The following is a 115,343-nucleotide window of genomic DNA, read 5'->3' as shown; positions in this document are numbered from 1 at the left end:
CTGAAACGGCCGCCAGCGCGGCCGTCATCAGGTTCGTCTCGTGGATTTGTTGGTGTGGGTAATGCTTTTCTGAGTCGAAATGTAGGTGAAGAGAACTATGCGTCCAATCGCATGTGTGGCATGCCGGACATGTCGCGCGACTTATAACTTTTGCGCGACGGTCGCTCGCGCCAGCACTGCGCGCGTTTACACCTAGGGCATTCGAGCGGCCGCGAAACGCGCCGAACCCACTTCGGCGATCGCGTTGCAGGCACGCGGCGTGCAGCGCAATATCGCCGGAGCATCGGCGAAACGCCTGCAAGCCAGTCCGTGAAAGCCTGCCCGCGCGGCAGCGCAGGTTAAACTCTGGGCCGTACCCCATTCCAACCGCGGCGGCTCATCGCGCCCGTCCGCACCTGCCCGTGGAGTTTTTCCTGATGACTGGCGGTTTTCCGCGCCCCGCCGGGCGCCTGCCGATTGTCCCGTTTGGACCGCTTGGATCGCTTCGCCCGCTCGATTCGCCTGATTCGCTGGAGATGCTTCGACTGTTTCGCTGGCTATGCACCGTGGCCGCGCTGTTCGCGCTCGCCGCGCTGTCCGGTTGCAGCAGCCTGCTGTGGGGTACGCAGCAGGCGCCGATCGTCGACGCGCGGGTGATGCCGGTCGAGCCGGCGAGCCCGCCGGTCGCCGCGTCCGCGCCCGAGCCGGTCGAGACCGAGGCGAACGAGGGGCCCGAGGAGCCGAAGAAGCCGAAGAAGCCGGTCGTCAAGCCGCACAAGGTCGAACCGCCGCCGCCCGTCGTCGTGCCGGCTCCGCCGCCGCCGCCCCCGCCACCGCCACCGCTGATCGTGCTGCGCACGATCGAGCGCAGCGACGCGCGCGCGCTGCTCGACAGCCCGGTGCAGAAGCCCGACGGCAAGGTGGTCGGCCGCGCGATCGACATGACCACCGACGCGGCCGGCAAGCCGCGCGAGATGGTCGTCAATCTGCAGGGCTTCCTCGGCGTCGGAGATCGCAAGGTGAACTTTCCGTGGGGCACGTTCCACTTCACCCCGACCGCGAAGGGCGCGCCGATCACACTCACCGCGACAGCAGCGCCGGCCGCCGCGAACAAGACGAACGCGCTGGAGCTGGCGCTGCTCGATGCGACCGTCGAGCGCGCGAACGGCGCCAAGGTGGGCCGCGTGGTCGACGTGCTGATCGACGGCTACGCGCAGCCGCAGGCGGTCGTGCTCGACGTCGGCGGCATCGTCAGCACCGACCGGCGCACGATCGCCGCGAACTGGTCGGCGCTGCGCTTCGTCACGCGCGACAAGGAGCTGCATCCGCAGCTCGAGCTGAGCGATGCGCAGATCAACGCGACGCCGCCCTATGTGGCCGACAAGCCGATCCGCGCGGTGTCGCCCGCGCCGCCACCCGCCCCGCCTGCGCAGCCTGCCGCGAGCGCCGCGCCGGCGGCCTCGGCGCCGCCGGCCGCGTCGGCCGTCGCGGTTTCCAACGCACGGGCGGTCCGATGACGGTCCGCACTCAGGTCACGGCGCGAAGTCTGCGCGCGCTCGATTGGCTCAACTTCTTCGTCGCCAACGTGCAGACGGGCTTCGGGCCGTTCATCGCGTCTTATCTCGCGTCGCACAAGTGGACCCAGGGCGAGATCGGCATGGTGCTGTCGGTCGGCACGATCAGCGCGATGGTCAGCCAGGTGCCCGGCGGTGCCGCGGTCGACGCGCTGCGCAACAAGAAAGCGGCGGCCGCATGGGCGATCACCGCGATCATCCTGAGCGCGATGCTGCTCGCGATGAGCCCGACCCTGCTGCCGGTGATCGCCGCCGAGGTGTTCCACGGCTTCGCGAGCTGCATGCTGACGCCGGCGCTCGCGGCGATCTCGTTCGCGCTGGTGGGTCGCGCGAATCTCGGCGACCGGCTCGGCCGCAACGCGCGCTGGGCGTCGATCGGCAGCGCGGTCGCGGCGGGCCTGATGGGTCTGTTCGGCGAGTACTACTCGCCGCGCGCGGTGTTCTTTCTGACCGCCGGTCTCGCCGTTCCCGCGCTGATCGCGCTCTCTATGATCCAGCGCACCGACACCATCGAGCTGCCGCAAGCGCTGCCCACCCCTGAGCAGCTCGAGCGCCGCGAAAGCCTGCGCGAGCTGCTGCGCGACCGGCGCATGCTGCTGTTCGCCGCGTGCATCGTGCTGTTCCATCTGTCGAACGCGGCGATGCTGAACCTCGCAGCCGGCGAAGTGACGGCCGGCATGGGCGACAACGTGCAGCTCGTGATCGCGGCGTGCATCATCGTGCCGCAGGCGATCGTCGCGATTTTGTCGCCGTGGGTCGGACGCTCGGCCGAACGCTGGGGCCGCCGCCCGATCCTGCTGCTCGGCTTCTCCGCACTGCCGATCCGCGCGCTGCTGTTCGCGGGCATCAGCAGCCCTTATCTGCTGGTACCGGTGCAAATGCTCGACGGCTTGAGCGCCGCGGTATTCGGCGTGATGCTGCCGCTGATCGCCGCCGACGTCGCCGGCGACAAGGGCCGCTACAACCTGTGTATCGGCCTGTTCGGACTCGCGGCCGGCATCGGCGCGACGCTGAGCACGACGGCGGCGGGCTTCGTCGCCGATCGTTTCGGCAACATGGTGAGCTTCTTCTGCCTCGCGGCGGCCGGTGCCCTCGCGGTGCTGCTGGTGTGGGCGGCAATGCCCGAGACGCGCGTGGCGGCGGCTAGCAACGGCGATGGCAATGGCGCGGCGGTGCCCGGGCGTGGGAAGTCGGCGGCGCGGTGAGGCGCGTCAGGTGTATCAGTCGGGGCGTGAGCTGACCTGGGCGGCAAGGTTCATGGCTGTCCGGAACGTGACGAAACAAGGCTGCGGCTCCCCTTCTTGCAAACCTCACGGTTCCCCTCTGAAGGCTTCACTGCAAGGGGTACCGATGGCCTCTTCTCGACTGCTTCTCAGGGAAAGATCGGGGTCGTCGGCTCCGCACCTTCGAGATCGGCCTTCGGAAAATGATGCGCGACCATCTGCTCGATCTCCTGTTCGCGCGATCCAGGCACGTCGGCCATGATCAGGATCTGGCCGTCACGTATGGCGCCGCGAAAGCGCTCGAGTCGTGCGTTCGGTTCGTCGACGCCGATCATCGTGGCCGTCCAGGCCCCGAAGCCGGCACCTGTCAACGTCAATGCGACGACGGCTCCGCCCGCAATCGTGAGCCCCGCGGGAGGAAACACCAGTGCCACGAGGCCGAGCAGCGCGCCGGTCGCACCGCCGAGCGCCACGCCGCGTTCGAGCGAGTGCACGACGTCGCTGCTTTGCAGTAAGGATGCCTCGGGTAACTGTTCGAGTGCGACACTGTGATTCGCGAGGACATGGATATGTCGCCATGTGATCCGCGCCCGCAGCAAGTCGTCTACGATCGCCTTCGCCGTCGTCGTGTCAGGTACGAGGAAATAAAGACGTCTCATGTCGGCTCTCCATCAATCAAGGAGTCCCCCAACGGGTCGATGCTGATTATCGTACCCCTGCCGCGTGCCATCAGGAGGCGTAGGTGGCCTGGGAAATCGATGCAGGAGGCGGCCGTTTTGCATTGCATCGCAGCAAGCGACTCCTCCATTCATCCGCCCTATACATGGGGCGCACTTCCCCCTTGCGCAGCCTTGCACGATGCAAAGGAGAGGACTACCTTTCGTCTAAAGACGTGCCGGCGCGGACAGTACCGAAGTACGGCAAGGCGGCGCCGACGCCTGGAGCCTTTTGTTAGCGGCTGCCAGCGAGTGACGCGCAGCGAGGTGACCTATGTCGCTTGCGATTGCCCTGTTCCTGATCATCGTATTGGCGGTGGGGTTTCACTTTGCCAGCCCGTGGTGGACCACGCCGATCGCCTCAAACTGGGTGCGCATGGACGACATGCTGACGATCACGCTCGTCATTACCGGCGTGTTCTTCATCGCGATCAACCTGTTCATCGTGATCGCATTGCTGCGCTACCGCCACCGCAGGGGTCATCGCGCTGTTTACGAGCCGCATAACAGGCGCCTGGAATGGTGGCTGATCGGCCTGACCTCGGTAGGCGTGGCAGCGTTGCTGGCACCGGGACTCTTCGTCTACGCGGACTACATACGGCCGCCGCGCAACGTGCTGCAGATGGAAGTGTTCGCCCAGCAATGGCAATGGCGCTTCCGCTTTGCCGGCCCCGGTGGCAAGCTGGGCACGACGGACGTTCGCTACATCAGCAACGACAACCCCTTCGGCATGAACCCCGGCGACCCCAACGGCCGTGACAACTACCTGATCGAGACACCCGAGGTGCACCTGCCGTTGAACCGGCCCATTCAGGTCCTGACACGGTCGCGCGACGTGCTGCATGACTTCTACGTACCGCCGTTCCGCGCGCGCATGAACATAGTGCCCGGCATGGTGACCACCTTCTGGTTCACGCCGACCAAGGCCGGGCGTTACGACATCCTGTGCGCACAGCTTTGCGGTCTCGGGCACGCCAACATGCGCGGCGTGGTGGTAGTGGAAGACGAAGCATCGTTCGCGCGCTGGCTGACGCAGCAAAGCACGTTCGCGCAGCAGCAGGCCAGGGTGCAGGCCGCAGCCGCCGCTGCAGGCGGCGGCGCCCAGGCGCTCGCTAACCAGGGCAAGACGCTCGCAGAGGCCAAGGGCTGCTTCGCCTGCCATACCGTGGACGGCAGTCCGCGCGTGGGCCCCACGTGGAAGGGCCTGTACGGCAAGACCGAAACGATGGCCGACGGCAGCACCGCGAAGGTGGACGAAGCCTATCTGCGCGCCTTCATCCGCAACCCGACGGCCCGCGTCGTGAAGGGCTTCGCACCCATCATGCCGAAGTTCGACCTGAGCGAGCAGGAGCTGACCACGCTGGTGACCTACATCCAATCGCTAGGCGGCCCGGCCGCCACCAGCGCAGCCCAACCCTAGCGGAGCAGACGCAATGACCTACGCGCACCCCGAACACGGCCCGCAAAGCTTCTGGACCCGGTATGTCTGGAGCCAGGACCACAAGGTCATCGCCGTGCAGTACTCGCTGACGGCCATCGCCATCGGCCTCGTCGGCCTTGTCCTGTCGAACCTGATGCGCTTGCAGCTCGGCTTTCCGGGCAAGTTCAGCTTCATCGACGCCAACCACTACTACCAGTTCGTCACGATGCACGGGATGATCATGGTGATCTACCTGCTGACGGCGCTGTTTCTGGGCGGCTTCGGCAACTACCTGATCCCGCTGATGCTGGGCGCGCGCGACATGGTGTTCCCGTTTCTCAACATGCTGAGCTACTGGGTCTACCTGCTGGCCGTGCTGGTGCTGGTGTCGAGCTTCTTCGTGCCAGGCGGGCCGACCGGCGCGGGCTGGACGCTGTATCCACCCCAGGCGATCCTGCCGGGCACGCCGGGCGTGGAATGGGGCATCGTGTTGATGCTGGTGTCGCTGGCGATCTTCATCGTCGCGGCAACGATGGGCGGCTTGAATTACGTCACCACCACGCTGCAGGCGCGCACGCGCGGCATGACGCTCATGCGCATGCCGCTCACGGTGTGGGGCATCTTCGCGGCGACCATTCTGGCGCTGCTGGCGTTTCCGGCGCTGTTCGTGTCGGCGGTGATGATGCTGCTCGACAGGACACTCGGCACCAGCTTCTTCGTGCCGGCCGTGGTGTCGATGGGGCAGACGCTCAAGCATGCCGGCGGCAGCCCGCTGCTGTTCCAGCACCTGTTCTGGTTCTTCGGGCATCCGGAGGTCTACATCGTCGCGCTGCCGGCCTTTGGAATCGTGTCCGACCTCATCAGCACCCACGCGCGCAAGAACATCTTCGGCTACAGGATGATGGTGTGGGCCATCATCATCATCGGTGCGCTGAGCTTCGTGGTCTGGGCGCACCACATGTTCATCGCCGGCATGAATCCGTACTTCGGCTTCTTCTTTGCCACCACCACGCTCATCATCGCCGTGCCGACCGCCCTCAAGGTCTACAACTGGGTGCTGACGCTGTGGCGCGGCGATATCCACCTGACCGTGCCGATGCTGTTTGCCATCGGCTTCATCAGCACCTTCGTGCTGGGCGGGCTGACCGGGCTCTACCTCGGCAACGTGAGCGTGGACATTCCTCTGTCGAACACGTACTTCGTGGTCGCGCACTTCCATATGGTGATGGGCGTGTCGCCGATCCTGGTGGTGTTTGGCGGCATCTACCACTGGTATCCGAAGGTGACGGGCCGCATGCTCAACGACACGCTCGGGCGCGTGCACTTCTGGGTCACCTTCGTCGGCACCTATGCGATCTACTTCCCGATGCACTATCTCGGCATCCTGGGCATGCCGCGGCGTTATTACCAGTATGAGGGCTACAGCTTCATTCCGCATTCGGCGCAGACGCTCAACACGTTCATCACCATCGTTGCGCTGATCGTTGCGGCGGCGCAGTTGCTGTTCCTGTACAACCTGGTGTGGAGCCTCGTACGCGGCAAACGTGCCGACGGCAACCCGTGGCGAGCCACCACGCTGGAATGGCAGACGCCGCAAACACCGCCCGTGCACGGCAACTGGGGCGCCGTGCAGCCCGTCGTCTACCGCTGGGCGTACGAATACAGCCCGCCGGGGCGCGCGGAAGACTTCGTCCCGCAAAACCAGCCGCCCGAGACGGCGCCCGAACCGGCACCGGCCCACCCGACGCTGCAACCCGGCGAGGCAAGCGAATGACTACACTGCGCCGCTCCTTCGTTCCTGACGCGCCACCTGTCTTGCCGAATGCGAGCCGCATCGGCCTGATCATCTTCATGGCGGTGGCAACGACATTGTTTTCACTGCTGCTGCTCGCCTATGCGATGCGCATGCGCGAGCCCGACTGGCAGCCGATCCCGCATCCGGCTCTGCTGTGGTGGAACACCGGCGCGCTGGTGCTGGCAAGCATCGCCATGCAGCGCGCCCGGCGGATTACCATGCACCGCGCGGCGTGGCTGCTGTTCGGCGGTGTGCTCGCGGCCGTGTTCGTGATCGGACAACTGAGCGCGTGGCGCATGCTGTCGGCGGCGGGGCAGACTGTCACCGTCAATCCTTCCAATAGCTTCCTCTACCTGCTCACCGGCCTGCACGGGTTGCATGTGCTGGGCGGGCTGGTGGCCTGGGCCGTGACGATCGCGCGTCTCCAGCGTGGGAACCCGTTCCGGACCCAGCGTGCCATCGCGCTGTGCGCCATCTACTGGCATTTCCTGCTGGCTGTCTGGCTCGTGCTGCTGGCGGCGATGTGGTGGATCACCCCTGGGTTCGTCGCCGCCATCTGCGGGCCGCTGAATGGAGCTGCGCCATGACCACGCCCACGCTCCCGACCGAATCCGCTGTCACCCCGCCCCCCGACGCCGGGCCTGACGGCTGGCGCGGCATCGTCACCGACTGGTCGGCCGACCGCCAGGCCTTCAAGGTGCCGTGGGGCAAGGCGATGATGTGGATCTTCCTGCTGTCGGACACCTTCATCTTCAGCAGTTTCCTGATCGGCTACATGACGGTGCGCATGTCGACCACCGTGCCGTGGCCCGACCCTTCCAAGGTGTTCGGGCTCACTATCTTCGGCGTGGATGTGCCCTTGCTGCTGATCGCCATCATGACGTTCGTCCTGATCAGCAGCAGCGGCACCATGGCGATGGCTGTCAACTTTGGCTACCGGCGCAACGCCAGGCGAGCCGCCCAACTGTTGCTGGCGACCGCGCTGCTGGGCGCGACCTTCGTGTCGATGCAGGCCTTCGAATGGACCAAGCTGATCGTCCATGAAGGTATCCGCCCCTGGGGTAACCCGCTGGGCGCGGCGCAGTTTGGCGCGTGCTTTTTCATGATCACCGGGTTCCACGGCTTTCACGTGAGTTGCGGCGTGATCTACCTGCTGCTGATAAGACGCAAGATCCTGCAGCCGGGGTTCACCGAGCACGGCAACTTCCAGATCGTGGAGATTGCCGGCTTGTACTGGCACTTCGTCGACCTGGTGTGGGTGTTCATCTTTGCGCTGTTCTATTTGTGGTGAGGCAGACCATGGACCACACCGATCTCGCCCATCGACCCGACGCCGCGCACGGCCAGCAGCATCCGATCGGCATTTACCTGAAGATCTGGGGCCTGCTGTTCGTACTGAGCACGTTGTCGTACATGGTGGATTACTTCCACGTGCAGGGCCTGCTGCGCTGGACGCTGATCATCGTGCTGATGATTGCCAAGGCTGGGCTGATCGTGTCGATTTTCATGCACATGATGTGGGAGCGGCTGGCGCTGGTGTACGCGATCCTGATACCGCCTCTGTGCCTACTGGTGCTGCTGGTGCTGATGGCTGCCGAAGCGCATCACACCTTCGGCATGCGCGAACTCTTCTTCCATTGATCTCTGCTGAGTCAGTCCGACATTAGATGTTTCGATCAAGTCGTTCAGCACGGAAACAATGTTCGAAACCATTCAATACTTCCATCGGTTTCGTCAAGCATGGAATCCGCCGCCGGATACTTGCACGCATCAGCGGGGTTCATTCAGCACGGGGGGTGCCTGGAACGCACCGCTCCAAATACAAAACGGCCCGACAAATGCCGGGCCGTTCATGTTTCCTCGCTCGCTGAAAACTTCGGCGAAAAACACCTTCGAATCAGGCGTGCTTCTCACTGAATTCGCTGAGCGGCACAGGCTGCTTGAGCGGATCGAAGTCGGCCCACCGCCCTTGTTGCCAGTTGCCGGTCGCGCGTTCGATCGCCGCGCCTCCCGCATCCCGCAGCACCCGTGCGGCGTCCAACTGGTTGTCCGGCGACACGTGTACGGCCACCAGCACGCCGGAACCACGGATTTCTTCGTCGCTGGCTTCCTGCGTGCGCATCATCGCGCCGACCAATGCACCGACATACGCACTCACCCCGGCTGCGATCAGCGACACGATGAGCGGTGCCGAAAACACCGCGAAGATCCCGACGCCGAGCACGGCGCCAACCGCTGCGCCAATCGTGACGCCTATCTCGGCACCCTTCGGCGCCTCTCTCGCGTTTGCGTCGGTGCTGGTACCACCGCCGGGCTGAAAACGTGCGTGCTGGCCGGGCGGATTGACGAAAAACAGGGTGACGTCCTCCTCGACGAAACCGGCATTGAAGAGCCGTTGCACCGCGTCTTCAGCGGCGGGGAATGTCGTAAAGCGTGCTGCGACGATGAGTGACATGTGGCCTCCTTCCATCATTGACTAGCGGTAGCAGACTATGCCGCCCCACCTCACCCGTGCCGAGGCAAAGGTGCACGCGGTGGCACGCACCGGGACTACGCCATGGTGCCGCGATCGGGTTCCATTCCGTCCACTCTGAACAGTCCGCTATGTAACATTACGCCTTTGCCGCCGTTCTGGTTGATCACTTTCGCGCACACCGAACGGATACGCTTGCGGCCGTTGCCGAAAGCAGACATCAAGGCATTTGATCCTCCACTGCGAGTTAAAAGATTAATTATCGATCCGCTGAAACGACTGCACGCGACATGGTCGCCAGAACGAAGATCATTCCTCGGACTGACGATAGTCACGCGGCGCTATCAATCTTGCGACACAGAGAACTAGAATGAATTATCCGAATCAATCGGGAGAAAAATCGTGCAACTTCACATGGGTTCCCATCAATTCACACACGGCCAGCCCGACTGGCGGGCAGCCGTGCTGGCAGGCGTCATCGCGGGGGCTGTGTTCCTGGCGTTAGGAGTTGTCCTGATGGCAGTGATGACGGGCGGAAGTCTGCTGGAGCCCCCACGCATGGTCGCCGCGATCATGCTGGGACGAGGTGCATTGCAATCGCCGCAATCATTCTCAATTGGCATCGTGCTCGCGGCCTTTGTGGTGCATTTTGGCCTTGCCATCGTATTGGCGCTAATCCTCGGTCTGATCATGACGTCATTCAAGCTTGACTCGAGCATGGGAATGGCTTCACTGGCGGGTGGCGCTTTCGCTGTAGTCGTTTACCTGATCAATTTCTACGGCATGACACAGTTTTTTCCGTGGTTTGCAGAAGCGCGCAACGGCGCGAGCCTCTTCGTTCACATCGTCTTCGGTATCTGCGTCGCGAACCTGTACATGAGACTGGAGCGCAACAGGGTCAGGGCGGACGCGGGCGGCCCGTCGTAGTACGGTCGTAATTCGTATTGACACCGCGGTGCAAATGACAAAAGAGGCGCGATCGAAATAATCACGCCTCTTTTTTACAGCCGACCGCAGTCCCCGTCACGTCAATCGATCGCCCTGCCCGCGGTCTCGCGCATGAACGGCAGCGGCAGCAACGACACGACGCCGCAGCCGATCAGGTACCACGCCGGCGCGAGATTGCTGCCCGAAATCTGGATCAGCCAAGTCGCGAAGAACTGCGCGAAGCCGCCGAAAATCGACACGCCGAGGCAGTACACGATCGACATGCCGGTCGCGCGAATTGCGCGCGGAAACAGCTCGGGCAGCATCACGATGTTCGGCACCGCGGTGAACGTGACGAGCAGCGCAAGGCCCGCGACCACCGCGAGCAGTACCGGCACCGTCGGCGAAGCATTGATCGTCATGAACGCCGGATAGACGGCGAAAATCAGCAACACGCGCGATACCCACAGCACGCGCTTGCGGCCGACCCGATCGGACAGCGCGCCCGCGAACGGTGAGCAGATCACCGTGACCACCGCGCCGGTCCACGTGGCCCACAGCGCGGTCGCCATCGGCAGATGCAGGATGCGGATCGCGTAGGTCGACAGATAGAACAGCACGATGTAGTTCGCCGCGGTGCCGCCGATCGTCGTCAGCACGCCGGTCGTGATCGAGCGTGCGTGGTCGCGGAACAGGTCGCGGACCGGCAGCGACGGAGTTTGCGCCACGGGCTGCGCACCCATTTCACCAGCCGCTGCCGCGCCATCTTCGATACCCGGCAGCGTCTCGTCGAGATGCCGCCGGATGTAGATGCCGATCGGCCCCATCGCCATGCCGATCACGAACGGCACGCGCCAGCCCCAGCTTTCGAGCGCGGCCGGCGACAGCGTCGCGGCCAGCGCGACGCCGAGCAGCGACCCCACCACCGTGTTCATCCCCTGGCTCACGAACTGCCAGCTGCCGTAAAAACCGCGCGTGCGATCGCTGCCGTATTCGAGCAGCAGCGCCGTCGATGCGCCCACCTCGCCGCCCAGCGCAAAGCCCTGGATCAGCCGCGCGAGAATCACGAGCAGCGGCGCCGCGACGCCGATCGCCGCATAGGTCGGCGCGAACGCGATGATCGCCGAACCGAGCGTCATCAGCCACAGCGTCAGGCTCATTGCGGCCTTGCGTCCGGCGCAGTCCGCGTAGCCGCCCAGCACGATGCCGCCCACCGGCCGCATGATGAAGCCGACGCCGAACGTGCCGACCGCGAGCATCAGTTGCGCGAGTTGTCCCTCGACCGGGAAATACAGCTTGCCGATGATCGTCGCGAAGAAGCTGTAGATCGTGAAATCGAAAAACTCGAGGCCGTTGCCGAGCGTGATCGCGGCGATCGCCTTTGCGTGGCCGACGCGCTTTTGAGGTTCATCGGCGAGGCGCGACGCATCGAGCGCATTGAGTCCGTTGGCGCTCGCGGGCCGCGGTGTGGCGGAATAGTCCATTTGTGTCTCCATCGTTATCCTTGTGCTGCCAGGGCAACGCGCTCGCGCGCCGCCGCGTCAAACGAGGAACGTCTGCGCGAGCTTGACCCAGTAGGCCGCGCCGGTCGCGAGGCATGCGTCGTTGAAGTCGTAGCCGGGGTTGTGGACCATGCAGCCGCCCTCGCCGTCACCGTTGCCGATGATCAGATAGCTGCCCGCGCAGCGTTCGAGCAGGAACGCGAAGTCCTCGCTGCCGGTCAGCGGCTGCATGTCGCGAATCAGCCCGTCTTCGCCGAGCCAATCGAGCGCAACCTGGCGCGCGAGCGCGGTCATGACCGCATCGTTGACGAGCACCGGGTAGCGGCGCTGATAGTCGACCTCGGCGCGCGCGCCGAATACGGCCGCCTGGCCGGTCGCGACCTCGGTGATGCGCTGTTGCAGATGGTCGCGGACCTCGGGCCGCAGCGCGCGCACCGACAGGCGCATCTCGGAGGTTTCGGGAATCACGTTCGGCGCTTCGCCGGCGTGAATCGCGCCGACCGTGATGATCGACATATCGAGCGGCGCGATGTTGCGCGACACGATGGACTGCAGCGCAAGCACGATCTGCGCGCACACGACGACCGGATCGACCGCCTTGTGCGGCACCGCGCCATGACCGCCGCGGCCGATCACCTTGATGATCACCGTATCCGACGACGCCATGAACGATCCCGGCATGAAGCCCAGCTTGCCAGTGGGAAAGCCCGGCATGTTGTGCATCGCGAACACGGCGTCGCAGGGAAACCGCTCGAACAGGCCGTCGTCGAGCATTTTCTTCGCGCCGGCGAGCCCTTCCTCGGCCGGCTGGAAGATCAGATTCAGCGTGCCGTCGAAACTCTTTTCATGCGCCAGATACCTGGCGGCGGCGAGCAGCATCGCCGTGTGGCCGTCGTGACCGCATGCGTGCATTTTGCCGGGCCGCTTGCTCGCGTATGGCAGGCCGGTGGTTTCGTGGATTGGCAGCGCGTCCATGTCGGCGCGCAGGCCGAGCCGGCGCGTGCCGTTGCCGAGCTTCAGTTGACCGACCACGCCCGTTTGCCCCAAGCCGCGATGCACGGTATAGCCCCACTCCCGCAGGCGTTCGGCGACCAGATCACCGGTCGCGAACTCCTCGTAGGCGAGCTCCGGATGCGCGTGGATGCTGTGTCGCAGCGCGACCATTTCCTGTTCGATTTCGGCGATGCCCGCCGGAATGACCATCGTGTTCATGCCGTCTGTCTCCATGTCAGCGTGAACCGAGCATAGCCGCGCCGAATTTCGGGAGGCAGGCGTAGAATCGTTGCGGGTGCCAACCACTGGTTGCCCCCTTTCATACTCCCGATTCGCATGAAACTGCATCAGCTCAATACCTTGGCCGCGATCGCGGATACCGGAAGTATCCGGGCTGCCGCCCGCTCGCTGGGGCTGTCGCCGGCCGCCGTGACCAAGGCGATGCGCGAACTCGAAGCCGACCTGCACGCGCCGCTGATCGTGCGCAGCGCGAGCGGCGTCGCGTTCACCGAGTTCGGCCGCGCGCTCGTCGTGCATGCGCGGCTCGTGCTCGGCCAGTTGCAGCGCGCGCAAGCCGAGATCGAGGCATTGCGCGGAGCCGCGGCCGGCAAGCTGTCGATCGGCGTCACGCCGTGGGTCGCGCTGACCTTTCTGCCGCCCGCCGTGCGGCGTTTTCGCGAACGGATGCCGGACGTGCAGCTGGAATTTTTCGAAGGCCTGCTCGCGGTCGTGCAGCCGCGTCTGCGCGACGGCAGCCTGGATTTTTCGATCGGTCGGCCGCCGCCCGCGTCGCCGCAGTCGGAGTTTCAGAACGCGCCGCTCTTTTCGACGCACGCGGCGGTGGTCGCGCGGCGCGACCATCCGAAGGCCGGATGCCGCACGCTGCTCGACCTTCAAAACGAGGAATGGATCCTCAACTGGGACCCGGCGAGCCGCGAGTCGATGTCGAACAATCTGTTCGTCAAGCGCGGCATGCGGGTGCCGCACACGATCGTGCTCGCGCATTCGCTCGCGATCGTGCTAGGCCTGCTCGCGCACACGGACATGGTCAGCATCTTTCCGTGGCCGCTCGTCGAGGCGATACGCGCGAAGGAAAACCTGTGGGCGCTGCCGCTGCGCGAAACGCTCGACGAAACCATCATCAGCATCACGTCGCGGCGCGGTGCGCCGACGAGCCCGGCGGCCGCCTGCTTTCTCGACTGCCTGCGCGAGACGATCGACGAAGGCGCGCGCTCGCAGAACCCCGAACAGCGCAGGCTGTTTCATTCCATCGAACTGATGCTGTAGCGCTCGGAGCGTTCCTGCATGAGTCTTCGCTGGGTCGTCAATCGAGAAACTCGCCGGCCCGCTTCCTGAGCATCGCGCTGAAATCGTCGAGCCAGCCGATCGACAGCCGCCAGCTCTGCCAGTACAGATCGACGTCGATATGCTTGCCCGGCGCGACCTCGACCAGTTCGCCGCGCTGCAGATGCCCGGCGACCATCCGCTCCGGGCACATGCCCCAGCCGAGGCTCATCACGCACGCGCGCATAAAGCCGGCGACGTGCGGAATCCAGTGCAGCGGCGGATCGATCTCCGCGCGTGTGATGCGCCGCATGAAGCGCTTTTGCAGCTGATCCTTGGGGTTGAAGTCGACGCACGGTGTGCGCCGCAGGCTGTCGCGCGTGACGCCGTCGGCGAAATAACGCGCAAAAAACGCCGGTGAGCACACCGCGAGGTATCGCATGCGGCCGAGGCGCGTCGAGCGGCAGCCCTGCACCGGTTCGGCCTGCGTCGTGATCGCGCCCTGCACGCTGCCGTCGCGGATGCGCTGCGCGGTGTAGTCCTGGTCGTCGATCACGAGGTCGAGCAGCATCTCGCGTTCGACGCAGAACGGCGCGACCGCGTCGATGAACCAGGTGCCGACGCTGTCGTCATTGACGGCGACGCGCAGCGCCGGCCACTGCTCGACGAGCGCGCCGGGCAGTGTCGGCAGGCGGCCGTTCAGCTCCGCTTCGAGCAATTGCACGCGCTCGGTGTGGCGGCACAGCAGCGCGCCCGAGGTCGTCGCGACGCACGGCTGACCGCGCTTCACCAGCACGCTGCCGACGCGCTCCTCGAGCAGCTTGACCCGCTGCGACACCGCGGACGCAGTGATATTCAGCTCGCTTGCAGCACGGTCGAACGAGCCGTGGCGGACCACGGCGGCCAGCGCATCGAGCAAGGCGTAGTCGAGCATTAGCGTTCCTTAATCGGCATTAAGTAAATTAGGTTCTCTTATGTGACGCAATCACGCAGACTAGCGCGGCTGGAATATCCCGTCTATCCCTACTGCTTCCATTTTTCGGACCGTTTATGAACTGGCTGTCTTTCTCCCACGGCGCGGCGCTGTGCGCATCACTGATCGTGACGATCGGCGCGCAGAATGCGTTCGTCCTGCGGCAGGGCATCATGCGCTCGCACGTCGGCAAGATCGTGCTGTTGTGCACGTTATCGGATTTCATTCTGATCGGCGCAGGCGTCGGCGGCGCCGCGGTGCTGATGGAGCGCTACCCGCGCTTCGTGCACGCGATGCTCTACGTCGGGCTCGCGTATCTGGCCTGGTTCGGCATCAGCGCGCTGCGCCGCGCGGTACGGCCGGGACACGCGGTGCTCGACGGTTCGAGCGGCGCATCCGCCGATCAAGCCCCGCCCACGCAACGCGCGCTGCCGATCATCCTGATGACGCTCGCGTTCACGTGGCTCAATCCGCACGTCTATCTGGACACGTTTCTGTTGATCGGCACGGCCGGCGCGCGTGAGCCGCAAGGCGCGCGGGTCGCCTTCGCGCTCGGCGCGATGACGGTCAGCGCGGTGTGGTTCGTCGCGCTCGGCTATGGCGCGCGCATGCTGGCGCCGCTGTTTCGCCGCGCGACTGCGTGGCGTGTGCTGGATGGCGCGATCGGCAGCATGGTGTTGCTGCTGGCGGTTACGCAGTTGCGTTGAGCGTTCGACGCGGGCCTTATTCCACGCCCGATTCTTGCCGCGCATCTTGCGTGGCCCGCGCTTCGGCTTCGTCGCGCGGCACGAGGTTCATCAGCCGCGCGAGCACCGGCCACTTCAGCAGCGACTGCTCGTAAGCTTCCTTCGCCTGAGCATCGAAATAGCGGCCCACCTCGACCTCCGGCAGACGCAGCGCGAGGCCGCTGATATCGTCGACGGGCCAGCCGCCGCGCGCGGCGTTTTTCGACGTATTGCGCGCGTTCGTCATTTGCCGTCCACCCACACGCCGTCCGGCGTCTTCACCACATAGCCGGACGCGGCCTTCATCGTCACCGTCCCCTCGTTTTCGCCGACCATCTGCGTTTGCGGCAGATTCGTCGCGTACTGCGACAGACTCACACCCGGCTTGAACGGGCTGTTCGACACCAGATTCGAGAGCAGCTGCGCGAGCGCGAGGAAGCTCGACGGATCGTCGATCACCGTGGTCGGCCCATGATTGCCCTGGAAGCCGACCACGCGCACGCCGACCGGCCCGTGCACGATGCGCGGCGTCGGAATCTCGCGCAGGCCCGCGACCTGGTTGGTGTCGCCGCGCAGCGCCGCGCCGTGCTCGGGCACGAACACGATCACCGCGCGCCGCCCCGACGATGCGATCAGATCGGCGAAGCGATCGAAGTCGCTCATCAGCTTGTTCACGCGCAGCGGATACGAATCGATACTCGTCAGGCTGCTATTCGGCAGCCGGTTGCCGTCGTGCAGGCTGATCGTGTTGTAGTACAGCGCGACCGGCCCCGCGATGCTCGCGCGCTGCGCGTACCACGCGGCGAGCGTCTCGTAGTCGTCGCGAATCGGCGAGCCGTCGAACGCATGCATCGCGACCGGCACGCTCGTGTTCGGAATCAGCGGCACGTTCGGCACGCCGGCGTTGTCGTGGACCAGTTCCAGGAAATTGTCGAAGTGGCCGTCGTGGTTCAGCATCGTCTGCGGCGTGTAGCCGGCCTGCGCGAGATCGGCGAGCAGATAGCACTGCTGCGGCGCGTTCTTGTACAGGTCCGCGTGCGCCTGCTGGCCGCAGCTCGCGCGCAGCACGCGAATCGCGGCCGGCCCGCTATAGCTCGCCGCGGTGCTGAAGTTCGTGAACAGATAGTCGAAGCGGGACAGCAGCGGATGATTGCGCGCCTTCGCGACATCGAGGTCGTCCCACGACAGCGAGCAGATGTGCAGCACGATCACGTCGAACTGCGCGTTCGGATCGGCGGCCAGATGGCCGAAGCTGACCTGCCGTTGCGACTCCTGCGTGCGGAACGCGGCGAGCGCAGCGTTATGGTCGAGCGGCTGCGCGGCGAGCGGGTTGTTCGCTCCATTCGGGCCGGCATTCGCGGCTGCGTTCGCCGACGCGCCACGCAGTTGCGCGAGCACCACGCCGCCCTCATGCCACAGCGGAATCGCGACCAGCGCGATCAGCACGAAGGTCGCGACGCGCACCCAGCGATTCACGATCAGATAGCCGACGAGCGCGCCGAGCGCGGCGAGCAGCAGCATCGGCGGCAGGAAGCGCTGCGCCAGTTCGAGCCAGTAGCCGTAGCTGAACGTGGTCAGATTGCCGAACTCCTCGGTCAGACGAGAGAACGGCGGCACGTTCGCCTCGTGGTACATCAGCGGCACGCCGAGCGCGAGACCGACCAGGTTGCGCACGATGCGCAGCGCGCGCCGGCGCAGCGTCGAAGTCACGACGAGCGCGAGCGCGAAGCCGAGATTCGCGAGCCACAGCGGCTGCAGATGGCCGCCCGCGAACAGGTACAGCTTGAGGATGAAGTACAGGTTCCACAAAGTCATCGACAGGTTCTCTCTTTGGCCTGCGCGCGCCACGATGCGCGCAGGCTGTATCAATAGCGGGTGCGGTCGAGCGCGAGCAGTGTCTCGCAGGCACGCGCGAGCCCGCCCCACAGTCGCGAATAGCCTTCGACGCCCATCGCGAGCACTTCCTTCAAACCAAGCAGCGGCGCGTCCTCGCTCGTTTGCTCATGCCAGTCGAGCCACGCGTCGGCGCGGCCGAACGTGCATTGCACGAGCTGCCGTTGCTGTTCGAGCGTGAGACCGTCGAAGCGCACGCCGAGGTGCCGGCCGACGCAGCGGCTCACGTGCACCGGAAAATGGAACTGGCGATCGCCGCGGCTCAGGCACACCCCGAGGCTGTCGCCCGGCGCGAGGTTCAAACCCGGCTCGACATCGAGACCGAGGCCGCCGGTCGAATAGTCGCTGGTCGTGCAGGCGAGCGTCGAGCCGTCCGCGAGCAGCAGAGTCGCCGCCGCGCGCATCGCGATGCGATGCGTGACGCGCACCTGCTTCGCCTCGCGCGCAACGCTCGAGGCCGCGCCGAGCATCACGAGGTTGTAGAGGGTCCAGAACACGTTCATCAAAATCGTCGCCGTTTCGCCGCTCTGCCCGAACATCAGCCGGTACACGCCGGCCGCGAGCGCGCCGCTGTTCAGTGCGAGCAGCACCAGATACGGCTTCGACGTCGACCAGTCGAAGTAGCCCTCGCTGATGCGCCCGCCCTTGTCGGTCACGTTGAACTTGCCGTGCTTCGGGCTGAAGAACGCGATGGTGGTCGGCAGCACGATGTACCACGCGAGCACCGACTCGTAGACTTCGGCCCAGAACGAGTGACGGTACTTGCCCTGCATGCGCGAGTTCGCGAGGTTCGCGAGCACGATGTACGGCAGCACGAATCCGGCGATCGTCGTCGCCGATGCGTTGATGAAGTACATCTGGAAGAACAGGTACGCCATCGGCATCGTCAGGAACACGAGCCGCGGCACGCCGTAGAAGAAATGCAGCATCGCGTTGCCGTAGCAGAGCCGCTGGAAAAAGCCCAGCCCGCGGCCGATGAACGGATTGTCGATGCGAAAGATCTGCGCCATGCCGCGCGCCCAGCGGGTGCGCTGCTGGATATGGCTCGCGAGGCTCTCGGTCGCGAGACCGGCGGCCTGCACGGTCGGCAGATAGGCAGTCGTGTAGCCGCGCCGGTGCAGCTTGAGCGCGGTGTGCGCGTCTTCGGTGACGGTCTCCACCGCGATGCCGCCCACTTCTTCGAGCGCATCGCGTTTGAGGATCGCGCACGAGCCGCAAAAAAACGACGCGTTCCACAGATCGTTGCCCGACTGCACGAGCCCGTAGAACAGATTGCCCTCGTTCGGCACGCGGCGGAACGTGCCGAGGTTGCGCTCGAACGGGTCCGGCGAAAAGAAGTGATGCGGCGTCTGCACCATCGCGCAGCGTGCGTCGCGCAGGAACGTGCCCATCGTCGTTTGCAGGAACGAGCGCGTCGGCACGTGATCGCAATCGAAGATCGCGACGTACTCGCCCTGCGTGCGGGCGAGCGCGCTATTGATGTTACCGGCTTTCGCGTGACGGTTGTCGTCGCGGGTCAGATAGCCGATGCCGCAGGCCTGCGCGAAGGCTCTGAATTCCTCGCGGCGGCCATCGTCGAGCAGATAGACGCGCAGCTTGTCGGCGGGCCAGTCGATGCCTTGCGCGGCGAACACGGTGGGCCGCACGACGGCCAGGGGCTCGTTATAAGTCGGGATGTAGATATCGACGCTCGGCCAGCTCGAGGTGTCGGTGGGCAGCGCCGCGACCGCGCGCTTCAGCGGCCACGCGGTCTGCACGAAACCGAGCAGCAGAATCACCCATGTATACGCTTCCGCGCCGAACAGCAGATAACCGAGAATCGCCTCCCCCGGCGTCTGGAACGACAGCGTCTGGGTGACGCGCCACCACACGTAGCGCACCATCGCGAGCATCGCGAGCGTCGTCAGGATCAGCACCGGCATGCGGCCCGGAAAGCGTCGCACGATCAGCGCGATGAATACGAGCACGGCGAAGAACTCGAACTGACCGTCGGACTGCAGCGGCGACGTGCCGATCACCGCCCACAAACCGATACCCGCGACAACCATCAACGGCAGCAGCCAGCGAACATGGCCGACGCGCTGCGTCGCGTCTTCGAGCCGCGTGCCCCAGCGCTGCCACGGCAAGCTCGCCAGCAGCGCGTCGACGCGCTCGCGCCCGCGCCGCCCGAGCAGCCAGAGCGGCACGAGCCAACGGTCGATCCAAGCGGCCAGCGCCCGCACTGTCGCCGCCGCACTTCGTGACGACGAACGCGGCGCGCGCACGAACGCGCGCCACAGCCATGCGCGCAGTCGATGCGGTTCGAGCACGCCCCATTGCAGCGCGAAATGCAGCACGGCCGCGCGCATCCAGCGGCGCGCGTAATCGGATTTGCCCGGCGCGGGCGGCTGGAAGAACAGCCGCACGAACCAGTCGAGCGGCGTGCGAGTCGCGGGCACGCCAAGGCCGCGCGCGACCCAGTCGAGCGCTCGCGTACGCAACGAACGCGTTTCCCGTTCGCTCATGACCCGCCGTCCCGCCGATCGAGCGGCGCCGCGGCCTCGGTGAGCCACGCATCGAGCCAATTCGCGAGCCCCTGCAGATCGTGCGACGCCTGCGAATGCGGGGCGTCGTCGAACAGCCACGTGCCGCGCGCGAACGACTCGGGCAACGCGACATCGAGATGCACGCGCTGCGCGAGCGGCAGCTTGTCGCCGAGCGCCGCGCCGAGCATCGCCAGCACGTCGCGCTGCATGTCGCGCGCGGGGTTCAGCCGGTTCACGATGATGCGCAACTGCGCGCATGTATCGCGCAGCGCCGCGAGCCGCGCGACCAGCGTCGCGCAGGCGGCCGGTTCGGGCGGGGTCACGCACAGCGCGAGGTCCGCGCAACGCAGCGCGTGCTCGGCCTGCTGCGACGGATAGCGCGCGGTGTCGATCAGCACGACGCCATCGCGCGGCAGATCGAGCTGGGCGAGCGCGTCGGCGAGCCAGCGCGGCTCGGCGGCGAGGCGTGCGTCGCACTGCGTGCTTTGCGCGGTGGACACCGCGCCGTACGGCACGAACAGCACGCCGTCCGCGTTGCGCCACGTGTGGGCATGCCATGCGGTGTCCGCATCGAGCAGCGCCTGCGACAGACCGGTCGCCGCGAGACCATCGATGCCGAGCTGCGCGCCGAGCATGTTCTGCGGATCGAAGTCGAGCGCGACGACCTGGCGGCCACGGCGCGCGAGCAATACCGCGAGTACGGCGGTCAAGGTGGTGCGGCCGGTGCCGCCCGCGGTCGAGACGACGGCGATCGTTTTCATCGCGCCACCTCGTCCTGGGTCGTATCGAGCGCGGGCAGCAGACGCGCGCGCAGCGCGACCGGCTCGATCTCGCACGGCACCGCGTCGCGCGGATCGAAGCCGCGCATGGCCGCAAGAGCGCGCCGCGCGCCAACGCGCTGCCAGACGATCCACACCGGCAGCGCGACGACCATGCCGGCCACGAAACACATCAGAACCAGTTCGATCATTCGATGCTCCTCGCGCGCACCGGCATCGCGCTGGGTTCGGCGCGACGACGCGGTGGCATGGGGTGGGGTCGGCGGCGCTCAGTCGCGAGCGGCTTCGCTTCGGCTGATCCGGCAGGCCGGGTTGGCGCAGACGTTGGCGCGGCATCGACTTCGAGCTCGGCACGCGCATGAACCAACGCCACTTCCACTTGCGCGAGTTGCACGGCGGCCACGTGCGCCGCTTCGCCCGCGGCTTCGTGCGACGCTGCGGCGAGCGGTGAGCTCAAAGGCGCGCCATCACGCATCGACGCCGCGAACATATCGCTGTAATCGGCGATCCGGTTGCGCCGGTTGGCCGCGTCCAGCGCGTCGAGTTCGGCGCCGATGCTCTGCTCCGCCAGGTGCACGAGCGAATCGGCGAGCTGTTCGACCGGCACATCGATGATCCGCGCCAGCGCGGCGTCCGCATCGGCGAGCCGGCAGGCGAACAGGAACACGTACAGATGCGACGCGTCGACGGTCAGCACGTCGCCCGCGCGGCGCGGCACACAGTGCTTCAGCGCATCGACGTGCGCGCATTGCGGCAGCAGCGTCAGCTTCACGAGCACATGCGGCAGTTGCAGCACGCCGCTGCGTGCGAGCACGAGGCGCACGCGCTCGCAGAACGCGCCGGCCGGCAGATAGCCGCGCACGTCGTCGCTCAACGCGGCGCTCAATGCGCTGCGGTAGTCGGCGGCGACCGGCCGCGTATGGAGTTGCCCCTGCAGCGACTGCAGCAGCGACTGCATGCGCGAGAACGGCAGGTCGCGGCCGAGCACGAGGTTCGCGCCGAGCGTCAGCACGAGCAGCTCGTATTGATGGCGCAGCACTTCGCCCCGCTCGACGACGACGATCTTCAGCGCGCGCCCGGCCTGGCGGCGCAGCGCATGAACCGTCGCGCACAACGCATCGAGCTGCGCGCCGCCCGCGTAATCGAGCACCACGGTCGCGGCCTGCGCATGGGCGCACGCGCTCAGCACCGCGGCCTGATCGGCGCACACTTCCCAATGCGGCGGCAGCCACGCCTCGTGACCTCGCACCACCGCGCGGCTCACGACGACCCGCTGCTCGTCGCGCGCGAGCAGGCGTTCGCCGCGCACGACGCTGCTGGCCAGCGCATCGGGCGCGACGCTGAGGTGGCCGCTGTCGGTAAAGCGCAGCGAGCGGACTTCGCCCGTCACCAGCGTGCGATCCGCGCGCCAGAAGTCGGCATGCCACAGCAGCTCGCCGTGCGTGCGCTCCATCCGTGCGACGCCCGCGCATGCCGCATGGAACGCGTTGCGGCGTGATGCATCGATGACGCCATCCGGCGCGCCGCGTGTATCGAGTGAATCGTCTTCGCCATTTCCATCGACGCCGAGCAGCAGCACCAGCGTGATACGCCGTGCCGCGCACCAGTTCGCGAGCATGCGGCCTTCGTGCGCGAGCGCGGCGGCGTCGTGCCAGTTGAACCAGCGTTCGGCGCCTTCGATGAAATACAGTGAGCCTGCACGAAAACCGAAGCGCTTCAGCGCGCGCAGACCGCCGAACAGTTTGCCGTGCGTCGCGGCGCTGTCGGCTTGCTGCTCCGACTCTTGCGCATCATCGACGGCCGGCATCGCCAGCACGTTCAGATTGCGCGGCCAGCCCGCGGCCGGCGCGTTGGCGCTAAAGCCCAGCTCGCGCAAACGCTGGGCAACGGCCGCGCGTTCACGCGCGAGCACGACCGTCACGTCGCGGGTGAGCGCGGTGCGCGCGCTTTCCCAAATCAGCGTGTCGCCCCCCGGCGTGCGCGGCGCCGCGTAGATCGCATACAGCTTGCCCGCTTCGAGCGCGGCCCATTCGCCCGGCAAGGCCTCGATCGCGAGACGGCCGACCTGCCGTGCGCGACGCTGCGCACCGGTGCCGCCGAACATGCGCAGCCAGCGTCGCATGAAAGTGCGCCCAGGAGTTTGGGTTGGATTCGAAACGGTGTTCACGTCTGCTGTCCCAGGTCTCGTTGCATCGCCGTTCAATAGCTCGAATAAAGCCGTACCGGCTGCGGCGACAGACGGTTGTCCTGCGTGCGCGCATCGAACGTGTAGCGCAGATAGACGAGCGCGGCGCTCGGTGCGTAGTCGTGCGAGCGATCGATGCTCAACTGCGCGCCCAACACCAGATGCGGATCGGCGCGATACTCGACGACGCCCGCGAGCCCATACGAAAACGCGACGCCCCGTGTCGAGCTGCCCGCATTGACGAGACTGTCGAGCCCCGGCGCCGCGCCGAGACCGGCGGGCAGACCGTTCGGGTAGTACGGCGAATCCCGCTCGTACGAATTCGACACGCCGACGGTCGCGCTCAGATCCCACTTCAGCGCGCCATGCCGCCCCAGCCATTCGAGCGGCACGCCGAGCGACAGATAGCGCTGCGGACTGTAGTAGCCGCCCTGCCCGAACGAATAGAAGCGCAGGTTGTTCGTGTAGTGCCATGCGTTGCCGACGAGGCCGGTGCTCACCAGTGAATTCGCGCGCCGGTAGACCGGCATCGTGAAGCCGGTGCGCAGCGTGAATTCCTGATTGCTCGCGACGTTGCGCCCGGTCAGCTCACCCGCGCCGAGATCGGCGAACAGGCTCGTCGCGCCGATATCGATCGACGAATGCAGGTCGATGCCATCGCGGCGCACGCCGCCCCACACGGTGCCGGTCACCGGATCGTGCATGCCGGCATACGACAGCTGGCTTCCGGTTTCCGGACGGCGCGAGCCGCTGACCGAAAAGCTCGCCGGTCCCGCGTCGAAGCGGTAGCGCACACCGCCGACGAGGTAAGACACGGGGAATCCGAGCGGCGTCGTGCCGAAGTCGAAGCGCCATGCGTCGGACGTGTAGCCCGCGCCGAGCGCGACCCCGGTGGCCGACTGATGCAGATACGGCAAGCCCGCGGCCAGCGTGGCGAGTTGCTGCGGCGACAGGCCGAGCGACGTGCCGAGCTTGTCGGCCGCGCCGAAGCTGCCGAAGGTATCGCGCGTGAACGCGTTGGCGTCGCTGACATCCAGCGTGCCCGCGTCGAGATGCACGGTATCGATGTGCGCGAAGAAATGGCCGTCATAGCGATACGGGATCTGCACGTACACCGGCACCTGCCACGCGCGCACCTGCGAGATGCCCGCGTCGCCGGACTTATATGCGGGCAGCCAGCCGGTCTCGATCGACGGATTGCGGCGCTGTTCGAGATCGTCGAGCGCGGCTTGCGCGGGCGTGCCATCGGGTCCCGCGCGCACGCCCGCCGAGCGCTCCTGCGCGAGCGACAAACGGTACAGCGAAGCGGCATCCTCGTACTGTCCGAGGTCTTCGGCGATGCGGCCGCTTTGCACCGTCACGTCCGGCCGCGTCGGATACGCGGCGCGCAGTGCCGTCGTGATCTGCTGAGCGTCGCGCGCTTGGTTCAACGCGGCGAGCCGGCGCGCGGCCGAGAGCCGGGTGTCGACGTCGTCGGGCGCGGCGCCGTCGAGCACCTCGTGCACGACGCGCAGCGCGGCGCCGCGCTGGCCGCTCTGCTCCAGCACGCGGGCCAGCGCGAGCTGCGCTTCCGCATCGTTGGGCTGTGCGGCGAGCAGTGGCGCCAAGGTCGCCCGCGCGGCCGCGTAGTGGCCCTGCACGCGCTGCAGATCGGCGAGTTCGAGCATGTAGCGTTTGTCGCGCCGACCGGCGGCGCTCACCGCCGCGAGTCGCTGCCCGGCCGCTTCGTAATCCCCATGATCGATCGCTTCGTCGGTTTGCCGTAAGGCCGCCCGCAGCGCCTGATCCTCGAGGCGCGCGTGTTGCGCAGCGTCCAGCTTCAGCCGCGGATCGTCACGCAACTGCTGAAGCCATGCGGACAGCTCCGCGTCGCGTCGCGCGCCGCCGAGCAGATCGCCGTAACGCAGCCGCACGTCCGCGTCGGCCTCGCCCGGATGCGCGTCGATCCAGTCGCGCAGCAACGCGAGGCCGCGTGCGGCGTCGCCCGCGTCGATCCACTGCGCGCCGACCGACGCGAGCAGATTCGGATCGTCGCCGGCCAAAGCGCGTGCGTCGTCGAGCAGGCGGAGCGCGCTCGCGCGATCGTCGCGGGCGAATGCGGCGCGCGCGTCGGCAAGCTTTCGTTGCGTTTGCAGATTGCGATCGAGCGCCCGCATACCCTCGGTGCGCTCCTGCTCCGGGATCAGCGCGAGCGCCGCTTGCGCGCCGCTCAGGTCATCGAGCGAATTGCGGTAAAGCGCGCTCGCATAGCGCATCTCGGCCGATGGCGCGAGCGCGAGCGCCTCGTCCATCACGTTGCGGCCGAGTTGCGGCAGGCCGAGATCGCGGTACAGACGCGCGAGCGCGAAACGCGTCCACGCTGCGTCGGGCTCGCTGCGCAAGGCGGCTTCATAGCGTTGCGCGGCGGGACCGCGCTCGCCGTCGGCGAGCAACTGGTCCGCCTGTTTGGCAAGCAGATCGGCACGCAGACGAGCGAGGCTCTGACGATCGTCGGCGGCGGTGAAGCGGCTTTGCAACGCGTCGATCAACGGCTCGACCTGCGCCGCGCGGCCGGTGTTTTCGAACAGCGTCTGGGTGCTGCGCAGCGCTGCCACGCTCGGCGCATGCCCGCTCAGCATGTCGCGCAAGAGCGGCTCGGCCGCGCTCCAGTCGTGCTGCGCGAGCAGCGCGTCGGCGAGCATCAGCTTCGCGTCCGCGTTGTCCGGCTCCATCGCGAGCGCCGCGCGTGCCGCCCGCTCCGCCTCCTGCGCGTGGCCCGCCGCGGCAGCCGCGCGGCCTTGCGCGAGCGTGCCCCAGAATTGCGCGGTGCGCGCGAGGCTTTGCCATTTCGAGCGATTGTCGGGCGCGAGCGCGGCCGCCCGCAGAAACAGCGTGCGCGCTTCGTCGTGCCGCCCGGCGCGCATGCGCGCGATGCCGAGACCGCCGACTGCGTCGGCATCGTCGGGACGCGCGCTCGCGGCGCGCGCGAGCAGCGGCTCGGCGGCCGCGACATCGTTGCGCTCGAGCGCCCGCAGACCGCGCTGCTGGGCGATGTAGTCAGGGTTGTGTTCGAGTTGCCGTTGCGCGTCGAGGCGCGCTTCGAGCGTCGCGACACGCTCGCGGAATTCGGTGTCGTCCGGCACGAGTTGCAGGTACGCGCGCAACGCCGGCAGATACGCGAGGTCCACGCCTGCCGATTGGAGCACGTGACGCCACGTGTCGAGCGAGGCCGTGCGATCGGAGTCGGGCCGCGTCGCCAGATTCCACGCGATGCGGTTGGCTTCCGCGCGCGTATCGCCGCGCGCGTTCAGCAGATTCGCGAGCACCAGCGCGGCATCGACGTCGGACGGATCGGCGGCGATCCGCCGATGCAGTGCGACCAGCGCCTGCTCGCGGCCCTCGGGCGTACCCGCGAGAATCTGGTAGTACTCGGCGCCGAGCGAGCCCGACGGCGCGCCGTGCGGAAACAGCAGTTGCAAGCGACGCGCCGCTTCGGCGGACTGGCCGCTACGCGCGAGCAGACGCACGGTCGCGAATTCCTCGCGGCTGTTGGTGGCGGCGCGGAATTCGTCGTCGAGCTGTTGGATCGGCGCGCTGTCTGGCGCTTTGGCGCGCAAGCGTGCGAGCGTCGCCTGCGCGGCTTGCGCTTTCCCGAGACGCAATTCGATGCGCACCTGCTCGGCAAGCAACACCGGATCGCCCGGCGCGGCTAGCAGCGCCTTGTCGATCGCCTGCAACGCAAGGTCGTCGCGATGTTTGGTCGACCACATGCGCGCGGTCGCGAGCAGGCGTTGCGCGGCGGGATTTTGCGGCGGCGCTATGGTCGGCTGAGCAGCGGGTGCCGCCAGCGTACCGATGGCAGCCGTGCGCGCGGCAGTCGTGCGCATCGCTTCGGCTTGCCCGGTGTTGCCGTACGCGTGACCCGTGATCGCCGCGGCGCATGCGCACGCGAACCCGCCGAAGCGCGCCACGCGCGTCACTGCGGCGCGGCGCGGCACGACGTGCTCCAGTGCGGATCGAGGGTGCCGTCGGCGGCGAAACGATAGCGGCCTTCGCGCCAGCCGAGCGCGAACAGGCTCAGCACGCTCGTGTAGTAACCGGCGGCCGTCTCGCTATCGAGCGCGGCGACGCGTGCGATCTGCGCATCGGCGAGCGCGCGCTGGCCGCGCGCATCGAGAAACGGCACGGCCGCCGCCGAAAAACCGGCGTTGCCCATGTTGATGCCGGCACGGCCATCGCTCGCGTCGACTTTCTCGGGCGGCGCGCCGTGCGCGGCGATGAAGTTCGCGAACGGCGCGAAGCGCGCGAGCAGCGTCGGCGCGAGCGGATCGCGCCGGTCGAGCATGCCGGTCCACAGGTACACGCGAATCGCGTTATAGGCGCTCTCGGCGTGGGTCTCGGCGTCGGGTGCGAAGCCGCGGTTCGCGCGGTACAAAGCCCAATCCGGCGAGAAGCCATGCGGCGCGGTATCGACCAGGATGCGGCTCGTGCTCGCGAGCAAACGCGGCCAGCGCGGATCGTCGGGCAGCCGCGTGGCGAGGCCGCGCAGCAGCTGCGGCGGCATGTAGCTCGGATTGACGCGCCACACGTCCGGGTCCGGATGAAAGCCGACCGGGCCCGGCAGCAAGGTCAAGCCGAGCCCCGGCGCGTTGGCCGTTTCCTCGTCGAGCACACGGCGGGCGAGCACCGCGCCGCGCGCCGTGTAGCTGCGCTCGCGCCAAGCGTCGCCCGCTTCGAGCAGCGCATAGGCGATCCACAGGTCCGCATCCGACGATGCATTCGCGTCGAGCACGGCCCAGTTGCCGTCGGACGAGCGGCCCCACAGCCATGCTGGCAGACGCGCGGTCAGATCGCCTTGCGCGAGATGCTGCTCGGTCCAGCGCAGGATCGTGTCGAAGGCCGCGCGGTCGTTCGCGACCAGCGCAAAAAACAGTGCGTACGATTGGCCCTCCGACACCGTGCGCTCGTCGGACGAACCGACGTCGATCACGCGGCCATCGGCGGAAAGGAAGTCGCGCTTGAATTGCTGCCAGCGCGGCCAGGGCGCTGCGGTGCATGCGCTGATGTCGGCGTGGCTCGGCAGCGGCGCTTGCGTGGCGAACGCGTTGTGGCTGCTCGCGAGCGTCAGCATCGTGGTCAGCACCGTTGCTGAAACGCTCGCCGTTGTTCGCACGAGCCTGCTCGCGAACCTCGCGTGCAGGTCTGCGCCACTTTCAACGCCCACCCCGTCGCGCACTGCCCGCCACAGCGCCCCGCCCTTCGACTGACTCATCGATCACACTCCCCGGCGCCGCGCGGCCAGTTCCTGCAACGCGGTGAACGCGCCGATCGCGAGCAGCAAGCCGGCGAGCGCGCCGAGCACGCCGAGCAGCACCGGATGCTGGATCGCTTTGCTCCACAGCCGCGCATACCAGGGCACATAGCCGACCAGATAGGTGTCGCCGACGCGCATGCTGTCCACCTTGCCATCGCGCAGCAAAGCGACGTCGCCCTGCAATTGCGCGACGCGGTCCGGCTTTTCGAGCATGTCGAGCAGTTGCGACAACTGCTGCTGATCGGTGGCGCTCAGCGCGACGACGCTGCGTCCGTGGCTGTCCGGCAATTCGAAGCCCATCAGCGCGGCCAGCGGTCCGTCGCGTTCGATCCGCGCGCCGCCGTCCGGCCGACGCGCGTCGCTGTGCGGGGCGCCGTCGCGCCGGGCGGCGCTGTGCCACTGCTCGTCGACCGCGAACGAGGCGCGCGCGAGCGGGCTCGACGCAGCGGCGCCCGACGCGGCGGCGTCGCCCGCCTGGGCGCCGATCGTCAGCGGCAACGCATGCGGCCAGCGCGCGAGCCACGGCGCAGAGCCGTTGCCGCCGATCACGAGCAGATCCTTGCCGCTCTGCTGCGCGAGCTCGCGCGGCCGCGCGACCTGCACGCGCAGCGCCGGATAGCCGGTCCATTGCCCCATGTGGCCGAGCATCGTCAGCAGGCTTTCGAGCTCCTGCGGCGCGGGATGCTCGGGAATCACGACGGCCGTTTGCGACAGGTCCGCGTAGCGCGTGAACGGAAAGCCGCTGTTCGCGAAGAACGCGAGGTTCGGCATCCGTGCGTAGTGAACGAAATCCGAGAAGTCGATCGTCGAGTCGGGATCGACCGCGGCCTGCACCGGGTTCGTCGCGACGCCCTGACAGAGCCCGGTCTTCTGCGAATCGAGATTGAAGCGCAGCTGCAACTGGTTCGAGCTGCCGACCCGGAATGCCGGAATATCGAGCGCGCTCGTCGCACGATTGGCGTTGTTCGACAGCACCGGCAATTGCAGGCGGCCTTGCGCGTCGTCGGCGCTCGCGAGCGCGAGCCGGTACGACTTGACCAGCTGATCGTTGATCTGCACCGCGAGCGCCGAGTTGTTCTGCACGGTCGGCGCCGTGTAGCGGTACTTCAGATTCAGCGGCACGCCCGCGCCGTTCCACGAGTACAAATCGGCGGGCACGCGCAGGTTCAGACGGATCGCGTCGGGCGTGCTGCCGCGCACCTGCAGTTGCGACGGATCGTCGATCAGTTCCTTGAACGAGACCGGCCGGTCGACCGGCAGCCAGCGCGGCGCGTCGTAGGGCTTCCTCGGCGCGCCGGCGGCGAGCTGCGTGATGCGCACCGCGGGACCCGCGAGCGCGGTCGTGCCGAGCACTAGCGCGGTGCTCGCTTCATCGACTTCGGCGGCGCTGCGGCCGGTGACGATCAGCAGCTTGCGGTTGGGCGCGACGGGATTGTCGGCGACGATCAGCATCGGACCGTTGATCGGCGGCAGCGTGAGGCCGGCGGGCAACTGCTCGCTGCGCGCGACGACGACCGCGTGGGAGTCGGTAGGCAACGTCGACAGCGCCGGAAAGCGCGCCTGCCGATAATCGGCCTGCGCACCGAACCACGAAGCGAGTACGCCCGCGCTGTGCAGCGTCGCGTTGTCGGCGGCGGCCGGCAGCACGAACGGCAGACGCAGCCGGTTCGCGTCGCGGTGATCGAAGAACGGCGCGGGCAGCAGCGCGAGATCGTCGGGCAAACGGATCGGCGCAGTATCGACGATGAACTCGCTCGACGGACTCACGTCGGCCCACAGCGCCGAGTTCTCGGGGTCTTCGCAATGCTCAAGCGTGTAATGCGCGATCAGGCGCAGACCGATCTGGTTGTAGTCGGTCAGAAAACGCGGATCGAGCGGGATGTCCTGGGTGACGAGCTTGCCGGCGTGCTCGCGATCGAACGGCACGGTCGCGATCACTTCGTTGTTGACCGACACCTTCAGATGCGACATCGCGAACACCAGCGATGGCGAATACGTGTAGCGCAAGCGCAGTCGCGCGGCCGTGACCACGCGATCGAGCCGCACGCCGAGATTGACGGTGCGCGCGTCTTCGACGCCGCGCAGCGTCAGCGGCTGATACGCGCCCAGCGTCGCGAATGAAACGCGCGATGTGCTGGAGCCGGATGCGGGCGTCGGGACGCTCGCATCGTTGTCGAGGTAGTTGGCGCTGGGATTGGTCTTGGCGGCACTCGCGCTCGCGACAGTGGAGGCGGCCGGCGCAATCGCCGAGGCGGCGACGACAGGCACCGATGGCGCGGCGCCCGACCCGACGGCATACAACGCGCCGACAACGGCGCTCAGCGAAACGCACAACGACACAACTGGTTTCATGAACAGCTCAGCTTGTTGGACCTGGACCGTGCGCGCGCGAGTGCGCCACTTACGGTGCGAATCCGGTCTGCCGCGCGAACGCGCGAAGTGGGAAAACGGACTGCCGGCACGCACAGGAGAAACACGCGGCGCACCATTCCTCGTATACGGAAAATCCAGCGAAACCTTGAGCGGAACGAGCAACGGGGATGACCAACATCTGAGATTTGAACGCAATCGGCAGCAGGCCTAACCGGTTATGCGTTCCTTTCATTTTTCCGAAGCCGGTCGGTCAGGCGAGAAGGTGCCACGTGCCTGCCGCTGTTGGGCGGCGCAAAGATATCACAATTTGCAACCTCATTGATATCTTGTAACATCGACGGTCATTTGTTGCACATCAAACGTCATCCCGAAACATGCCTGATCCGGCCGACTCCTCCGCTCACTCGACCATAGCGCCGCCCGCGAAGCGCAGCGGTCCGCTGCGCGGGTTGTTCGCGTTGCGGCATTCGTACGCCGGCATCGTCGCGACATTGCGCGCGGAAAGCGCGTTCCGTCAGGAAGCCGCGCTCGCGGCGATCCTGGTGCCAGCCGCGCTCCTGATGCCAGTCGACGCCATCGCGCGCGTGCTGCTGATCGGATCGGTGCTGCTCGTGCTGCTGGTGGAGTTATTGAATTCGGCGATCGAGGCCGCCATCGACCGGATTTCGTTCGAGCGGCATGAACTTTCGAAGCGCGCGAAGGACTGCGGCAGCGCGGCCGTGACCATCGCGCTGCTGATGTGTGTGCTGACGTGGAGCGTGTTGTGCGGGCCGCTGGCGTATCACTGGCTGCGTGGATGACGCGTGACGGGTTCTACGTAGTCCGCAGCATGGTTGGCACGTTGCGCGCCTGGCGAGAGGGAATGCAAACGTTAGCGTCGGCTCGACGGCAATTTCGCGTGCCGCGAAATATTCGTCACGCAAACGTTGGCGTCAATGAAACGATGGCACATGTATTGCTGAATTCCGCTCGCCGGCATCTCACCCGTGAAGCCGCGTGACGCACGCAACGGGGCGCCGTTCAAACGTCATTTCAACAATCCACCGGTGGAGGCACCATGCTTCGATACGCTGTGATTTTCTTCATCATCGCCATCATCGCCGCAGTGTTCGGCTTTGGAGGCATTGCCGCGGGCGCAACCGAAATCGCCAAGGTATTGTTCTTCATCTTCCTGGTGATCTTCCTCGTCACCCTGCTGATGGGCGTGATCCGACGCTGACGGCTGCACACAGCGTTCGGTGAATTCACCCCTCGCCCGATGCGAACCGGCGACGCTGCGTTCGTGCCGCGTTCAGGATTGCACCGCTGCGGTCGCCGTTGCCGCCGTTGCCGCCGTTGCCGCCGTTGTCGCCGTTGTCGCCGTTGCAATACTTGCCGCAGCATATTGCAATAGTTGCCGAAGCATCGGGCGCTTCAACTCCGCTTTTCTTCCGCTTCTCTTGCGCTGCTGTTCCACTGCTTTTCTCCGCATGCCTGGGACGTATGCGGCATTGCTTCAGGCCGCATGCGCGATCTGCGGCGTCGCATGCAGACGCCGCGACCAGTTCGCGAGCGTGCGCATCGCTACCGGCGGCTTGCTCAGAATCGCGCTGTCGTAGCACCTGTGCGCGAAGCGCATGAAGTCGACGATGCGAAACCCCTGCCCGCGATAGAACGCGATCTGCTGCGTGGCCGGTTGCTGGGTATCGAGTGCGAGTGGCGCATAGCCGCGTGTTGCGGCCCAGTGTTCGGCGAACGCGATCAGCAACGTGCCGATGCCTCGCCCCTGCCACGCGGGATCGACTGCGAACTGGCGCAAGCTCGCAACATCGTCGTGCCTGTATAGCTCGCATGATGCTTCGCCATCCGAAGCATAAAGCGTCATCGTGCCGACGATCTGTCCGTCGCACACCGCGACATGGCAATCGCCGCGCAGCACGCGCTCGCGAGTCGCTTCGATAGTCTGATCCACGCACGTGCAATTGAGCCCCTGCGCGCCGAGCGGCGCGAACGCGCGATGCAGCAGCGCCGTCAACGCAACGAACGAATCGCGCGACGCGTCGAAGCGCCTGAGTTCGACGTGGCCGGCACGACATGCATAGTGGACCGGAACGGATTGCGGACGGCTTGCGCGACGCTTCACGTTGAGCACCTCGTACTGACTGGATGCCCGAAGTGTAGGGTCGGCCGGTGAGCGTCTCAAGAAAAAATGTCGTAAAAGCTCTGGCCGATCACCTGTCGTTCACGACATGTTTTCGGCTTCGTACAGACGACGACCCGCCGCATCCTTGCTGCCGAGAATGGGTTGAAAGTCGATCGGCCACTCGATGCCGATGTCGGGATCGGACCACAGCAGGCAGCGTTCGAGTTCGGGAAACCAGTACTCGGTGGTCTTCCATACGCACTCGGCAACATCGGACAGCACGACGAAGCCGTGCGCGAAACCGGGCGGCACCCACATTTGCCGCTGGTTCCCTTCGCTCAGATACTCGCCGCTCCATTTGCCGAAGTTCGGTGAGTTCAGGCGTACGTCGACCGCAACGTCGAAGATTTCGCCGCGCACGACGCGCAGCAGCCGTCCCTGCGGACGCTGCACCTGGTAGTGCAAGCCGCGCAGCACGCCATGCACGGCGCGCAGATGGCGGTCCTGCACGAAGTTGAAACCTTGCGCGACGTCGTCCGAAAACTCGTCCGCGCTGAAACTCTCGAAGCAAAAGCCGAATTCGTCGATGAACACTTCCGGCTCGATGAGTTTCACCTCCGGCAATGCCGTCGCCATGACCCTGTTGCCCATCGCCACTGTGCTCGTAAAAAGGCTGGCCAGCGAACCTACGGCCGCTCTCGCGACCGCGTCCAACAGACGAGGCGCGCCCGCGGCGCGGGCGCGCTATCGCATGCTATTGCTACATGCTACGCCTCAGTGGCCGCCCGGCTTCGGGCGCGATACTCGGTTGGCGACAAAGCCATGCGCTTGCGGAAGATTTTCGCGAGACGGTCCCCGTTGCCGGTGCCGCTGCGACGCGCGATCTTGTCGACCGGCAATTCAGTCTCGGTCAGGAAGTTGCACGCGATGCGCAGCCGCACCTGCAGCAGGTAGTCCGACGGCGTGACCTGCATCTCGTGCTTGAAACGGCGCAGGAAATTGCGCTCGCTCATTGCGGCGACCTGCGCGGCATCGGCGACCGAGACCGGACGGTCGCAGTTCGCCTCCATCCAGCGCGCGGCCGCGCGAATCTTTTCGGCGACGCTCAGCGTGCCGCCCTCGGCCGGCAGCGGCACCCACGTGGAGGCCATGCCGGGCATCACGCGATCGGCGACGCTGCGTGCGAGCTCCGCGCCCAGGTCGCGCTTGATGAACATCAGCGCGCTGCGCGCGCAGTCGTGACGGTCGTTGGCCGCGCTGAACGCGCCTTCGCTCGCGCTCGCGCCCGGATAGCGGCTCATCAGGCCATCATGCTCGGTCGGGCCGGCCGCTTCGAGCACGAGGCGTCCCTCGCCGATCGTTTCGATCGCGCGGGTGCGCGATTGCACGGCGCGCAGCCAGTTCAGCAGGCGTTCGTCGCGTGCGGCCACGTGGGCGCCGTAGCCACCCGCGATGAACAGCACGTCGAAACCGCCGCCAAAGCGCGTGTCGATGCGATCAGTCCAGATGCGCGCCGACGACGAGCTGGCAACATTGCCGCCTTCCATCGACAGGAACTGCACTTCGTAGGGCGGATCTTCGCCCGCGCGCGTGCCCGCGAACTCATTGGCGGTCTGGAACATTTCGACGACGGTACCGGGGCCGAGCAGCCAGAAGCCGTCGAACAGCAGAATGCCGATTCGCCGCGCTGCAGTACGGACGTTCAATGCAGGCGTGTGAAGCCACGTAATTCTCGTTGTATCAAGGTGCATGTGCGGCATGATCTTCCCCAAACGGGCATACGTTGTGGACCCCGATTTGCCCCGTCAGCAGACGGAACGAGAGAATGCGTTATTACGGCGGGAAAACGGACTAACGCCGCATAAAGGATTAAGCGTGATGTTAGCGGAATGGATCGCTATAGTAAATTTGAAAAGAATATTTCATCACGACTATCCATGTCTGAGGAAAAGTGGTTATTGAGCGATTGATATGAGCGCCCGGCAGGGCCGGCAACTATGCAAGGTTCGGCGCAGAGGTTGAGGATATCTTACCGCAAAGCCTTGGTGGACGGCACTCTCGCCCGTTCGGGCAAAGTTGCCGATAATGCGAAGCGTAGTGGGCCCTCCTTACCGAGTACGTTTCTTGCCCGATCAAAAATGTTTCAATTGTGAACCGCTTATCGTCCCGATTATGTCCGCGCAATTCGGTAGTTTATTCGCAAATCGTAAAGTTATTCCCGCGCCATTAGGCATATCGGCGGCATTCGTCCTGGGACGAAAATTAATATCCAAATGCTGATTTATCGGGGGCTCTAAAAACGTTTCTATTTTGAAACATCGTCGGTCGCTTTCGTATGAATTAATCACGCGGATGCATCGCGTCTGGCGAATCTCTGATGATTGGATGCAGCGCAGCAATCAGGTGTGGCGCAGACGCGACGAAGCGCCGGCCGTTGCACCTTGCGAAGTTGCAACGGGCACATCTGACAAGCGCGTGGAATGCGAGCAAACAGTGGGTTGGGGACCGCAAATCGCGGCCCGCAACGGCCGCGCCGCTGCTCGTCAGGTTGCCTCAGCCATTCGTCCCTTCGCCGGCCAGCGCCGCCGTAGCGGCCGTGCGCGCGAGCACCGGCCGCAAAGCCGCGCCGGTGTGACTCGCGGCCACACGCGACAGGCTTTCCGGATCGGTTGCCGCGACGATCGTACCGCCGCCCACGCCGCCCTCCGGACCGAGGTCGATGATCCAGTCCGCCTCGGCGATCACGTCGAGATCGTGCTCGATGACGACGACGCTATGCCCGCCATCCACGAGCCGATGCAGCACGCGAATCAGCTTCGCGACGTCCGCCATATGCAGGCCGACCGTCGGCTCGTCGAGCACGTATAGCGTGTGCGGCGGCTTCTGGCCGCGCCGGGTGAGGTCGTCGCGCACCTTGCTCAGCTCGGTGACGAGCTTGATGCGCTGCGCCTCGCCGCCCGACAACGTAGGCGATGGCTGGCCGAGCGTCAGATAGCCGAGCCCGACGTCCTTCATCAGTTGCAGCGGATGCCCGATGTTCGTGATCGACGCGAAGAACTCGACCGCTTCGTCGATTTCCATCGTCAACACGTCGCCAATGTTCTTGCCGCGCCACGTGACCGCGAGCGTCTCCGGATTGAAGCGCTGACCGTGACAGACATCGCACGGCACTTTCACGTCGGGCAGGAAGCTCATGCCGATCGTGCGCACGCCTTGGCCCTCGCACGCGGGGCAGCGGCCCTCACCGGTATTGAACGAGAAACGCGACGCGGTATAGCCGCGCGCGCGCGCCTCCAGCGTGCCAGCGAACAGCTTGCGAATCGCATCCCACACGCCGATGTAGGTGGCGGGACACGAACGCGGGGTCTTGCCGATCGGCGTCTGATCGACTTCGAGCACGCGGTCGATGCTCTCCCAGCCGGTGACCGAATCGCAGCCCTGCCACGTGTGCGTGACGTTCAGCGGCGCGCGCGGCGCCGAGCGCGCGAGCACGCTCGAACGCCGGTTCGCGGCCGGTTTCTGCTCGGCCGCCGCACGCGCGCGGCGGGTGGCCGGCGACGACAGCACCGAGCGCCCGACCGCATCGAGCAGATTGGTCATCAGCACGTCGCGCGCGAGCGTCGATTTGCCCGAGCCGCTGACGCCCGTCACCGCGACGAGCCGCGCGAGCGGAATGCCGACCGTCACGTCACGCAGGTTGTGCAACTTGCCGCCATGCACGTTCAGCCAGTTCTCCGGCACCGCGGCCGCGCGCTTGCCCGGCGCGACGACCTCGCGACGCGGCTGCAGCGGATGCACGATTGGCTGCGCGAGAAAGCGGCCGGTCAGCGAATCGGCCTGCGCGGACAGGTCCGCGACGCTGCCCTGCGCGATCAGCGTGCCGCCGCGTTTGCCCGCGCCCGGCCCGATATCGATGATGTGATCGGCGCGCCGGATCGTGTCCTCATCATGCTCGACGACGACGAGCGTATTGCCCTTGTCACCGAGCTTGCGCAGCGCGTTCAGCAGGATCTGGTTGTCGCGCGGATGCAAGCCGATGGTCGGCTCGTCGAGCACGTAGCACACGCCTTGCAGGTTGCTGCCGAGCTGCGCGGCGAGCCGGATGCGCTGCGCTTCGCCGCCCGACAAACTCGGCGCCGCGCGATCGAGGCTCAGATAGCCGAGCCCGACCTCTTCGAGGAACTGCAACCGGCTGCCGATTTCGCTGACCACGTCGCGCGCGATTTCGGCATCGCGGCCCGTCATCTGCAGCGTATCGATCCACGCGCGCGTGTCGGACACGGTCCATTGCGCGACATCGACGATCGCCTGCGAGTCGAACGTGACCGCGCGCGCGACCGGATTCAGCCGGGTGCCCGCGCAATCCGGACAAGGCTCGTCGACGAGCCCTTCCGGTTCCTGCTCCTCCGACGGCAAGCTCTGTTCACGACCGCGATTGTCGTCGACGACGATCGTGTCGTCATACGCGGCGCGCTGCTCGCGCGTGAGCGACAGCCCCGTGCCGACGCAGCTCGTACACCAGCCATGCTTGCTGTTGTACGAGAACATGCGCGGGTCGAGCTCGGGATAGCTCGTGCCGCACACCGGACACGCGCGCTTCGTCGATAACACCTTCACGTCGCCGAGCTTCGCGGTGGACTCGCCGCCGTTGATCGCGTCGTGCAGGCCGTCGAGCGGCGCGAGCAGATGCATGATGCCCTTGCCGATCTCGAGCGTCTGATCGAGCGCTTCGCGCAGCTCGGCTTCATGATCGGCCGAGATGACGAGATCAGCGACCGGCAGCTCGATCGTGTGCTCACGGAACCGGTCGAGCTTCGGCCACGGATCGACCGGCACGAACTCGCCGTCCACCCGCAGATGCGTATTGCCGCGCGCTTTCGCCCATTTCGCGAGGTCGGTATAGACGCCCTTGCGGTTCACGACGAGCGGCGCGAGGAAGCCGACATGCTGGCCCTTGTGATCGCGCAGCAACTGCGCGGCAATCGATTCGGCGCTTTGCGACGTGACCGGCGTGCCGTCGTGAATGCAGTGCTGCAAGCCGAGCTTCACGTACAACAGACGCAGGAAGTGCCACACCTCCGAGGTGGTCGCGACGGTACTCTTGCGGCCGCCGCGCGACAGCCGCTGCTCGATCGCGACGGTCGGCGGAATGCCGTACACCGCGTCGACTTCGGGGCGCCCGGCCGGCTGCACGATCGAGCGCGCGTACGCATTCAGCGATTCGAGGTAGCGCCGCTGACCTTCGTGGAACAGGATGTCGAACGCGAGCGTCGATTTGCCCGAGCCCGACACGCCGGTAATCACATTGAACTTGCCGTGCGGAATATCGACGTCGAGCGCCTTCAGGTTGTGCTCGCGCGCGTTGACGATGCGCACCACGTCCTCGCCTTCGATCGCGCGACGCGCACGGGCCGCGCTCAGTGCCTTCTGCAGCGGGATGCCTTGCGGCTGCGCTTCGGCTGCGACGCCCATCGCGCGGTCGTATTGCAGCAACGCCTCGCCGGTATGCGACTCGGCACACGCTTTCACTTCGTCCGGCGTGCCCGCGCACAACACGCGGCCGCCGCCGTCGCCGCCTTCGGGACCGAGGTCGATGATCCAGTCGGCCGCGCGGATCACGTCGAGGTTATGCTCGATCACGATCAGCGAATGACCGCTCGCGAGCAGCTTGCCGAACGCCTGCATCAGCTTCGCGATGTCGTCGAAATGCAGGCCCGTGGTCGGCTCGTCGAACATGAACAGACGCTTCGCGACCGCCTGCTTCGCGCCACGCGTGCTGCGCGCCTGCGCCGATTCCGCGAGAAAGCCCGCGAGCTTGAGCCGCTGCGCCTCGCCGCCAGACAGCGTCGGCACCGGCTGGCCGAGCTTCACGTATTCGAGCCCGACGTCGACGATCGGCTGCAGCACGCGCAATACTTCGGCATCCTTTGCGAAGTACGCGGCAGCTTCGCTGACGGTCAGCTCGAGCACGTCCGCAATACTCATCGAGCGCGCGGGCTCGCCTCGCTCGATCTTCACCTCGAGGATTTCCGCGCGATAACGACGCCCGTCGCAATCGGGGCAGCGCAGGTACACGTCGGACAGGAACTGCATTTCGATGTGCTCGAAGCCCGAGCCGCCGCAGGTCGGACAGCGGCCGTCGCCCGAGTTGAAGCTGAACATGCCGGGGCCGTAGCCGCGCTGCTGCGCGAGCGGCGCCTTCGCGAACAGCTTGCGGATTTCGTCGAACGCGCCGACGTAGCTGGCCGGATTCGAGCGCGCGGTCTTGCCGATCGGCGACTGATCGACGAACACGACGTCGGTGACCTGGTCGGCGCCCTCAAGCGACTTGAACGCGCCCGGCGCTTCGGTGGCAAGGCCGAAGTGGCGCGCCATCGCCGGATACAGCACGTCCTGCAGCAGCGTCGATTTGCCGGAACCGGACACGCCGGTCACGCAGACGAGCCGCTGCAATGGAATTTCGACCGTGACGTCACGCAGATTGTGCTCGCTCGCACCTTCGAGCACGATGCGCGGCGTGCTTGAATCGACCCTGCGACGCGACCAGTGCGCGGCATCCGCGACATGGCGCCGGCCGCCGAGGTATTCACCGGTCAGCGTGCCGGTCGAGCGGATCGCGTCGGGCGCGCCGTCGAAAATGATCGAACCGCCGCGCTCGCCAGGCCCCGGACCCATGTCGATGAGCCGGTCCGCCGCGAGCATCACCGACGGATCGTGCTCGACCACGACCAGCGTATTGCCCGCGTCGCGCAGCCGGTGCATTGCCTCGACGATGCGGTTCAGGTCGCGCGGATGCAGGCCGATGCTCGGTTCGTCGAGCACGAACAGCGTCTTGGTCAGCGACGTGCCGAGCGCGGTGGTCAGGTTGATACGCTGCACCTCGCCGCCCGACAGCGTGCGGCTTTGCCGATCGAGCGTCAGATAGCCGAGGCCGACGTCGCAGAGATACTTGAGGCGCGTGCGCACTTCGGCGAGCAGCAGCTTCAGCGCGTCGTCGAGCAATGCGCTCGGCAGCGTGATGTCGTCGAAGAAGCGGCGGATGCGCTCGATCGGCATCAGCATCAGATCGTGCACGGTCAAACCCGGCAACGCTTCGAGCTGTGCGCGCGACCACTGCACGCCGCGCGGCATGAAGCGGTGCTCGGGCGCGAGCACGTCGTTCGCGTTCGCTTTGCTGCCGAGGCGCCACAGCAGCGATTCGGTTTTCAGACGCGCGCCGCCGCAGGTTTCGCATGGCGTATAGCTGCGGTACTTCGACAGCAGCACGCGGATATGCATCTTGTACGCCTTCGATTCCAGATAATCGAAGAAGCGTTTGACGCCGTACCAATGCGTCTGCCACTTGCCGTTCCAGTCCGGCGAGCCGTTGATGACCCAGTTGCGCTCGCGCTCGCTGAGCTCGCCCCACGGCGTGTCGCGGCGGATGTCGGCTTTCGCCGCGTAGCGCATCAGATCGTCCTGGCACTCCTTCCACGCGGGCGTCTGCATCGGCTTGACCGCGCCTTCGCGCAGCGTCTTGCGCGCGTCTGGAATCACCAGACCAAGGTCGACGCCGATCACGCGGCCGAAGCCGCGGCAGGCATCGCACGCGCCATAGGCCGAGTTGAACGAGAACAGCGCGGGCTGCGGGTCGGCATAGCGCAGATCGCTTTCGGGACTGTGCAGGCCGGTGGAGAAACGCCAGATGCGCGGCTCGGCGGCTTCGGCATGCGGTTCGTCCGAGGTGGCCGGCAGCACGTAGATATTGACGCGCCCGCCGCCGCGCTTCAGCGATGCCTCGATCGCCTCGATCGCACGCGCTTTGTCGACCGAGCGCAGCCGGAAGCGGTCGGCGACGACGTCGAGCAGCTTGCGCTTGCCGGTCGGTGAATCGACTTCGCGCTGCGCCTGCACGCGCGTATAGCCGCTCGCCGACAGCCACTGCTCGACCTCCTGCGCGGACGCCGACTCCGGCAGCTCGACCGGGAACGTGACGACGAGCCGCGGCTCCTCCTGCGCGGTGCGCTCGAGCAGTTCCGCGTAGATCGTCTCCGGCGTGTCGTGCCGCACCGGGTGCGCAGTCTGGCGGTCGAACAGCTCGGCCGCGCGCGCGTACAGCAGCTTCAGATGGTCGTTGAGCTCGGTCATCGTGCCGACCGTGGAGCGCGAGCTGCGCACCGGATTGGTCTGGTCGATCGCGATGGCGGGCGGTACGCCGTCGACGCGGTCGACCTGCGGCCGATCCATCCGGTCGAGGAACTGGCGCGCGTACGCACTGAAGGTCTCGACGTAGCGGCGCTGGCCTTCCGCATACAGCGTGTCGAACACGAGGCTCGACTTGCCTGAGCCCGACGGCCCCGTGACGACCGTCATTTCTCCGGTGCGCACGTCGAGGTCGACGTTTTTCAGGTTGTGCTGGCGGGCGCCGCGAATGCGGATCGTGCCCTGGGTCTTGTTGCTGCTCGGCTTGCCGGCTTGGGGAGTATCGGCGAGGGTGTCAGGGGTTGCGTCGTTGGAGGACAATTTTTCCGACCGTCTGAAGGAGTGGTTCACCTCTCACGGCCGGCTCTCGCGACCGCGCAAGTTCGGTGCAGCCGGGACGGCGCGACGAGCGCCCGGACGCCTGGCTGTAGGGGGATACTATACTGTATGTTTATACAGTTTTCCATGACAGGTGAAGGTGCGCTTCGCGCGTGGTGCCTGGGGACGGAATTCGTGGGACGCGAGCGGATTTTTGAGGCTGGACGAACCGCATTAGGGAGACTGCCGGGATTGGCGTCCCGGCGGATCTGCGGCGGGGGGCAAGTATCTCGTCAAGGCACACTGGGAAGATGCTGGTCCGCGACAGCCAACCCGGTGAGGCGTTGGCCGAACGCACGGCTCGGATGCGGGATCGACGCAAACCGACCCTGGGCGGTCGACCCGACGCTGTTCCAAAGGCAGGTATCAGATCGGAGGGGGCATTCCGTACGTCACTCAAGGCCCCCGGTGCTTGCAAACTTTTCGAAATGCAGCTGAAAATCTTGAAGGCCTGAAGTCGCCAACCACTTCCTGATCGCTTCAACCATCGGGGGCGGACCGCATACGTACATGTCGAAAGGTCGCGCGGCTAGTGCCTTCACGTCGAAATGATCCGGAATGTATCCCGTCTTCCCGCTCCAATCGGGCGAGGAATTCACGACCACGGGCACGTACGAGAATCCCTCGATACGATCAACATACCCTTTCAACCGTTCATACTCGCACAGATCGCCGACGTCGTTCACCCCGTAATACAGCGTGACGGGTTGACCGCAACCGCCACGCGAAGCCATCTCATCCAGCATGCCGAGAAACGCCGAGAGGCCCGTTCCGCCCGCGACCATCACAAGCGGTCGCTCGACGTGTCGCAGGTAGAAAGTCCCAAATGGCGCTTCGAAGTCGATTGACTGACCGGGCGTACAGCGTTCGCGCAGGTAATTGCTCATGATGCCGTCAGGCAGCAGTCGGATCAGAAACTGCAACTGATTGTCATAACTTGGCTGATTCGCGAACGAATAGGAACGCCATGCGTCCGTCTCCGGAACGAGGAGGCGAGCATACTGACCGGGCAGAAAGTCCAGACGTCTGCGCACGCCACTCGCGTCGAGATGCAGAATTGCCGTAGAGCCGGATACTTTCTCCATACGGGTGACGGTCGCCGTCATGCGACCTGTATCCTCGCTACGGCATAACGTCGAGTCAAAGTCAAAGAAGAACGACGCATCCGATCTGACTCTGGTCTGGCACGACAGCATTTTGCGTTGCGCAAGATCCTCGGCAGAGAGCGCTTCATCGTCCACGTAGTCCTGCTCATATTCGCCCGATTCACAGCGCCCCTTGCAAGTGCTACAGACGCCTTCGCGGCAGTCGAATGGAATCTTCACGCCATTGCGCAATGCCGCGTCCAGCAAGATCTCGTTTGCGCCGGCATCGAAGAACAATGTCTTACCATCGGCAAAACTGAAGGCCACCTTGTGATTCATCTCAATGCCCTCGATTAAAGATGGTAAAAGTCGAGGACCGCGTTGATGCGGTCATTGAGCAATAGGGTGTGTTTGCGCACGATCTTCCAGCTATCGCCGTCGGCACGCAGCCGGTAAGTCCCATGGCCGAAAAAGTGCTCCGACACGCCATGGCGCGTGTAAAACGTCGCCCAGTTGACCTTTGCTTCTGTCAACCCGTCCGCCCCGCCAGTAACACGTACATTGGTGATTTGATGGAGGGTACGCGGCAACGGTGTCGACGCGGCAGATTTGCCGGTGCGCAGTCGAAAAACACGATCTTCCAGACCGGAGCGGTTCGAATAATAGATCAGTGATAGACCGCGCCGGGGATCTGTCGTGTACTCGAATTCAGAGTCCCACTGCGGCACATGGAATTCGCATTGCTCGTCAAAAAGGGCGAGGTAAGCCTCCCAGTCCCGCGCATCGCAAAGTTCGGACTTGCGATAAAAGAATTGTTCGATCGAATGCTGCAACGGGTTCATGATCTCAGATCTCCTTAACGCTCAATGACTTCTGCCGCAACCCTTTCAGCAATAGCGCCTGCCATGCGCCGTGCTGGTTGACATACAAACCTTCATGCGTGAACTCGGAACCTGTTAATGCGGGTGAGATGCCCAACAACGTGCTGTTAGGTGTTGCCTGTTCGATCCATTTGTGATGGCCCCGCGAAATGTCGCTCCAAGGCTCAAGGCGCGCCTGAAAGCCCCGCTGAGCTTCACGGAACTCCACGAGATCGTCCGGTGTGCCCATGCCGGACACGTTGAAAAAATCCTCGAACTGTCGGATGCGGCTCTCACGGTCGCTGTCCGATTCGCCCTTCACGCCGATGCACTGGCTGATCACCTCGGTCTTGTTCCACGCGATCGGACGCACGATGCGCAACTGCGAGCTGATCTGGTCCATGAAGAATAGACTCGGATACACGTTCAGGTTGCGAAGCCGATGCATTATCCATTCAGCGCGCTGCTGGCCGTACTCCTGAACGAGGCGCGGCATCACACTCGCATAGCCGGGTCGCACTTGCGGATTCGGCATGTCACTGAATAGCACTGAGTGCCCGTTGCGGAACGAGAACCAGCCGTCATCGGTATCCGCGTCGCCAGCACCGAGCTTGCTGTAGTCGAGCGTGCCGTTGGCCGCCGCACCCTTTTGCACATTCGATTCGTGTCGATGCTTGACTGTCGCCACATAGTTGTAGTGGACTGTACTCACGTGATAGCCGTCGAGGCCATTCTCGTTTTGCAATTTCCAGTTACCGTCGTATGTATAGGTCGACCTGCCTGGAAGCACCTCAAGTTCACCGGTGGGCGACTGCGCCACCATCATGTCGAGAAAGACGCGCGTATCGCCAAGGTAGTCTTCGAGCGAATCTGTGGCTGCCAGATCGAGGCTAACGAACACGAAGCCCTTATAGCTTGCAATGCGTGCCTTCTTCAGGCCGCGCGCGCCTTTGTCAAAATCTTCGCAATATTCCGACGGCGCTTTCACCTTGACGAGCCGCCCGTCACTCTTGTAGCACCATGCATGGAATGGGCATGTGAAGGTCGACTGGTTGCCCTTGCTCATGCGCGTGAGCGTGGCGCCGCGGTGCTGGCAGGCATTGACCATCGCATGGAGCGCACCACTGCCGTCCCGGCTCACGATCAGCGGCTGGCGGCCTGCCTGCATCGTGACGAAATCATGCGGCTGCGGAATCTCGCTCTCGTGACACGCGTAAATCCATGCCTTTTCGAATATCAGTTCCATCTCCAGCGCGAACAGCTCAGGCTCCGTGAACATTTCGCGGGCGATCCGGTACACGCCCTCTGCCGGACGAAAGTCCAGACAGCCGCTCACAAACTCCTTCCATTCAGCCACGTTTCTTGCTGTATCCATCATCGTCCTCTCATGTCTGCCGCCGGCTGACGGTGCAAGGCGCGCACCGCATGCTTTGCGTCGGCGTTTGTAACACTGCGTCGCTCACATAGTGCTGGGTAACGGCATCCTTCTTAATTCAGGCGCTCGCCAATGCAATCCGAACCAGCAACCATCACCGTACTTTTCGTAACCAAAGAAAATGCAGGATGCTTTGTGATACATCGCTAATTGAAATGATGCACATACCGTAGGACCACCCTCGTCCCCTGGGGGCGGTTTCTGGCGACCCGCTCGAAGTAACTGTTAAAGAGCACGTGGTCCTGCTGCGAAAAGCTGTACATCGCTCCTGGCCCGATCGCCCAGACTGCTTCGCGAGTACCCGGCACGTCCACGCCATTCGCCTTCATGTCGGTGATCTGCCGTAGCCAGTATCCGTTCAGTCCAATCCGAAGACCTGGGCGAACTTCGTACTCGGTGGCGACGTTTACATGAACGGCCTGGCCCGCCTGAGATGACGTGACATCGGGTGCGAGCGCCGTCGCTGGTTCGTGGTTCGTCGCGTTCCACAGGTAATGCAGACGCCATGAAACGGTCCACTTCGGTGTCAGCCAGACGGTCGCCGCCCAATACGGGTTGAACGACCAGAAGTGGCTGCCTGGATTGATCGCCTTGCGCGGATCGTATGCCCCCGTCGGCACGATGAACTGGAACTCAACGCGCTGCGCGAAACGTGGACCGTTGGCGCCCATCACGGGATCGAACTGGATGAACGGTCCAATCAGCAGATCACCGATACCGTTCTGTGCGCTCAGCGCCGCATTGCCCAGGCCATCATCCACATGCGCCGATGCGATCCACGGCAGCATCAGATTGAGACCCGGATGCGCTGTCGCAAATGTTAGAGGCGACTGGTATGTGAGCTGCGTGATGCCCGCAAAGATATCGATAGCCTGCTTCGGCAGCGGCACGCGGTTTCCCGCGTTGTCGTTGATCCGTCCCGCTGTGTAGTACTCGAAGTACTGCTGCGCATACCAACCCGATCCCGCAGGCGGCAAGCCGTCCAGAAAACTTGTCGCGCCCAGATTGACAGCCGGCAGATCGTTGGCGGATGCCGGCAAAGTGAGACACGATACCGCCACTGACACGAGCCATGGCAAGAGTCGAACACTGTTGATTCTCATTGGCAGCACCATCTATCAGATTTTCACGGTCGTGAAGCGTCAAATGTGCGGATGCGGATGCGGATGCGGCGAAACAACCCGATAAGCGCCTGCATGAAAAACAAGAGGTGCTCTGCCGAACGACTCGTACTCCTCGACACCGCCAATGAAGATGAGGTGATCGCCACCGTCGTATTGACCGACGTTTCGACACACGAAGTGGGCAGCACTACCGTCGATAAGCGGAACGCCCCCGGTGCCATCGACGCAAGGCACGCCTGCGAACTTGTCGGCAGATGCCGTTGAAAAAGTGCGCGACAGATGCTGCTGATCGTCGGCCAGCATGTTGATGGCGAAATGCGTAGTCGCAACAAAATCTGCCATGCTCGGTGACGGCTTCGCGAGGCTCCACAAAATCAACGGAGGGTCCATCGACAGCGAAGAAAATGAATTCGCCGTCAGCCCTATTCTTCGGCCATCTGTCGTGCGTGTCGTGATTACCGTGACGCCTGTCGGAAACTGGCCGAGTGCGGAGCGGAAATGCTTCGAATCGAACCGGCGCCCGCCCGGCGCGAGCGCATCGAGATTGAGGTGAGTGGTCATGTATGTTCTCCTGCGGGACGTTCGTGCTCAGGCGGCAGCCCTGGTCTTTTCGCGGATGAAAGCATTGCATGCAGCCGGATCGAACCACCACGGCGAAAACGTTCGCGGATCGTCGAAACCATTGACGATCGCGGCCGCAAGCGCCTGCGAATCGCCAGCAGCGCGAAGCAGTTCGAGGATGTGGGGCGGCGGCGGCGTCAGCATCGAATTGGTCCACCTGACCACGTGTTGCGCGTAGTCCCAGTAACGGTCGAACGTCTGCTGCATCCAGTCCTCGGAGAAGGGAGCCGATTCTCTTGCGAGGATTGCGTTCAGGTACACCTTGCTGCATTTCGCTGCGCTGTTCGAACCTTGCCCGGTGATAGGGTCATTGACCACCACCGCATCGGCCATACCAAAGATGGTCCGCCCCGATGGCAGCCGGAAGAACGGCTTGCGCACGGCAGGTGCAAAACGACCAGAGAGAACACCGTTGGGATCCGTCAACTGCACATTCGCGCAACGATCTGCTTCCCAGGGAACGTATCGGCGGACAATGTCGAGACTTCTTTCCAGATGCTGCGCGGGTGTTTTTACGTCGCCCCAGCAATCCAGCGGTCCGCCGGGAATGCCTTCGAAGACCATGATTTCGCAGGGCCCCGTCACCGTCAGGGCCGGGAACACAAAGTACTCCCCTATTCCAGGCAACAGGTTGAAGCGCACCCGTGAATAGGGTGTCGACGCCGTCATGCCCGTCACATAGGTCAGGGCCAGGACGCGCTGCGGCTGACTGAATGCGCTACCCACCGGGTCGCGTCCGAGTAGATTGACAACTTCGCCCTTGCCTGCCGCAAGCAGCACAAGATCGTGGCTCGCGCTCAACTGTTCTAGCTCCGGAACCCCGACATCGACAATGCGCACATCGGCTCCTCGCCGCTCGACTTGTTCGAGCCATGCCGCCATCTTGATCCGTTGATCGACGGCCTGAGCATAGCGATGCAGACGCGCCGACCAGTCGATGATTCTTTCGCCGGCCACTTCCGGATGCGGGACAGCGACACTGATTCCCTCAATGGAAGGACACGCTTCTTCCCACCCGTTAAGACCGAGATCGCGCTCGGTTTGCAGGGATTCATTGAACATGCACTGGCTGGACATGACCTTGCCGGTGCGAATCTGCTCTGCGCTGCGATTGGTGGCGAGCGTGATCCGATAACCCTGATCGAGCAAGGCCAAAGCCAGTTGCAGGCCAGCCTGTCCCGCTCCAACGATTGCAATGTTTCTCATGGACGATGTCTCCTGAATAGGTTGTTGTCTGGATAAAGCGCATGGCTTCGCTGCGTATCCGCTCGCAAACCCACGCAAGGTGTCATTCCGCCAGCCTGGGGATCGCGGGTAGGTTCTGCTCCGGTCCCATCGTCGAGTAGCCGCCGTCCACCGCGTAGTCCGCACCCGTCACGAAGCTGGCCGCATCGCTGCACAGGAACGTGACGACCCGGGCGACCTCTTCTGGATTGCCGAGCCGCCCCAGAAGATGAAACGACGCAGCGACGCTATCGGCTTTCGCGCGATTGCCGTGTGTGAGTTCATGCATCACGCGAGACCACGTCCAGCCCGGAGACACGGAATTCACCCGGATATTGTCGACGGCGAGATCCATCGCCATGCTGCGCGTCAAATGCCTGAGCGCGGCCTTCGATGTCGGATAAAGCCACCGCCCCGTTTGTGCGCACTGGGCCGAAATCGAACTGAAATTCACGATCACGCCGCCGCCCTGTCGCTTCATGTGCGGATAGGCCGCTTTCGCAAGCATCACGGCGGAAATCACGTTGACGTCCATGGCGCCGAGCCAGTCGTTGCGGCTCGCAGTAAAGCCGTTATCCACGTAACTGCATGCGAGGTTTACAAGAATGTCGACCGCACCGAAACTGTCGACCGTTCTGGCAATCGCGTGATCGATGGCCTTGTCGTCGGTGATATCGGTCCGGACGAAAATGGCGCTTTCGCCAAGCGCGCGTGATGCGCGCTGACCGTTTTCCTCATCGATGTCCAGAACAGCAACCCTCGCGCCGGCGTCGGCCAGATCCTTCGCGACGGCCGCGCCAATGAGCGTAGCGCCGCCGGTGACGATCGCCACCTTGCCTGTCAGTGATGTCATGGTGTTCTCCGTGGATTCGTCGGCGTGGTTCACCGTTCTGCGCTGTCGTCGCGCAGCCAGCGGTTCATCAGCGTGTTCGATGGGAGGGTTTCGTCGAGCAGTTTGTGAGCAGTCTCGGCCCCCGCGACCGGCAAGCCTTCCGGCTCGAGCAGACCGATCTGCACCAGCACGCTCGCCTGGTCCCAGTAAATGTGTTCGTGATAGAGCTTGTCCCCACGAAATTTCACAATCGCAACGAGGGGAATCTCGACACGCTTTCCGGTCGGTGCAACGCCTGGCAGCATCCAGTCGATTTCCGTCGTGTGGGTAAAGCAGAACAGCAGTTCATCGACGATCTGCGTTGCGCCAACCGTGCGCGACACTGGGGTGATCGTCGTATCGGGCGGATTGTTATGGACGAAGTGATGGCGATAAAAGCGCTTGAGTTCGCTGTACCCGACACCGCCCGTCATCGTGGGAATGTGATTGACGTAGGGCTCTGGAACCATCGTGCGCATGGTCGCGTCCACGTCGCGCGTGGTGAATTCATGAGAGAGATGCGCCTCCCAGAGCGAAGACAGATCGAAGGTCGGACCGATCTCCCGCCTGAACGCCGCAACCGAGCGTTGATGCGCCATAGTCGCAGCAGCCTTGTCCCAGTGCTCGCCGCGTGCCCGGGCAAACGCATGATCGACGCCGGGATAGGTGTAAATCTCGACGCACTCCCGCGTGGACAAAGCCGCCTTAATCTGCTGCTGGGCTTCGGCAGGGCAGAAGCGGTCCTGTTCGGCGATCTGAAGCACCAGGCGTCCATGCAGGTTCTCGGCTTCCCCAAGAGCCGTTTCGATACCGACACCGTAGTAGCTGACGGCACAAGCGACGCGCGGCAGGCGGCACGCAGCGAGATAAGCAAGCTTGCCACCCAGACAAAAACCAAGCACACCGATTTGACCGACGCATTCAGGAATCGAACCGAGCGCACTTATAGCAGCATCGATGTCTTCGACGCCCTTGTCGTGGTCGAAGGCGCGATACAGTGCGAAAGCACGTTCGGCGTCTTCGGCCGAATAACCCAGTTCAATGCCCGGCTCGGTGCGCCAGAACAGGTCGGGAGCAAGGACGGTATATCCTTCTTCGGCGTAGTAGTCCGCCACTTCGCGCATCGTCCCGTTGACGCCGAAGATCTCGTGGCAAAGCACGATGCCGGGACCTTTCCCGTTCGCCGGCGTTGCGAGGTAGCCGCGAAAAGTGGCGCCGCCCGCGCATGGAATTTCGATGTATCGACCTTTCATTTGAGCCTCGACATAGGGTGGTTTGTGAATCAAGTATTGGCGGCCAATACTGGGTGCACTATCCGTTGCCTGCGACGGGTATCCACGAAATGCAGAATTTGTGGTTGATGCCGCTGGTCCGTGTGCAAGTCACAGCCAGGGGGCCATCGCAGGCCTTTGCGTCTCAGGCGGATAGACCCGCCACGATCTGTCGTCATGCCTGAAGAAGAAAAGTGCTAGCGTCCCCATCGGCCCCGACGCCTCAACGCGTACATAGCGTCTGCGATGCAGCGAGAGCCGACTGAACTGAATCACACGCATGCGCATTCCGTTCGTCGGCGCAAGCCATTTATCAACCTGGCCACGCAGGGATTTTTCCGGGGTGTGCATGTCGTTCTCCGCGGGATATCGATCACACTGCGCGCGCCGTGCAGTCCACGCTGTGCAGTCTCGGTCCGAAGGTCTGGAGGAAAAGGATCGCTAAGGCGCGCAGCGCCCGCAGGGGATGGGCGAAACATGCTTCCACCTGTTCACTTCGGCTTTCCCCATAGAGACACCAGTTGCAAAAATGCTCGCAGTTGTTGCTCAGCAGCCGGTAGCGGTTTTCGCCCAGTCGCGAGCGGGCGCGGCGAACTGCATCGGCGCCGGCGTATCTCGCCATAGAGTTCTGCACGACCGCGATTTCGTGACCTGAGGCAAAGCACTCGATCGTGGTTTCCTCCACCGGACCTCGGTGCAGAGATCTGCAGAGACCGGCGTAGTGCACCACCCTTCCATTTCCCACATAGATGCCGTGATGGTCATATGCGGAACGGCGCGCAACAATGTGGCTGCCCTCATCCGGTTCAATGCCGATCGGCAGAGATCTTGATCGCACGCGTTCAGATCCGACCCGCACGACGGTCCTGTCGACTCTCGCATTGAATTGCTCGGATGCCATGGCACACCTCCGTAGGCGCTGGGGCCATGATCAAAGCATGGGGCGCCGGCACCCGCCGATCTATCCGCTGAATCCAATCGATGTCCGGAGAGTCCAGAAATTGACTTCATCCGGCCCAGACATTTATGGACCCACGTCCCGGGTATTTGCCGATGTGGAGGGACGCGGATTTCACTACGATCAAAAGGAAATGGCCCGTTTATTGCGGGCGCGAAGAGTGATGTAGCAGGTAATGCGACAGCGATATCCGAATCCTCGCAGTACTATCCGAATAGCACGACGATTCCGCGAAGACGCGAGCGTATTGCATCGCACAAGCACGTGCGGGCTTTTAGTGGAGTAACTGATGGAGCACTGGTCGGCCTTCGGTGTCGATGGGCAGCGGCTGGCAACCGCGCCCTGTTTCAATCGCGACAACCTTCTGCTTCAGTCAAACGACCTGGAGGAAGTCCGCGCGAGCGTCGGACGCATCTTCAAGCCGCACGGACTCGAGTTGGCGGGCGGCTCCCATCGCCTGTTTGGACGCATGCACCACGCGCGGTATGGCGATCTCTCGCTGAATCTGCTCGATTATGGGAGCGAGGTGACCATAGATCCTGGACACCTGGAGAGCTTTTTCCTGCTGCAGATTCCGGTTCATGGCAATGCTGAAATCGAATGCGGCAACAAGCGGTTCGTTTCGTCCGCGCTCGTAGCGTCCCTCCTGTCTCCGTCGCTGCCCTTACGGATGCACTGGAGCGACGCGTGTCCCCAAGTTCTCCTGAAAATCGAACGTGGGACCATAGAGCGTCACTGCGAGCAACATCTGGGGGAGGCGTTCAGGCGACCGGTGGAATTCGATCCGGAACTGCAACTGGGATCTCCCGGAGGCCTTTGCGTGATGCAACTGCTGCCGTCATTGGCGGACGTGTTGAGTTTCCCGGACCACCCACTGCGCAATCCGCTGGCCTTCAGTCAGTTCGAGTCCACTCTGATCAATGCGTTGCTATACGGCCAACCGAACAGTGCCCGGCCTGGACTTCGTCATTCCGTCGGCGCGCTCGCGCCGTTTTTCGTTCGGCGTGTCGAGGAGTATATTCGCGCAAACGTGCAGGAGCCCTTGACCATCGAGCGACTTGCGGAGCACGCCGGCGTCAGCGCCAGCACCTTGTTCGCCGGATTCAGGAATTACTATGGGCTCAGCCCAATGGCTTATGTGCGACAGTTGCGTCTCGAACGTGTCCGAGCCGATCTGCTCGCCATGGAAGCATCCAACCCCTCATCAATTACTGAGGTCGCAACCAGATGGGGATTCGCGCATCTCGGCCGATTCTCACTGGACTATAAGCGGCACTTCGGTGAATCGCCGTCGGCTTCTCTACGTTACCGGGGTAAATCTGGCTAGCGCGCCCAACACCTGATGTCCGAAACAAGGGACGTTTTGCGCAGCGTTAGCGATCGCATAAATACCATCGCAGATGCCTGCAATGCCAACACGCTACCGTTCACCAAACACCTACCGGAATGCGTAAGAAGCGGAACGTCGACAACGCTGCCGCGATGACCGTTGTCGAGTTGATCGCGGACCAGATTCGCACGCCTGAAACCGTCGCACACCGCCACGATTTCTCACGCTCGCGCGGGTAAATCCTGAAGCGCATCCAGGAATGCTCTGACCTTGACACTCAGCAGCCGACGAGAATGGTAAAGCGCCCATATCTCCACCGGAGAACCCTCTTCTTTACCCCAGCAGACGAGTCGTCCGGCCATCACATCTTCTTCGACTAGCAGTCTCGGCAACATCGCCGGTCCCACGCCGGCGAGAACGGCCTCGCGCACCATCAGTAGCGACGATAGCCGGAGGACCGGCATCGGCTCGAATGTCTTTGTACCTTTGGATTTCGTCCGTACGCTCCAGATCGCTCCCGATGGCGCACCCGCCGACACGACCGCCGGGACCGGAAACGGGCTCACATCCTGTTTGCGCATCGCAGGAACCGATACGGCCGGCGTTGCCACAAGCCATCGCTCATCATCGAGAATGCGCCTTCCCACGAGCAGATCGTCTCGCGGCGGATCGACACGAATCACGAGGTCATAGCCGTCTTCCACCGGATCCACGACACGATCTTCCGCGACAATCTCGACCTCGACCTGCGGGTAGGCCAACGCGAAGCGCGCAGCGATCCTGCACAGCACGACGTGCGCGAAAACGATGGGAGCACTGATGCGCAGCCGTCCACGCGCGACGGGCGCACGCGAGGCCACCGCGTCGCCCGCCTCCTCAAGCTCTGCCAGAAGGCCTCGAGTACGCTCATGGAGTGCGACGCCATCTTCCGTCAGGCGCATTCGTCTCGAGCCGCGCTCAATCAACCTCACTCCGAGTTCGTCTTCCAACTCTGCTACATGCCGCGATAGCGTGGCCTTGGGCCGGTCCAGCGCGCGGCCAGCTGGGCCGAAGCCGCCGTGAGTGGCGACCGCATTGAAATCAGAAAGCGCCATTAAATTCATGAAAGTTCCGTTTTTGAGACGAGGTGTTTCGATTCTAGATCTATCGACTCAGATTCGGAACGAATAACCTGTCTTCACCGGGCCGCTTTGGGCCTTTCATTACAGAGACAGTCATGACAATTCTTGTTACTGGAAGTACGGGCACAGTGGGTAAGCAAGTTCTTGAACACCTGCAAGGCCGTGGAGTTCAGGTGCACGCCCTGACGCGTTCGCCCCAGAAAGCCCAATTTGCTGACGGCATCAGGGCAATCAAAGGCGACTTGTCCGATGCGGATTCGGTACGGCAAGCCATGAGGGGCATCAGCACGTTGTTCCTGCTGGCGCCAAACGCCGCAGACGAACTGACTCAGGCGCTGCAGGCCTTGAGCATCGCGCGAGAGTCGCATGTGAATGGCGTGGTGTATCTGTCCGTATTCAAGGGCGCAGAGTTTGTCGACGTGCCACACTTCACGGGCAAGCACGCAGTCGAGCGCATGATCGAGCAGTGCGACATGCCGGCGACTGTGCTTCGTCCCGCGTACTTCATGCAGAACGACGTGCGGCAGAAAGATGCGTTGCTGAAGCACGGCATCTATGGGATGCCGATTGGCGAGAAGGGCATTTCCATGGTGGACGTACGCGATATCGGAGAGGCAGCAGCCAAAGAGTTGCTGCGGCGCGAGCTCGCTGCCAGCCCGCTACCGCGAGAAACCTACGAACTGGTCGGCCCGGACGCGCTGACGGCCCAATCCGTTGTCCGTATCTGGGCGGATGCACTCGGACGCCCGGTTCGCCATGGCGGTGACGATCTCGATATTCTCGAGCAGCGTTTGAAGTCAGTCGCGCCGGCGTGGCTGGCGTATGACATGCGCTTGATGATGCAGCGATACCAGCAAGACGGTGCCGTGGCTTCGACCGAACAGATCGGGCGCTTGTCGACCCTACTGGGACGCCCGCCCAGGTCTTACCGCGATTTGGCGGTTGCCATGGCCGCTGCGTGGGCGAAGGATTGACCCACGCGCGCACGGTGCTTCATCAATCTTGCTTCATGCAAGAGGCATAACACGACCCGGAACGGGCCGACACATGGCCGAAAGCAGGCGAGACTTGCTCTCGCGAACCGTAATTGACCACTGGAAGGACAATACCTCGTTAGCCGACCGCGCTTTCCTTCGGCGACGCGCACCCTGTCACCGCCAGCATCGCGCGACCCGCCAGGGTCTCGCGCGCGGCACTATCGCCAAGCGCATACTCGACGCAACGCCTCGCCAGCACGTCGGTCGGATCGACGAGTCGCACTACCCGCCCGCCCGCACACGCGAGCGCTTGCTCACGCAACAGCAACGGCAACTCGGTGCACGCGAGCACGATGACCTGCACGCCACGCATGACCAGATCGTCGACGGCCGCCGCCAGGTCGTCGCAGCATTCGCCCGATGTATGCCCAGCCTTCGCGCCGCGCGGCCCGTAGATCGCGTTCATCAGACGCGCTTGCGCGGCCGCGGACGGTGCGATCTGCACGAAGCCGCGCGCGTCGAGCGCCTGTTCGTAGACGCGGCTCGCGAGCGTGCCTGAGGTGGCCAGCACGCCCACTTCGCGCAGACCCGGAAAGGTTTCGCGCAAGTAATCGGCAGTGCAGGTCAGCATATTGACGATCGGCACGCGCAGCGCCGGCTGAAGCCGCTCGATGAACGCATGCGCGGTATTGCACGGAATCGCGATCAGATCCGCGCCGCCCTCTTCGAGCGTCTTGCAGGCCGCGTACAGCGCGAGCGTCGGGTCGTCGCCGCGACCGAACAGCGCCGCGGTGCGGTCCGGGATCTGCGGATTCTGCTCGACCATGATCCGGATATGGTCCTGATCGCGCGCGGCCGGCGTGTTGCGCACGACCTTGGCCATGAAATCGACGGTCGCGGCCGGCCCGACGCCGCCGACCACGCCGAGGCGGAACGCCCGCTGCGGCTGTGTGTACCGCGCCGCCGCGACATAGCGCGCGTACACCTGGTTCGAATCGACGAGCGGCACCTCGATGGGCCCGAGCGCGCGCAGCACGAGGCCGATTTCCGCGAGCCCCGGCACGATCACGTCGACGCCCTGTGCGACCAGGTCGGCGCACGCCGCGCGCAGCAACTCGACCGGCCGCCCTTGCAGGCGGCCAGCGCGGATGCCCTCGTCGCCGAAGACGGCGCTTGTCACGCAGTCGAAACCAGTATCGTTGTGCGGATAGCACACGTCGAACTGGCCGGCTTCAAAGTAACGCTCGAACAGCCCGTTCGCGCGAATCGCGGACGACGTCAGCACGCCGATGCGCCGGGCGCCGTCGCGCCGCGCCGACGCATAGATGCGCCGCACGTGCTCAGACAGCGCGGTCATGATGTTGGCGACCGGCACGGTGACGTTGGCCGTGAGTTCGTCGATGAAGGTGTGGCTAAGGAAGCATGGCAGCACGATCGCGTCCACACCGCGCTTTTCGAACGCGCGCATCGTGTCGAGCATATGGATCTTGAACCGCGCGTCCGTCGCATCGGGCGCGGCGGGCCCGGGCCACGGGCGCGGTTCGAGAATCAGATCGAAGGTCTGCGCGGCACCTGGCCGGCGCGACGCCGTGCTGATCCGGCCGAGGATGTCGGCGCTGGCGAATTGCGCCGCGCCAGTCGCCACACCCAGCGAACGAAAACGCTTCATGATCAGATCCCCCGGTCGTTCTGTGCGTCCACCCTCGCTCACGGGTGCCTTTCTGCGCGCTTGAGAATGACACTATGCGAGACGCAGATGTACAGGTGTTAACCACGTCAAAGCATTACCTTGCGTTTGCGCTTCTTCAACTCACCGGCTCGAAAATCTCCCACAGCCACTGCGCGAACACCCGCACCCGCGACGACAACTGCCGGTTCTGCGGATACAGCACCGACACCGGCATCGGCGGCGGCGGATAGTCCGCCAGAATGACGCGCAACCGTCCAGCCGCCAGTTCGTCAGCGACACGGTAGCGCGGCACCTGCACGATGCCGAGTCCGGCGATCGCCGCGCCCGCGTACAGTTCGGCGCCGCTGACCGACACCGCCGACGGCAGCACGAGCGCGGTATCCCGCCCGTCCACCCGGAATTCGAGCGGCAGCGGCTTGCCGGTCGCGCTCGACACGTAGTTGACCGCGCGATGCGTCGACAGCGCGCCGGGATCGGCCGGCTCGCCATACGTGGCCAGATACGAAGGACTCGCGACCGTCACCTGCTGAAGCTGCGCGACGCGCCGCCCGACCATCGACGAATCCTGCAGCACGCCTGCGCGCAGCACGCAATCGATGCCCTCGCGCACGAGGTCGACGAGCCGGTCGTCCTCGCCGATCATCAGTTCGATGTCGGGAAAGCGCGCGAGAAACGCGGGCAGCGCCGGCACCACGAAGTGCCGTGCGAGCGTGCCCTGCACGTTCACGCGTAACAGTCCCTTCGGCGCGACATTGGAGAACGCCCCCTCCGCCTCCTCCATGTCGGCGATCAGGCGCACGCAGCGCTGGTAGTGCGCGTCGCCGTCAGGCGTGAGCCGCACCGTGCGCGTGGTGCGTTCGAGCAGCCGCGCGCCGAGCCGCTGCTCGAGGCGCTTCATCAGGTTGGTGACGGTCGCGCGCGGGATTTGCAGATCGTCGGCGGCGCGCGTAAAGCTCTGGCGCTCGGCGATCCGCACGAATACCCGCATTTCCTCGAAACGGTCCATATCGGCGGATTATTAAAGCGAATGGAATGATGATCGCGAGTCTAACCCGATTATCTCGACGCGGAAAGCCTTCATCATTCACCTCACCGATCCACCACCCCTTCTGTGAGGAAACGAATCATGAGCACGAACCAACAACCGAAAGTCGCCATCGTCACCGGCGCCTCGCGCGGCATCGGCACGGCGATCGCACAGCGGCTCGCAAAGGACGGCTACGCGGTCGCCGTCAACTACGCATCGAGCGCGGGCGAAGCCGACGCGCTCGTCGGCGCGATCCGCGAAGCCGGCGGCAAGGCGATCGCGGTGCAAGCGGACGTGTCGAAGCCCGGCGACGTGCGTCGCATGTTCGAGATCACCGAACGCGAACTCGGCAAGGTCGACGTGCTCGTCAACAACGCGGGTGTGATGAAGCCCACGCCGCTCGCCGACACGTCCGACGCGCTGTACGACCAGACCTTCGACATCAACGTGCGCGGCACCTTCAACACGCTGCGCGAAGCGGCCGCGCGCCTGAACGACGGCGGACGCATCGTCAATTTCTCGACCAGCGTGCTCGCGCTGAACCTGCCCGGCTACGGCATCTACACGGCGACCAAGGCGGCCGTCGAAGCGTTCACGCGCGTGTTCGCGAAGGAGCTGCGCGGGCGCAACATCACCGTGAATGCGGTCGCGCCGGGACCGATCGCGACCGCGCTGTTCCTCGATGGAAAGACCGACGAGCAGATCGAAACCTTCGCGAAGATGCCGCCGCTGCAACGCCTCGGCGAGCCGGAAGACGTGGCGGGCGTGGTCGCGTTTCTGGTCGGCCCGGATGCGGGCTGGGTCAATGGGCAGACGTTGCGGGCCAATGGCGGTTTGGCTTGATGGGATGCACTGGTCCAGCGTGCTGCCGCGCTGGACCGCTGCATTGCGCCGGCTGCGGCGCCTGGGACGTGATCGATTCGCCGCTCAAACCGCCTTCGGATTGCGTTCCGCGAAACCTTCCTGATGCCAGTACGGATACGGGGGGCGCACCGCGCTTGCGGCGTCGAGCTTCGCGACCTGGTCGGCCGTCAGATTCCAGCCGACCGCGCTGAGGTTCTGCCGCAGTTGCTCCTCGTTGCGCGCGCCGATCAGCAGCGTCGCGACGGTCGGCCGTTGCAGCAGCCAGTTCAGCGCGATCTGCGGCACGGTCTTGCCGGTTTCGGCGACGACTTCGTCGAGCGCATCGAGCACGCGGAACAGATACTCTTCCGGCACCGGCGGGCCCGATTCGGCGGTCTTGTGCAGACGGCTCGTCTCGGGCAGCGGCTGGCCGCGCTTGAGCTTGCCGGTCAGACGCCCCCAGCCGAGCGGACTCCATATCACCGCACCCACGCCCTGGTCGACGCCGAGCGGCATCAGCTCCCACTCGTAGTCGCGCCCGACCAGCGAGTAGTAGGTCTGGTTCGCGACGTAGCGCGGATAGCCGTAGCGGTCGGCGATATCGAGCGACTTCATCAGATGCCAGCCGGAGAAATTCGACACGCCGACATAGCGGATCTTGCCCGCGCGCACGAGGTCGTCGAGCGTGGACAGCACTTCGGGAATCGGCGTTTTCGCGTCGAAGCCGTGCAACTGGAACAGGTCGATGTAATCGGTTTGCAGACGCTTGAGCGCCGCATCGACCGCGTTGATCAGATGGAAGCGTGACGAGCCGACGCCGTTCGGATCGTCGTCGAAACGGAAGGTCGCCTTGGTCGACAGGATCGCCTTGTCGCGCTTGCCTTTCAGCGCTTCGCCGAGCACCGACTCGGACGCGCCCTTCGAATAGATGTCGGCGGTGTCGAACATCGTGACGCCCGCGTCGAAGCAGATGTCGATCAGACGCCGCGCTTCGGCGACGTCGGTCGCGCCCCAGGCCTCGAAAAATTCACCCTTGCCGCCGAAGGTACCGGTGCCGAAACTCAACACCGGCACCTTGAACCCCGATGCACCCAGATGTCTGAATTCCATTGCCGAATCTCCTTGGCATTGCCGTCGATGAACGGAGATTCAGTCTACGCGCGTCGGCGAGAAGGCGTCATGAAAGCGACGCGCTCAGATCGGCCAATGCATCACGCACGGCGTCGATCACGCTTTTCCAGGCGCCGAGCTGCGGTTGACGGAATAGACGCGCGGACGGATACCACGGCGTGTCGCTGCGTTCGAGCAGCCAGCGCCAGCATGTGTCGAAGCGGTTCAGAATCCAGACCGGTTTGTCGAGCGCGCCGGCCAGATGCGCGGTGGACGTGTCGACCGAAATCACCAGATCCAGACTGGCGACGAGCGCGGCGGTATCGGCGAAATCGTGCAGCAGCTCCGTGTAATCGGCGACGCGTTCACGGTAGGCGCTTTCGGCGAGTTGCGCTGCGGCCGCGCCCTTCTGCACGCTGAAGAAGCGCACGTTCGGCACGTCGAGGAGCGGCGCGAATTGCTCGAACGCGAGCGAGCGACGCGCATCGATCTTGCGCAGTTCCGCGACCTGCGCGCGGTTCTCGCCGGCCCACACGAGGCCGACATTCAGCGGTTTGATTGCGTTGCCATCCGCATTGGTGTTGCCGTGCGGTTCGATACGCTCGCGCCATTCGCCGACGGCCGCTGGCTGCGCAAAAAGATACGGTGTGGCTGCCGGAATGCTCGCTTCGTTGGTGCTGAACGCAAGCGGCAAGCTCAGCAACGGGCAATGACAATCGAACGGCGGCAATGGCTGGCCCGCTTCGATCAACTGATCGACACCATCGAGCGTCGACAGCAGCCGCAACAACGGACCCGGCACTTCGAGCACGACCTTCGCGCCAAGCTTCGCAACCAGCGTCGCATAGCGACAGAATTGCAGCGTGTCGCCGAGGCCCTGTTCCGCATGCAGCAAGATCGTTTTGCCGTCGAGCGCAAAATCGCCGAGCCACAGCGGCTGCGCGAACGCGCGCCGGCCGGCCTTGATGCGGCTACGCTCCCAACGCCATTCGTATTCGCGCCAGCCGCTCTCGAAGCGGCCCATTTGCAGCAGGCACAGCGCCTGGTTCCAATGCGTTTCGACCGACGCCGGATTCAACGCAAGCGCGCGCTGATAGCTCGACAACGCCTGTTCGCGCTGATTCAGATCGATCTGCGCGAGACCGAGGTTATTCCATGCATCGACGAAACCAGGCGAAAGTTCCAGCGCGCGCTGGTAGCAGCGCTCTGCTTCGTGCGGCTGGTTCAGATCGCCGAGCACGTTGCCGCGATTGCTCCACGCATCCGGATAGCCAGGCTGCAATGCGAGCGCCCGGTCGCAGCTATCGAGTGCATCGGTATAACGGCCGAGATCGCGCAGCACGCATGCGCGATTGTTCCAGGCCGGCGCGAACTCCGGCGCGATAGAAAGCGCGCGCTCATAGCTCGCGAGCGCTTCAAGCGGACGGTGCAGCGCCGCCAATGCGTTGCCGCGATTGTTCAATGCATCGGCGAATTTCGGCTGCATCACGAGCGCCCGCTCGGCGCACGCAAGCGCTTCGTCATGACGCTGCAACGCGTTCAGCGCATAGGCGAGATTCGAATGCACGGCCGGCTGTCTCGCGTTCACAGCGAGCGCCTTCTTCAGAAGATCGACGCCTTCCTGCAAGCGGCCCGTTTGCAGCGCGAGTTCGCCGAGCCAGCGCAACGCGTCGCCGTGTTTCGGCTTCAGTTCGAGAATCTCGCGATACATTTCTTCTGCTTCGACGAGCGCGCCGTTCTGTTGAAGCGCGACGGCTTGTCGAAGCAGATGGTCCAACTGTTGCGGCAGACTGGCTTGCTTGCTCATGCGGTACCTGGAAAAGGCGCGAAGAATCGTCGGATAAAGCGCACGATTATCGCTGAAAAGCCTGTATTCGAAGTACCGCCGCCGCGTCGCGACGTGACGCTGCTTATTGCGCGGCCACGGACAGATGCTTGCGCTTCGCGAGTTCCTGCGCCATCGCGTAGTGCTGCTGGATCGTCGGCAGCGCCTCTTTCGCCGCGGTCCTCAACTTCTCGTCGCGACCCGAGGCGATTTCCGCCTGGAACGCGGACAACGCTTTCTGCTCGCCGGCGAGCGCGACCTGCTCGATATACCTCTTGTCGAAGTCGGCGCCGCGCAGATTGTTGATGCTCGCTAGCACGGCCTCATCGGGATCGTTCTTCGGCACGTCGACACCGCGCGGACTCGCCGCCCGCAATGCGTCGGTGATCTTCGCGTCGTCATCCGACACGCGCTCGGCGAACGCCTTCACGTCGCGATCGGCCGAACGCGCGGTGGCGATACGCGCGGCGTCGCGCTGCGTCGCGACGGCTTTGGTGCCGTCGGCGACGAATGTCTGATCGGCCGCATGCAGGCGGACTGCGGCCGCGGGCGCGGCGCTCTGCGCGCTGGCCACCGAGGCGGCCGTCAGAAGACCGCCGAAGCAGGCAGCGGCGGCGATGCGGGCCAAAGCGACCGAAGGGACGGAAGGCAGGCGGATCATACGTTCTCCTTGAGGTGAAAGCATCTGAAAGCAAAACGAAGGACACGTGTGCGCCGCGAACAGAGCGTGCGATGCAAAACGCTGCGGACTGCTTGCGAGCCCAGCGGGGCGCCACGCTTTCATCGCTGCCGATTCTAGAAGCCATGCCGTCTGGCAGGTGAAACGCTGCTGTCGCTTCTGTAACCTTAGGTAACCCTCATATGAATGCGCACACGTTTGCCTTATTGACGTGAATCACGCGCGCCGCTCGCCACTGCGACGCAGTGCTGAATTTTTCGCCATCGACGCCGATAACCAGAGACAGGCACCGCTTAGCACCGCTCAGCACCGCAACTCTGGAGAACGATTCCGATGGCAGACGACCACCGTGCCAATCACGAGCGCCACACCGAACGCAGCAACCTGACGAGTTCCAACAAATTCGAGCTGCTGCTATACCGCCTCGGCCACGTGCCGGACAGCGACGCGCACGAGCTGTATGGGATCAACGTGTTCAAGGTGCGCGAAATCTCGACGATGCCGACCATCACGCCGATCGCCGGATCGTCGCCGTACGTGATGGGCGCGGTCGACATTCGCGGGCAGATCATCCCCGTGATCGACCTGCCGCGGCTGATGGGCTGCGAGCCGACGCGCGGCCTGAACATCCTGCTGGTCACCGAATTCGCGCGTTCGACGCAGGCCTTCGCGGTCGAGGAAGTCGACGAGATCGTGCGGCTCGAATGGAACCAGGTGCTGTCGGCCGATGGCTCGGCGGGCGGCAAGCTCGTCACGAGCATCGCGCGCATCGACGGCAATACCGGCGACTCGCGGCTCGCTCAGGTGATCGACGTCGAACAGGTGTTGCGCGACGTGTTCCCGTCGCAGCATCCGAGCGTCGATCCGGCCTCGGTAGGTGAAGCGCTCGGCATCCGCCGCGGCGCGAAGATCCTTGCCGCCGACGACTCCGGCTTCGCGCGCAAGCTGATCGAGCAGGCGCTCACCGCGATCGGCGCCGACTACATCATGACGAAGACCGGCGAGGAAGCGTGGCAAACGCTGCAGCAGGTCGCACGCGAAGCGCAGCAAAAAGGCGTGCGCGCGAAAGACACCATCGCTCTCGTATTGACCGATCTGGAGATGCCGGAGATGGACGGCTTCATGCTGACGCGCCAGATCAAGGCGGACGCACGCACGCGCGATATTCCGGTGCTCATCCACTCGTCCCTGACGGGCGCGGCGAACGAGGCGCATGTGAAGAACGCGGGCGCGAACGGCTATGTCCCGAAGTTCGCGGCGAGCGAGCTCGCCGATGCGATCCGTCAAGCGCTGGGCTGCGCGCCGGCGAAAGCGACGGCGGCTTGAGGTCTCGCGTGCCCAGCAGTGAAGCGGATCGCCGCGCTCAACGATGCGCGGCCAGCTCGATCGAGAAATCCATCCGGCCGATCTCGACGCCCATCGTGTTGAGCCGCTTCGGCGCATGAAAGCCGTCGAGCGTCGCGCGTTGTTCAGGCGTGCCGATATCGAGCACCGCGAGCAACTCGGCAGTGACCGCGTAGAGCGCGGCGGCATTGCCGTCCTCGATCTTCAGCGCGATGCCTAGCGCGCCCTTCGCACCCAGCCGCGCGGTTTGCCGCGACGCGCGCACGCCGATCGCATAGCTGCCGTCCGCGCCGACCTTGCCGACCAGCGCGCCACCGAACGCCCGCATCAGCAGCGTGCAGAAGCGCCCTTCCCCGCCGACCAGTTCCGGGTACGACGTCATCGCGCGATAGATGCGCGCGAGCGCGGCCGTGCGCGGCGGCGTCGCGGCTGCTCCGGCTTCGTGTCGATCCTGCGCCGCCGCGAGCTTCGCGAACAGACGTGCGAGCCGGTCGAGCGCAAACGCCGGGGTCGGCAGATTGCAGCCGTCGATCGCCCATTGCACGCCGTCGTCCGGCAGGTCGCACACGCTCGCGACCGTCTGCTTCACGCGCACCTGCAACGGATGCGCGGGCAGTTCATAGCCGGCGAGCGCCGCCCCGATCGACCGCGCGCCGGCCAGCATGCCCGCATGCTTGCCCGAACAGTTGCTGCACACGCCGGTGGGCGTAAAGCCGCGCCGGATCCAGTCGACATACACCGCATCCGACAACGGCGGATGACCGCCGCAACGCAGATTGGCCTCGCTCGCCTGCGCTTTCGCGAGCATCGCGCGCGTGCGTTCGATATGACGCGGCTCGCTGCTGTGCGATGCGCACATCAGCGCGAGATCGGCTTCGTCGAAACCGCAACGTTCGAGCGCGCCGGTTTCGAGCACCGCGAGCGCCTGGGCCGGCTTCGCCGCGGAACGCGCGAGCGTGACGCGCGCAGCGTCGCCGAACGAATACAGCAGACGGCCGTCCGCATCGACGACCGCGACATGCGCCAGATGCGTGTTCTCGACGGACTCGCCGCGATAGATCGTCGCCGCGACCGGCGCGGCGGGGTGCAGTTCGGATCGGCTCATCGGTATCGTCTCCGCGTCGTTTATTGATCGGGCGATGGCGCCCAAGGCCCGGCAATCGATCAGGCGCTCGCCGCGAGCGCTTCTTCTCGCTCGAGCGTGCGGGTGTGCCGCAGTTCGGGAAAGAACCGCATCCACAACAGCGCGATCGCGATCGTCGCGACACCGCCGACCAGCACGGCCGGCTGCGCGCCCCACCATCCGGCAGTCAGGCCCGATTCGAACTCGCCCAATTGATTCGACGTCCCGATGAACAGCGAATTGACCGCGCTGACGCGGCCGAGCATTTCATCGGGCGTGCGCAGTTGCACGAGCGACAGCCGCACCACCACGCTGATCGTGTCGGACGCACCGAGCACCATCAGCGCGAGCAGCGACACGAGGAACTGATGCGACAGCCCGAACACGATCGTCGCGATGCCGAACGCGATCACGCCGCCGAACATCGCTGCGCCGGGCCGGTTGCGCAATGGAAAATGCGCGAGCCAGATCGTGCCCGCGAGCGCGCCGATCGCCGTGCCCGAGCGCAGCAGGCCAAGACCGATCGGGCCCGCGTGCAGCACGTCGCGCGCGAAGATCGGCAGCAACGCGGTCGCGCCGCCGAACAGCACCGCGAACAGATCGAGCGACAGCGCGCCGAGAATCACCGGCTCGCGGCGAATGAACGCGATGCCCGAAAAGATCGATTCGAGCGTGACGGGCGCGCGACTCGCCGGCTTCACTTGCAGCGGAATGCTCCACACCGACGCCGCCGCGGCCGCGAACGACAGCGTGCACGCGAGATAAGCGGCACCGGGGCCGATGCCGTACAGCAGACCACCGAGCGCCGGCCCGGCGATCTGCGCGGTCTGATTGGCGGACGTGGACCATGCGGTCGCTTTGGGCAGATAGCCGCGCGGCACGACGGCCGGCAGCAGCGACGACACGGCCGGCGATTCGAACGCGCGCGACGCGCCCACGCAGGCAGCCAGCACGTAGATCACCGGCGCGCTGATCCAGCCGCTGAAGGTGCCGATCGCGAACAGCAATGCAGCGACGCTTTCGAGGCTCTGACAGACGGCGGCGATGCGGCGCCGATCGTAACGATCGGCGACATGACCGACGACGAGCGTCAGCAGGAACATCGGCAGGAACTGCGCGAGACCGACGAGGCCAAGTGCGAACGCGCTATGCGTGAGCGCGTAGACATGCCAGCCCATCGCGACGGCGAGCATCTGGAACGACAGCGACGACAGGATGCGGGTGCACCAGAAACGCTGGAACGGCGGGTGTTTCGGCAGGCTGAAATGCGGGGAATCGGCGGGATCGGTGGAGGCTGGGGGCATCGATTGTTGCTCGTGACGGGGTGCATCGGAGCGTGGATTGGGCGGCCGCTAGTTTAGAGCAAGATCGGGGAGCGTGCAGAAAGGCGGCGGGCACGGGCGGCGGCGTGATCGGAGGCGATGGGGCGGCCCGTGCCGGGGCCGGCACGCTCGAACGAAGCAGGCCGCCCTCGCCTGCTTCGGCGCCACGCATGACTCAGGGGTGCAGGGGCCGGCCTTCCGCGCGGCCGAACTCGACGAAGTGATCGACGGGGTCGACGCCCGCCGCGGCGACGTCGGGATTCGCTTCGAGGTAAAGCTTCGGATCGAAACCCTCGGGCAGTTGGGCAAGCCGCGCCTTGCGCTGAAACGATTCGGCGCTGCTCAACGGACGCCCTTCGAATCGGCCGTAGTAGATGTAATGCTGCAACGCATTGCCGCCGCTCGCCGCGACGTCCGGATTGGCGTCGAGATACGCCTCGCCGTCGAAGTCGACGATTGGCGTCAGGCTCGACGGCATGCCGGTCAGGTCGTGATAGCACAGACAGCCGTCCGCGAAGAAATGGCAAACCAGCGCCTTGCGGCTCACGTGCTCCGGATCGCGCATCTTGCTGCCTCCGTGCAGCAGGTTCGCATGCCACAACAGCACATCGCCCTTCTTCGGATAGAAGTACTTCGGGCCCGCCGAATGGTCGGCGATCAGCTTCTGAATCGCGGGTTCGTAGATGTCGTGATAAGCGGAATAACCGCAACCGAACGGCATGCCCAATTCTGTCGACATCAGATACGGCAGCTTGTGCGTGCCGGGGTGATAAACGAGAGGCCCCGAGTCCGGATGGATATCCTCGAAGGCGATCCAGTTCGCGACCAGATACCCGTTCGGATAGGTCGACATGTGAATCGAATCGGAATGCTCGAGTTGCTCGCTGCTCTTGTGACCGCCGATCGTCTGGAACGGCGCCGATTTCGCGCCCAGCAGCAAGCCCACGATCTCGTTCATGCGCGCATCGAACAGCATGTCGCGAATCGCGGGCACGTTGAAATGCGGATTCAGCGTGCGCCCAGGCAGCGTATCGCCTTCGAAAAGCGGCTCGTGCGGCGGCCGCAGCGTGCCGTCGGCGATCGCGTTTTCGTAGGCTTGCCACGTCGCATCGAGCTGTTCGTGCCCGAAGAAGCCTTCAATGATCAGATAGCCGTCGCTGACCCATTTCCGGCACCATTCGGCTTCCTGCTCGCTGATTACACCTTGGGACAACAACTCGGCGACCCGCTCCAGCGCATCCGGTCGATCGAGCCAGGGAACCGGGCCCGCCGCGGGAAATTTTTCGAATTTGAAGACCTGGGTCTGACTGTCGATCGGAACGTCCGCGACGACGGGCTTATCGAAAAATCGCTGAGTCTCGAGAGTGTTCATGTTGTATCGGGAAACCTTCCGGGTTAGCGTTTCAGGGTACCTGGCTTGCACAGGACGCGGGCGGTGCGGTGTCGGTCACCCGAACGAGCGCCCTTCCGTACGGCCATAACGGATGTAGTGTTCCGCGCCAGAGCTGATGTGCTTTTGCGCAACGGCTTCTGCTACGTCGGGGTTGCGCTGAAGATATTGCGCCTCGTCGAAATGCGGAATGTGAGCGGCATAAAGCAGAATCGACGGGCCGGCCGGATGTCGATCGCGATCGTCCATGCCGACGACCACGGTCATACCCAGCGCGTCGAGGACCGCCATCAGGCTTTCGCGGGTCATCCAGTTGACTTGCGGAGCACTCCCGCCGATGAATTTTGCGTTGTTGATGCTGTCGAGATAACTGTGTCGGTGCAGATGGACTTCGCGTCCACGAAACTCCGAGATGGTCGGCGTCGGATCGAAGTGCGTCCGCAAGTTCGCATTCGTGCGCACGACTTCGGCGTCGTAATAGTGCGTCCAGATGCAGATCGAGTCCGACGCATACGCCATATCTTCCAGCAGTGATACCGGATCGGTCATGTGATAGAGGACGCCGCTCGCAAGAATCAGATCGAATCGCTGATCGCGCTTTTTCAGCAATTCTCTGAAATCGCCATACATGAATTCGGCATTGAACTTCAATGCATTCTGCACGAGCAGGCATTTCAGAAAAGATTTCGAATTCGCCTCGATTGCAAGGACACGTGAAGCGCCGGCTTTGGCCATCATGAACGTATGGCCGCCTTCCATCGGGCCGAGTTCGAGCACGCTTTTTCCGGAAAAGCCGCCGCACATCGTCTCGAACCAGTGAAGACGCCCATCGTCGAAATGGGGCGCCATACCTAAACCATAGCCCGGCACATCGGACACCCACGTGCCATCGAAAAGATTGAAAGCCAAAGTATGGCCTGGCTCTTCCGTTGCATACAGATCCAGTTCAGTTCCTTTCAATTTGGCGCCTCGATCGGTCGTCAAGTTTGCCGATTATGGCACGCTCAGGCGATAAATCACGCAAACCTCGCATTCGCGCGCCGCATGTCACGCAAGCGGGTGTCAAATCGAACGCGCGTCCGCATTAATGGACATGATTTGACATCCGTCGGGATCGCCGCGCGCTTCGCACTGCGTATATTTATGCTTCATGGATCGATGTGAACTGCCGGTCTGTTTGCGGCTATGATTGTGCCCCGTGGGCAGCCGTCCGGCAGGCGGCACTCCGGCCCACTCCCACCGGCCAGCGACACCGCCTGACACTCGAACTCCCGGAGGGCATCGAATGGTATTGGCGTGGCTCGTCCTACTTCCATTCATGGCCGCGGCGCTCATCGCGCTCACGAGGCGGCGCGCCGCCGCGCTCAGCACCTGGATCGCGTTCGCGACGGCGCTGTTCGGCTGCGCGCTGCTGCTCAGCGAACGCGTGGGCATGGCCGACCGCGACGTGCTGCAATGGCGCCATCAGTGGGTGCCCGACATCGGCCTCGCGCTGTCGCTGCGTCTCGACGGCCTGTCGTTCATGTTCGCGTTGCTCGTACTTGCGATCGGCCTGCTGATCTTCATTTACGCCAGCTACTACCTCGCCGGCAGCGATACGTTGCCGCGTCTGTACCTGCAGCTTCTGCTCTTCATGGGCGCGATGCTCGGCATCGTGCTGTCGAACAACCTGCTGCTGCTCGTCATCTTCTGGGAACTGACGAGCCTCGTGTCGTTCCTGCTGATCGGCTTCTGGCCATCGCGGCCCGACGCGAGGCGCGGCGCGCGCATGGCGCTCACCATCACCGGCGCGGGCGGGCTCGCGCTGCTTGCGGCGGTGCTGCTGCTCGGCCACGTATGCGGCAGCTATGAGCTGAACGATGTGCTCCCCCAGCTTGGCAAGGTCCAGCACGATCCGCTCTATCCGGCGATTCTGCTGCTCACGCTATTCGCGGCGTTCACGAAGTCCGCGCAGTTTCCTTTCCACTTCTGGCTGCCGCACGCGATGTCGGCACCCACGCCAGTGTCGGCCTATCTGCATTCGGCGACGATGGTGAAGGCCGGCGTGTTCCTGCTCGCGCGCCTCTATCCGGTCTTCGAAGGCACCCACCTGTGGGCGTACACGGCGACGGTGGCCGGGCTTGTCACGCTCGTCGGCGGCGCGGGGATGGCGTTGATCCAGCGCGATCTGAAGGGCCTGCTCGCCTATTCGACCATCAGCCATCTCGGCCTGATCGTGCTGCTGTTCGGTCTCGACACTCAACTGTCGACGGTCGCCGCGCTCTTTCACACGGTCAATCATGCGGTGTTCAAGGCGTCGCTCTTCATGGCGGCGGGCATCGTCGATCACGAAACGGGCACGCGCGATCTGGGCCGTCTGCGCGGCCTGCGCAGGTACATGCCGCACACGGCCTTGCTCGCGAGCGTGGCGTCGCTGTCGATGGCCGGCGTGCCGCTGCTCAACGGCTTTCTGTCGAAGGAAATGTTCTTCGGCGAAACGCTCGCGCAAAGTATGTTCGGGCCGCTGAACCTCGCCGTGCCGGTCATCGCGATCGCGGCGGCGGCGCTGTCCGTGGCGTACTCGCTGCGTTTCGTCTGGGGCGTGTTCTTCGACGGCGAGACGCCGCGCGACCTGCCGCACTATCCGCCGCACGAGGCGCCGCGCTTCATGAGGCTGCCGGTCGAGATCCTGGTGGCGCTGTGCCTGCTGATCGGCCTGTTCCCGCAGCAAAGCATCGGCAGGCTGCTCGAGTCGGCCGCGTGGATCACGCTCGGCGGCAAGCTGCCCGACTACAGCCTGAGCCTGTGGCACGGCGTCAACACACCACTCGTGATGAGCGTGGTGTCGTTCGCGGCGGGCGCGGCGCTCTTTTTCCTGCGCCGCAATACGTTCCGCCACCGTCGCACGGCGCTCACCGAGTTGAACGCGAGCGAGATCTTCGACCGCTTCGTGCAGCGTCTCGAACAGAGCGCCGGCGTGATCGTGCGCGTGTTCGAGACGCGTTCGCTGCCGGCCTACCTCGCATGGCTGATCGCGGCGATGCTGATCGTGCCAGGCGTGCCGCTCGTCGCGCTCGACACGTGGAGCGGCAACTACACGCGCCTGCCACCCGATCCGTTCACGCTTGCCGGCCTCGTGCTGATGGCGTTGCTCGCCGTCGGCGTAGTGCTGGTGCGTGCGCGCACGCTTTATGCACTCGTGATGCTGAGCACCTGCGGGCTGCTCGTGTCGCTTGCCTTCGTGCGCTTCTCCGCGCCCGATCTCGCGCTCACGCAGATCTCCGTCGAAGTGGTCACGATCCTGCTGCTCGTGCTGGCCGTCTATTTCCTGCCCGCGCTGCAACGCGCCGTCGAGCCGCTCCCGGTCCGGCTGCGCAACGGCGTGCTCGCGCTCGCGGGCGGCGCATTGCTCGGCGCCGTGTCGTACAGGATCATGACGAGCGCGCCGCTGGCTGGCATCGCACCGTACTTCCTCGCCAACGCGCTGCCCGGCAGCGGCGGCCACAACGTCGTCAACGTGATCCTCGTGGATTTCCGGGGCTTCGATACGATGGTCGAAATCAGTGTGCTCGTAGTCGCAGGGCTCGCCGTCAAGGCGCTGCTGCGCGGGCTGCGCCTGAAGTCGCCCGAGGCGGGGCCGGACGGCCGGCCGTGGTCGTCGCAATCGCATCCGCTGATGCTGGCGATCCTCGCGCGACTGATGCTGCCGCTCACCGTGCTCGTCGCCGTGTTCGTGTTCCTGCGCGGCCACAACCTGCCCGGCGGCGGCTTCATCGCGTCGCTGATCGTCTCGATCGCGCTATTGCTGCAGTACGTCGCGAGCGGGGTGCTGTGGACGGAGTCGCGCATCCACCTGAACTACCGCGCGCTCGCGGGCCTCGGCATTCTGATCGCCGCGGCCACGGGGCTCGGCAGCCTCGCGTTCGGCCAGCCGTTCTTGACCAGCGCGTTCGGGCATCTGCACGTGCCGCTGATCGGCGAAATCGAACTGTCCACGGCGATGCTGTTCGATCTCGGCGTGATGGGCGCGGTGGTCGGCACGACGCTCACGATCGTTTCGCACCTCGGCGTGCGCGACAAGGACATGCAGTCCGTGGAGAAAAGCTGATGGAAGCCGCTTTTGCCGTCGCGATCGGCGTGCTTTGCGCGTGCGGCATCTACCTGCTGCTGTGCGCGCGCGTGTTGCCGGTGATTCTCGGCATCACGCTGTTCTCTTATGCGATCAACCTGTTCCTGCTCGGCATGGGCCGGCTCGCGATCGGCAAACCAGCGGTCATTACGGCGGGGGCGCAATACGTCGACCCGGTGCCGCAGGCACTGGTGCTGACGGCTATCGTGATCGGCTTCGCGATGACGGCCTTCACCGTGGTGCTCGCGCTGCGCTCGTTCGCGAGCACGGGCAACGATCACGTCGATGGCGAGGAGACGCGCGGCGAATGAACCACGTCCTCCTGCTCCCGATCCTGATTCCGCTCTTTTCCGCTGGCGTGATCGTCGCGCTGCCGCTGCGCGTTCAGCGCCTGCAGCGTGCACTGAACGCGCTCGCCATCATTTCGCTGCTGCCCGTCGCGTGCCTGCTGATGGCGCGCGCCGCGCAAGGCGAGATCGCCAGCTACGCGCTCGGCGCATGGCCCGCACCGTTCGGCATCGTGCTGGAACTCGACCGGCTCGGCGCGCTGATGCTGGTGCTCACCGCCGTGCTCGCGGTCTGCTGCCTGCTCGGCACATCGAGCGAGGACGCGAGGCGCGGCCGCTATTTCCGCGCGCTGTTCCAGTTCGAGCTGATAGGTCTGAACGGTGCCTTCCTCGCGGGCGATCTCTTCAACCTGTTCGTGTTCTTCGAGCTGCTGCTGATCGCGTCGTACGCGCTGCTGCTGCATGGTGGCGGCGCGCGACGGGTGCGCCACGGACTGCACTATCTGTTGCTGAACCTGGTCGGCTCGTCGTTCTTTCTTGTCGCGATCGGCGTGCTCTACGGCGTCACGGGCACGCTGAACATGGTCGACATGGGTGAACGTCTGGCGCGGCTCGACCCCGACACGCTGCCGCTCGCGCAGTTCGCGGGCGCGACGCTGATGCTGGTGTTCGGCCTCAAGGCCGCCGTGTTTCCGATGTCGTTCTGGTTGCCGCAGGCCTACCGCAGCGCCATCGGCCCGGTGGCCGCGCTGTTCGCGATCATGACCAAGGTCGGCATCTACGCGATGCTGCGCTGCGACGCGCTCGTATTCGGCGCAGCGGGCGGCGTGCTCGATGCGTTCATGCATCAGTGGGCATGGTGGCTCGCGATCGCGACGATCGGGTTCGGCGCGCTGGGTGCGCTGGCGGTGTCGAGTCTCAAGACCACGACGGGCTATCTCGTGCTGGTTTCGGTGGGGCTGCTGATCGCGGCGATCGCGCAACAGACGCCGCTTGCATGGAGCGCGCTGCTCTACTACCTGATCAGCACGACGCTCTGCACAGGGGCGCTGTTCCTGCTCGCCGACACGCTCGAACCCGAGCAAGCTCCGACCGCGCATGCCATCCAGCCAGCCGTTTCCACCGATGCCGATGCCGATACCAATGCGATCGAGCCCGGCTCCCTCGAAGCTCTCGACGACGCGGCCGCGGCGGTCTTCTCGCCCGACCCCGACGGCGAGGCGGTGGCGACGCAGGCGCGCGTGCAGCCGCCGCTGGTCGAAACGACCGGCGCGCTCGCCGCGCTAGCCGCAGAACCGGCTCGCGCCGAAGCCGAAGCTCCGCCCGACGCGGCCTCGCGCACGCGTGCACCGTGGCCGTCGAACCTTGCCGCGCTGCTCTATCTGATCGCCGCGGTGGGTGCCGCTGGCTTGCCGCCGCTGTCGGGTTTCCTCGGCAAGGCGATGGTGCTGGCCGCGACGCCGACCGGCGCGGCAGGCGTGCTGTGGCCGGCCGTACTGTTGTCGGGCCTGCTGTCGATCGTCGCGCTGAGCCGCACGGGCACGCGCCTGATGTGGGCTGCGCCGGCCGCGCGCGCCGCCGAAGGCAAAGAGGAGCACGCGCCGCGCGGCAGCAACGCGAAGCTCGCCGCCTGCGCGGTCCTGCTCGGCTGCGTCGTGGCCATCACGCTCGGCGCGGGCGCGGTACGGCACTATCTCACCGATACCGCCGCGCAGCTATTCGATCGCGCCGCCTATGTGCACGCGATCCTGCCCGCGCCGCGATCTTCGCCACCGGCGGCCGCCGCGACCGCGGCCGACGCTCAGGGGAACTGACGATGCTGAAAAGGCTCTTCCCCCACCCGTGGCTCACCGTGTTGCTGATCATCTGCTGGGTGCTGCTGATGAACGACGTCTCGCCGGGCAATCTGCTGCTCGGCGCCGTGCTCGGCTGCGTGATCTCCTTTCGCGTCGCCGAAGGCTTGTGGCTGCGGCCGATGCGCTTCGGCCGGCCGCGGCTGCTCGTGCGTCTCGCCTGGCATGTGTTGGTCGACATCATCGTGGCCAACGTCGAGGTCGCACTGCTCGTGCTCGGCCCGATCAGGCGGCTGCGCCCGGCGTTCATCGAAGTGCCGCTCGACAGCACCCACGAAATCGCGCTCACGGTGCTCATCAGCGTGGTCTCGCTGAGCCCCGGCACGCTGTGCGCCGAACTCAGCGACGACCGCACGCGCCTCACCGTGCACGTGCTCGACCTCGACGATGAAGCGGCGCTCATCGCGCTGATCAAGTCCCGTTATGAAGCCCCTTTGATGGAGATCTTCGCATGCTAGCCATCGTGATTCCGATCTCGCTCGCGATCCTCGGCATCGCGTTCCTGCTCACGCTGTGGCGCCTCGTGCGCGGTCCGTCGCTGCCCGATCGCATCGTCGCGCTCGACACGCTGAACATCAATGCGATCGCGTTGATCGTCGTGTACGGCATCAGCCTGCGCTCGACGGTTCTCTTCGAGGTGGCGTTGCTGATCGCGGTGATGGGTTTCGTGGGCACCGTCGCGCTCACCAAGTACCTGCAGCGCGGCGACATCATCGAACTCAACTAGCGTGAGGTATGCCGATGGAAACCTTTGTCGAAGCGATCGTTTGTTTGCTGTTGCTCGTCGGCAGTCTGTTTACGCTGATCGGGGCGCTCGGGCTCGCGCGACTGCCTGACTTTTTCATGCGGCTGCACGGTCCGACCAAGTCGACCACGCTCGGTGTGGGTGGCATCGTGCTCGCGTCGGTGGTGTATTTCAGCGCGCATAACAACTTCGCGAGCCTGCATGAGTTGCTGATTCCGGCGTTCCTGTTTCTTACCGCGCCGATCAGTGCACATATGCTGGCCAAGGCTGGAACCCAGCAGGGGGTGCCGCTGTGGCGGGCGACGCGGGGGCGTCCACCTGCCACGGGGGCGAGTGCAAACCGGGGGGATACGGGGGACCTGCGTGAGAACGACGAGAGGTGAGGCTTGCCGGGCGTCGCGCTTCTCGTGACGATCCGCGCGACATCAGTTGCCAGCATGCCACGGGCAGGCTACCGCCACCGACGCCCTTCCCGACATCCGTATTCGAGGAAGTGCGCCGCGGGATCTGCATTGGCTGCCGCGACGTCGGGATTGAGTTGCAGGTAGACCGCGGGATCGAAGTCCGCTGGGAGTTTCGGCCTCGCGTAAGGCTCGAACGCATCAGGCATGCTGCGTTCGATCACGGCATGCTCGACCTCGACTCCAGAATAAATGTTGGGCTGTACGAAACCCGTGCTGGCATCCTTGATCTGTCGGTAGTAGGTCTGACCGAACGCCGGGTCAGATACCACAGGGGTGTAGTACACGCAGTTTTCGAAGTAATAGTGCGTGACCTGACTCCAACGGGTGCGGGTTGGATCGGATTGCTTCGAGCCGCCATGCAGCAGGTTCGAAGCCCAAATCAGTGCTTGCCCCTTCCGGGCGTGGAACGTTACCGGCGCGATTCCCGCTTTGCTGATCAACTGCTTCCAGAGGTTCAGGTATTGAGCGTAGTGGGCCGTCGGCTTGTGCTGCGTCGCGGAGCAGACGCCCATATGCTCGTTCACATAGGTCGGAAACTTGTGACTGCCCGGATAGTATTCGAGCGCGCCATTGGTGCTGTCCACGTCCTCGAGGGCGACCCATACGCCGCACATGAAGCGCTCGGGAACGCACGAAAAGTGTATGGCGTCGTTGTGGATAGCCTGCTGGGTTCCGACAGGAAAGTTCAAGGTCTGAAATGGGATGGCGCGGCGCCCGTAGAGCTGGAAAAGAAGATGAAGAATCTGTGGATTGGAGGCCAGCGATCTCACGTCCGCGTCGCTCTCCCACGCGTCCTGCACTCTCATGCCGTCATTTTTATACCAGAGCTCGTCGCGCCAGTGATCGAAATCAAACCTTCCATGAAATTTCGATTTGATTCGCTCCGCGCGAGCGTCGAACTCGGCATCTGGAAAATCGATAATCGCGAAGCCATTCTCACGCAGCTGTCTGGCCACACGTAAAACGTTTTCAGATGCCTCCTTCTGGGCGAATAGCTCGTCAAAGAACGGCGATTCGACATCGGGAACGCCTGGCAACGGATTCACGAACGTAGTATTCATGTTGGGTATCGGCAATGTTTATGTTGCGAATGACCACCGCCGCAGTCTAGCACGTTGGTTTTGCCGCACCACCGTTCCCTTGTCGTCACTATGCGCAGCGCCGCTCGCGACCGGGCCATCACGCTCGTCAATCGCTAAGCATCGGCAAACGCATGTGTTTGACTCGGCGGTCGCGCCACGCGATAAGCGTTAGGCGATTCGCCAAACTCCTTTCTGAACTCGCGGCCAAGGTGAGAAGCGTCCGAAAAGCCGCACGAGGAAGCAATGTCAGCGACCGTGCGGTCCGAACTGGTAAGCAGCCACGACGCCATTCGTATCCGAATCTGTCGTGCATACGCCTGGGGCGACTTGCCTGTCTGCGCCGTAAACAGACGTTCGATCTGACGGACCGACATCTCGAGACGTCGCGCCAGTTCAGCCATGCAAAGCGGCTGCCCGATGTGCTGCTCCATCAGCAGGATTGCGCGCCTTACTTTGGGATGCGTCGCCGGTTCGAGCCCCGGTGGGTATGGCTGGGGGGCGTTTCCCTTTTGTGCATCATCGACGAGCATGATACGCAGCGCCTTTTGTACGATCGTCGCCTCAAAATGTCGCAGCAAAATAGCTGCGGCAACGTCGATGGAAGCGCGCCCGCCCGAGCACGTAATGCGGCGTCGGTCGATGACGAAGAGCCGGTCGGCAACGAGATTGCGTTCGTCCACGCCAGGAAAACGCTCGACGAAGTCCCAATAGTGAAACCAGCTCACACACATTCGATATCCGTCCATCACCTCGGCGCGCATCAATGCAAACACCCCGGTGCAGATTCCGACCAGCGTCGCTGATGTTGCCGCTGCATCATGAATGAACTGAATCGTGGCTTTGCTTGCGGGCGGTCCCGAGTGCAACAATCCACCGACGACCACGACGTAATCGAAGGACCCCGCCTCATCGAAAGTCGTCCACGGCGTTACCTGAATTCCGCAGCTTGCTCTGACTGGAACCAGCGACTCCCCGACGATGGTCCACGAACAGCGAACGTGTCTGCTCATGTCGCTTTCATCGCTTGCCAACCTGAGCACATCCACGAACCCGGAAAATGCGGTTAACGTGAAGTTGGGCAGCAGCACGATTCCAAAGCGAAGTGGCCGCGTGGCACTGACTTTGGGGCTGATTGGATCGTTAAACATGAACTGCCTGCATTAATGCTTGCTGAGTTGGCCGCGACCATCGTGCAACGACGTTCGCACGTTCCGCGACCGAGATCCGCACGCCTTATTTCGTCGTTTCGGCCTCGACGCCTCGCCATTCGCGCATCATTGCGCCCACTTCCTCCCCGAGCCATGCGCGGAACTGAAGATATTCCGGACGAAGCTTTGCGTTCTTGTGCGTTATCAAGTAATGATGCCGGTCGTGAAATTCGAGCGCGTTTTGTACCGGACGAACCAGTATCCCTTGCTCGACCTGGCGGTGAACGAGGTGATGCCAGCCAAGCAGAGTGCCCTCGCCAGCTTCAGCTTGCGATACCAGAAGTCGATAGTCGTTGCTTTCCAGGCGTTCGTTCTCGACCAGTTTGTCCGGACCATCACCTTCCTGAAACCAGTTTCGCCACACGGACCAGTCGACGTGTTCGCAAATCTGGGCTCGCCCCAACAACGAAAGATTGAGCGTGGCGTGCGACAGAAGGTCCAGCGGTTTCACGTACCTGCCTTGAAAATGACGCTCGTAAAACGACTGGCTGCAGACCGGATACACGACATCATGAAAGAGCGGCTCGGTTTCGTATTCCGGTTCGCGTGGCGGATTCTTGGTGATGATGATATCCGGTTCCATCAGATCATCGAGTTCCATGAAATGCTCCGTCACCATCACGTGCAACCGGATGTCTGGAAAGCGCTTGCGGAACGAGGGCAGCCTGAACGACAGCCATAGCGCCGAGAAAGTGTGCGAAACGCACAGCGTCAGCGCATGTTTGTCGGTCCGGCGTACCGCCTGTGCCGCCTCGGCGATGTTCATGATGGACAGATAGGACGCGTTGTACAGAATGCGCCCCGCGTCCGTGAGCGCGATGTGCCTTCCCGTGCGCTCGAACAGCGCAACTTCGAGCGAGTCTTCGAGTTCCTTGATTTGTCTGCTGATTGCCGCCTGCGTAACACACAGCACCTCGGCTGCCTGTGTGAAGCTTTCGTATCGAGCGGCCGTGACGAAGCATTTGAGCGCCCGTAAAGACGGCATCTGAGTGAGCAATCGGTCGGCAAACACCTGTTTCTTTTGCATGGCTATCACCCTGTGAAGCGGAAGCGCCCGGGCGGCCTGAAGATAGCGCCGTGAACGCCGCGCACTGCCCCTGACAGTGCGTCGAACCCACGTCCGAGCCAAAGCGCTCTCGCGCAGAAATGGTTTGTGAGTCTTCGGGTTAGCTGACGAGGGCAGGCAGCAAATGTCAGCCGCCCCATCTGTCTATATTACGCTTCGCGGCTGCCTGCTACGCGTGCCCCTGGATTCGCTTCAGCACCCCATCAAGTGCGTCCTTGTACAGGTCGCATGCCCCTCGACGACTGCGTTCGCTGTGCATCTGCTCATTGTTGCCGCCCGGTGTCATGCTTTGCGCGACCATCGCTGAGAACGGTTGTTTCGTCTGGACGGATTCAATCCAGCTTCAGCCAGGTGGTCTTCAGCTCGCAATACTGGTCGTGCGCATAAACGGACTTGTCACGACCACCGAAGCCGGATTGCTTGAAGCCGCCGAATGGCGTCGACAGATCGCCTTCGCCGAAGCAGTTCACCGTCACCGTACCCGCGCGGATACGAGCGGCAATCTTGTGCGCGTGATTGACGTTGTCGGTCCACAGCGATGCGGCCAGTCCGTAGCACGTATCGTTGGCAATCCGCACCGCTTCGTCGACATCAGCGTATTCGATAAAGCAGACGACAGGACCAAAGACCTCTTCGCGTGCGATGCTCATCTCCGGCGTGACGTTATCGAAGATGGTCGGCTCGACAAACCATCCGCCCGCGCCAGTGCGAGTGGCCTTGCCGCCACAAACCAGGCGCGCCCCTTCCGACTTCGCCTTCTCGATGTGCGCGAGCACTTTTTCATAGTGCTTTTCTTCAATCAGAGCGCCGAGCTTAACCTCGGGGTCGAGCGGGTCGCCCGTCTTCCATCCTTCGAGAACGGCCTGTACCTTTTCGAGCAACCGCGCCTTGGTGGCAGACGGGACGAGAATCCGCGAGCCCGCGCTGCAGTTCTCGCCCATGTTCCAGAACGCGGCGGCCACCGCCTGCTCAGCAACGGCATCGAGATTCGCGACGTCGGGAAGCACGACTTGCGGGTTCTTGCCACCGCATTCCAGCACGACCCGCTTCAGGTTGGTGTCGGCGGAATAGCGAAGGAATCGCTTCCCCGTTTCCGTCGAGCCGGTAAACGCAACGAGGTCGACGTCGGCATGTCTGCCCAATGCCTCGCCTGCGCTTTCGCCGAAGCCGGTAACGACGCTAAACACACCCGCAGGCACGCCGGCTTGCAACGCCAGGTCCGCGATGCGCAACGTGGATAGAGACGTCTGCTCCGCGGGTTTCACGATGACGCTGTTGCCGACCGAAAGCGCCGGACCAATTTTCCACGCGAGCATCAGCGCCGGGAAGTTCCACGGCAACACTGCGCCCACGACTCCAATCGGTTCACGGGTAATCATGCTCACGACGCTCGCGCCCGACGGCGACAGCGCGTCGTATCGCTTGTCGGTGAGTTCCGCGTGCCAGCGGATGCATGCCGCCGACTCCGGAATGTCCAGTCCCATGCATTCGCTGATTGGCTTGCCGGCCTCGAGCGCCTCGAGAAGCGCCAGCTCTTCGGCGTTTTCCTCAATCAGTTGCGCGAGACGCAGAAGCACTGCTTTTCGCTCTGCGGGTGCTGCCTTTGACCATACTCCGGACTCGAACGCATCCCTCGCCGCCACGACTGCCCGGTCGATATCTTTCGATTCGCACTTCGCAATCCCGGCCAGTACTTTTCCCGTCGACGGATTCAAGGTCTGGAATGTCTCGTTCGATGCCGCCGGACATCGTTGCCCGCCGATAAACGCTCGTCCGTCCAGCGACAAGTTCTCTGCCCTTTGCTTCCATTCCTGATAGGTCGTCATGTCCTGTCCTCACAGATTTAAAGCTCGGCCCCCGCCGAAAATTCCTTCACCCAGATAGCCGCGGTGACAGCGACGTCGGCAATGGGACGAACCGGCAGCGAGCGCGGATGCGGTTGATTCAATAGCTGGTGAACCAGGTCGTTGTCGTGACCGAGTGCGTATTCGGCGATCAGCTTCCCTGACGCGGAGCCCCTGCTCAGACCCAGACCATTGCACCCGACGGCTTCGAAAACACCATCGCCACGGCGCCCAAAAAGTGCCCCGTTGTTGACCGACAGACACAGCGGCCCGCCCCAGGTGTACTCGAGCTCAACGTCCTTCAGCATCGGAAAGCGCCGCTCGAACGAGCGTTGATGCAGATTCTTCGCCTTCGCGAGATCAGCTTCCGACAACTCGAGGCCGGGCCGGAACGCGAAATGATTGCGAACGCAGATGCGGTCGGTAATCAGACGCCGTACAGTCGAACCCATCGGGTCGGCCGGAATCAGTGCCCATGAGCGCGTGCCGCCCAGTTGCCGCACTTCGTCCGGCGTCATCACACGGGTCATCGACGCAAACGTGTATACGGGCAACAGACCGTTCGGATGCCCGCCGAATGTCGCCGCGTAGGCATTGGTGCAACGAATCACGCGCTTCGCCACGATTTTCCCTGCGGCAAAGCTCAAGACTTTGTTCGACCCCTCGTCCTCGATTCCCTTCACCGCGCTGAGCTCGAAAACCTTCACATTTGCCGGCAGAGTCGCGGCAAGGCCACGCATCAGGGCTGCCGGCTGGACCGTGCTGCATCCTGGCGTGAAGAGCGCTCCGTGGTAAAACCCGGTGCCAGTCACCTTCGCGATGGCGGCTTCATCGAGCCATTCAAAGTCTTCACCGATGCGAGCGAGTCCGTCGGCGAAGTGAGTCAGTGCCGCGTGACCCTTCCTGTTCACCGAAGCATGGAATTTGCCGTCATCTCGCCAGTCGCAGTCGATGCCGTGTTGCTTCACCACCGACCGTACGTAGTCGATACCGTGGCGTTGCAGTCGAATATCCGCCTTGTCCGCCTCAACGCTTCGCGAGTAGCTTTCGCTGCTGATGTCATGCGGCAGGTCGACGAAGAACCCAGAATTGCGTCCGGCCGTGGTGCGCCCAATACGGTCGGCCTCGACGAGTGCTATCGAGGCGGCGGGCTCCAATTCAGCCAGCCGCCGGGCAGCGCATAGCCCCGTGATTCCACCGCCGATAATCACCCAGTCGAATCGCCGTTCAGACGAGACGGTATCGGCGGGGCGAGGCGGCGGCAGACTTTCCCACCACCCGTTCACCCCATCCGGAGCCGGGAAGCGCGCGAATTCCAGGTTCGAGGCCATGAACGTTACTGCGCGTCGCGCAACAGGGGTTGAACCAGCCTGGAGAACGCGCTGCGCTCGTCTTCCGATAACGTGCCGAGCGGCGCCCGGGCGACACCAACAGGCATACCTGCCAGCTCACATCCGTATCGAACGTATTGAATAAACTTCCCGCTGCGCTCCAGCAGTTCGAGCACAGGCAGCAGTTGGGCCATTAGCTTGCGGCCGGATTCGAAGTCATTGCGCTTTACGCACGCATCGAACAGCGCGGTGTGAGCTTCCGGCAGGAAGTTGGACGCGCCTCCGACCCAGCTCTTTACGCCCCAAACGAAGAACTCGAGCGCCTGATCGTCCATGCCGCAGCTCAGCACCAGCCGGTCGCGGAAGTGCGTGGCAAGGTGATGCAAATGCGAAATATCGCCGGTGCTCTCCTTCATCGCGACGAAGTTCGGGCGCTCGAGCAGCTTTTCCAGCACGGCATCGCCAATATCCGTTCCCGTGCGGGCCGGGAAGTTATAAAGCATGATCGGCATGTCGAGACTGTCGTCCACCTTCAGCATGTGGGTCAGCAGTTCTTCCTGCGTCGGCTGGGCGTAGTACGGCGCGGCAAGCAGCAATGCAGGCAGACCTGCGCGCTTCGCTTCCTGCCCGAGGCGAATGACTTCATTCGTCGTAGTCGCGTTGATGCCGGCCGTCAGATACGTTTTGCCGCCTGCTGCTTCTGCTACGGTGTTGAACGTCCGGACACGCTCGTCGAAACTGAGCGCGTAGTATTCGCCCGTGGTCCCGCCGACTCCCAGACCCGCGACACGCCCCGCCAGCTTGGCCGCATGCTTGCCGAGCAATTCGTAATTGATTTCGCCGTCCGCCTTGAACGGCGTAACCAGCGGTGTATGTACTCCCTCGAAGCTCATGTTGGTTCTCTCTTCAAATAAGGAATGGCAACGTTTTCCGACGACTTGTCGAAGTCATTTCGCTCTCTTGTGGATTAAACGAGCGCGTCCGCATGTGAGTAAATCGGGAACTGGTCGCAGAGGTCTCGCACGCGGCCGCGCACAGCACGCTCGACCCGTTCGTCGCCGTCGGGCGCTTGTTCGAGTGCGGCCAAAACCTCCAGAATCATGTGTCCAACCTGCTCGAACTGTTCGGTCCCAAAACCGCGAGTGGTACCTGCAGGTGTGCCAAGCCGGATTCCCGAAGTGACGGTCGGGTTCTCCGTGTCGAATGGAATACCGTTCTTGTTGCAGGTGATGCCCGCACGCTCGAGTGCCTTTTCAGCCTGCGTACCGGTCAGGCGCTTCGAGCGCAAATCCACGAGCAGCAGGTGGTTGTCCGTTCCACCCGTCACGAGGTTCAGGCCACCCGACTTGAGAACGTTGCCGAGCGCATGCGCGTTACGCAACACCCGGTCGATATACGCCGAGAATTCCGGACGAAGCGCTTCGCCGAATGCCACCGCTTTACCCGCGATGACGTGCATTAGCGGACCACCTTGCAGGCCCGGGAATACGGCCGAATTGATTTTCTTCGCAATGTCGCCGTGGTTCGTCAGGATGAACCCGCCTCGCGGACCGCGAAGCGTCTTGTGGGTAGTCGACGTCACCACATCGGCCAAACGAATAGGATTCTCGTGCCGGCCGGCTGCAACGATGCCCGCGATGTGCGCCATATCGACCATCAGTAGCGCGCCAACGCTATCGGCAATCTCGCGGAATTCAGCGAAATCCAAAGCGCGTGGATAGGCCGAATAGCCCGCGATAATGAGCTTAGGACGGTGCTCTTGCGCGAGCCGCCGGACCTGCTCGTAGTCGATGCGGTACGTATCCGGGCTTACGCCGTACTGGACGGCGTTGAACCATTTGCCGGACAGTGCCGGGCGGGCTCCGTGCGTCAGGTGGCCGCCCGCATCGAGCGACATGCCCATCACGGTGTCGCCCGGCTTCACGAGCGCCAACATCGCAGCGCCGTTCGCCTGCGCTCCCGAATGAGGCTGCACGTTCGCGTATTCGGCTTCGAACAGGGCTTTGACGCGGTCAATGGCGAGCGCTTCCACCCTATCCACGTGCTCGCAGCCGCCGTAATAGCGTTTCGACGGGTATCCCTCGGCGTACTTGTTGGTCAGCACGGTACCCTGCGCTTCCATCACCGCAGCCGAAACGATGTTTTCGGACGCAATTAGTTCGATCTGCGTTTGCTGTCGGCGCAACTCCAACGCAATTTCTGATGCGATAACCGGGTCGCGGCTCTGGAGGGTTTCAGCAAAAAAGCGTGAGTTTTCGTTCACGTGTTCACTCCGGATCAAATCGTTTGAAGCAAGACTTGCAAGTACGACAGTTGACGCGGGCAATGGCCGACTCGCCGCGAACGAGACGGACTCCACTCGTTCCCGGCGAAATCGCGTTTTGCCTACTGCTGCAACCAGTCCTTCAGCTTGTCAGGATGTGCGTCGACGAATTTCTTCGCTGCGCTCGCATAGTCGTTCGTGGTATTGCCTTCGTACTCGATCGATTCGACGTCGGCGAGCGTTAGCTTGAAATGCTTGAAGAAGACATCAGCACGGGGATACCTGGTTGCGAACTGTTTGGACGCGAAGGCGTGAACCTGCTCCTCGCCACCCAAGGTGCCTTTCGGGTCCTTCAGATAACGCATCTGCCACTTCTGGAAAAGCCAGTGGGGACTCCACACCGTCGCAACCACCCATTGCTTCGACTGGTAGGCTCGCGAAACGCCAGCGAGCATGCCGGCCTCACTCGATGACTGCAGGTTGTAGCCGTTGAGGTCGTAGCCCTTGATGGTCTTTTCGGACGCCTGCATCAGGCCACCGCCCGGCTCGATGCCGTCGATCGTCCCATTCAGCCTGGCTTTGACGTCCGGCTTGTTGAGGTCGGAAATGGACGACAGTGCCGACTCGGGAACGTACGCAGGCACGGCCCAGCCGTTCTTGCCTCCCGTGTAGATGACGCCGACATCATCCATATCGTTCTTGTACCTCGCGTAATAGGCCGCGTGGGTGACCGGCAGCCATCCTCCCACCATGATGTCGAGGTCGCCACGCGCGACGCCCTGATACTGAATCCCGATATCGGCCTGCACAAACTTGACCGGCTGCTGAAGCCTGGTCTCGAGCACGTATTTGGCCACGTTCGCAACGGCCAACACGTCTGCCCAGTTTGTTACTGCCATCTTGATTGGTTCGGCCCCGACGGCAGACCCAGCGCCGACGCTCATGGCAACGACTGCCGATATCGCTACTTTCGCAATAAGCGACTTGAGCAGATGGCTTTTCATATCGCACTCCTACGTGAAGAGAAAATCATTTGAATATTCGATGGACTCGGCTAAACGACGGGCCCGGTACTTAACCTCGATACTGCCTTTGCTGATCGCACCGCACCGGCCGTGCAATCCGCTGCAACAGGTGGTTTCCGTCAGGTGCGAGCCGCGGCGCCTGTGCCGGCTTTTGCTGCTCGCCCGCTGCGTTTTGCTTTCTTCGCCTTCATGCCGAAGCTTTCGGTCAGGCGGTCGAGCACGATGGCAAGCAATACGACTCCGAGGCCACCTTCGAAGCCGATCCCGATGTCGAGCCGTTGAATGCCGCTCAGCACATACTCGCCCAAGCCACCGGCGCCAATCATCGATGCGATGACGACCATCGAAAGCGCCATCATGATGGTCTGGTTCACGCCGGCCATGATGGACGGCAGCGCGTTCGGCAACTGGATTTTCCAGAGAAGTTGCATGTCCGTGCTGCCAAAAGAGCGCCCTGCCTCCAGCAACTCTTCCCGCACCTGCCGGATACCCAGCGTGGTGAGACGCACGACGGGCGGCATGGCAAAAACGACAGTGGCAATCACGGCTGGAACACGTCCCAATCCGAACAGGATGACGGCCGGAATCAGATAGACAAAGGCAGGCATCGTCTGCATGAAATCGAGCAGTGAGCGCAAGACCACTTCTACCCTCTTGTTTCTTGCCCCCCAGATGCCCAGTGGCACACCAACGACCAGACTGAAGAATGTTGCGGCAATAACGAGCGCGAGCGTGGAGACGGTTTGAGTCCACAGTCCCATGTAATGGATCGCCGACAGCGCAATGCCCACGAACACCGCAAACACGATGCCGCGCCGCCATAGCGCGAAAGCCACGAAGATGACGAGCATGGCGACGAAAGGGATGGCGCCTAGTCCGTCCTCCAACAGCTTGACCACTGCTCCTAGCGCCGCAGAGAATGCGTCGAAGCCGCCCCGGAAATGCTGAAAGAGAAAATTGACGGCGTCTTCCGCAAACTTGCCGATGAGTGACGAATTCATGCTGCCCTCCGTTCCATAACCTGCTTCAGTATCGTCCGGCAGGACACCACGCCTGCGAGCTTTCCGGCCGTATCAGTGACGGGTACGTCGTGTTCCTGACTCAATGCGATGGACGCGAGCTCGTGCAAGTCCGCATCGAGTGAAACCGCATTCACATCGCGGAGCAGCGCGTCCCGTACCGGACGCGTACCCGCCTTGTGAAGTGATGCTGGCGTGACACAGCCCTGATATCGACCTGCCCCGTCGCATACATAGCCGCATTCCATGCCGCTATCGATGAGATGATTGAGGTAACGCTCAGCGGACGTGCCGATGTCGCAAGACAGCAGCCTTCGGTCTACCCCGGTCATCAGCGTGGAAGCCCTGAGAAAGCGGGAGACGTCGACATTGCGGAAGAAGTCCCGCACGTAGGCGTCTACAGGCGACTGGATAAGCTCGGCAGGTGTGCCGACCTGAATCAGACAGCCGTCCTTCATGATGCCAATCCGGCCGCCAATCTTGATGGCTTCCTCGATGTCGTGCGAAATGAAGACGATGGTCCGCTGTTCTTCCTTCTGTAGCCGCAAAAGCTCGTTCTGCATTTCGAACCGTATCAGCGGATCGAGTGCCGAAAACGCCTCGTCCATTAGAAGCACCGAAGGATTCACCGCCAGTGCACGTGCAAGGCCGACGCGCTGCTGCATGCCGCCGGACAATTCGCTGGGAAGCAGCTTTTCGTATGAGCCGAGACCGACTCGCGTCAGCGCGGCACGCGCGATTTCGTACCGTTCGGCCCTCTTCTGACCAGCGACCTCGAGTCCGTACGCGATGTTGTCGAGCACCGTGCGGTTCGGCAGAAGCGCAAACGACTGGAACACCATCGCCATCTTTTTGCGGCGAACTTCGCGCAGTTCCGAGGTGGACATCGGTGCGATGTCGCGGCCTTCGAGAACCACCTGGCCGGACGTGGGTTCAATGAGGCGGTTGAGCAGTCGAACCAGCGTCGATTTACCGGAACCCGACAGGCCCATCACCACGAAGATCTCGCCCGCCTTGACGGTGAGACTGACGTTATTGACTGCAACCATGTTACCGGTCTTTTCGAAAATTTCGTTCCGACCGAGACCTTGCTTCACGAGGTCAGCGGCACGCTCTGGCTTCGGCCCGAAGATTTTCGACAGATTCTTGACCGAAAGAATATCGGTCCCGGAGACTGCGATTGGTTTCGCTGCGGCAGAAGCGTCTTCCGCGTTGATTGCACCGGGATGGACTACGTCTCCTGGTGCGAACGTCAGGTTTTGGGCCATTCTGTCATCTCAACTGGCAGGTTCAAAAAATTGAAGCGCGTGACGTATCGACCTTTGCAGGGCCGCCACTTGCGTATCTCGCTTCTTTTAGCCGCCTCCGAGCCAGTTTCATCGCAGAAGTGCGAATGCAAGAGCCGAAAGCAAACATCGCAACGAAGCCCAGTTGAACGAAACGCTATTTTTCGGGTAGGACGCAGAATAATCATGCGCCGTCATCGCGTTCAAGGGTGCCTAATGCATGTATTGCAGAGTAGCGCGTCAAATTGCACTACCCAGCTACATTTTCTGGGTACTTTTCCATACCTTTGGTAATGGGGCGCTTTTGTGTAGTTTTCGCAGAAAAGCGCGACTGCACGTGGAATTCGTTTGAAGTCAAAGCGGGCTTGGGTTTGCGGCTGACCATTGGCGGCAGAAGGAACAATCCGAACATTCGAAGCTTACAAAGCTTGGGGCGCCGTATAGGGAATGTCCTAGGTCCATCGCAATCCTGCGTAACTTGCCTATCGAAAAACTGATGGAACGGAACGCGAGCAGAAAAAGTGCGACGAGCGAATCGTCCCCCGAAAGGGAGGGATTCCAGCCCCCGCAAATCTCACTACGATGGTTAAGACCGGGAGGGTGTCATGGACAATCTGTTTTTTCGCCGCGTTCTGCTGGTCGAAGACGAAGGGCTAACGCGCTCGGCGATGAAAAGCCTGATCCTCAGTTCGGAGCCGACGCTCGATATCGATGAAGCCGGCAGCTATGAGGAAGCCGTCGAACGGTTGCAGCGCGACGCTTATGACCTGATCTTTCTCGACTATCAGCTAGGGCGCGAGCACACCGGGCTCGAGTTGTTACATTGGGTGCAGCAGCAGGAACTGTCGTTACACGTCGTGATGCTCTCCGCGCGCGACGATCGCGAAACGGTGCTCGACTGCATCAAGAATGGCGCGGGCGGCTTCATTTCCAAAGCCAGCGAAGAAGGCGGCGCGGTGTTTCGCGAGGCCCTGCAAACAATTCTTAATGGACGTGTGTACCTGCCCAATAGCGTGCTCGGCAAAGGCGGACACACACCACAAGCGCCGGCGCCCAGCAAAGGCATTCCGATCGACTCGCTGAATCTGCCGCCGCGACTCGCGCAGACCTTGCGCTACGTGCTGCATGGACTATCGAACAAGGCGATCGCGCGAAAAATGAGCATCACGGAGAACACCGCGAAGGAGTACATCAGCGATCTGTTGAGCCGCTTCAACGTATCGCGGCGCACGTTCCTGATCGTCGAGATGGCGCGCCGCGGTATCGAGATTCCCACCGCCGCGCAAGCATCGGCCAGCTGAGGCGCTGGTTATACGCAAGCGCTGTGCGCGACTGCTAAACGACACTGCGTTGACGGCTGGCCAGTTCGACCATGCGCGCCGCCAGCGTATCAGCGGAAAGCGGCTTGCTGAGAATGCAACGCTCCGGTAAAAGGCCCTGCGCATTGATGCCGGCCTCGCCGGTAATGACGAGGCACGGCACCGGCCGCGGCAATTGCGCCGCGATCAAATGGACCACGTCGTGCGCCGTGTGACGCTCGGGCAGCCGATAGTCGGTAATCACGAGATCGGGCAAGCGTTCGATCGTATGCGCCAGGATCTCCAGTTCAGCGAGTGAATTCGCGGAATCGAACAACACGCCCCACTGCCCGAACAAGGCCTCGGTCGACGCGCGCACCAGCCTGTCGTCTTCGACCAGCAGAATATACAGGCCGCGCAACGAAGCCCGCGAAGGCGCGACGTCCGTAATCGGTACGGTCACTTCGGTGCCGGCTTGCGCAACCGGCAAACGAATTGAAAACCGCGAGCCTTTGCCCTCGATCGACTTGAACTCCATCCGGTGACCTTCCATCAGCGACACCGCGGCATTCACGATCGATAGCCCGAGGCCCAAGCCTTTTTCCCGATCGCGTTCGGGATTGCTGATCTGCACGAAGGGTTGGAAAATCGCGTCCCAATGCTTCGACGCGATACCGATGCCGTTGTCGACGACATCGACGCGCACGTAATTTCGCATGCGCACGATCGCGACGATGACGGCGCAACGTCCGGCCTTCTCGCGATCCGCGTATTTGATGCCGTTTGAAACGAGGTTGCTCAGCACGCGCGGAATCCAGTCAGCGTCGGTCCTGACCATCGCGCAGTTGCGGCCGCCGCGCGAGTAGCGCAGCTTCACGCCGAGACTCGCCGCGAACGGCTTCAGTTGCTCGACGACATCCTGCGCGACGCGGTCCAGATCGACACTCGAATAGCTCGGTTTGACGTGGCCCGACTCGAGCTTCGACAGATCGAGCACGGCATTGAAGAGTCGCGCACTCAGCGCCGAAGCCTTGCGTGCATCGCCTATAAGTGCGGTAGAAGTTTCGATGTCGTGCTTCGCAAGCGCCTCGTCGGCAGCCGCGAGGAACATGTTCAGCGCGTGCATTGGCTGCCGCAGATCATGCGCCGCCGCCGCGAGAAAGCGCGATTTGGCGCGGCTCGCCTGCTCGGCGGCTTCTTTCTGCTGCTCGCGCAACGCCATCAGCGCATCCGAGCGCGTCTGCTGCTCGCGCCGCGCCTGCTCCAGATCCTGATGCTTGCGCGCGAGTTCCACATTGGCACCTTGCAACGCGCCATTGCTGTGTGCAAGCGCCTGCACTGCGAGATAGCGATCGCGCACGTGCCGCTCGGCATTCACATTCACGCTATGTCCGATCACTACGACGTTGGCGATGTAGAACATGCCCGCCCAGAACAGATCCGGATCGATTCCCTGCGTAACGAGTTGGGCCAGCAGGATCGCGGCGGTTGCGCCGAGCGTCAGCAGCAACGTCGCCTTTGCGCGCAAGCGCAGAAAACCGAATTGATAGAACAGAATCAGGTAGAAGCCGACGAAGAAGTGGGTGTAGTTGAAGGGCCGTGGTGCGAGAAAGGTCTGCACGGTCAGGCAGACGAACATGACCGCCATCCCGGACAGCATGACTCGATGCGCAGTCTCATCGCGCACGAACGTCGGGCGGAACGACAGCACGATTGCGGCCGTTGCGGCGAGCGTGCCCGCGACGCGGAAAAAGAAGATCTCGACGAAGTACGGCCGGAATGCCTCGTTGTGGCGCGCAAGACTGATCTCCCACCAGCCGAAGCACGTCCACACGAGCGTGCCGAGAATGATCGCCGCGCGGCGGAAATCGGCGAAACCGCGTCCGTATTCGATGGTGAACTGGCGCTCGACCTCGGGATCGGCGAAACGCGCGGGCCAGCACAGTGTCTCGACGAGCCGCGCGATGAAGGTCGCGAGCGCGGGCTGCTGTTGCAGGCGTTTCCAGGCAGAAGCCTGCGGCAAGCTGAACAGGTTCATCGTCGTGGATCGCGATCGGCGCTGGCCGGGCGCGTTGATGAAGGTAGCTCAATCATTCTAGGTCGCGCGTTCCCTCCTAACAATCCGCGCATCGGCAACCGCCGCGCGGCGCAGGCGATTCCCCGGTTTTCCTCATATGGAAGCGGCTGTCGAGCACGGCCAGGGCCGAGCGCTCTTTGCATCGATGCTTCGCGATGATCGCTCATTGGGCGTGCAAGCGATCTCCGCGTGACCTACCTGCAATTGAAACGGCTCCGCTTGGGGGGAGACGGTCCCCCCGGAGGGTGGGTTTTGCTCGACGATGGTTCGGGCGATAGTGAAGCTCATCGAGAGACGGCCGCTCCTCGACCGAACGTACCGGTTGACACCCTCAACAGCACGAATGGACGACCCCTACAGCGCGGCCAGCAAGGAGGTACTTAACATGAAAAGCCCTCGTATCAAACGCGCGATGTTCGCCTTCGCAGCACTCATGACCCTCGAAGCTGCGTGCCGCATGGTTTTGGCTGCTACGCCCGTAGAGGGTGTCGTCATGGCGGGTGCGGATGCATCGGTGACGGCGAACATGGACTCCCACGGCTCCCAGCCTGCGGACGTCAACGGAGGCCCGCTTACCCTGACGCTGCAAACACCGTCAGGGGGAACGTCGCGGCTCACTTACGTCAATGAAGACGGTTGGCGGCTTGAAGAGCGCGCCGTGCCATTGAAACACGACGAAGCGCGAATCACTCCCGCGTCGACTGAGCGACAACAGGAGGTAGCAAAAGCAGAGCGGCCCATGACCGTTTTCATCGACGGTCCCTCGGGCTTCACTTATGTTTGGGTAGCGGAGCAGGGATGGAAGTTTGTCGGGCGATTGTCCGACCGGAATCGATGATCGATAACGCGGGCATCAACACGCAAGCGCGATGGGCGTTCTGCTTGATCGTTACGCGCTGGAGGCCGTGCTACAAGAAGAAGTCAATGGCTGACCAAAAACGTAACCCCTGAGCCACGGCGCCTACTTTTCGTTCATACACAGCACCGCTTCTCGCGTAGCGACGTACTGTCCCCGCTCCGCAATCTCTCGAGCGGTCTTCTCACCTGCCCTGCCGAGGGGGAGTTCCCGATAGGAATGCAAAATTGGCAGACCGCGAACGAGCGAAATTTTTTGTGAGCCGCGCGGCGCTATATGCACAACGGCGAGCGCATCTGACAGATCTGCAGTCAGAGATTGAATGTGTTTTAGCCTCCATTGGGCGTTGAGCAGCGGGTTGCCCCGCCGGGCAGCGTCATGGGTGAGAGAGGCGCCCGCTGCCCGTCCGTGGACAACCCTGAAACCTCAAGCCTCGGCGCATAGCGGGGGGGCCTGGGGTCCAGATAATCGGGGGCATCTGCGGCATCGGGAAAGAAAAAACCTGTCTTGACGCGCCGCGCGACGCAAGCTATTTGCGCGCGTTATCAACCGTGACGGTCGTCAACGCCCAGTCGGGGAAGACGCGATAGATGACCCCACGGCGCACGATCGAGCCAGGGTCGGTATTCCAGGCCTCGCGCACATCATCGCCCACTACCTTGACCTTGTCCGTGGACCGCTCGTCGTCCTGATGGGCCGAAAAAACAAAAACCCCGTAACTCATTGAATTACGGGGTTTGCGCTATTGGTTCTGGCGCTCCCTCGAATTACTACGTCAAATCCTTCGTCGATCACATCGACCAGTCGATCAGTGAAATCCAGATCGAGTTCAATGTCCGGATGGCTTTCCATGAACGCCGAAAGCACGGGCAGCGGAAGCCCCGCGGAAAGTGACAGCCCAACCCGCAGCCTCCCCCGCGGGTGTTGTGCCATTGCACTGAGCTCATCTTCCGCCGCCTGGACTTCCCCGCGGACACGTTTGCATCTTTCCAGAAATATTTCACCTTCGGACGTAAGACGGACGCTCCTCGTGCTGCGCTGGAAAAGGCGCACGCCAGTGCGCTCTTCAAGTCGCGAGATGCTCTTACTAACGGCGGACGCTGAGACGCCCAGACTTCGCCCCGCTGGGGCAAAACTACGCGTCTGCGCAGTCCGTACAAAGATATCCAGCTCTCCCAACACGCTCAAATGCTACACGCTGCCTCCCAAGGGTTTTATTAACGACGTTTTTGTCATCACTGACAAGAACGGTACCCCCGTTAATCACGCCGGGTCAATGCGACTAAGATGGTGTCGAAAGGTCGCGCACCTTTATTGGAATTCCGTTTAAACAGGAGAAAATTCACATGACCACGACTGAACATCTCGACGCCTGGATTTGCCCCCGTACTTCCGGACACCGCCTCACACTAAGGTTGATGAATCGGTCCTACGTCGGAACTCGCGTGGCGAGCGATATTTCAGCGCGCTATGCGGGTGCTTCTCGTTGTAATGCTCGAACGCGACGGCCAGATTGCGAGCAGCGGTCGCTGCATCTGGCTTGGGCATGAAGGCCACATAGTCGCGCTTCATCGTCTTCACGAAGCTCTCGGCCATGCCGTTGCTCTGCGGACTGCACACAGGCGTCGTGAGCGGTTTGAGTCCAATGCCCGAGGCGAAGGTCCGGGTCTTCTCGGCGATGTAACCCCAGCCGTTATCGCTGAGCCATTCAATTTGCTCTGGCGCTTTCGAAACGTTGCCGAAGCGATGCTCAATGGCCGCCAGCATGACGTCACGTACAACGTCGCCACTATGGCCACCGGTCGTTGCCGTCCAGCTCATGGCCTCGCGGTCACAGCAGTCAAGCGCAAAGGTCACGCGCAGCGGCTCGCCGTTGTCACAACGAAACTCGAAACCATCGGAGCACCAGCGTTGGTTGCTTCTGGGCACGGCGACCTTGCCATCATGCCGACGCTGTGGGCGCGGCGGCTTGGGCCTGCGCTCAAGCAGCAAGCCATGTTCGCGCATCACGCGATAGTCCCGCTTGGCATTGACAGAAGCCGCGCACTGGCGCTCCCGCTCGCTGCGCATTGTGCCCCACACGCGGCGGTAACCCCAGCTCGGCAAGTCAGCGATTACGCGCCGGATTTCCTCCACCAGTTCAGCGTCGTCGGTTTGTCGAGCCGTCCGCCCGTGCCGCCAATCAGCGGGGCGAGCAAGCTTTGCCGCCACGTTTGAGCGCGCCATACCGAGAACGTCGCAAACCTGCTTCACTGGTCGTCCCCCGGCAACGATGGCGAGCGCGCAATCCATTTTTTTGCCCGGCCATACTCCACGGCTTCGCGAAGGATTTCGACTTCGACGGTCTTCTTGCCCAGTAGCCGTTGCAATTCCCTGATTTGCTTGAGCGCGTCGGCCAACTCCGAAGCCGGCACGACTTCTTCGCCAGCGCTGACCGCCGAGAGGCTACCGTCTTGATAGAGCTTGCGCCAATGAAACAGCTGGTTCGGATTCACGCCGTGCTGGCGGGCCACCATCGAAACAGTTTTGCCAGGCTCGAAGCTCTCCCGCACCATCGCCAGCTTCTCGTCCACCGACCAGCGCCGCCGGCGCTCCGGCCCCGTCAACACTTCCATCACTTCGTGCTTGTTGTTAGTCATGTACACAGTCTTATGCCTACCCGCTATTGTAAGTGGGAGACTGTGTCCGGAGATTCAGGGGGCCGCTCCAACGCCTACCTCGAAGCAATGCGCAGACGTCATGTCGAGGCGACAATGGCCCACATGGCAGAGAACGTTGTGCTCCGCAGCCCGATCGCCCCCACACCTTTCGAGGGAAAAGAGCGTGTTGCCGATGTCCTCGCCAAGCTTCTCAGCACTGTTGACGCCTTCGAACCGAAGCTCCTCCTGCGCGACAACGCCGACTTTGTCGCTGTCTTCACGATCAGGTTCAGTGACGAGGGAATCGACGGCATGGATCCATGCATCTAAATGACGCTGGCCTTGTCGACCGCATGACCGTTGCATGGCGCCCGCTTCCGGCGGTTGTCGCCGTTCAGCAAAAACTCGCTCCAAAATTGGGAGGGACGGCGCTAAGGCTAGTTCCCGCGAACCAATCTTCGTGATTAGCTAATGCCTGACCGGAACATGTCGGGGAATACTTGATCGAAACGCGCTGTGGGTGACTAGTGCCGGAATATGTCTGCCAGATAGCCTGGTCGAATTGTGCATTCCTGGCTCTATTGACCGAGCCGTGCGCCGGGTAACGTGCGCGTTGTTGCTCGTAGAGACGCCAATGCCAGCATCGCTTCGCTTCGTTCACCTCGACACGTACGATTCGCTGCATCCCGCATTCGACGTCATGCGCAAGTTGCGCTCGAGTCTGATCGACGCGCACTCATTTGCCGCCCAGGTCGTCAGACAGCAGGCCGAAGGCTATCGCCTGCTCGCCGCGTGCGATTCGGGAAGCGTCGTCGGACTCGCCGGTTATCGCTGATGCGCGACCGGCCGACCATCGTGATCGTCGGTTCGGGCGGTGTCCATAGCGGCGAACGCGCACGGCAGCCGGATTTCCTGGCGCCGTATCTGCGATACGCACTTAGCTCGATCGGCATCCACAGTGTCCAGTTTCTTCTCCTGCAGGGGCTTGTCATGGGCGAAGCAACGGTAGCCGAGGCGCTCGATACAGCGCGCAATCAACTCACCGGCGGTTCGGTGTTCGCCTCGCTTTCCGCACAGGCGGCAGACAGCGCAAGTGTAGCGGCGCGTACATCTGCGCAGTGTGCATAACGCACGCCGGGCGGGTTGCGTTCCGGATGTGCTTTTCTCTCGTCATGGGAAGGGACGCCACGCTACGCATTTGCGTGCGCCGCGCCCTTGTACGTCTCAACACGATATTGCACGCCTGCATCTTGCAAAGACGCTTCAAAGCGCTCCGGCATGTCTGCAGGCACAAGAGGACCATACGGCCCAAATCGATAGAACAGATCGGGAAACAGGACCACAAACCTGAATCCGCCAACCGAGCTGTCATTTCCAAAGCAGCCGGGCGTACTCCGCCTACGTCCATGTAAAAGATCACTCCCTGTCACGGACCCGCGCCGACCGGACTGAAAACGTGGGTGCGACAGTTGCCGCCGCCGGTGCTCGTGCGTTTGGGCGACGGACCTCAATACGCCGTCTTCCCACGCTCGACCCTGAGGATTGCCGGTAGCAACACGCTATTCCTCGCGGCCGTCACTTCAGCGAGAATCGATATCGCGATTTCGGGTGGCGTGCGGCTGCCGATATAGATCCCGGCCGGACCGCGTAATCGTGCAAGCTGTGCGTCGCTCAGATCGAACTCTTTAAGCCGCTCTCGCCGCGCAGCATTGTTGCGCCGCGAGCCAAGCGCGCCGACGTAAAACGCGGGTGTCTTCAGCGCTTCCATCAGCGCGAGATCATCGAGCTTTGGATCGTGCGTAAGTGTAATCATCGCACTGCGTTCGTCGAGTTTCATATCCAGGACCGTATCGTCGGGCATCGTGCGCACGAGCCTCGTGCCGGGCACATCCCATGTGTGCATGTACTCCTCGCGCGGGTCGCAAACCACCACCTGATAATCCAGTCCTGTCGCGACCTGGCACAGGTAGCGCGATAGCTGTCCAGCGCCAATGACGAGCATACGGTAGCGGGGCCCGTGAATCGTCGTTAGACGCCTCTCATTGAAATACACACCGTCAGTCGTGGTCGCTGGCCCGACTGTGACCGCACCCGTTGTCATGTCTAGCGTGCGCGCCACCAGTTCCCCACGACTGAGCGCTTGGTACAGGGGCTGAATACCGCTTTGCCGCGTAATCGGCTCAAGCACGAGCTGCATCGTGCCTCCGCAAGGCAAGCCGAAACGACGCGCCTCCTCGGCGCTAATGCCATATTCGACCAATTCGGGTGTCCTTTGCGCGACGCCGCACCGACGCACCTGGTCGATGAGGTCATCTTCGATGCAGCCGCCCGAAATAGAGCCCACCACGTGACCGTCGTCGCGCAGGACAAGCATTGCCCCTTCAGGGCGAGGCGACGAACCCCATGTCTTCACCACCGTCACGAGCAGCATACGGTGGCCTGCATCGAGCCAGCGCATCGTAGCGTCCAGCACCTCGAAATCAACACTATTCATGCTCACATTTCCGTTCTGTACATGATAAGCACCGTCATGCAAGTGTGCCTACTGACTGCCGAACGGCTTTTCGACCGTCAGCCTGTTGGTCACGGTCGTCACGCCAGGAACGCCCTTCGCGATCTCCGTCGCCTCGCCGATTTGGGAAGCATCCGCCACCGTCCCGTCGAGCGTCACCGCGCCACGCTTCACGACCACGCTGATGTTGCCGGCGTTGATCTCCTTGTGCCGTGCGATCGCCGCATAGACTTTGCGGCGCAGCAAAAAATTGGCCTTCAGGTTGCTCGTCGCGCTCATGCCGCCGGCAGCTTCGGTCACTGTGCCTTTCGATACGCTAAGCGCTTCGCTCTCGCTGGCCTGCGCCCAGACGTGAATGTATGTTGATCCGACCAGCAACCCAACAGCGATCTTTAGTGCTCTGCTCGTCTTCATTGAATGCTCCAGTTCCGCCGTTGTGGGATCAGAAGGAGTGGCGGATGCCGATCATCGCCGCAGTGCTTGAGGTACCCTCAGGAACCGGCGCGCCATAGGCGATCGTCTGGCTCATCTTGCCCCGGTTATTGACATGGCCAACCTGCACGTAAGCGATGGTGGCCCTGGACAAGCTGTATTCGGCACCCACCGCATACATATCCGATTGATTGGATGAAACGTTGCGATCCTTCAGGTAATAGAAGCCGGACGTGACCTTGAGAAAAGAAGTGAACTTGTAGCCGAGCCCCCCGGAAATCATCTCGAAGTCGTCCTGACCACTTTTCGCCGGATTCCTGCCGATGCTGTATGACGTCGACACTGACAGGTCGTGGAACGTGTACATCACGCCGAAATAGTAGAAACGGTTGTTGTCGAGCCCCGTGGCCGGCGCCGTAATGATCGCGCCGGCCGGTGTCGTCGTGAACGGATTGCTGTCGTGGCCGTTGTAGTAAGCAGCCGAGAGGTTCAGACCATAGTTCGAATAGCGAAGCACTGCCGACTCGCGCGTGCCACCCTGCAATCGACCCGCGACGCCACCCAGCGCATACTCGAGCCCAAGCGAAATACCGTGAAACTTCGGCGACTGGTAGACAATCGCGTTGGAGTCGTATAACGCACCGATGGCTCCGTTTGTACTGGTGCCCTGCCAGCCCGCAGCCTGATTCATGCCAAGCCATGCGGTGAGGATGCTGCCGAAGAATTGCGCACCCCGTACGTCGGTGTCGGCCATCGCAAATATCACTGGTACGAACTGACGGCCGGCGTCAATCGAGCCGAAGGGACCAGAGATGCCCAACGTCGATTGCTGGTTGAAGATTGCGGCGGAGCCCGGCGTGTCGGACAGCCCGAACTTTCCATTGGTGCTGGTGAATGCTCCCTGGAGCCTGAAGTTGACTTTGTAGCCGCCTCCGATGTCTTCGGCACCCTTGAGCCCCCAGAAGCTGGTGAACATCCCCGCGTCCTTGAGCTCGTACACGTGCCCAAGATTCACTTTCGACTGGAAATTCGGCGCGTTCGCGCTTTGATACAGCAATCCGGTATCGATGGCGCCATACAGCGTCACCGCCGATTGCGCGTGTGCCGCGACCGCCCACGCAACGAGCGTCGCGGTGGCTATCACTTTCAACTTCATGTTGTCTCCAATGTTGTATTTCTTCGCCGGATTAGTCCGGCGCGGTCACGACAAGGATCGCAGTGCGTGCCAATTGCCGATCTACGATCATGCGCACTCCTGATCGGGCATCCACGAAGCTTGTTGAGTGTCGCGGGTCGAACTTCCCCGTCGCCCTTTCAGCCAGTTTCCGGCCCAAAAAATATGGCGGCCAGCCCCATTCCGAATACGGTAGCGAGAGCGATTCCAACCGTGCGAAATCCCAGATTTGCCGACTCAGACGACACGATCAACGGTCCAAGCGCGGTGAACAGACGTGCCATGTTCCAGGCGAAGCCTTGGCCCGTGGCGCGAACATGGAGCGGAAAAAGCTCAGTCAGGTACAGCGCGACTATTCCAAATCCCCCCAATCCGAAAAAGCCGAATCCAAGCATCGCGACATAAAACGTCCCCAGTGTTTTCGCTCCGCCAAAAAGTGCGACACCTGCAAGCGAGGCGCCTGCACAAAACACCGCATACACGGTCCGTCTGGAAATGCGCGGTTTCAAGGTGACAAGGAGCAGAATCGAAGCGAATCCAAGTACCGCGCCGAGGTTGGTCGCCATGAACGCGATGCCCGTCTGCCTCGTGAATTCCGCGTTGCCGGCGGACGGAAAGAACTCTCTCAGCAATGTGGGAAAGAGGATGGATGCCCCCCAGCTACCGATCATCATTGCCGAGGCAATGAGCGTGCCCACCACGGTTCGACGACGCAACCGACGGCCAAAAATCTCGGATATCGAGCCCATCCTCGGACTTGCGTGGCGAATTGCGGCCGCCTGCGACTGCTCCCAACTAGCCGATTCCGGTGTGATGAACCGCAGCCCAAGGCTCGCGACTGCCGGTACCGCTCCCACGCCAAGCACCCAGCGCCATCCCGCACCGGACAGAAGGATCGCAAGCGCGGAGGCGGCAATCAGCCCCACCACATTGGCAACCTGCATGACCTGGACAGCCTTCGCCCTGTGTTTTTCCGGCCAGGTCTCCACGACAAGCGCGGCGCCAGCGGCCCATTCCCCCCCGATTCCAAAGCCCGCTAGCATCTGAAACACGAGAAGTTGATGCCAGTCCTGCGCCAAGGCACCGGCCGCCGTGAATACCGAGTAGATCAGCATCGTGCCGAGCATGACTCGAGCTCGCCCAAAACGGTCGGCCAGGACGCCAAACAGAATGCCGCCGATGCCCCAGCAAACCAGTTTCGCTCCGACAATGAGCGCTCCGATCTGCAGGGCGCTGCCTTGTGAAGGCCCGAGCAGGTCGTGAAGGGCCGGCACCATTATCATGGTGAAAAGGTAGAGATCCATCGCATCGAACATCCACCCTATAAACGCGGACGCAAGGACAATCCAGGCTGCCTTGCCCACGACAGAAGCACCGACATTGCTCCCGCGGTCTGTCGACTCGAACGTAGTCGAGTTCGTCTCCATCTGCTCATCTCCTTCGTTGTACTGCTTATAATTATGGAAGCACTCGCCAACACTTCGATGCCATCGTGTGCCGTGCCTCGCAAGGCTCAGTAGAAGCTGCTGCCTTTTTCCAACCCGGCCAAATTGAACAGAAAAATCAACGAAGAGAACTATGATGAATGCGCGCTGGCAAACCACTGCCTGCATTTTGCAACCACCGTTGCCCACACCAGGCCGAGCACGGAAATCTCGTTCGTTGAGCCCGCAGTGTTGTCGCTGCGTCTTGCCGCCACGGGTTCTCTTTCTCCAGTGGACGTTGAGGCGAACGCGTCCGCGCCGGCTAAGGACGCCTCTATTGCAGCCGGACGATCCGCGAGTTTCTTCAGCAAATTTGCCGCGAATTGACGGACCATCTGTTCCGATACGGCGTTGATGATTCCAACCCCGCGGCCATACTGCGCCACCTGCCCCGCCATCTTCACAGTGGTGTGGACGTCGACCTGAGTGCCGGCGACGTCACCGGCTCGCGATAGAGAAAACGTGGTCACCGTAGTGGCCGATCCGCGGTTTTTGGTCTCCTGCCAGGTGGCCTCAACGGTCGCCGTATACGCGTCGCCCAACGGAGCGCTCAAGGTAACCATGCCCGAGAATTCCATCGCGATTGGACCCAGCTTGATGCGAATCAGCCCCTTATACGAATCCTTGCCGAGTGTGTCAGTCAGCGTCGCCCCGGGAAAGCAGGACACGACTAGCGGCACGTCGAGTAGTGCCTTCCAGGTGTTCTCGATAGTCGAATCGACCGAAAAGCGATTTACGATTTCCATACTTCCCCACCTTCATCCGTGTATTTCTCAAACAACCCTAATAAAACTTCCGCGTACGCATCGGGCGTATCGACACATGAGAGGTGCGCGGCAGCGCCCAGCGTTCGTTCCTTCGCGCCCCGGATTCCCTGTGCCAACTTCGCCGATACGGCTCTGGGTATGCTCATGTCGAGTTCGGCGCTCAGCACGAGCGTCGGCACCTCGATGTCGCGCAAAAGTCCGGATACGTCATCCGTGTAAATGGCGCGCAATATTTCCAGATAATCCGTTGAAGCCATAGCCGCAATCTGCTGGGCGAGTCGTTCCCGCTTCGGATACGCGGTGTTCCTGTGGAGGGTCTGCTCCACGTACATGCGCGCAAAGAGATGCATAGGCAGTTTTTTCAACATCCCTTCGGCTGCGGCGAGCCGCTTTTCCACCGCGGGTCCCGAAACGCCCGCGTAAGCGCTCGACAAGACCATGACAGCAACGCGTCGACCCAACTTCGAGGCAACGCGTACCGCAGTCAGTCCCCCCATCGAGATACCCACCAGGCCAAAACAATCGAGACCAATGGCCTCCGCCACTGCGACGACGTCGTTGGCGACTGCGTCCGCATTCCACGCGCTTCGCTTCGTCGAGTCGCCATGACCTCGGGCATCTATTGCAACGACTCTATATTTCGCGGTGAGTGCGGGCAGAACGTCGTCCCACAGCGCGCTCGATGTGCCGAGACTATGCAGCAAAACGACCGCGGGCCCATTGCCGACGTCAATATAGGCAATGCGTTCGCCGTCGACGGTCAGAGACCGCTTCTCGTGGGACGGCACGAACGGCGCTGTCACGTCGAGGCGTGCCGCAATCGATTCCGCCAGAACGTCGGCAGCAAGCGTGGCAAGCTTTGGCGAATGCAGACCGGGCGACTCGCGCAGGAAAGTCTTGACTCCGCGTAATGCCTGCGGAGCCCGGCTGTTCATGAAGGCAATGAAATCGTCCAGCGCTTTGTCCAGTTCCCAAGGAGCGACCATTTCGCCGATGAGTCCAAAGTCCAAGGCGGTCGCTGCGTCGATGGGCTGGCCCGTTAGAACCAGACGCGAAATCGCTTTGACATGGACACGCGCGACGAGAACGGACATCAGCAGTGCAGGAGCAAACTGCTTCGCGAGTTCATCGGCCTCGAACTGGCTACGCATTTCGGCGACCGCATAGTCGCTCGCTGCAACGATTGCGCAACCCATACCCGAAGCGAGCCCTTTGACGAAGCAGGCAACAGGTACCGCACTCGAACGGATTGCCTCGTAGAGTGCGAGAATGGGCGCCGCACCCCGTGCCTTGATTGCGGGGCGTGGATCTTCCGTTGGGGAAAGCGCCGGCGGTGGCGATGCGGCCCGCCCTCCACAGAAGTTCTCGCCCTCCCCGGACAAAACAATGGCCACGGTGCTCTCGGGAGGATCGCTGATCACCTGCGTGAGCGCTCGCATCATCGAGTCATCTAACTCGTTTTTGCCGTCAGCACTGCTCAGGGTGATATGCAGAACATTACCCTTCATCTTCAGCAGAAGATTTTCATGCATGCCGATCTCCTCGTTCATCGTGATTTCACGCCGGGTGATGGCATACCCGGTACAAACTGCCGAACAACCCCCTGATTCTGAAGTGTCCTCAATGCCTCGGCATCAAGGCCGATGTACTCCCGGAGTACGATGCTCGTGTGCTCCCCCAGATGGGGCGGGTAACTCACATCGGTACGCCCCGGATCATCAAACTTGATTGGATTGCCGGGCACGCGCACATGAGACCCCGCTCGACTGCGAAGCTCGACGATCATGTCTCGATGCGCGACCTGAGAGGCATTCAGTGCTTTATCAACTGTTTTGACCAGTGCGGCCGGAATTGAAGCCGAACTCAGTGAATCGAGCCAACTCTGCGCCGGTTCGTCACGGAAGCGCGCCTCCAGTATTTCCCATAGCGCCACCTTGTTCACGAGCCGTGTGGCCGAATCCTTGAATCGCGGGTCGTGTACAAGGTGTGGCAAATCGATGGCCTTGCACAGGTCCGCCCACATGCGTTCAGTGTTGGCGGTCACGACCAGTGAAACACCGTCGCCACATTCGAACGCGCGGTAGGTCGGTATCGAATCGTGGCCTCGTCCCTGCGGTTCCGGTACTTCGCCAGACATCAGGTAATAGGCACCTTGATAACAAAGCATCGCGATTTGCGCGTCGAGCATCGACACATCGACGAACCGTCCTTCGCCAGAAGTCTGGCGCTCGAACAGCGCAGCGAGAATGCCCATCACGCCATACATGCCGGCCGCCAGGTCGCCGATCGGAATGCCGGCGCGAACGGGCGCCCTGCCGGGCTCGCCGGTCAGACTCATGCCCCCCGACATCGCCTGCACGATCATGTCGTAAGCGGGTAGATCCCTGTCCGGGCCCGTCTGCCCGAATCCGCTGATACTGCAATAGACAAGCCGCGGATTGCGCGCGCGAAGCTCCGCCTCACCAAGTCCGAGCCGCTCCATCACACCCGGGCGATTGTTTTCTACAAGGACATCGAAATGCGCGGCCAACTCCCGAACGAGTTCGGCTCCCTTGTCCGTCTTGAGGTCAATGACAACACTCTTCTTGTTGCGATTGACCGCGAGATAGTAGGCGCTGTCCCCCTCGACGAAATGGGGGGGCACGCCGCGCGCGAGCTCGCCCCCCGGCGGCTCGATTTTGACGATCTCAGCGCCGAGATCACCGAGGATTTGCGTTCCGAAGGGGCCCGACAGGAACTGCGTGAGGTCTAAAACCCTCACACCGCTCAGCGGACCAGTTTTTCCAGAGTCCATATCGTTATCCAGCAAGTTCTTCGTTCAAGGTGTGTCGAGGGCGACGTCGCTGTACGCGCCGGCGGCATGCAGACGACCAAAGATCATTTCAGGCAGCACGGGTGTTTCGTCAAAGCGAATCGACCATCGGCTCAGCGCATCCTCGATGGCACTGACGATCGCAGCGGAGGCAGGAATCGTCCCGCCCTCCCCGGCCCCTTTGACGCCGAGAGGGTTGTTCGGTGACGGAGAAACAAGATGCGCCATCTCTATGTGGGATGGCATGTCGAGTGCGGTAGGCAGCAGAAACTCGGCGAAATTCGTCGCAAGCGGCTGGGCATTCTCGTCGTAGCCGTGGCGCTCGAGCAGCGTATTTCCGATCCCATGGGAAATCGCGCCAATCACCTGCCCCTCGACGAGCATCGGGTTGATCACGGTCCCGCAATCGTGTGCAACGCCATAGCGCAAGACCTTTACGTAGCCGGTCCCGACATCCACCTCGACTTCCGCGAACGCCGTTCCGTTGGCATAGACGCTGGCTTTCGGGGAGAAATAATGCGTGACGGTCATGCCCGCATCCAGTCCGTCAGGCAGCGTGAAACCAGGTATCCCATACGACATTCGTGCGATTTGCCCGAGCGGCAACGCCTTTTCTGGCTGGCCTCGCACGCGTGCGGCGCCACGCACGATTTCGATCTGATCCAGAGGAACACGAAGGGCGTGTGCGGCGAGCCCCCTGATTTTTCCGGCGAGCTTGCCGCAGGCGATGTGAACGGCATTTCCGGCGTTGACGGTGATCCGGCTCGCAAACGTCCCGATACCCATGGCGAGCTTGCTCGTATCGCCGACGACTACCGTAATGGCATCCATCTCGACACCGAGCTGATCGGCAGCGATCTGGGCAAAGATGGTTTTCATCCCTTGCCCTTGCGCGCCGGCACCACCGACGTCCAGGTGTATGCGTCCATCGTTTTGCAACGTGACTTCCGCCCCTTCATAAGGGCCGAGTCCGCAACCCTCGACATAGTTGGCAAAGCCAATCCCGAGATACCGTTGCTGCGCGTGCGCGTCCTCCTGACGGGCGCGAAACGCGTCCAGATCAGCAAGTTCGACGGCCTTCTCCTGAGTTTGCGGATAGTCGCCGGAGTCATACACCATCGGTGAACCGTCGCGGAATATCAGGCCGGTTTTGTACGGCAACTGCTCTGGCTGTACGAAATTGCGGCGTCGAATTTCCAGACGGGCGAGGCCGAGATGGTCGGCTGCCGCATCGAGCATCCGCTCCATCGCGAATACCGCTTTTGGCCGCCCCGCGCCACGCACCGGGGTGGTGGGCACCATGTTCGTGCACGCCACTTTCAGCTTCACGTCGAATGCCGGGACGACGTAAGGACCCAGCGACGAGGTCACCGCGATGATCGGCACGACAATGCCCCAAGGCACGTACGCACCGTTATCGTGGACCACGGAGCCGCGCACGCCGAGGATCTTTCCGTCCTTGTCGAGCGCCATCTCGAGATTCCACAATTGATCGCGCTCCTGGGTAATGCACAGGAAGTGCTCGCGCCGATCCTCGGTCCACTTGACCGGCACACCCAGCTTGAGTGCTGCCGAGGCCACGACCAACTCTTCTGGATAGGCGATGCCCTTGGGACCGAAAGCCCCTCCGACATCCGGCATGATGACCCGGATTTTCGCTTCATCGTAGCCGAGCGCTTGCGCGAGAAGACGTCTCTCGAGGTGCGGTGCCTGGCCCGAATTCCAGACGGTCAAATCGCCGGTACCGCTATCGAGCCGCGCGAGGGTCACGCGGCACTCCATCGGGTGCGCAGTCCCGCGATGATGGAATATCTCGCGCTTGACCACGTGCGCGGCGCGCGCGAAGGCCGAGTCGACATCGCCGAAAGCAAACGGCATGTCGAGGAGGAGGTTGGTCGGAACGTCGCTGTGAGCCCGTGGCGCATTCGGATCGAATATCTTCCCGATGTCGCCGGCGACCGGCAGTACCTCGTAGTCGATCTGCACCAGGTTGGCGGCGTCTTCGGCGATGTACCGGCTTTCTGCAAGGACAACGGCGATCGCCTCGCCGACGTAGCACACCTCGTCCGAGGCCAGCGGCGACCACATGCGCGGCTCCGTCAGCATGTGAGTCGGTGCCAGGACCGGCAATGGCTGCCGATGTGCTTCATCCAGATCAGCGAATGTCCAGACATGCCGTACGCCCGGTACGGCCTTTGCTGCTTGCGTATCGACGTGCTTGATGCGGGCGTGCGCGTGAGACGATCGCACGAAACAGCAATGCAATGTTCCGGGAAGGTGGATATCGTCGACGAATTGCCCCTCGCCTTTGAGTAGCGCGGGGTCTTCGGTGCGCTTGACGGGTTTGCCGACATAGCGCGCACCTACGGTCGAATCCGAAGGGGAATCGCTGTCCTTTGAGTGTGCGGTAACCAGTCCGAAAACGGGATCGGGCTCGCCGCGCATTCGGGCGGCCGCGATCAGCGCCGCTTCGACTATGGCCTGGTAGCCCGTGCAGCGGCAGATGTTCCCGCTGATTGCATCGCGAACTTCGGCCTCGGACGGGTCGGGGCTGGCCCGCAGAAACTCCGTTAGCGTGGTCAACATGCCTGGGGTGCAGTATCCGCACTGCAATGCATGGCGATCCTGAAACGCCTGCTGCAGGATGCCGAGCGAGCCGTCGGTATTCGCCAGCCCCTCTACGGTTGTGACTTTCCGCCCGTCGACCTGACCACAAAGCTGAAGGCAGGAGCGCATGGAACGTCCATCCACCAGTACCGTACATGCCCCGCAAACACCATGCTCGCAGCCGTAATGCGTGCCTGTCTTGCCAAGCTGGTGACGAAGAAAATCGCCGAGCGTCACTCTAGGGTCGATGTCGCAGGTCGTTGCCTGTCCGTTCAGTTCGAAGGCAATCTTTTTTTGCTCAACGAATTCGATTCTCTGATCCATGATCCCCTCAGCTTGCCTTCAATGCACGAGCGAACGCGCGCCCAAGCGCACGCTCGGTCACGGTCCACGCGAGACGTTTCCGATATGCGGCACTGGCGCTCGTGTCACTAAGAGCGTCAATCCAGCTTGCTCTGCTGGCTGCTGCCTTTGCCAGACGGGCGCTGGGCTGCTGTCCCCGGAGGACGTCGTCAAGCTGCAGACGGCAAGGTTTGCTGCCCATCCCGCACAGGACCGCATCAGCGCGCCTGATCGCGTGATTTACGTCGACCGACACCATGGCCGCCGCGCCGACGATTGCAAAGTCCCCATGTCTGCGCGCGAATTCCTCGAACGCATATCCGTGCGGCTCGTTCCAGATACGAAGGCGAATCTGCGTCACCATTTCGTCCGGCTCGATTGAAGTAGTCATGAAACCGCACGCGAATTCATTAAATGGAATGCGCCGCTCTCCACGAGGTCCTACGGCGACGATCGTCCCATTGAAGATTTCGGCAAGTGTGGGCTGCTCCGAGGCCGGATCGAGATTGCAAACGCTTCCGACAAAAGTGCCCCGATTGCGCGTCTGAATATGGCCGACCAATCGATAGGCCTCCACCATCAGTGGTGCGTATTGCTGAATCAAAGGAGATTGCTCGATATCCCGCTGGCGAACCAATGCGCCGATGCAGACCTCATCGCCTTCCAACGTTATCCCGTCGAGGCCAGGTATCGCGTTCACGTCGACCAGGTGGTCCACATACGCGTAGCGCATGGCCAGCATCGGCATCAGCGTCTGTCCGCCAGCGACGATGCGTGCGTTGTCCAGCGTGGAAAGTAACTCAACGGCACGCGCCACGCTTTCCGGTCGGTGCCAGGTAAAGGGTGCTGACTTCATTTCTCACCTTCCAAGAATGTGTATCGCGCACGCACCGTGATCGAAGCCGTAAGTGCCTCCACCGGTGATGTGCGCCAGTCCGACTCGTGGACCGCGCGGCCTGTCTTGCCCGACCTGCCGTGCGCCGCAGCGTCCTTGCAACTGGCGTGTTATTTCGACAATCTGCGCGATCCCTGACGCTCCGAGCGGATGGCCCCTGCAGAGCAGACCGCCGGACGGGTTGAACGGAATCCGTCCGCTTAGCGCCGTTTGACCACCTCTGATCAAACCCACCCCCTCTCCGTGGGCGGCAAAACCCAGTGCTTCGTAGTACAGCAATTCAGCGATGGTGAAGGCATCGTGACACTCGACGAGATCGATGTCGGAAGGGCCGATGCCGCAGGATTCATAGGTTTCGGTCGCGCAACGCACAGTGACTTCGGGCGTCGTCATATCCCTGCCTGCCTGCATATAACGGCCCGACGTCAGATGGGACGCAAGAACCGTCACGGCACCTTGCCGATTCGCAATGGGAAGATTCGAGGCCGCAAGCACCACCGCGGCTGCGCCGTCGCCGAGCGGGCAGCACTGATGCGAAGTCAGCGGCGAGGCGACCGGTCGGCTGCTGAGCACTTCCTCCACCGAGACGGTGCTGCGGATCTGTGCGTAGGGGTTGAGCGCTCCATTCGCCCTGGCCTTGACAGCGATCTGCGCGAGATCGCCGGGTGATAAATCGAATTCATGCATGTATCGCTGTGCGCGCATGGCGTACAGCGCCGGCATCGTCAATCCGTTCGCCGACTCGACATCCTCATCGCCGAGGTCAAGTGGCCCGCCTCCGAGACGAGTCAATTGCTCTGCTCCAACCACGAGTGCACAATCCACCGCACCCGCGGCAATCGCGAGGTAGGCTTGCCGGAATGCGCTCGCCGACGAGGAGCAGGCGTTTTCGAAATTGGCCGCTTCGATGCCGGTCAGCCCCGTCTCCCGTCCGATACGTTGGGCAGCCAACGGACCACCGGATACCGTACCGCAATAAATAGCGCCGACGCGTCGTCCATCGATTCCGGCTTCATCAAGTGCCTCGATGACCGCTGGCGCGGCGAGTTGGGACAGACTCACTTCCGGGAAACGCCCAAAACGAATCATGCCCGTGCCAACGAGGCTCACGCTCCTCAAACCGTTCGTCACGCTCATGAATCCACCTGCTGCGAAACTTCGCTGGGTGCGGTAAAAAAATAGATGAATTGGCTCGCTTGCCTGTTTGCCGGTTCCACTCGCAATTCGAGCTGCTGCCCCGTCTGTACGGCGCCAACCGGCATTTCGATACGCCCGAAAAGCCGCAGACTATCGCTCAGGTCCACATACCCGACGGTGTAGGGCGTGTCGACGCCTCTTGGTCCCATATGCACCACGCTGTGGCAGTAGAGGGTGCCGATCGCCGGCAACAGCGACGCGACGAAGTCACGACCGCCGCATTGTGGGCACACGGTGAGTACCGGATAGATCTGCGTTTCGCAATCGGAGCACTTCGCCCCGAGTAATGACCAGCCCTTCCTGCCTCTTACAACTGAGGCTGTCCCTAATCGTCTGAAGCCATTCACGCTGACTCTCATTCCTGATCGCTTCCATGGTGTAGTGTGTAATACACTATACTCATAAACTGCAGCCAGAAAGGTAGGGAAAACCCGGTGCCCGCGGTTGCCTTCAGAGAGAATCGAAGTGCCGCCTGCTAGTCGGGAACGCCGTCGCTATATGCTCTTACCGCTGCGTCGGCACCCGGTCAGTGCTGAGCGTGAGCCGCAAAGTCCGCTCAACCGCCTGATTCCGAGAATTCCTCGGAGGTCTCGCTTGCTGGCGAGTTTCGCCAACGGCGGGCAGAATGCCTTGCAGACCGACAGTTTTGGAGCTTATAAGTGGCAATAGCGAAGGCAGGAAAGAAGACGCCCCACTCGCGGGCAGAGAATCACGCGCCGGAGGGCGTACAGGGGTATCAGCAGCGCGTTAGCAGAGAAAAGCGTGCACTGATACTCGAGGTCGCAATTGCAAGTTTTCTGGAAAACGGATACGACGCGGCCACGATGGATTCCATCGGCGATCGCGCAGCAGTGTCATACGCGACGCTGTACAAACATTTTCCCGGTAAGGATATCCTCTTCACCGAGGCGATGGACCATCTCTTCCATCAGTTGTTCGCACGCTGGAAGGATCACGCCGTGCCGCCGGAAGTCGAGTCGGGCTTGCGTGAGATTGCACGCGCTTACAACGAGCTTGTTTCCGAGCCCAACATGATTGCCGCAATGCGACTGGTCATTGCTCAGGTGCGAAGCTTTCCCGACATGGGCCTGCGTTTACAGCGCGCGAAAGATCTCTTCAGCGACGTAACGGACGCCTGGTTGGCAAAGCGGGTGGGAGAAGGCTGCCTGAAGATTGCCGACGTGCGGCTCGCACGCGCCGAGTTCATCGGCATGTTGGGAGAAACGCTTTACTTTCCCCGTCTAATGCAGATCGATCATGCGATCTCCGACGAAGACGTTGAAAGGATCATCGGCAGTGCAGTCTCCACGTTCCTGATGCGCTATCGCGCGCATTGAATAACGCGTCGCCACACATACCCCATGGTGAACAAGGTCAGAAAACGTGGCGCAGGCCCATGTTGATGCCCACCGTGCTGCCGGCCGGAGCGGACAGTTCACCGGTAACCGAAAAGCCGGTGGTTTCTGCGCCGTGATTGTTCACGATCGCGGCCTGTGCATAGACCAACGTACGCTTCGACAGGTCGTACTGTGCCCCGATGGAAGCCAGTAGGGAATGGTTGTTCCTGTTGTCGGGATCAGTGATGTAATTGATAGCGGAATTCAATGTCAGTGCCGGTGTCGCACGATACTCGATGCCACCGCCATAAACGTTGTTGTTGAGCGCACTCTTTACCTTGTAGTTGGTGAGCGACGCTTTCAATATCACCGAGCCGAAGTTGTACGATGCGCCGATCACCCGTCCCTCAAAGGCAACCGTCGAAGGTATTGGCGTTACGGTCGCGCTGCCGGGATTGGAGTCATAGATCGCCGCAGTAATCAACAGAAAGCCGAGAGAGTATTCCAGGCTACCTGAGTACGCGCGTCCGGCCTGGAACGAGCCCGCGACGTTGCCGAGTGACAGCATGGCGCGTCCGCGCAGCCCGGCAAAGTCCGGGCTCGAATAGGTGATTGCATTCGGCGTGAAGATGCCCGTGGCGGCAACGTTGTGCGCATAGATCGCCGCGCTGCCGCCGAAAAACGAGAATTCGCGCGGATCGAGCGCAACCACAGCAATGAGGAATGGCGAGAACTGAAGACCGGTCTTGATTTCGCCGTATCGACTGTCTAGTGCGATCCATGCCTGACGACCGAAGAAATTGCCGTTCGAATCATTGAAACCGCCGGTGGGAACGTTGATGCCGCTTTCAAGCTTAAAGGATGCATTAAAGCCGTCACCGAGGTCTTCGCTGCCCGTCAAGCCAAAGCGCGATGGCTGCCAGCCGCCATTCACCAGCGAAACCTGACTGCCGCCATTCTTCATGGTCGCCGGATTCAAAGTCTTGTTCGTATAGAGGATATCCTGATCGAGCGCCCCATAGAGCGTGACGCTGCTCTGGGCATGCGCCCCATTGGCAAAAAGGACGCCTGCTGCTACGGAGAGGGTGCGAAATCCGCGGTTATGACGGACGGGTGTCATATATAGCCTCCAATAATTTATATGTAGTAGTATTTATTAATTTATAAATGAAACGATTCATAAAAGGAGCTTGCTCACATCTTCGGATGATCCGACGCCTTCTGACTTATGAATCTGCCCCCTGCCCGTCTTTGGCAACCGAGCTCGTTTCCGGCCCAAACCTGATGGCGACAAGCCCGATCCAGAATGCTGCCGAAATTGAAACGCCGACGACGTATATTCCAGATTTCGCCAATGCCAGTGAGACCCCCAATGGACCTGCTGCTGTGAATATACGAGCGACGTTCCAGGTAAATCCCTGACCCGTTCCACGAACATGCAATGGAAAGAGTTCCGTTAGATATAGCGCGAGGATTCCGAATCCTCCGATCGCGAATAATCCGAACGCAAACATTGCCAGATGGAACATTGTCAGTGTTTTGGCGACCGTGACGAGCGCGATCGTCGCAAGCCAAGCACCTGCACAGAAGAGCGCATAAACTACCCGTCTGGATATGCGTGGATTCCATGCGACTAAAAACAGCGTCAATCCAAATCCAAGAACTGCCCCGACGTTGGCCCACGTAAATGAGATGGAGGTTTGCCTCATAAATTCGGCATCGCCCGCCGATTGAATAAATTTTCTCAGTAGCGCGGGGATAAGCACAGTTGTCCCCCAGCTACCAATCATCATTGCTGCAGCGACGAGCGAGCCGACGATCGTACGACGCCTTAATGGCGCTCGGAATATCACCGACAAAGAACCCATTTTGGGTCCGGCGTGTTGGATTTCAGCAATCCGCGATTCTTTCCAACGCTCTGATTCCGGGGTCACGAACCGAAGGCCGAGACTGACGACCGCCGGCAGAGCGCCAACAGCGAGCACCCAGCGCCATCCAAGTCCGGCCAGAAGAATTCCGAGCGCTGACGCAATAATCAGGCCGACGACATTCGCAAACTGCATCACCTGGACCGCTTTTGCACGATGTTTTTCCGGCCAGGTTTCAACGACAAGCGAGGCGCCAGCGGCCCACTCGCCACCAATGCCAAAGCCCGCCAACATCTGGATCAAGAGGAGTTGATGCCAGCTTTGAGCGAACGCACTGGCCGCCGTGAAACCTGAGTAGATCAGCATCGTGCCAAGCATCACGCGCGCGCGACCGAATTTGTCCGCCAGAACGCCGAACGTAATGCCGCCAATGCCCCAGCAAAGCAGCTTCGCCCCTACGATGACCCCCTGGATCTGTGAAGCATCCGCGTGCGACGTGCCGAGAAGATCGTGCAGGGCAGGCATGATCACGACCACGATCAGGTACACGTCCATGGCATCGAACATCCAGCCCAAAAAGGCCGAGCCCAAGACTATCCACGCTGCCCTGCCTACTCCAGGTTTGCCGGAATTCACGCTTGCAGCAGCCGTCTCCAGCGAAGTCGAGTTGACTCGCATGTGTTCGCCTCCAAATGTTCTCGATATTTTTCTATCCGCTTGTTTAAGCTCGGGAGAACATCCCTCGCAACCATTGCGTCAGAGCGCGCAACGCAAGTCCCAAGCCGCCCACTGGTGCGCGCTTGACCATGGCAGGTGGATTGGCCGCGGCGGGCGTGAGGTCGGCCACAGCCAAGGGAGCCGCCGGCTCCGGCGCCAGCTTCGCCTCGAGGTTTTTGGCGAAATCGCCGATCAATGTCTCCGCCACCGCCTGGATAACGCTTTTCGCGCGACCGAATTGCGCGACAGTGCCGCTCAGTTCGGTTTTGGCTTCAACCGTGGTCACGCTGCCCATCCCTTCCGGCAGGACCTTCAAGAGGATCTTCGACTCGGCGCGTCCGCGGCCGCGCCGGTCCTGGCCCTGGGCATCGGCCGCCGCGCACCAGTTTGCCTCGTCCAGTTCGGTGTATAGAAATTGCCCGGCAAATTCCAGTTGCATGGGGCCAAGGCGGACCTGAACCACGCCCTTGCAGGCATGTTCATCTAGCGCCTCGACACTCATTACCCCGGGGAAGCAATGGGCAACCCCCTCGACGTCCTTCAGAGCATCCCATACCTGTTGAGGCGGGAGCGAGAGCTTAAACTGACATGTGACATGCGAAGCCATCAGGAATCCTTTATGTTCGAGGCCAAAAATTCAAGGACGCCGGCAATAAATCGCTCAGGCTGATCAAGGCATGAGAAGTGCCCTGCTCCTTCCAGTTCCAGTGTCCGGCAAGTGGGAAGCAGTGCGCCCAGTGCACGCATGCGCTCGGGCGTAGTGCTGATGTCGGCCGTACCGCTCACGAGCAAAGCGGGCACATGCAATCCCGGGAGTTCGGCGGTCAGGTCCTGCGTCAGAATCGAGCACAACGTGGCGACATAGCGTTGTGATCCCAGTCCCAGGGCGTCACCCAAGTAGTCGGCGTATGCGGACGAGGCGGACCCATCTGCAAGTCGGCTGGCAACATACTCGGAGGCGAAACGCTCATAGCCGATCTCGTCGATGCGAGCTTTAGTCTGGGCAAGGCGCTCCTTTGCGTCGGGAAGAGCACCTGCGGAGGTGTTCGCCAGCACCAGGGCCGCGACCCGGTGCGGAGCCGCCAGCGCCAGGTGCATCGCCGCCTGGCCGCCCATGGATATTCCCAAGACAGCGCAGCGCGTGATGCCCAGGGCGTCGAGAAGGGCCAGTGCGTCGTGTGCCATCCCTTCGACCGTATAGGACATGGCGTCGGTACTGGCACCATGCCCGCGTGCATCGCAGCGAAGCACGCGATAGTGGCGAACAAGTTCCGGCGCCGCGCCATCCCACATACGCAGGCTACCCGCAAGGCTATGCAGACACAGAACGGGATAGCCGCGGCCTTCGTCAACGAAAGCGATGCTGTGCGCGCCGAGGTCCAATTGCTGCGTTGGCGTGCCGTGTTTCATCTTGCGGCCGTATGCGATCGATTGACTGTCATCAGCAAACCCGCCAAGCGGCTTGCCAGCACCCGCTCAGTGCCGGGCCCAAGTGTGACGAATTCCTTGACCGTAGCATTGACGATGCGTTGCTGATTCGCCATCCCTGCGAGCAGCGAGTCCGCTTCCTGAGGGAGCCTGCTGTCCGGCACCACATGGCTAACCAAACCAAACTCCCGCGCCGTACGAGCGTCAACCGCCAGCGCGCTGTGTATCAGGTAGGCTATCGCCTTGGGCGTTACGCGGCCGCGTAACACCGACATGGCGAGCGTGGGCGGAATGCCGCGCAGGATCTCTGGCAGTGCGAACTGCGCCGACTCCCCGGCAAGCGTGATATCGCATGCGGCCGCGAGCGCACAGCCGAAGCCGAATGCGCGCCCCTGCACCACTGACACGACAGGCAGCTCGCAGCGGTCAATCGCCGCATACAGGTCAAGGATGGGCATCAGGAACTGCTGGTGAATCGCGTAAGCCGAAAGTCCTTCACGACTTTCGCCCTCACCGTTGCGTCCAAGGCAGAAGTCCTCGCCCTGCGCCTCGAGCAAGATCACGCGCACCGCCGGGTCGGCTTCCAGCTCGGCAAGCGCAGACTGTAATCCGCGAATCATGGCCAGCGAGACTGTGTTGCCATCGTCTGGACGGGCGAGGCACAGGCGACCGATGCCTGAACCCGCGCTCCACTCGAAACCCGCTTCAAGGCTCATGCGACCTCCTTGCTAGCCGGAATCCATTCGCGCACGATGTCGGCGGCAAGCAGGCGTTGAATCTCCGCCTCGCTCTTGCCGAGCAGCTCGGCCAGCACCTCGCGCGTACCTTCGCCAAGCGGTGGCGGATACCTATGTGTCTGGTCAGGGTGAGAAACCACCTTGATCGGATTACCGGCCACTTGAAGCTGTTCGCCCGCCGGGCCCTGCAAACCCAGCACCATGCCGCGGTGACGCACCTGAGGGTCGGCCATGACCCTGTCCAGCGAGTTGACCACGCTCACTGGGACCTCGTGAGCCACCAGGATCTGCACCCATTCGTCGGCATTACGCGATACGAATGCGGTCTCCAACGCATCCCAGATGCGCTGTCTCTGCTCGTAACGCGCCTTCCGGCCGCTCAATTCGGGGTCATCACGCAAGTCTGTGCGGCCAATCGCCTCGCATAGCGACTGCCACATGCGGTCAGTATTGGCAGTAACCACGACCTCCATACCGTCGCGCGCAGTGAAGGCGCGGTAGGACGGTATGGATTCATGCTCGCGCCCCTGGGTTCCAGGCACCTTGCCCGATGCCAGGTAATAGGCCGCTTGATACGACAGCATCGCCACCTGGCAGTCCAGCATCGAGATATCGAGATATTCGCCCTGCCCAGTTTCCTCGCACCGCAGCAGCGCGGCCAGGATGCCGATGACCGCATACAGGCCAGCGGAAATATCGGCCAGCGGAATGCCCGCCCGGACCGGCTTGCCATCCCGTTCGCCGGTAAGACTCATACCGCCGGACATGGCCTGCACAACCATATCGTAGGCTGGCCGTTCGGCATACGGGCCATCTTGCCCGAAGCCACTGATTGAGCAGTAGATGAGCCGCGGATTGATCTCCTTCAGCCGCTCGTAGGTGATGCCTGAGCGAGCCATCGCGCCGGGCTTCAGATTCTCGATAAAGACGTCGCTCTTGGCCACCAGTTCCTCCAACAGCTTGCCCCCCTCTGATGTTCTGTAGTCCAACGCAATACTGCGTTTATTGCGATTGCAACTGTGGTAATACGCGCTGTCTTCGCCGATAAAGTTGGGCGGCAATACCCGGGTGTTGTCGCCGGTAAGCGGTTCAATCTTGAGCACCTCCGCACCCAGATCACCGAGGACCTGGGTGGCATAGGGGCCGGACAGGAACAGCGTCATGTCGATCACTCGCAGCCCCCGAACCAAAGCGACGCCTTTGAGTTGTTCATGCCACATGGTGCTGACTCCTTGAAAGTGCGTTGGCATCCACCGGAGCTCCGAGGCTGCGCGAAAGATGGAGGGCGGCGTCCTGTAGCGCCGAGATCAGAGTTCGCTCCCTTACGGGCGGCACGCGCATTTCCGGCGCGACAAAGGTCAGCGCTCCCACTACCCCGATAACGTCGAAAACCGGAACTGCAATGCCGAACGCCCAGTCGGTATAGTGGCCACGCGAGCTCGCGTACCCCTGTTGCCGGATCTCACGCGCTTCCCTTGCCCACGTGGCCCAGGCCGGCACCTTGCGCCCGGTAGGCGATACGGGTGCGCGAGCCAGCACGTCGCGCTGTTCGGGCTCCGGCATCGAGGCCAGAATCGCGCGCGCGGCGGCGCCCCACATCAGCGAGCGCGGCTCGTGCAGATGGAAGCTATAGCGTAGCGGCTGCGAACTGACGACCTGCTCGGCGAAGATCATTTGCCCCGTGTTCGGGATGCGCACGGAGAACAGCGCCGTCTCGTCGCAACGCGAGACCAGTTGCTGTACCAGGGGGCGCGCCAATTCCACCAGCTTGACCCTGCTCGCAGCCAACGAGCCCAGCCGATAAAACTCGAAGCCAACCCGGTACTGATGGTTAGTCGTACGCTCCACCCAGCGCACCGTCACCAGTTGGTCCAGTAGGCGGTGCACACTGCTCGGTGCCATGCCCAGCGCACGTGAAATGGCGCTGATCGGCATCGCGACTTCGCTTTCGCACAGCACTCGCATAATCGCGGCGCCGCGAGCAAGCACGCCATCGGAAACAGAGATCATTGAGATGTTCATCGCGTTCCGGCTGCCTTC

97 protein-coding genes and 2 pseudogenes (1 of these 99 only partly in view) are annotated in these 115,343 nt (G+C 62.9%); 28 read left to right on the top strand and 71 right to left on the bottom strand.

The features are described from left to right. Positions 1-515 precede the first annotated feature (515 nt). Both AB3X95_RS00765 and AB3X95_RS00760 read left to right on the top strand, forming a co-directional pair. Positions 516-1,496: a PRC-barrel domain-containing protein gene (locus tag AB3X95_RS00765; protein ID WP_184225558.1), complete on the top strand. Its 981-nt coding sequence runs from the start codon at positions 516-518 to the stop codon at positions 1,494-1,496. Next, entirely contained in the window at positions 1,493-2,758 is a 1,266-nt protein-coding gene (locus AB3X95_RS00760) for an MFS transporter (RefSeq protein WP_176368809.1), read from the top strand. The genes AB3X95_RS00765 and AB3X95_RS00760 overlap by 4 nt, the downstream gene beginning before the upstream one ends. 167 nt (positions 2,759-2,925) lie before the next feature. Here AB3X95_RS00760 and AB3X95_RS00755 read toward each other — a convergent pair whose 3' ends face one another. Beyond that, positions 2,926-3,435, bottom strand: coding sequence for a hypothetical protein (locus AB3X95_RS00755; protein WP_013089052.1), 510 nt, complete (start codon positions 3,433-3,435; stop codon positions 2,926-2,928). Positions 3,436-3,766: 331 nt separating this feature from the next. Here AB3X95_RS00755 and AB3X95_RS00750 point away from each other — a divergent pair, with 331 nt between their 5' ends. The 5 genes from AB3X95_RS00750 to AB3X95_RS00730 are packed head-to-tail and all read left to right on the top strand — an operon-like array spanning position 3,767 to position 8,348. Further along, positions 3,767-4,912, top strand: coding sequence for a c-type cytochrome (locus AB3X95_RS00750; RefSeq protein WP_176123385.1), 1,146 nt, complete (start codon positions 3,767-3,769; stop codon positions 4,910-4,912). Positions 4,913-4,925: 13 nt separating this feature from the next. Next, positions 4,926-6,686, top strand: coding sequence for a cytochrome c oxidase subunit I (gene ctaD, locus AB3X95_RS00745; protein WP_176108994.1), 1,761 nt, complete (start codon positions 4,926-4,928; stop codon positions 6,684-6,686). Then, the gene (locus tag AB3X95_RS00740; protein ID WP_176123386.1) at positions 6,683-7,294 is read left to right on the top strand and encodes a cytochrome c oxidase subunit 3; all 612 of its coding nucleotides are present in this window, start codon (positions 6,683-6,685) and stop codon (positions 7,292-7,294) included. The genes ctaD and AB3X95_RS00740 overlap by 4 nt, the downstream gene beginning before the upstream one ends. Then, positions 7,291-7,998, top strand: a complete 708-nt coding sequence (locus AB3X95_RS00735) for a heme-copper oxidase subunit III family protein (protein ID WP_176123387.1) — start codon at positions 7,291-7,293, stop codon at positions 7,996-7,998. The genes AB3X95_RS00740 and AB3X95_RS00735 overlap by 4 nt, the downstream gene beginning before the upstream one ends. Before the next feature lie 8 nt (positions 7,999-8,006). Continuing rightward, positions 8,007-8,348: a cytochrome C oxidase subunit IV family protein gene (locus AB3X95_RS00730; RefSeq protein WP_013089047.1), complete on the top strand. Its 342-nt coding sequence runs from the start codon at positions 8,007-8,009 to the stop codon at positions 8,346-8,348. A 256-nt stretch (positions 8,349-8,604) separates the two neighbouring features. Here AB3X95_RS00730 and AB3X95_RS00725 read toward each other — a convergent pair whose 3' ends face one another. Next, positions 8,605-9,162: a glycine zipper domain-containing protein gene (locus AB3X95_RS00725; protein WP_176378067.1), complete on the bottom strand. Its 558-nt coding sequence runs from the start codon at positions 9,160-9,162 to the stop codon at positions 8,605-8,607. Positions 9,163-9,582: 420 nt separating this feature from the next. Between AB3X95_RS00725 and AB3X95_RS00720 the strand changes: the two genes are divergently transcribed. After that, positions 9,583-10,107 (top strand): hypothetical protein, encoded by a 525-nt coding sequence (locus tag AB3X95_RS00720; protein ID WP_176123389.1) that lies wholly within the window; start codon positions 9,583-9,585, stop codon positions 10,105-10,107. Positions 10,108-10,208: 101 nt separating this feature from the next. On the opposite strand, the gene AB3X95_RS00715 is transcribed toward AB3X95_RS00720, so the two are convergent. Continuing rightward, the gene (locus tag AB3X95_RS00715; RefSeq protein WP_368620437.1) at positions 10,209-11,591 is read right to left on the bottom strand and encodes an MFS transporter; all 1,383 of its coding nucleotides are present in this window, start codon (positions 11,589-11,591) and stop codon (positions 10,209-10,211) included. 57 nt (positions 11,592-11,648) lie between these two features. Then, complete coding sequence (locus tag AB3X95_RS00710; protein ID WP_368620436.1) at positions 11,649-12,821, bottom strand: M20 aminoacylase family protein; 1,173 nt, start codon at positions 12,819-12,821, stop codon at positions 11,649-11,651. A gap of 117 nt (positions 12,822-12,938) precedes the next feature. Between AB3X95_RS00710 and AB3X95_RS00705 the strand changes: the two genes are divergently transcribed. After that, positions 12,939-13,889: a LysR family transcriptional regulator gene (locus AB3X95_RS00705; RefSeq protein ID WP_176123392.1), complete on the top strand. Its 951-nt coding sequence runs from the start codon at positions 12,939-12,941 to the stop codon at positions 13,887-13,889. A 37-nt stretch (positions 13,890-13,926) separates the two neighbouring features. Here AB3X95_RS00705 and AB3X95_RS00700 read toward each other — a convergent pair whose 3' ends face one another. Then, positions 13,927-14,820, bottom strand: coding sequence for a LysR family transcriptional regulator ArgP (locus AB3X95_RS00700; protein ID WP_176109003.1), 894 nt, complete (start codon positions 14,818-14,820; stop codon positions 13,927-13,929). Positions 14,821-14,936: 116 nt separating this feature from the next. On the opposite strand from AB3X95_RS00700, the gene AB3X95_RS00695 reads away from it, so the two are divergent. Next, positions 14,937-15,566, top strand: coding sequence for a LysE/ArgO family amino acid transporter (locus AB3X95_RS00695; RefSeq protein WP_018432355.1), 630 nt, complete (start codon positions 14,937-14,939; stop codon positions 15,564-15,566). A 16-nt stretch (positions 15,567-15,582) separates the two neighbouring features. On the opposite strand, the gene AB3X95_RS00690 is transcribed toward AB3X95_RS00695, so the two are convergent. The 9 genes from AB3X95_RS00690 to bcsB all read right to left on the bottom strand — a co-directional run bounded on the left by AB3X95_RS00690 (position 15,583) and on the right by bcsB (position 30,611). Next, positions 15,583-15,831 (bottom strand): hypothetical protein, encoded by a 249-nt coding sequence (locus tag AB3X95_RS00690; protein ID WP_184225554.1) that lies wholly within the window; start codon positions 15,829-15,831, stop codon positions 15,583-15,585. After that, the gene (gene bcsG / locus AB3X95_RS00685; RefSeq protein WP_368620435.1) at positions 15,828-17,399 is read right to left on the bottom strand and encodes a cellulose biosynthesis protein BcsG; all 1,572 of its coding nucleotides are present in this window, start codon (positions 17,397-17,399) and stop codon (positions 15,828-15,830) included. The genes AB3X95_RS00690 and bcsG overlap by 4 nt, the downstream gene beginning before the upstream one ends. 50 nt (positions 17,400-17,449) lie before the next feature. Beyond that, entirely contained in the window at positions 17,450-19,981 is a 2,532-nt protein-coding gene (gene bcsA, locus AB3X95_RS00680) for a UDP-forming cellulose synthase catalytic subunit (RefSeq protein WP_368620434.1), read from the bottom strand. Then, positions 19,978-20,763, bottom strand: coding sequence for a cellulose biosynthesis protein BcsQ (gene bcsQ / locus AB3X95_RS00675; RefSeq protein WP_368620433.1), 786 nt, complete (start codon positions 20,761-20,763; stop codon positions 19,978-19,980). The genes bcsA and bcsQ overlap by 4 nt, the downstream gene beginning before the upstream one ends. Further along, positions 20,760-20,972, bottom strand: coding sequence for a hypothetical protein (locus AB3X95_RS00670; protein WP_176123397.1), 213 nt, complete (start codon positions 20,970-20,972; stop codon positions 20,760-20,762). The genes bcsQ and AB3X95_RS00670 overlap by 4 nt, the downstream gene beginning before the upstream one ends. Further along, positions 20,969-22,903 carry a cellulose biosynthesis protein BcsE gene (bcsE, locus tag AB3X95_RS00665; RefSeq protein ID WP_368620432.1) on the bottom strand — a complete coding sequence of 645 codons (1,935 nt, stop codon included), beginning with the start codon at positions 22,901-22,903 and terminating at the stop codon, positions 20,969-20,971. The genes AB3X95_RS00670 and bcsE overlap by 4 nt, the downstream gene beginning before the upstream one ends. 77 nt (positions 22,904-22,980) lie before the next feature. Further along, the gene (locus AB3X95_RS00660; protein WP_368620431.1) at positions 22,981-26,943 is read right to left on the bottom strand and encodes a cellulose synthase subunit BcsC-related outer membrane protein; all 3,963 of its coding nucleotides are present in this window, start codon (positions 26,941-26,943) and stop codon (positions 22,981-22,983) included. Then, positions 26,922-28,217: a cellulose synthase complex periplasmic endoglucanase BcsZ gene (gene bcsZ / locus AB3X95_RS00655; RefSeq protein WP_368620430.1), complete on the bottom strand. Its 1,296-nt coding sequence runs from the start codon at positions 28,215-28,217 to the stop codon at positions 26,922-26,924. The genes AB3X95_RS00660 and bcsZ overlap by 22 nt, the downstream gene beginning before the upstream one ends. Positions 28,218-28,220: 3 nt before the next feature. Beyond that, positions 28,221-30,611, bottom strand: a complete 2,391-nt coding sequence (gene bcsB, locus AB3X95_RS00650; RefSeq protein WP_368620429.1) for a cellulose biosynthesis cyclic di-GMP-binding regulatory protein BcsB — start codon at positions 30,609-30,611, stop codon at positions 28,221-28,223. 395 nt (positions 30,612-31,006) lie between these two features. Between bcsB and AB3X95_RS00645 the strand changes: the two genes are divergently transcribed. After that, positions 31,007-31,432: a diacylglycerol kinase gene (locus AB3X95_RS00645; RefSeq protein ID WP_368620428.1), complete on the top strand. Its 426-nt coding sequence runs from the start codon at positions 31,007-31,009 to the stop codon at positions 31,430-31,432. A 257-nt stretch (positions 31,433-31,689) separates the two neighbouring features. Next, a complete protein-coding gene (locus AB3X95_RS00640) occupies positions 31,690-31,851 on the top strand; it encodes a DUF1328 domain-containing protein (protein ID WP_013089029.1) in 162 nt (53 codons plus the stop codon). Between the two features lie 276 nt (positions 31,852-32,127). On the opposite strand, the gene AB3X95_RS00635 is transcribed toward AB3X95_RS00640, so the two are convergent. The 14 genes from AB3X95_RS00635 to AB3X95_RS00570 form a co-directional block, all read right to left on the bottom strand. Then, complete coding sequence (locus AB3X95_RS00635) at positions 32,128-32,754, bottom strand: GNAT family N-acetyltransferase (RefSeq protein WP_368620427.1); 627 nt, start codon at positions 32,752-32,754, stop codon at positions 32,128-32,130. A gap of 99 nt (positions 32,755-32,853) precedes the next feature. Beyond that, entirely contained in the window at positions 32,854-33,405 is a 552-nt protein-coding gene (gene rfbC / locus AB3X95_RS00630) for a dTDP-4-dehydrorhamnose 3,5-epimerase (RefSeq protein ID WP_176368793.1), read from the bottom strand. A gap of 116 nt (positions 33,406-33,521) precedes the next feature. Continuing rightward, positions 33,522-34,514 (bottom strand): GlxA family transcriptional regulator, encoded by a 993-nt coding sequence (locus AB3X95_RS00625; RefSeq protein WP_176123405.1) that lies wholly within the window; start codon positions 34,512-34,514, stop codon positions 33,522-33,524. A 793-nt stretch (positions 34,515-35,307) separates the two neighbouring features. Beyond that, positions 35,308-41,256 (bottom strand): excinuclease ABC subunit UvrA, encoded by a 5,949-nt coding sequence (gene uvrA, locus AB3X95_RS00620; protein ID WP_368620426.1) that lies wholly within the window; start codon positions 41,254-41,256, stop codon positions 35,308-35,310. 449 nt (positions 41,257-41,705) lie between these two features. Beyond that, positions 41,706-42,737, bottom strand: coding sequence for an anthranilate 1,2-dioxygenase electron transfer component AntC (gene antC / locus AB3X95_RS00615; protein WP_176123407.1), 1,032 nt, complete (start codon positions 42,735-42,737; stop codon positions 41,706-41,708). A 14-nt stretch (positions 42,738-42,751) separates the two neighbouring features. Then, complete coding sequence (gene antB / locus AB3X95_RS00610; RefSeq protein ID WP_368620425.1) at positions 42,752-43,240, bottom strand: anthranilate 1,2-dioxygenase small subunit; 489 nt, start codon at positions 43,238-43,240, stop codon at positions 42,752-42,754. A gap of 4 nt (positions 43,241-43,244) precedes the next feature. Further along, positions 43,245-44,633, bottom strand: a complete 1,389-nt coding sequence (gene antA / locus AB3X95_RS00605) for an anthranilate 1,2-dioxygenase large subunit (RefSeq protein WP_368620759.1) — start codon at positions 44,631-44,633, stop codon at positions 43,245-43,247. A 206-nt stretch (positions 44,634-44,839) separates the two neighbouring features. Continuing rightward, on the bottom strand, positions 44,840-45,796 hold the full coding sequence (locus tag AB3X95_RS00600; RefSeq protein WP_368620424.1) for a transporter: 957 nt from the start codon (positions 45,794-45,796) through the stop codon (positions 44,840-44,842). A 39-nt stretch (positions 45,797-45,835) separates the two neighbouring features. After that, positions 45,836-46,378 (bottom strand): flavin reductase family protein, encoded by a 543-nt coding sequence (locus AB3X95_RS00595; protein WP_368620423.1) that lies wholly within the window; start codon positions 46,376-46,378, stop codon positions 45,836-45,838. A gap of 27 nt (positions 46,379-46,405) precedes the next feature. Then, the gene (locus AB3X95_RS00590) at positions 46,406-47,644 is read right to left on the bottom strand and encodes a styrene monooxygenase/indole monooxygenase family protein (protein ID WP_368620422.1); all 1,239 of its coding nucleotides are present in this window, start codon (positions 47,642-47,644) and stop codon (positions 46,406-46,408) included. Positions 47,645-47,726: 82 nt separating this feature from the next. Next, a complete protein-coding gene (locus AB3X95_RS00585) occupies positions 47,727-48,515 on the bottom strand; it encodes an SDR family oxidoreductase (RefSeq protein WP_368620758.1) in 789 nt (262 codons plus the stop codon). 29 nt (positions 48,516-48,544) lie between these two features. Then, a complete protein-coding gene (locus AB3X95_RS00580; RefSeq protein WP_368620757.1) occupies positions 48,545-49,786 on the bottom strand; it encodes a dienelactone hydrolase family protein in 1,242 nt (413 codons plus the stop codon). 129 nt (positions 49,787-49,915) lie between these two features. Next, positions 49,916-50,155 carry a hypothetical protein gene (locus AB3X95_RS00575; protein WP_368620421.1) on the bottom strand — a complete coding sequence of 80 codons (240 nt, stop codon included), beginning with the start codon at positions 50,153-50,155 and terminating at the stop codon, positions 49,916-49,918. 22 nt (positions 50,156-50,177) lie between these two features. Continuing rightward, positions 50,178-50,705 carry a lecithin retinol acyltransferase family protein gene (locus tag AB3X95_RS00570; protein ID WP_368620420.1) on the bottom strand — a complete coding sequence of 176 codons (528 nt, stop codon included), beginning with the start codon at positions 50,703-50,705 and terminating at the stop codon, positions 50,178-50,180. Positions 50,706-51,051: 346 nt separating this feature from the next. Here AB3X95_RS00570 and AB3X95_RS00565 point away from each other — a divergent pair, with 346 nt between their 5' ends. Further along, the gene (locus tag AB3X95_RS00565) at positions 51,052-52,089 is read left to right on the top strand and encodes an AraC family transcriptional regulator (protein WP_368620419.1); all 1,038 of its coding nucleotides are present in this window, start codon (positions 51,052-51,054) and stop codon (positions 52,087-52,089) included. 224 nt (positions 52,090-52,313) lie between these two features. Here AB3X95_RS00565 and AB3X95_RS00560 read toward each other — a convergent pair whose 3' ends face one another. Continuing rightward, positions 52,314-53,195, bottom strand: a complete 882-nt coding sequence (locus tag AB3X95_RS00560; RefSeq protein ID WP_368620418.1) for a LysR family transcriptional regulator — start codon at positions 53,193-53,195, stop codon at positions 52,314-52,316. A 113-nt stretch (positions 53,196-53,308) separates the two neighbouring features. On the opposite strand from AB3X95_RS00560, the gene AB3X95_RS00555 reads away from it, so the two are divergent. Further along, positions 53,309-54,187, top strand: a complete 879-nt coding sequence (locus AB3X95_RS00555; RefSeq protein ID WP_368620417.1) for an SDR family oxidoreductase — start codon at positions 53,309-53,311, stop codon at positions 54,185-54,187. Positions 54,188-54,326: 139 nt separating this feature from the next. On the opposite strand, the gene AB3X95_RS00550 is transcribed toward AB3X95_RS00555, so the two are convergent. Together AB3X95_RS00550 and AB3X95_RS00545 are read right to left on the bottom strand one after the other, a co-directional pair. Next, positions 54,327-55,859 carry an amino acid racemase gene (locus AB3X95_RS00550; RefSeq protein ID WP_368620416.1) on the bottom strand — a complete coding sequence of 511 codons (1,533 nt, stop codon included), beginning with the start codon at positions 55,857-55,859 and terminating at the stop codon, positions 54,327-54,329. 136 nt (positions 55,860-55,995) lie between these two features. Beyond that, positions 55,996-56,886, bottom strand: a complete 891-nt coding sequence (locus AB3X95_RS00545) for a LysR family transcriptional regulator (protein ID WP_176123418.1) — start codon at positions 56,884-56,886, stop codon at positions 55,996-55,998. 120 nt (positions 56,887-57,006) lie between these two features. Here AB3X95_RS00545 and AB3X95_RS00540 point away from each other — a divergent pair, with 120 nt between their 5' ends. Next, a complete protein-coding gene (locus tag AB3X95_RS00540; protein WP_368620415.1) occupies positions 57,007-57,750 on the top strand; it encodes an SDR family oxidoreductase in 744 nt (247 codons plus the stop codon). Positions 57,751-57,834: 84 nt separating this feature from the next. On the opposite strand, the gene AB3X95_RS00535 is transcribed toward AB3X95_RS00540, so the two are convergent. The 3 genes from AB3X95_RS00535 to AB3X95_RS00525 form a co-directional block, all read right to left on the bottom strand. Beyond that, positions 57,835-58,860: an aldo/keto reductase gene (locus AB3X95_RS00535; RefSeq protein WP_368620414.1), complete on the bottom strand. Its 1,026-nt coding sequence runs from the start codon at positions 58,858-58,860 to the stop codon at positions 57,835-57,837. 67 nt (positions 58,861-58,927) lie between these two features. Continuing rightward, a complete protein-coding gene (locus AB3X95_RS00530) occupies positions 58,928-60,667 on the bottom strand; it encodes a tetratricopeptide repeat protein (RefSeq protein WP_368620413.1) in 1,740 nt (579 codons plus the stop codon). A 103-nt stretch (positions 60,668-60,770) separates the two neighbouring features. Next, a complete protein-coding gene (locus AB3X95_RS00525) occupies positions 60,771-61,346 on the bottom strand; it encodes a DUF4142 domain-containing protein (protein WP_368620412.1) in 576 nt (191 codons plus the stop codon). Positions 61,347-61,697: 351 nt separating this feature from the next. Here AB3X95_RS00525 and AB3X95_RS00520 point away from each other — a divergent pair, with 351 nt between their 5' ends. After that, entirely contained in the window at positions 61,698-62,690 is a 993-nt protein-coding gene (locus tag AB3X95_RS00520; protein ID WP_176109027.1) for a chemotaxis protein CheV, read from the top strand. Between the two features lie 37 nt (positions 62,691-62,727). Here the strand turns inward: AB3X95_RS00520 and AB3X95_RS00515 are convergent, their stop codons facing one another. The 4 genes from AB3X95_RS00515 to AB3X95_RS00500 form a co-directional block, all read right to left on the bottom strand. After that, complete coding sequence (locus AB3X95_RS00515) at positions 62,728-63,813, bottom strand: asparaginase (protein ID WP_368620411.1); 1,086 nt, start codon at positions 63,811-63,813, stop codon at positions 62,728-62,730. Positions 63,814-63,872: 59 nt separating this feature from the next. Continuing rightward, entirely contained in the window at positions 63,873-65,135 is a 1,263-nt protein-coding gene (locus AB3X95_RS00510) for an MFS transporter (protein ID WP_368620410.1), read from the bottom strand. A gap of 193 nt (positions 65,136-65,328) precedes the next feature. Next, a complete protein-coding gene (locus AB3X95_RS00505) occupies positions 65,329-66,525 on the bottom strand; it encodes a phytanoyl-CoA dioxygenase family protein (protein WP_176123425.1) in 1,197 nt (398 codons plus the stop codon). Positions 66,526-66,600: 75 nt separating this feature from the next. Continuing rightward, positions 66,601-67,452 carry a class I SAM-dependent methyltransferase gene (locus AB3X95_RS00500; RefSeq protein ID WP_368620409.1) on the bottom strand — a complete coding sequence of 284 codons (852 nt, stop codon included), beginning with the start codon at positions 67,450-67,452 and terminating at the stop codon, positions 66,601-66,603. Positions 67,453-67,828: 376 nt separating this feature from the next. Between AB3X95_RS00500 and AB3X95_RS00495 the strand changes: the two genes are divergently transcribed. The 6 genes from AB3X95_RS00495 to AB3X95_RS00470 are packed head-to-tail and all read left to right on the top strand — an operon-like array spanning position 67,829 to position 73,919. After that, complete coding sequence (locus tag AB3X95_RS00495) at positions 67,829-70,630, top strand: monovalent cation/H+ antiporter subunit A (RefSeq protein ID WP_368620408.1); 2,802 nt, start codon at positions 67,829-67,831, stop codon at positions 70,628-70,630. Next, positions 70,630-70,962: a Na+/H+ antiporter subunit C gene (locus tag AB3X95_RS00490; RefSeq protein WP_184225532.1), complete on the top strand. Its 333-nt coding sequence runs from the start codon at positions 70,630-70,632 to the stop codon at positions 70,960-70,962. The genes AB3X95_RS00495 and AB3X95_RS00490 overlap by 1 nt, the downstream gene beginning before the upstream one ends. Beyond that, positions 70,959-72,752, top strand: coding sequence for a monovalent cation/H+ antiporter subunit D (locus AB3X95_RS00485; protein ID WP_368620407.1), 1,794 nt, complete (start codon positions 70,959-70,961; stop codon positions 72,750-72,752). The genes AB3X95_RS00490 and AB3X95_RS00485 overlap by 4 nt, the downstream gene beginning before the upstream one ends. Before the next feature lie 2 nt (positions 72,753-72,754). Further along, entirely contained in the window at positions 72,755-73,249 is a 495-nt protein-coding gene (locus AB3X95_RS00480) for a Na+/H+ antiporter subunit E (RefSeq protein ID WP_176123430.1), read from the top strand. Beyond that, positions 73,243-73,518: a K+/H+ antiporter subunit F gene (locus AB3X95_RS00475; RefSeq protein ID WP_008922284.1), complete on the top strand. Its 276-nt coding sequence runs from the start codon at positions 73,243-73,245 to the stop codon at positions 73,516-73,518. Before AB3X95_RS00480 ends, AB3X95_RS00475 begins: the two co-directional genes overlap by 7 nt. 8 nt (positions 73,519-73,526) lie before the next feature. Next, complete coding sequence (locus AB3X95_RS00470; RefSeq protein ID WP_176123431.1) at positions 73,527-73,919, top strand: Na+/H+ antiporter subunit G; 393 nt, start codon at positions 73,527-73,529, stop codon at positions 73,917-73,919. 68 nt (positions 73,920-73,987) lie between these two features. Here AB3X95_RS00470 and AB3X95_RS00465 read toward each other — a convergent pair whose 3' ends face one another. The 10 genes from AB3X95_RS00465 to AB3X95_RS00420 all read right to left on the bottom strand — a co-directional run bounded on the left by AB3X95_RS00465 (position 73,988) and on the right by AB3X95_RS00420 (position 86,106). Continuing rightward, on the bottom strand, positions 73,988-75,061 hold the full coding sequence (locus AB3X95_RS00465; RefSeq protein ID WP_184225530.1) for a phytanoyl-CoA dioxygenase family protein: 1,074 nt from the start codon (positions 75,059-75,061) through the stop codon (positions 73,988-73,990). A gap of 134 nt (positions 75,062-75,195) precedes the next feature. Next, positions 75,196-76,230: a GlxA family transcriptional regulator gene (locus tag AB3X95_RS00460; protein ID WP_368620406.1), complete on the bottom strand. Its 1,035-nt coding sequence runs from the start codon at positions 76,228-76,230 to the stop codon at positions 75,196-75,198. A gap of 85 nt (positions 76,231-76,315) precedes the next feature. Further along, positions 76,316-77,317, bottom strand: a complete 1,002-nt coding sequence (locus AB3X95_RS00455) for a LysR substrate-binding domain-containing protein (RefSeq protein ID WP_176110615.1) — start codon at positions 77,315-77,317, stop codon at positions 76,316-76,318. Between the two features lie 371 nt (positions 77,318-77,688). Next, positions 77,689-79,182, bottom strand: coding sequence for an aldehyde dehydrogenase (locus AB3X95_RS00450; protein WP_368620405.1), 1,494 nt, complete (start codon positions 79,180-79,182; stop codon positions 77,689-77,691). A 17-nt stretch (positions 79,183-79,199) separates the two neighbouring features. Continuing rightward, on the bottom strand, positions 79,200-80,531 hold the full coding sequence (locus AB3X95_RS00445) for an NAD(P)/FAD-dependent oxidoreductase (RefSeq protein WP_368620404.1): 1,332 nt from the start codon (positions 80,529-80,531) through the stop codon (positions 79,200-79,202). A 5-nt stretch (positions 80,532-80,536) separates the two neighbouring features. Beyond that, on the bottom strand, positions 80,537-81,424 hold the full coding sequence (locus AB3X95_RS00440) for a dihydrodipicolinate synthase family protein (RefSeq protein ID WP_368620403.1): 888 nt from the start codon (positions 81,422-81,424) through the stop codon (positions 80,537-80,539). A gap of 74 nt (positions 81,425-81,498) precedes the next feature. Then, a complete protein-coding gene (gene glyA, locus AB3X95_RS00435; protein WP_368620402.1) occupies positions 81,499-82,794 on the bottom strand; it encodes a serine hydroxymethyltransferase in 1,296 nt (431 codons plus the stop codon). Between the two features lie 122 nt (positions 82,795-82,916). Next, positions 82,917-83,798 (bottom strand): glycine betaine ABC transporter substrate-binding protein, encoded by an 882-nt coding sequence (locus AB3X95_RS00430; RefSeq protein WP_368620401.1) that lies wholly within the window; start codon positions 83,796-83,798, stop codon positions 82,917-82,919. A gap of 140 nt (positions 83,799-83,938) precedes the next feature. Further along, on the bottom strand, positions 83,939-84,820 hold the full coding sequence (locus AB3X95_RS00425; protein WP_176123438.1) for a proline/glycine betaine ABC transporter permease: 882 nt from the start codon (positions 84,818-84,820) through the stop codon (positions 83,939-83,941). Continuing rightward, the gene (locus tag AB3X95_RS00420) at positions 84,817-86,106 is read right to left on the bottom strand and encodes a glycine betaine/L-proline ABC transporter ATP-binding protein (RefSeq protein ID WP_176368764.1); all 1,290 of its coding nucleotides are present in this window, start codon (positions 86,104-86,106) and stop codon (positions 84,817-84,819) included. The genes AB3X95_RS00425 and AB3X95_RS00420 overlap by 4 nt, the downstream gene beginning before the upstream one ends. Positions 86,107-86,729: 623 nt before the next feature. Between AB3X95_RS00420 and AB3X95_RS00415 the strand changes: the two genes are divergently transcribed. Then, positions 86,730-87,425, top strand: coding sequence for a response regulator transcription factor (locus AB3X95_RS00415; RefSeq protein ID WP_176123440.1), 696 nt, complete (start codon positions 86,730-86,732; stop codon positions 87,423-87,425). A gap of 34 nt (positions 87,426-87,459) precedes the next feature. Here AB3X95_RS00415 and AB3X95_RS00410 read toward each other — a convergent pair whose 3' ends face one another. Next, positions 87,460-89,460, bottom strand: a complete 2,001-nt coding sequence (locus AB3X95_RS00410) for a hybrid sensor histidine kinase/response regulator (protein WP_368620400.1) — start codon at positions 89,458-89,460, stop codon at positions 87,460-87,462. 424 nt (positions 89,461-89,884) lie between these two features. Between AB3X95_RS00410 and AB3X95_RS00405 the strand changes: the two genes are divergently transcribed. Next, positions 89,885-90,337, top strand: coding sequence for a hypothetical protein (locus AB3X95_RS00405; protein ID WP_368620399.1), 453 nt, complete (start codon positions 89,885-89,887; stop codon positions 90,335-90,337). A 547-nt stretch (positions 90,338-90,884) separates the two neighbouring features. Here the strand turns inward: AB3X95_RS00405 and AB3X95_RS00400 are convergent. The 3 genes and pseudogenes from AB3X95_RS00400 to AB3X95_RS00390 form a co-directional block, all read right to left on the bottom strand. Then, positions 90,885-91,079 (bottom strand): hypothetical protein, encoded by a 195-nt coding sequence (locus AB3X95_RS00400; RefSeq protein WP_368620398.1) that lies wholly within the window; start codon positions 91,077-91,079, stop codon positions 90,885-90,887. Between the two features lie 35 nt (positions 91,080-91,114). Next, a pseudogene (locus tag AB3X95_RS00395) lies at positions 91,115-91,543 on the bottom strand (LysR family transcriptional regulator); the annotation flags it as partial. A gap of 216 nt (positions 91,544-91,759) precedes the next feature. Then, positions 91,760-92,970, bottom strand: a protein-coding gene (locus AB3X95_RS00390; protein ID WP_368620756.1) for an IS3 family transposase whose coding sequence is annotated in 2 segments (ribosomal slippage) — positions 91,760-92,655 and positions 92,655-92,970 — 1,212 coding nt in all. Because the reading frame shifts where the segments join, the coding sequence is not laid out codon by codon here. Between the two features lie 36 nt (positions 92,971-93,006). On the opposite strand from AB3X95_RS00390, the gene AB3X95_RS00385 reads away from it, so the two are divergent. The 3 genes and pseudogenes from AB3X95_RS00385 to AB3X95_RS00375 all read left to right on the top strand — a co-directional run. Next, positions 93,007-93,324 (top strand): nuclear transport factor 2 family protein, encoded by a 318-nt coding sequence (locus AB3X95_RS00385; RefSeq protein WP_368620397.1) that lies wholly within the window; start codon positions 93,007-93,009, stop codon positions 93,322-93,324. A 304-nt stretch (positions 93,325-93,628) separates the two neighbouring features. Next, positions 93,629-93,829, top strand: coding sequence for a hypothetical protein (locus AB3X95_RS00380; RefSeq protein ID WP_368620396.1), 201 nt, complete (start codon positions 93,629-93,631; stop codon positions 93,827-93,829). Continuing rightward, positions 93,826-94,122 (top strand): annotated as a pseudogene (locus AB3X95_RS00375) (NAD(P)H-dependent oxidoreductase); the annotation flags it as partial. The gene AB3X95_RS00380 and the pseudogene AB3X95_RS00375, both read left to right, overlap by 4 nt. Positions 94,123-94,501: 379 nt before the next feature. On the opposite strand, the gene AB3X95_RS00370 reads toward AB3X95_RS00375, so the two are convergent. The 11 genes from AB3X95_RS00370 to AB3X95_RS00320 form a co-directional block, all read right to left on the bottom strand. Continuing rightward, the gene (locus AB3X95_RS00370; protein ID WP_368620395.1) at positions 94,502-95,488 is read right to left on the bottom strand and encodes an XdhC family protein; all 987 of its coding nucleotides are present in this window, start codon (positions 95,486-95,488) and stop codon (positions 94,502-94,504) included. A gap of 48 nt (positions 95,489-95,536) precedes the next feature. Continuing rightward, the gene (locus AB3X95_RS00365) at positions 95,537-95,920 is read right to left on the bottom strand and encodes a BON domain-containing protein (RefSeq protein WP_368620394.1); all 384 of its coding nucleotides are present in this window, start codon (positions 95,918-95,920) and stop codon (positions 95,537-95,539) included. Positions 95,921-95,948: 28 nt separating this feature from the next. Further along, positions 95,949-97,094, bottom strand: coding sequence for a porin (locus tag AB3X95_RS00360; RefSeq protein ID WP_368620393.1), 1,146 nt, complete (start codon positions 97,092-97,094; stop codon positions 95,949-95,951). Positions 97,095-97,252: 158 nt separating this feature from the next. Beyond that, positions 97,253-98,539 (bottom strand): MFS transporter, encoded by a 1,287-nt coding sequence (locus tag AB3X95_RS00355; protein WP_368620392.1) that lies wholly within the window; start codon positions 98,537-98,539, stop codon positions 97,253-97,255. A 149-nt stretch (positions 98,540-98,688) separates the two neighbouring features. Beyond that, positions 98,689-99,342: an SRPBCC family protein gene (locus tag AB3X95_RS00350; RefSeq protein WP_176367233.1), complete on the bottom strand. Its 654-nt coding sequence runs from the start codon at positions 99,340-99,342 to the stop codon at positions 98,689-98,691. Next, positions 99,330-100,913, bottom strand: a complete 1,584-nt coding sequence (locus tag AB3X95_RS00345) for an alpha/beta fold hydrolase (protein WP_176123855.1) — start codon at positions 100,911-100,913, stop codon at positions 99,330-99,332. Before AB3X95_RS00345 ends, AB3X95_RS00350 begins: the two co-directional genes overlap by 13 nt. Next, positions 100,910-102,157, bottom strand: coding sequence for a CaiB/BaiF CoA-transferase family protein (locus AB3X95_RS00340; protein ID WP_176123856.1), 1,248 nt, complete (start codon positions 102,155-102,157; stop codon positions 100,910-100,912). Before AB3X95_RS00340 ends, AB3X95_RS00345 begins: the two co-directional genes overlap by 4 nt. A 24-nt stretch (positions 102,158-102,181) precedes the next feature. Next, positions 102,182-105,106, bottom strand: coding sequence for a molybdopterin cofactor-binding domain-containing protein (locus tag AB3X95_RS00335; RefSeq protein WP_368620391.1), 2,925 nt, complete (start codon positions 105,104-105,106; stop codon positions 102,182-102,184). A gap of 7 nt (positions 105,107-105,113) precedes the next feature. After that, positions 105,114-105,980, bottom strand: a complete 867-nt coding sequence (locus tag AB3X95_RS00330; protein WP_368620390.1) for a xanthine dehydrogenase family protein subunit M — start codon at positions 105,978-105,980, stop codon at positions 105,114-105,116. A 3-nt stretch (positions 105,981-105,983) separates the two neighbouring features. Next, positions 105,984-107,156 carry a thiolase family protein gene (locus AB3X95_RS00325; RefSeq protein ID WP_176123859.1) on the bottom strand — a complete coding sequence of 391 codons (1,173 nt, stop codon included), beginning with the start codon at positions 107,154-107,156 and terminating at the stop codon, positions 105,984-105,986. Next, positions 107,153-107,575: an OB-fold domain-containing protein gene (locus AB3X95_RS00320; protein ID WP_254905995.1), complete on the bottom strand. Its 423-nt coding sequence runs from the start codon at positions 107,573-107,575 to the stop codon at positions 107,153-107,155. The genes AB3X95_RS00325 and AB3X95_RS00320 overlap by 4 nt, the downstream gene beginning before the upstream one ends. A 300-nt stretch (positions 107,576-107,875) precedes the next feature. On the opposite strand from AB3X95_RS00320, the gene AB3X95_RS00315 reads away from it, so the two are divergent. Next, on the top strand, positions 107,876-108,553 hold the full coding sequence (locus tag AB3X95_RS00315) for a TetR/AcrR family transcriptional regulator (RefSeq protein ID WP_176367228.1): 678 nt from the start codon (positions 107,876-107,878) through the stop codon (positions 108,551-108,553). A gap of 37 nt (positions 108,554-108,590) precedes the next feature. On the opposite strand, the gene AB3X95_RS00310 is transcribed toward AB3X95_RS00315, so the two are convergent. The 8 genes from AB3X95_RS00310 to AB3X95_RS00275 all read right to left on the bottom strand — a co-directional run. Then, on the bottom strand, positions 108,591-109,673 hold the full coding sequence (locus AB3X95_RS00310; RefSeq protein ID WP_176367227.1) for a porin: 1,083 nt from the start codon (positions 109,671-109,673) through the stop codon (positions 108,591-108,593). Positions 109,674-109,779: 106 nt separating this feature from the next. Beyond that, on the bottom strand, positions 109,780-111,099 hold the full coding sequence (locus tag AB3X95_RS00305; protein ID WP_368620389.1) for an MFS transporter: 1,320 nt from the start codon (positions 111,097-111,099) through the stop codon (positions 109,780-109,782). A 43-nt stretch (positions 111,100-111,142) separates the two neighbouring features. Continuing rightward, positions 111,143-111,745 (bottom strand): SRPBCC family protein, encoded by a 603-nt coding sequence (locus tag AB3X95_RS00300; protein ID WP_176367226.1) that lies wholly within the window; start codon positions 111,743-111,745, stop codon positions 111,143-111,145. Beyond that, positions 111,745-112,548, bottom strand: coding sequence for an alpha/beta fold hydrolase (locus tag AB3X95_RS00295; RefSeq protein WP_184224961.1), 804 nt, complete (start codon positions 112,546-112,548; stop codon positions 111,745-111,747). Before AB3X95_RS00295 ends, AB3X95_RS00300 begins: the two co-directional genes overlap by 1 nt. Continuing rightward, a complete protein-coding gene (locus AB3X95_RS00290; RefSeq protein ID WP_184224962.1) occupies positions 112,545-113,282 on the bottom strand; it encodes an enoyl-CoA hydratase/isomerase family protein in 738 nt (245 codons plus the stop codon). Before AB3X95_RS00290 ends, AB3X95_RS00295 begins: the two co-directional genes overlap by 4 nt. Beyond that, complete coding sequence (locus AB3X95_RS00285; RefSeq protein ID WP_368620388.1) at positions 113,279-114,523, bottom strand: CaiB/BaiF CoA transferase family protein; 1,245 nt, start codon at positions 114,521-114,523, stop codon at positions 113,279-113,281. Before AB3X95_RS00285 ends, AB3X95_RS00290 begins: the two co-directional genes overlap by 4 nt. After that, positions 114,513-115,325 carry an IclR family transcriptional regulator gene (locus AB3X95_RS00280; RefSeq protein WP_176123868.1) on the bottom strand — a complete coding sequence of 271 codons (813 nt, stop codon included), beginning with the start codon at positions 115,323-115,325 and terminating at the stop codon, positions 114,513-114,515. Before AB3X95_RS00280 ends, AB3X95_RS00285 begins: the two co-directional genes overlap by 11 nt. Then, positions 115,322-115,343, bottom strand: partial view of a molybdopterin cofactor-binding domain-containing protein gene (locus tag AB3X95_RS00275; protein WP_368620387.1) — the 3' end only. It continues 2,330 nt past the right edge of the window; only the last 22 of its 2,352 coding nucleotides appear in the window; its start codon lies beyond the right edge, outside the window — the gene reads right to left on this strand; the stop codon is at positions 115,322-115,324. Before AB3X95_RS00275 ends, AB3X95_RS00280 begins: the two co-directional genes overlap by 4 nt.

The organism is Paraburkholderia sp. BR13444 (genome assembly GCF_040948755.1).
Classification (GTDB): Bacteria; Pseudomonadota; Gammaproteobacteria; order Burkholderiales; family Burkholderiaceae; genus Paraburkholderia; species Paraburkholderia youngii.
This window is presented reverse-complemented; position numbering and strand designations above follow the sequence as displayed.

Coding starts and splice junctions, on each gene's coding strand:
- AB3X95_RS00450 (WP_368620405.1), bottom strand. CDS start 79,182: ATGACGACCTATCAGGAATGGAAGCAAAGGGCAGAGAACTTGTCGCTG.
- AB3X95_RS00475 (WP_008922284.1), top strand. CDS start 73,243: ATGCTAGCCATCGTGATTCCGATCTCGCTCGCGATCCTCGGCATCGCG.
- AB3X95_RS00330 (WP_368620390.1), bottom strand. CDS start 105,980: ATGAAGTCAGCACCCTTTACCTGGCACCGACCGGAAAGCGTGGCGCGT.
- AB3X95_RS00385 (WP_368620397.1), top strand. CDS start 93,007: ATGCCTACCCGCTATTGTAAGTGGGAGACTGTGTCCGGAGATTCAGGG.
- AB3X95_RS00505 (WP_176123425.1), bottom strand. CDS start 66,525: ATGAACACTCTCGAGACTCAGCGATTTTTCGATAAGCCCGTCGTCGCG.
- AB3X95_RS00535 (WP_368620414.1), bottom strand. CDS start 58,860: ATGGAATTCAGACATCTGGGTGCATCGGGGTTCAAGGTGCCGGTGTTG.
- AB3X95_RS00290 (WP_184224962.1), bottom strand. CDS start 113,282: ATGAGCCTTGAAGCGGGTTTCGAGTGGAGCGCGGGTTCAGGCATCGGT.
- AB3X95_RS00740 (WP_176123386.1), top strand. CDS start 6,683: ATGACTACACTGCGCCGCTCCTTCGTTCCTGACGCGCCACCTGTCTTG.
- AB3X95_RS00590 (WP_368620422.1), bottom strand. CDS start 47,644: ATGAGAAACATTGCAATCGTTGGAGCGGGACAGGCTGGCCTGCAACTG.
- AB3X95_RS00760 (WP_176368809.1), top strand. CDS start 1,493: ATGACGGTCCGCACTCAGGTCACGGCGCGAAGTCTGCGCGCGCTCGAT.
- AB3X95_RS00320 (WP_254905995.1), bottom strand. CDS start 107,575: ATGAGAGTCAGCGTGAATGGCTTCAGACGATTAGGGACAGCCTCAGTT.
- bcsG (WP_368620435.1), bottom strand. CDS start 17,399: ATGACTTTGTGGAACCTGTACTTCATCCTCAAGCTGTACCTGTTCGCG.
- AB3X95_RS00365 (WP_368620394.1), bottom strand. CDS start 95,920: ATGAAGACGAGCAGAGCACTAAAGATCGCTGTTGGGTTGCTGGTCGGA.
- AB3X95_RS00710 (WP_368620436.1), bottom strand. CDS start 12,821: ATGAACACGATGGTCATTCCGGCGGGCATCGCCGAAATCGAACAGGAA.
- AB3X95_RS00355 (WP_368620392.1), bottom strand. CDS start 98,539: ATGGAGACGAACTCGACTACGTTCGAGTCGACAGACCGCGGGAGCAAT.
- AB3X95_RS00285 (WP_368620388.1), bottom strand. CDS start 114,523: ATGTGGCATGAACAACTCAAAGGCGTCGCTTTGGTTCGGGGGCTGCGA.
- AB3X95_RS00485 (WP_368620407.1), top strand. CDS start 70,959: ATGAACCACGTCCTCCTGCTCCCGATCCTGATTCCGCTCTTTTCCGCT.
- AB3X95_RS00580 (WP_368620757.1), bottom strand. CDS start 49,786: ATGAAAGGTCGATACATCGAAATTCCATGCGCGGGCGGCGCCACTTTT.
- AB3X95_RS00555 (WP_368620417.1), top strand. CDS start 53,309: ATGACAATTCTTGTTACTGGAAGTACGGGCACAGTGGGTAAGCAAGTT.
- AB3X95_RS00300 (WP_176367226.1), bottom strand. CDS start 111,745: ATGGCTTCGCATGTCACATGTCAGTTTAAGCTCTCGCTCCCGCCTCAA.
- antB (WP_368620425.1), bottom strand. CDS start 43,240: ATGAACCCGTTGCAGCATTCGATCGAACAATTCTTTTATCGCAAGTCC.
- AB3X95_RS00280 (WP_176123868.1), bottom strand. CDS start 115,325: ATGAACATCTCAATGATCTCTGTTTCCGATGGCGTGCTTGCTCGCGGC.
- AB3X95_RS00405 (WP_368620399.1), top strand. CDS start 89,885: ATGAAAAGCCCTCGTATCAAACGCGCGATGTTCGCCTTCGCAGCACTC.
- AB3X95_RS00700 (WP_176109003.1), bottom strand. CDS start 14,820: ATGCTCGACTACGCCTTGCTCGATGCGCTGGCCGCCGTGGTCCGCCAC.
- AB3X95_RS00425 (WP_176123438.1), bottom strand. CDS start 84,820: ATGAATTCGTCACTCATCGGCAAGTTTGCGGAAGACGCCGTCAATTTT.
- AB3X95_RS00460 (WP_368620406.1), bottom strand. CDS start 76,230: ATGTTTAACGATCCAATCAGCCCCAAAGTCAGTGCCACGCGGCCACTT.
- bcsB (WP_368620429.1), bottom strand. CDS start 30,611: ATGAAACCAGTTGTGTCGTTGTGCGTTTCGCTGAGCGCCGTTGTCGGC.
- AB3X95_RS00750 (WP_176123385.1), top strand. CDS start 3,767: ATGTCGCTTGCGATTGCCCTGTTCCTGATCATCGTATTGGCGGTGGGG.
- AB3X95_RS00575 (WP_368620421.1), bottom strand. CDS start 50,155: ATGCACACCCCGGAAAAATCCCTGCGTGGCCAGGTTGATAAATGGCTT.
- AB3X95_RS00705 (WP_176123392.1), top strand. CDS start 12,939: ATGAAACTGCATCAGCTCAATACCTTGGCCGCGATCGCGGATACCGGA.
- AB3X95_RS00515 (WP_368620411.1), bottom strand. CDS start 63,813: ATGAGCCGATCCGAACTGCACCCCGCCGCGCCGGTCGCGGCGACGATC.
- AB3X95_RS00715 (WP_368620437.1), bottom strand. CDS start 11,591: ATGGACTATTCCGCCACACCGCGGCCCGCGAGCGCCAACGGACTCAAT.
- bcsZ (WP_368620430.1), bottom strand. CDS start 28,217: ATGAGTCAGTCGAAGGGCGGGGCGCTGTGGCGGGCAGTGCGCGACGGG.
- AB3X95_RS00545 (WP_176123418.1), bottom strand. CDS start 56,886: ATGGACCGTTTCGAGGAAATGCGGGTATTCGTGCGGATCGCCGAGCGC.
- AB3X95_RS00525 (WP_368620412.1), bottom strand. CDS start 61,346: ATGATCCGCCTGCCTTCCGTCCCTTCGGTCGCTTTGGCCCGCATCGCC.
- AB3X95_RS00755 (WP_013089052.1), bottom strand. CDS start 3,435: ATGAGACGTCTTTATTTCCTCGTACCTGACACGACGACGGCGAAGGCG.
- rfbC (WP_176368793.1), bottom strand. CDS start 33,405: ATGGGCAACAGGGTCATGGCGACGGCATTGCCGGAGGTGAAACTCATC.
- AB3X95_RS00340 (WP_176123856.1), bottom strand. CDS start 102,157: ATGGACTCTGGAAAAACTGGTCCGCTGAGCGGTGTGAGGGTTTTAGAC.
- AB3X95_RS00480 (WP_176123430.1), top strand. CDS start 72,755: ATGCTGAAAAGGCTCTTCCCCCACCCGTGGCTCACCGTGTTGCTGATC.
- AB3X95_RS00585 (WP_368620758.1), bottom strand. CDS start 48,515: ATGACATCACTGACAGGCAAGGTGGCGATCGTCACCGGCGGCGCTACG.
- bcsQ (WP_368620433.1), bottom strand. CDS start 20,763: ATGAAAACGATCGCCGTCGTCTCGACCGCGGGCGGCACCGGCCGCACC.
- AB3X95_RS00440 (WP_368620403.1), bottom strand. CDS start 81,424: ATGAGCTTCGAGGGAGTACATACACCGCTGGTTACGCCGTTCAAGGCG.
- AB3X95_RS00600 (WP_368620424.1), bottom strand. CDS start 45,796: ATGAGAATCAACAGTGTTCGACTCTTGCCATGGCTCGTGTCAGTGGCG.
- AB3X95_RS00625 (WP_176123405.1), bottom strand. CDS start 34,514: ATGCCGCACATGCACCTTGATACAACGAGAATTACGTGGCTTCACACG.
- AB3X95_RS00310 (WP_176367227.1), bottom strand. CDS start 109,673: ATGACACCCGTCCGTCATAACCGCGGATTTCGCACCCTCTCCGTAGCA.
- antA (WP_368620759.1), bottom strand. CDS start 44,633: ATGGATACAGCAAGAAACGTGGCTGAATGGAAGGAGTTTGTGAGCGGC.
- AB3X95_RS00530 (WP_368620413.1), bottom strand. CDS start 60,667: ATGAGCAAGCAAGCCAGTCTGCCGCAACAGTTGGACCATCTGCTTCGA.
- AB3X95_RS00295 (WP_184224961.1), bottom strand. CDS start 112,548: ATGAAACACGGCACGCCAACGCAGCAATTGGACCTCGGCGCGCACAGC.
- AB3X95_RS00420 (WP_176368764.1), bottom strand. CDS start 86,106: ATGGCCCAAAACCTGACGTTCGCACCAGGAGACGTAGTCCATCCCGGT.
- AB3X95_RS00565 (WP_368620419.1), top strand. CDS start 51,052: ATGGAGCACTGGTCGGCCTTCGGTGTCGATGGGCAGCGGCTGGCAACC.
- AB3X95_RS00695 (WP_018432355.1), top strand. CDS start 14,937: ATGAACTGGCTGTCTTTCTCCCACGGCGCGGCGCTGTGCGCATCACTG.
- AB3X95_RS00510 (WP_368620410.1), bottom strand. CDS start 65,135: ATGCCCCCAGCCTCCACCGATCCCGCCGATTCCCCGCATTTCAGCCTG.
- AB3X95_RS00550 (WP_368620416.1), bottom strand. CDS start 55,859: ATGAAGCGTTTTCGTTCGCTGGGTGTGGCGACTGGCGCGGCGCAATTC.
- AB3X95_RS00470 (WP_176123431.1), top strand. CDS start 73,527: ATGCCGATGGAAACCTTTGTCGAAGCGATCGTTTGTTTGCTGTTGCTC.
- AB3X95_RS00335 (WP_368620391.1), bottom strand. CDS start 105,106: ATGGATCAGAGAATCGAATTCGTTGAGCAAAAAAAGATTGCCTTCGAA.
- AB3X95_RS00455 (WP_176110615.1), bottom strand. CDS start 77,317: ATGCAAAAGAAACAGGTGTTTGCCGACCGATTGCTCACTCAGATGCCG.
- AB3X95_RS00560 (WP_368620418.1), bottom strand. CDS start 53,195: ATGAATTTAATGGCGCTTTCTGATTTCAATGCGGTCGCCACTCACGGC.
- bcsE (WP_368620432.1), bottom strand. CDS start 22,903: ATGCGACGCTGGCTGCGCATGTTCGGCGGCACCGGTGCGCAGCGTCGC.
- AB3X95_RS00595 (WP_368620423.1), bottom strand. CDS start 46,378: ATGACCACTCACCTCAATCTCGATGCGCTCGCGCCGGGCGGGCGCCGG.
- AB3X95_RS00465 (WP_184225530.1), bottom strand. CDS start 75,061: ATGAATACTACGTTCGTGAATCCGTTGCCAGGCGTTCCCGATGTCGAA.
- ctaD (WP_176108994.1), top strand. CDS start 4,926: ATGACCTACGCGCACCCCGAACACGGCCCGCAAAGCTTCTGGACCCGG.
- AB3X95_RS00570 (WP_368620420.1), bottom strand. CDS start 50,705: ATGGCATCCGAGCAATTCAATGCGAGAGTCGACAGGACCGTCGTGCGG.
- AB3X95_RS00640 (WP_013089029.1), top strand. CDS start 31,690: ATGCTTCGATACGCTGTGATTTTCTTCATCATCGCCATCATCGCCGCA.
- AB3X95_RS00490 (WP_184225532.1), top strand. CDS start 70,630: ATGGAAGCCGCTTTTGCCGTCGCGATCGGCGTGCTTTGCGCGTGCGGC.
- AB3X95_RS00735 (WP_176123387.1), top strand. CDS start 7,291: ATGACCACGCCCACGCTCCCGACCGAATCCGCTGTCACCCCGCCCCCC.
- AB3X95_RS00410 (WP_368620400.1), bottom strand. CDS start 89,460: ATGAACCTGTTCAGCTTGCCGCAGGCTTCTGCCTGGAAACGCCTGCAA.
- AB3X95_RS00415 (WP_176123440.1), top strand. CDS start 86,730: ATGGACAATCTGTTTTTTCGCCGCGTTCTGCTGGTCGAAGACGAAGGG.
- AB3X95_RS00690 (WP_184225554.1), bottom strand. CDS start 15,831: ATGACGAACGCGCGCAATACGTCGAAAAACGCCGCGCGCGGCGGCTGG.
- AB3X95_RS00445 (WP_368620404.1), bottom strand. CDS start 80,531: ATGGCCTCGAACCTGGAATTCGCGCGCTTCCCGGCTCCGGATGGGGTG.
- AB3X95_RS00495 (WP_368620408.1), top strand. CDS start 67,829: ATGGTATTGGCGTGGCTCGTCCTACTTCCATTCATGGCCGCGGCGCTC.
- AB3X95_RS00360 (WP_368620393.1), bottom strand. CDS start 97,094: ATGAAGTTGAAAGTGATAGCCACCGCGACGCTCGTTGCGTGGGCGGTC.
- antC (WP_176123407.1), bottom strand. CDS start 42,737: ATGAATCACAAGGTGGCCTTCAGTTTTGCCGATGGTAAGACATTGTTC.
- AB3X95_RS00725 (WP_176378067.1), bottom strand. CDS start 9,162: ATGTCACTCATCGTCGCAGCACGCTTTACGACATTCCCCGCCGCTGAA.
- AB3X95_RS00765 (WP_184225558.1), top strand. CDS start 516: ATGCTTCGACTGTTTCGCTGGCTATGCACCGTGGCCGCGCTGTTCGCG.
- AB3X95_RS00430 (WP_368620401.1), bottom strand. CDS start 83,798: ATGAAAAGCCATCTGCTCAAGTCGCTTATTGCGAAAGTAGCGATATCG.
- AB3X95_RS00350 (WP_176367233.1), bottom strand. CDS start 99,342: ATGGAAATCGTAAATCGCTTTTCGGTCGATTCGACTATCGAGAACACC.
- AB3X95_RS00400 (WP_368620398.1), bottom strand. CDS start 91,079: ATGAGTTACGGGGTTTTTGTTTTTTCGGCCCATCAGGACGACGAGCGG.
- AB3X95_RS00370 (WP_368620395.1), bottom strand. CDS start 95,488: ATGAATAGTGTTGATTTCGAGGTGCTGGACGCTACGATGCGCTGGCTC.
- AB3X95_RS00325 (WP_176123859.1), bottom strand. CDS start 107,156: ATGAGCGTGACGAACGGTTTGAGGAGCGTGAGCCTCGTTGGCACGGGC.
- AB3X95_RS00380 (WP_368620396.1), top strand. CDS start 93,629: ATGCCAGCATCGCTTCGCTTCGTTCACCTCGACACGTACGATTCGCTG.
- AB3X95_RS00520 (WP_176109027.1), top strand. CDS start 61,698: ATGGCAGACGACCACCGTGCCAATCACGAGCGCCACACCGAACGCAGC.
- AB3X95_RS00345 (WP_176123855.1), bottom strand. CDS start 100,913: ATGAACGAGGAGATCGGCATGCATGAAAATCTTCTGCTGAAGATGAAG.
- AB3X95_RS00305 (WP_368620389.1), bottom strand. CDS start 111,099: ATGCGAGTCAACTCGACTTCGCTGGAGACGGCTGCTGCAAGCGTGAAT.
- AB3X95_RS00730 (WP_013089047.1), top strand. CDS start 8,007: ATGGACCACACCGATCTCGCCCATCGACCCGACGCCGCGCACGGCCAG.
- AB3X95_RS00540 (WP_368620415.1), top strand. CDS start 57,007: ATGAGCACGAACCAACAACCGAAAGTCGCCATCGTCACCGGCGCCTCG.
- AB3X95_RS00670 (WP_176123397.1), bottom strand. CDS start 20,972: ATGATCGAACTGGTTCTGATGTGTTTCGTGGCCGGCATGGTCGTCGCG.
- AB3X95_RS00645 (WP_368620428.1), top strand. CDS start 31,007: ATGCCTGATCCGGCCGACTCCTCCGCTCACTCGACCATAGCGCCGCCC.
- bcsA (WP_368620434.1), bottom strand. CDS start 19,981: ATGAGCGAACGGGAAACGCGTTCGTTGCGTACGCGAGCGCTCGACTGG.